Origin of the sequence: Shewanella corallii (assembly GCF_023349125.1) — a bacterium.
GTDB classification, from domain to species: Bacteria; Pseudomonadota; Gammaproteobacteria; order Enterobacterales; family Shewanellaceae; genus Shewanella; species Shewanella corallii.
On record NZ_JAKIKT010000005.1, the window covers coordinates 230,686 to 346,028 of the forward strand.

Annotated in this window: 106 protein-coding genes and 9 tRNA genes (2 of these 115 only partly in view); 60 read left to right on the top strand and 55 right to left on the bottom strand. The window is 50.0% G+C overall.

Annotation, left to right across the window (positions count from 1 at the left end; all coding sequences use genetic code 11):
* A protein-coding gene (locus tag L2725_RS14150; protein ID WP_249249540.1) for an AAA family ATPase crosses the window boundary here: on the top strand, positions 1-2,147 show its 3' portion. The gene continues 70 nt to the left of window position 1, outside the view; 2,147 of the gene's 2,217 nt are visible here — the last part of the coding sequence; the start codon falls outside the window, past its left edge; the stop codon is at positions 2,145-2,147.
* Positions 2,148-2,311: 164 nt separating this feature from the next.
* Here the strand turns inward: L2725_RS14150 and L2725_RS14155 are convergent, their stop codons facing one another.
* Complete coding sequence (locus L2725_RS14155; RefSeq protein ID WP_249249541.1) at positions 2,312-2,827, bottom strand: TIGR00645 family protein; 516 nt, start codon at positions 2,825-2,827, stop codon at positions 2,312-2,314.
* Positions 2,828-3,368: 541 nt separating this feature from the next.
* Here L2725_RS14155 and L2725_RS14160 point away from each other — a divergent pair.
* Together L2725_RS14160 and L2725_RS14165 are read left to right on the top strand one after the other, a co-directional pair.
* Positions 3,369-4,787 carry a tetratricopeptide repeat protein gene (locus tag L2725_RS14160; RefSeq protein ID WP_249249542.1) on the top strand — a complete coding sequence of 473 codons (1,419 nt, stop codon included), beginning with the start codon at positions 3,369-3,371 and terminating at the stop codon, positions 4,785-4,787.
* A 287-nt stretch (positions 4,788-5,074) separates the two neighbouring features.
* Complete coding sequence (locus L2725_RS14165; protein ID WP_249249543.1) at positions 5,075-5,554, top strand: LabA-like NYN domain-containing protein; 480 nt, start codon at positions 5,075-5,077, stop codon at positions 5,552-5,554.
* 89 nt (positions 5,555-5,643) lie between these two features.
* Here the strand turns inward: L2725_RS14165 and yvcK are convergent, their stop codons facing one another.
* Complete coding sequence (yvcK, locus tag L2725_RS14170; protein ID WP_249249544.1) at positions 5,644-6,552, bottom strand: uridine diphosphate-N-acetylglucosamine-binding protein YvcK; 909 nt, start codon at positions 6,550-6,552, stop codon at positions 5,644-5,646.
* A 180-nt stretch (positions 6,553-6,732) separates the two neighbouring features.
* On the opposite strand from yvcK, the gene L2725_RS14175 reads away from it, so the two are divergent.
* A complete protein-coding gene (locus L2725_RS14175; RefSeq protein ID WP_249249545.1) occupies positions 6,733-7,557 on the top strand; it encodes a glucosaminidase domain-containing protein in 825 nt (274 codons plus the stop codon).
* A gap of 25 nt (positions 7,558-7,582) precedes the next feature.
* Complete coding sequence (locus tag L2725_RS14180; RefSeq protein ID WP_249249546.1) at positions 7,583-8,224, top strand: DUF2987 domain-containing protein; 642 nt, start codon at positions 7,583-7,585, stop codon at positions 8,222-8,224.
* 66 nt (positions 8,225-8,290) lie between these two features.
* Here the strand turns inward: L2725_RS14180 and ttcA are convergent, their stop codons facing one another.
* The 11 genes from ttcA to ccoN form a co-directional block, all read right to left on the bottom strand.
* The gene (gene ttcA, locus L2725_RS14185) at positions 8,291-9,250 is read right to left on the bottom strand and encodes a tRNA 2-thiocytidine(32) synthetase TtcA (RefSeq protein WP_249249632.1); all 960 of its coding nucleotides are present in this window, start codon (positions 9,248-9,250) and stop codon (positions 8,291-8,293) included.
* A 101-nt stretch (positions 9,251-9,351) separates the two neighbouring features.
* Positions 9,352-10,284 carry a universal stress protein UspE gene (uspE, locus tag L2725_RS14190; RefSeq protein WP_248937236.1) on the bottom strand — a complete coding sequence of 311 codons (933 nt, stop codon included), beginning with the start codon at positions 10,282-10,284 and terminating at the stop codon, positions 9,352-9,354.
* Between the two features lie 90 nt (positions 10,285-10,374).
* A complete protein-coding gene (gene etrA / locus L2725_RS14195) occupies positions 10,375-11,127 on the bottom strand; it encodes an electron transport transcriptional regulator EtrA (protein ID WP_115138797.1) in 753 nt (250 codons plus the stop codon).
* 56 nt (positions 11,128-11,183) lie between these two features.
* Positions 11,184-11,873 carry a sulfite exporter TauE/SafE family protein gene (locus tag L2725_RS14200; RefSeq protein ID WP_249249547.1) on the bottom strand — a complete coding sequence of 230 codons (690 nt, stop codon included), beginning with the start codon at positions 11,871-11,873 and terminating at the stop codon, positions 11,184-11,186.
* Between the two features lies 1 nt (position 11,874).
* Positions 11,875-12,096, bottom strand: coding sequence for a cbb3-type cytochrome oxidase assembly protein CcoS (gene ccoS / locus L2725_RS14205; RefSeq protein ID WP_249249548.1), 222 nt, complete (start codon positions 12,094-12,096; stop codon positions 11,875-11,877).
* On the bottom strand, positions 12,093-14,498 hold the full coding sequence (locus L2725_RS14210; RefSeq protein ID WP_249249549.1) for a heavy metal translocating P-type ATPase: 2,406 nt from the start codon (positions 14,496-14,498) through the stop codon (positions 12,093-12,095). The genes ccoS and L2725_RS14210 overlap by 4 nt, the downstream gene beginning before the upstream one ends.
* Before the next feature lie 5 nt (positions 14,499-14,503).
* The gene (locus tag L2725_RS14215) at positions 14,504-14,983 is read right to left on the bottom strand and encodes a FixH family protein (RefSeq protein WP_249249550.1); all 480 of its coding nucleotides are present in this window, start codon (positions 14,981-14,983) and stop codon (positions 14,504-14,506) included.
* 114 nt (positions 14,984-15,097) lie between these two features.
* Entirely contained in the window at positions 15,098-16,087 is a 990-nt protein-coding gene (gene ccoP / locus L2725_RS14220; RefSeq protein ID WP_249249551.1) for a cytochrome-c oxidase, cbb3-type subunit III, read from the bottom strand.
* Entirely contained in the window at positions 16,084-16,260 is a 177-nt protein-coding gene (locus L2725_RS14225) for a cbb3-type cytochrome oxidase subunit 3 (RefSeq protein WP_248937242.1), read from the bottom strand. The genes ccoP and L2725_RS14225 overlap by 4 nt, the downstream gene beginning before the upstream one ends.
* Positions 16,261-16,272: 12 nt before the next feature.
* Positions 16,273-16,878 carry a cytochrome-c oxidase, cbb3-type subunit II gene (gene ccoO, locus L2725_RS14230; protein ID WP_115138804.1) on the bottom strand — a complete coding sequence of 202 codons (606 nt, stop codon included), beginning with the start codon at positions 16,876-16,878 and terminating at the stop codon, positions 16,273-16,275.
* A gap of 12 nt (positions 16,879-16,890) precedes the next feature.
* A complete protein-coding gene (gene ccoN / locus L2725_RS14235) occupies positions 16,891-18,327 on the bottom strand; it encodes a cytochrome-c oxidase, cbb3-type subunit I (RefSeq protein ID WP_248937244.1) in 1,437 nt (478 codons plus the stop codon).
* A gap of 259 nt (positions 18,328-18,586) precedes the next feature.
* Between ccoN and L2725_RS14240 the strand changes: the two genes are divergently transcribed.
* Entirely contained in the window at positions 18,587-19,042 is a 456-nt protein-coding gene (locus L2725_RS14240; protein WP_249249552.1) for a hypothetical protein, read from the top strand.
* Positions 19,043-19,046: 4 nt separating this feature from the next.
* Here L2725_RS14240 and rfbD read toward each other — a convergent pair whose 3' ends face one another.
* Positions 19,047-19,916, bottom strand: coding sequence for a dTDP-4-dehydrorhamnose reductase (rfbD, locus tag L2725_RS14245; protein ID WP_249249553.1), 870 nt, complete (start codon positions 19,914-19,916; stop codon positions 19,047-19,049).
* A 331-nt stretch (positions 19,917-20,247) separates the two neighbouring features.
* Between rfbD and L2725_RS14250 the strand changes: the two genes are divergently transcribed.
* Positions 20,248-21,342 (top strand): GGDEF domain-containing protein, encoded by a 1,095-nt coding sequence (locus L2725_RS14250; protein WP_249249555.1) that lies wholly within the window; start codon positions 20,248-20,250, stop codon positions 21,340-21,342.
* Between the two features lie 37 nt (positions 21,343-21,379).
* Here L2725_RS14250 and L2725_RS14255 read toward each other — a convergent pair whose 3' ends face one another.
* Positions 21,380-24,076 carry a bifunctional acetate--CoA ligase family protein/GNAT family N-acetyltransferase gene (locus L2725_RS14255; RefSeq protein ID WP_249249556.1) on the bottom strand — a complete coding sequence of 899 codons (2,697 nt, stop codon included), beginning with the start codon at positions 24,074-24,076 and terminating at the stop codon, positions 21,380-21,382.
* Positions 24,077-24,291: 215 nt separating this feature from the next.
* Between L2725_RS14255 and clcA the strand changes: the two genes are divergently transcribed.
* Complete coding sequence (clcA, locus tag L2725_RS14260; RefSeq protein WP_249249557.1) at positions 24,292-25,704, top strand: H(+)/Cl(-) exchange transporter ClcA; 1,413 nt, start codon at positions 24,292-24,294, stop codon at positions 25,702-25,704.
* 319 nt (positions 25,705-26,023) lie between these two features.
* Here clcA and L2725_RS14265 read toward each other — a convergent pair.
* The 10 genes from L2725_RS14265 to L2725_RS14310 form a co-directional block, all read right to left on the bottom strand.
* Positions 26,024-26,100: transfer RNA gene (locus tag L2725_RS14265), tRNA-Met, on the bottom strand.
* Between the two features lie 54 nt (positions 26,101-26,154).
* Positions 26,155-26,231, bottom strand: a tRNA-Val gene (locus tag L2725_RS14270).
* 2 nt (positions 26,232-26,233) lie between these two features.
* Positions 26,234-26,310: transfer RNA gene (locus L2725_RS14275), tRNA-Met, on the bottom strand.
* A gap of 32 nt (positions 26,311-26,342) precedes the next feature.
* Positions 26,343-26,438, bottom strand: a tRNA-OTHER gene (locus L2725_RS14280).
* A gap of 39 nt (positions 26,439-26,477) precedes the next feature.
* Positions 26,478-26,554: transfer RNA gene (locus L2725_RS14285), tRNA-Val, on the bottom strand.
* A 2-nt stretch (positions 26,555-26,556) separates the two neighbouring features.
* A tRNA-Met gene (locus L2725_RS14290) sits at positions 26,557-26,633 on the bottom strand.
* 32 nt (positions 26,634-26,665) lie between these two features.
* A tRNA-OTHER gene (locus tag L2725_RS14295) sits at positions 26,666-26,761 on the bottom strand.
* 54 nt (positions 26,762-26,815) lie between these two features.
* Positions 26,816-26,892: transfer RNA gene (locus L2725_RS14300), tRNA-Val, on the bottom strand.
* An 85-nt stretch (positions 26,893-26,977) separates the two neighbouring features.
* Positions 26,978-27,054, bottom strand: a tRNA-Met gene (locus L2725_RS14305).
* A 158-nt stretch (positions 27,055-27,212) separates the two neighbouring features.
* The gene (locus L2725_RS14310) at positions 27,213-28,589 is read right to left on the bottom strand and encodes an MATE family efflux transporter (protein ID WP_249249558.1); all 1,377 of its coding nucleotides are present in this window, start codon (positions 28,587-28,589) and stop codon (positions 27,213-27,215) included.
* A 29-nt stretch (positions 28,590-28,618) separates the two neighbouring features.
* Here L2725_RS14310 and L2725_RS14315 point away from each other — a divergent pair, with 29 nt between their 5' ends.
* The gene (locus L2725_RS14315) at positions 28,619-29,236 is read left to right on the top strand and encodes a riboflavin synthase subunit alpha (protein WP_249249559.1); all 618 of its coding nucleotides are present in this window, start codon (positions 28,619-28,621) and stop codon (positions 29,234-29,236) included.
* Here L2725_RS14315 and L2725_RS14320 read toward each other — a convergent pair.
* Complete coding sequence (locus tag L2725_RS14320; RefSeq protein WP_115138813.1) at positions 29,230-29,430, bottom strand: CPXCG motif-containing cysteine-rich protein; 201 nt, start codon at positions 29,428-29,430, stop codon at positions 29,230-29,232. The two genes, L2725_RS14315 and L2725_RS14320, sit on opposite strands and share 7 nt — an antisense overlap.
* Entirely contained in the window at positions 29,430-30,173 is a 744-nt protein-coding gene (locus L2725_RS14325) for an SDR family oxidoreductase (RefSeq protein WP_249249560.1), read from the bottom strand. Before L2725_RS14325 ends, L2725_RS14320 begins: the two co-directional genes overlap by 1 nt.
* A 320-nt stretch (positions 30,174-30,493) precedes the next feature.
* Between L2725_RS14325 and thrS the strand changes: the two genes are divergently transcribed.
* The 4 genes from thrS (at position 30,494) to rplT (ending at position 33,629) form a co-directional block, all read left to right on the top strand.
* Complete coding sequence (gene thrS / locus L2725_RS14330; RefSeq protein ID WP_115138815.1) at positions 30,494-32,422, top strand: threonine--tRNA ligase; 1,929 nt, start codon at positions 30,494-30,496, stop codon at positions 32,420-32,422.
* Between the two features lie 3 nt (positions 32,423-32,425).
* On the top strand, positions 32,426-32,965 hold the full coding sequence (gene infC, locus L2725_RS14335; protein WP_115138816.1) for a translation initiation factor IF-3: 540 nt from the start codon (positions 32,426-32,428) through the stop codon (positions 32,963-32,965).
* A 92-nt stretch (positions 32,966-33,057) separates the two neighbouring features.
* On the top strand, positions 33,058-33,252 hold the full coding sequence (gene rpmI, locus L2725_RS14340) for a 50S ribosomal protein L35 (protein WP_115138817.1): 195 nt from the start codon (positions 33,058-33,060) through the stop codon (positions 33,250-33,252).
* A 17-nt stretch (positions 33,253-33,269) separates the two neighbouring features.
* Positions 33,270-33,629, top strand: a complete 360-nt coding sequence (gene rplT / locus L2725_RS14345) for a 50S ribosomal protein L20 (protein ID WP_115138818.1) — start codon at positions 33,270-33,272, stop codon at positions 33,627-33,629.
* Between the two features lie 469 nt (positions 33,630-34,098).
* On the opposite strand, the gene trxB is transcribed toward rplT, so the two are convergent.
* The gene (gene trxB / locus L2725_RS14350) at positions 34,099-35,049 is read right to left on the bottom strand and encodes a thioredoxin-disulfide reductase (protein ID WP_249249561.1); all 951 of its coding nucleotides are present in this window, start codon (positions 35,047-35,049) and stop codon (positions 34,099-34,101) included.
* A 126-nt stretch (positions 35,050-35,175) separates the two neighbouring features.
* The gene (ald, locus tag L2725_RS14355) at positions 35,176-36,288 is read right to left on the bottom strand and encodes an alanine dehydrogenase (protein WP_249249562.1); all 1,113 of its coding nucleotides are present in this window, start codon (positions 36,286-36,288) and stop codon (positions 35,176-35,178) included.
* Between the two features lie 178 nt (positions 36,289-36,466).
* Between ald and lrp the strand changes: the two genes are divergently transcribed.
* From lrp to L2725_RS23250, 7 genes are all read left to right on the top strand, one after another.
* On the top strand, positions 36,467-36,976 hold the full coding sequence (gene lrp, locus L2725_RS14360) for a leucine-responsive transcriptional regulator Lrp (RefSeq protein WP_115138820.1): 510 nt from the start codon (positions 36,467-36,469) through the stop codon (positions 36,974-36,976).
* Between the two features lie 184 nt (positions 36,977-37,160).
* Positions 37,161-39,713 (top strand): DNA translocase FtsK, encoded by a 2,553-nt coding sequence (locus tag L2725_RS14365; RefSeq protein ID WP_249249563.1) that lies wholly within the window; start codon positions 37,161-37,163, stop codon positions 39,711-39,713.
* Between the two features lie 20 nt (positions 39,714-39,733).
* Complete coding sequence (lolA, locus tag L2725_RS14370; RefSeq protein WP_249249564.1) at positions 39,734-40,354, top strand: outer membrane lipoprotein periplasmic chaperone LolA; 621 nt, start codon at positions 39,734-39,736, stop codon at positions 40,352-40,354.
* A gap of 3 nt (positions 40,355-40,357) precedes the next feature.
* Complete coding sequence (locus L2725_RS14375) at positions 40,358-41,692, top strand: AAA family ATPase (RefSeq protein WP_115138823.1); 1,335 nt, start codon at positions 40,358-40,360, stop codon at positions 41,690-41,692.
* Entirely contained in the window at positions 41,685-42,059 is a 375-nt protein-coding gene (gene crcB / locus L2725_RS14380) for a fluoride efflux transporter CrcB (protein ID WP_115138824.1), read from the top strand. Before L2725_RS14375 ends, crcB begins: the two co-directional genes overlap by 8 nt.
* Before the next feature lie 18 nt (positions 42,060-42,077).
* Complete coding sequence (gene serS, locus L2725_RS14385) at positions 42,078-43,361, top strand: serine--tRNA ligase (RefSeq protein WP_249249565.1); 1,284 nt, start codon at positions 42,078-42,080, stop codon at positions 43,359-43,361.
* Positions 43,362-43,436: 75 nt separating this feature from the next.
* Positions 43,437-43,562 (top strand): hypothetical protein, encoded by a 126-nt coding sequence (locus L2725_RS23250; protein WP_283106449.1) that lies wholly within the window; start codon positions 43,437-43,439, stop codon positions 43,560-43,562.
* A 135-nt stretch (positions 43,563-43,697) separates the two neighbouring features.
* Here the strand turns inward: L2725_RS23250 and L2725_RS14390 are convergent, their stop codons facing one another.
* From L2725_RS14390 to L2725_RS14415, 6 genes are all read right to left on the bottom strand, one after another.
* The gene (locus L2725_RS14390; RefSeq protein WP_249249566.1) at positions 43,698-44,477 is read right to left on the bottom strand and encodes an SDR family oxidoreductase; all 780 of its coding nucleotides are present in this window, start codon (positions 44,475-44,477) and stop codon (positions 43,698-43,700) included.
* Positions 44,478-44,651: 174 nt separating this feature from the next.
* Positions 44,652-46,028, bottom strand: a complete 1,377-nt coding sequence (locus L2725_RS14395) for an MFS transporter (RefSeq protein ID WP_249249567.1) — start codon at positions 46,026-46,028, stop codon at positions 44,652-44,654.
* Between the two features lie 4 nt (positions 46,029-46,032).
* Complete coding sequence (gene dmpG, locus L2725_RS14400; protein WP_249249568.1) at positions 46,033-47,070, bottom strand: 4-hydroxy-2-oxovalerate aldolase; 1,038 nt, start codon at positions 47,068-47,070, stop codon at positions 46,033-46,035.
* A gap of 11 nt (positions 47,071-47,081) precedes the next feature.
* Entirely contained in the window at positions 47,082-47,978 is an 897-nt protein-coding gene (locus L2725_RS14405; protein WP_249249633.1) for an acetaldehyde dehydrogenase (acetylating), read from the bottom strand.
* A 27-nt stretch (positions 47,979-48,005) separates the two neighbouring features.
* Positions 48,006-48,797 carry a fumarylacetoacetate hydrolase family protein gene (locus tag L2725_RS14410; protein WP_249249569.1) on the bottom strand — a complete coding sequence of 264 codons (792 nt, stop codon included), beginning with the start codon at positions 48,795-48,797 and terminating at the stop codon, positions 48,006-48,008.
* Complete coding sequence (locus L2725_RS14415; protein WP_249249570.1) at positions 48,790-49,776, bottom strand: flavin reductase family protein; 987 nt, start codon at positions 49,774-49,776, stop codon at positions 48,790-48,792. The genes L2725_RS14410 and L2725_RS14415 overlap by 8 nt, the downstream gene beginning before the upstream one ends.
* 259 nt (positions 49,777-50,035) lie before the next feature.
* On the opposite strand from L2725_RS14415, the gene L2725_RS14420 reads away from it, so the two are divergent.
* Complete coding sequence (locus tag L2725_RS14420; RefSeq protein ID WP_249249572.1) at positions 50,036-51,490, top strand: coniferyl aldehyde dehydrogenase; 1,455 nt, start codon at positions 50,036-50,038, stop codon at positions 51,488-51,490.
* Here the strand turns inward: L2725_RS14420 and L2725_RS14425 are convergent.
* The 3 genes from L2725_RS14425 to sppA form a co-directional block, all read right to left on the bottom strand.
* Positions 51,477-51,692, bottom strand: a complete 216-nt coding sequence (locus tag L2725_RS14425) for a hypothetical protein (protein WP_249249573.1) — start codon at positions 51,690-51,692, stop codon at positions 51,477-51,479. The two genes, L2725_RS14420 and L2725_RS14425, sit on opposite strands and share 14 nt — an antisense overlap.
* A 98-nt stretch (positions 51,693-51,790) precedes the next feature.
* Positions 51,791-52,801: an asparaginase gene (ansA, locus tag L2725_RS14430; RefSeq protein WP_248936000.1), complete on the bottom strand. Its 1,011-nt coding sequence runs from the start codon at positions 52,799-52,801 to the stop codon at positions 51,791-51,793.
* A 169-nt stretch (positions 52,802-52,970) separates the two neighbouring features.
* On the bottom strand, positions 52,971-54,812 hold the full coding sequence (sppA, locus tag L2725_RS14435; protein WP_249249574.1) for a signal peptide peptidase SppA: 1,842 nt from the start codon (positions 54,810-54,812) through the stop codon (positions 52,971-52,973).
* 168 nt (positions 54,813-54,980) lie between these two features.
* On the opposite strand from sppA, the gene L2725_RS14440 reads away from it, so the two are divergent.
* Both L2725_RS14440 and L2725_RS14445 read left to right on the top strand, forming a co-directional pair.
* The gene (locus L2725_RS14440; RefSeq protein WP_249249575.1) at positions 54,981-57,053 is read left to right on the top strand and encodes an NADPH-dependent 2,4-dienoyl-CoA reductase; all 2,073 of its coding nucleotides are present in this window, start codon (positions 54,981-54,983) and stop codon (positions 57,051-57,053) included.
* Between the two features lie 41 nt (positions 57,054-57,094).
* Positions 57,095-57,559, top strand: coding sequence for a YciI family protein (locus L2725_RS14445; RefSeq protein ID WP_249249576.1), 465 nt, complete (start codon positions 57,095-57,097; stop codon positions 57,557-57,559).
* A gap of 77 nt (positions 57,560-57,636) precedes the next feature.
* On the opposite strand, the gene yfaE is transcribed toward L2725_RS14445, so the two are convergent.
* The 5 genes from yfaE to ubiG all read right to left on the bottom strand — a co-directional run bounded on the left by yfaE (position 57,637) and on the right by ubiG (position 63,219).
* Complete coding sequence (yfaE, locus tag L2725_RS14450) at positions 57,637-57,984, bottom strand: class I ribonucleotide reductase maintenance protein YfaE (RefSeq protein ID WP_249249577.1); 348 nt, start codon at positions 57,982-57,984, stop codon at positions 57,637-57,639.
* Entirely contained in the window at positions 57,959-59,089 is a 1,131-nt protein-coding gene (gene nrdB, locus L2725_RS14455; protein ID WP_248936007.1) for a class Ia ribonucleoside-diphosphate reductase subunit beta, read from the bottom strand. The genes yfaE and nrdB overlap by 26 nt, the downstream gene beginning before the upstream one ends.
* 55 nt (positions 59,090-59,144) lie before the next feature.
* On the bottom strand, positions 59,145-61,433 hold the full coding sequence (nrdA, locus tag L2725_RS14460) for a class 1a ribonucleoside-diphosphate reductase subunit alpha (protein ID WP_248936008.1): 2,289 nt from the start codon (positions 61,431-61,433) through the stop codon (positions 59,145-59,147).
* Positions 61,434-61,843: 410 nt separating this feature from the next.
* The gene (locus L2725_RS14465; protein WP_249249578.1) at positions 61,844-62,509 is read right to left on the bottom strand and encodes an HAD family hydrolase; all 666 of its coding nucleotides are present in this window, start codon (positions 62,507-62,509) and stop codon (positions 61,844-61,846) included.
* Positions 62,509-63,219, bottom strand: coding sequence for a bifunctional 2-polyprenyl-6-hydroxyphenol methylase/3-demethylubiquinol 3-O-methyltransferase UbiG (ubiG, locus tag L2725_RS14470; RefSeq protein WP_248936013.1), 711 nt, complete (start codon positions 63,217-63,219; stop codon positions 62,509-62,511). Before ubiG ends, L2725_RS14465 begins: the two co-directional genes overlap by 1 nt.
* A 369-nt stretch (positions 63,220-63,588) precedes the next feature.
* Here ubiG and gyrA point away from each other — a divergent pair, with 369 nt between their 5' ends.
* Together gyrA and serC are read left to right on the top strand one after the other, a co-directional pair.
* Positions 63,589-66,219: a DNA topoisomerase (ATP-hydrolyzing) subunit A gene (gyrA, locus tag L2725_RS14475; protein WP_249249579.1), complete on the top strand. Its 2,631-nt coding sequence runs from the start codon at positions 63,589-63,591 to the stop codon at positions 66,217-66,219.
* Positions 66,220-66,298: 79 nt separating this feature from the next.
* Complete coding sequence (gene serC, locus L2725_RS14480) at positions 66,299-67,393, top strand: 3-phosphoserine/phosphohydroxythreonine transaminase (RefSeq protein ID WP_249249635.1); 1,095 nt, start codon at positions 66,299-66,301, stop codon at positions 67,391-67,393.
* A 129-nt stretch (positions 67,394-67,522) separates the two neighbouring features.
* On the opposite strand, the gene L2725_RS14485 is transcribed toward serC, so the two are convergent.
* Positions 67,523-68,713 carry an amino acid aminotransferase gene (locus L2725_RS14485; RefSeq protein WP_249249580.1) on the bottom strand — a complete coding sequence of 397 codons (1,191 nt, stop codon included), beginning with the start codon at positions 68,711-68,713 and terminating at the stop codon, positions 67,523-67,525.
* Positions 68,714-69,111: 398 nt separating this feature from the next.
* Here L2725_RS14485 and aroA point away from each other — a divergent pair, with 398 nt between their 5' ends.
* From aroA to L2725_RS14530, 9 genes are all read left to right on the top strand, one after another.
* Positions 69,112-70,392, top strand: a complete 1,281-nt coding sequence (aroA, locus tag L2725_RS14490; protein ID WP_249249582.1) for a 3-phosphoshikimate 1-carboxyvinyltransferase — start codon at positions 69,112-69,114, stop codon at positions 70,390-70,392.
* 144 nt (positions 70,393-70,536) lie between these two features.
* Positions 70,537-71,232 carry a (d)CMP kinase gene (gene cmk, locus L2725_RS14495; protein ID WP_115136709.1) on the top strand — a complete coding sequence of 232 codons (696 nt, stop codon included), beginning with the start codon at positions 70,537-70,539 and terminating at the stop codon, positions 71,230-71,232.
* A 98-nt stretch (positions 71,233-71,330) separates the two neighbouring features.
* Positions 71,331-72,998, top strand: a complete 1,668-nt coding sequence (gene rpsA, locus L2725_RS14500) for a 30S ribosomal protein S1 (RefSeq protein ID WP_248936021.1) — start codon at positions 71,331-71,333, stop codon at positions 72,996-72,998.
* Between the two features lie 77 nt (positions 72,999-73,075).
* Complete coding sequence (gene ihfB / locus L2725_RS14505; RefSeq protein WP_115136711.1) at positions 73,076-73,363, top strand: integration host factor subunit beta; 288 nt, start codon at positions 73,076-73,078, stop codon at positions 73,361-73,363.
* Between the two features lie 121 nt (positions 73,364-73,484).
* Positions 73,485-73,772 (top strand): lipopolysaccharide assembly protein LapA domain-containing protein, encoded by a 288-nt coding sequence (locus L2725_RS14510; protein ID WP_115136964.1) that lies wholly within the window; start codon positions 73,485-73,487, stop codon positions 73,770-73,772.
* Position 73,773: 1 nt separating this feature from the next.
* A complete protein-coding gene (lapB, locus tag L2725_RS14515; protein ID WP_115136712.1) occupies positions 73,774-74,934 on the top strand; it encodes a lipopolysaccharide assembly protein LapB in 1,161 nt (386 codons plus the stop codon).
* A gap of 24 nt (positions 74,935-74,958) precedes the next feature.
* Positions 74,959-75,654 (top strand): orotidine-5'-phosphate decarboxylase, encoded by a 696-nt coding sequence (gene pyrF, locus L2725_RS14520; protein WP_249249583.1) that lies wholly within the window; start codon positions 74,959-74,961, stop codon positions 75,652-75,654.
* A 27-nt stretch (positions 75,655-75,681) separates the two neighbouring features.
* The gene (locus tag L2725_RS14525; protein ID WP_249249584.1) at positions 75,682-76,518 is read left to right on the top strand and encodes an SDR family oxidoreductase; all 837 of its coding nucleotides are present in this window, start codon (positions 75,682-75,684) and stop codon (positions 76,516-76,518) included.
* Positions 76,519-76,572: 54 nt separating this feature from the next.
* Complete coding sequence (locus L2725_RS14530; protein ID WP_249249585.1) at positions 76,573-77,115, top strand: DUF2058 domain-containing protein; 543 nt, start codon at positions 76,573-76,575, stop codon at positions 77,113-77,115.
* 50 nt (positions 77,116-77,165) lie between these two features.
* Here L2725_RS14530 and L2725_RS14535 read toward each other — a convergent pair whose 3' ends face one another.
* Complete coding sequence (locus tag L2725_RS14535; protein ID WP_249249586.1) at positions 77,166-77,903, bottom strand: DUF3307 domain-containing protein; 738 nt, start codon at positions 77,901-77,903, stop codon at positions 77,166-77,168.
* The gene (locus L2725_RS14540; protein WP_249249587.1) at positions 77,893-78,531 is read right to left on the bottom strand and encodes a hypothetical protein; all 639 of its coding nucleotides are present in this window, start codon (positions 78,529-78,531) and stop codon (positions 77,893-77,895) included. Before L2725_RS14540 ends, L2725_RS14535 begins: the two co-directional genes overlap by 11 nt.
* Positions 78,532-78,781: 250 nt before the next feature.
* On the opposite strand from L2725_RS14540, the gene L2725_RS14545 reads away from it, so the two are divergent.
* Entirely contained in the window at positions 78,782-80,533 is a 1,752-nt protein-coding gene (locus L2725_RS14545; RefSeq protein ID WP_249249588.1) for an acyl-CoA dehydrogenase family protein, read from the top strand.
* Positions 80,534-80,603: 70 nt separating this feature from the next.
* Here the strand turns inward: L2725_RS14545 and dacB are convergent, their stop codons facing one another.
* Positions 80,604-82,064 carry a D-alanyl-D-alanine carboxypeptidase/D-alanyl-D-alanine endopeptidase gene (dacB, locus tag L2725_RS14550; RefSeq protein WP_249249589.1) on the bottom strand — a complete coding sequence of 487 codons (1,461 nt, stop codon included), beginning with the start codon at positions 82,062-82,064 and terminating at the stop codon, positions 80,604-80,606.
* Complete coding sequence (locus L2725_RS14555) at positions 82,064-82,237, bottom strand: hypothetical protein (RefSeq protein WP_205407314.1); 174 nt, start codon at positions 82,235-82,237, stop codon at positions 82,064-82,066. The genes dacB and L2725_RS14555 overlap by 1 nt, the downstream gene beginning before the upstream one ends.
* Positions 82,238-82,575: 338 nt before the next feature.
* Here L2725_RS14555 and pssA point away from each other — a divergent pair, with 338 nt between their 5' ends.
* Complete coding sequence (gene pssA, locus L2725_RS14560; RefSeq protein ID WP_249249590.1) at positions 82,576-83,889, top strand: CDP-diacylglycerol--serine O-phosphatidyltransferase; 1,314 nt, start codon at positions 82,576-82,578, stop codon at positions 83,887-83,889.
* A gap of 69 nt (positions 83,890-83,958) precedes the next feature.
* Here pssA and emrD read toward each other — a convergent pair whose 3' ends face one another.
* Complete coding sequence (gene emrD / locus L2725_RS14565) at positions 83,959-85,194, bottom strand: multidrug efflux MFS transporter EmrD (RefSeq protein ID WP_249249591.1); 1,236 nt, start codon at positions 85,192-85,194, stop codon at positions 83,959-83,961.
* Positions 85,195-85,680: 486 nt separating this feature from the next.
* On the opposite strand from emrD, the gene L2725_RS14570 reads away from it, so the two are divergent.
* Complete coding sequence (locus tag L2725_RS14570; RefSeq protein ID WP_249249592.1) at positions 85,681-86,394, top strand: tRNA-uridine aminocarboxypropyltransferase; 714 nt, start codon at positions 85,681-85,683, stop codon at positions 86,392-86,394.
* On the opposite strand, the gene L2725_RS14575 is transcribed toward L2725_RS14570, so the two are convergent.
* The 5 genes from L2725_RS14575 to L2725_RS14595 all read right to left on the bottom strand — a co-directional run bounded on the left by L2725_RS14575 (position 86,391) and on the right by L2725_RS14595 (position 92,605).
* Complete coding sequence (locus L2725_RS14575) at positions 86,391-87,812, bottom strand: sensor domain-containing diguanylate cyclase (RefSeq protein WP_249249593.1); 1,422 nt, start codon at positions 87,810-87,812, stop codon at positions 86,391-86,393. The genes L2725_RS14570 and L2725_RS14575 overlap by 4 nt on opposite strands.
* Positions 87,797-88,939, bottom strand: a complete 1,143-nt coding sequence (locus L2725_RS14580; RefSeq protein WP_249249594.1) for an FIST signal transduction protein — start codon at positions 88,937-88,939, stop codon at positions 87,797-87,799. Before L2725_RS14580 ends, L2725_RS14575 begins: the two co-directional genes overlap by 16 nt.
* Positions 88,940-89,039: 100 nt before the next feature.
* A complete protein-coding gene (locus L2725_RS14585) occupies positions 89,040-89,462 on the bottom strand; it encodes an MAPEG family protein (protein WP_249249595.1) in 423 nt (140 codons plus the stop codon).
* Between the two features lie 117 nt (positions 89,463-89,579).
* Complete coding sequence (locus tag L2725_RS14590; protein WP_249249597.1) at positions 89,580-91,748, bottom strand: oxidoreductase; 2,169 nt, start codon at positions 91,746-91,748, stop codon at positions 89,580-89,582.
* Complete coding sequence (locus L2725_RS14595; protein ID WP_249249598.1) at positions 91,745-92,605, bottom strand: alpha/beta fold hydrolase; 861 nt, start codon at positions 92,603-92,605, stop codon at positions 91,745-91,747. Before L2725_RS14595 ends, L2725_RS14590 begins: the two co-directional genes overlap by 4 nt.
* A gap of 262 nt (positions 92,606-92,867) precedes the next feature.
* Between L2725_RS14595 and L2725_RS14600 the strand changes: the two genes are divergently transcribed.
* From L2725_RS14600 to L2725_RS14665, 14 genes are all read left to right on the top strand, one after another.
* A complete protein-coding gene (locus L2725_RS14600) occupies positions 92,868-93,599 on the top strand; it encodes an SDR family NAD(P)-dependent oxidoreductase (protein WP_249249599.1) in 732 nt (243 codons plus the stop codon).
* Between the two features lie 19 nt (positions 93,600-93,618).
* Positions 93,619-94,251, top strand: a complete 633-nt coding sequence (locus L2725_RS14605) for a nuclear transport factor 2 family protein (RefSeq protein ID WP_249249600.1) — start codon at positions 93,619-93,621, stop codon at positions 94,249-94,251.
* A gap of 65 nt (positions 94,252-94,316) precedes the next feature.
* Positions 94,317-96,179, top strand: a complete 1,863-nt coding sequence (locus L2725_RS14610) for a long-chain-acyl-CoA synthetase (protein WP_249249601.1) — start codon at positions 94,317-94,319, stop codon at positions 96,177-96,179.
* A gap of 3 nt (positions 96,180-96,182) precedes the next feature.
* Positions 96,183-97,394 carry a thiolase family protein gene (locus L2725_RS14615; RefSeq protein ID WP_249249602.1) on the top strand — a complete coding sequence of 404 codons (1,212 nt, stop codon included), beginning with the start codon at positions 96,183-96,185 and terminating at the stop codon, positions 97,392-97,394.
* Positions 97,395-97,397: 3 nt separating this feature from the next.
* A complete protein-coding gene (locus L2725_RS14620) occupies positions 97,398-98,330 on the top strand; it encodes a bifunctional OB-fold nucleic acid binding domain-containing protein/MaoC family dehydratase (RefSeq protein ID WP_249249603.1) in 933 nt (310 codons plus the stop codon).
* A gap of 377 nt (positions 98,331-98,707) precedes the next feature.
* On the top strand, positions 98,708-99,469 hold the full coding sequence (locus tag L2725_RS14625) for an arginine N-succinyltransferase (protein ID WP_249249604.1): 762 nt from the start codon (positions 98,708-98,710) through the stop codon (positions 99,467-99,469).
* Positions 99,470-99,500: 31 nt separating this feature from the next.
* Positions 99,501-99,938 (top strand): hypothetical protein, encoded by a 438-nt coding sequence (locus tag L2725_RS14630; RefSeq protein WP_249249606.1) that lies wholly within the window; start codon positions 99,501-99,503, stop codon positions 99,936-99,938.
* A gap of 532 nt (positions 99,939-100,470) precedes the next feature.
* A complete protein-coding gene (locus tag L2725_RS14635; RefSeq protein ID WP_162807153.1) occupies positions 100,471-100,608 on the top strand; it encodes a hypothetical protein in 138 nt (45 codons plus the stop codon).
* Between the two features lie 53 nt (positions 100,609-100,661).
* Positions 100,662-100,799, top strand: a complete 138-nt coding sequence (locus L2725_RS14640) for a hypothetical protein (protein ID WP_162807153.1) — start codon at positions 100,662-100,664, stop codon at positions 100,797-100,799.
* A 53-nt stretch (positions 100,800-100,852) separates the two neighbouring features.
* On the top strand, positions 100,853-100,990 hold the full coding sequence (locus tag L2725_RS14645) for a hypothetical protein (protein ID WP_249249607.1): 138 nt from the start codon (positions 100,853-100,855) through the stop codon (positions 100,988-100,990).
* Positions 100,991-101,152: 162 nt separating this feature from the next.
* Positions 101,153-101,710: a glycine-rich domain-containing protein gene (locus L2725_RS14650; RefSeq protein WP_249249608.1), complete on the top strand. Its 558-nt coding sequence runs from the start codon at positions 101,153-101,155 to the stop codon at positions 101,708-101,710.
* 26 nt (positions 101,711-101,736) lie between these two features.
* On the top strand, positions 101,737-102,996 hold the full coding sequence (locus tag L2725_RS14655; RefSeq protein WP_249249609.1) for an HlyD family secretion protein: 1,260 nt from the start codon (positions 101,737-101,739) through the stop codon (positions 102,994-102,996).
* A 1-nt stretch (position 102,997) separates the two neighbouring features.
* Positions 102,998-105,166, top strand: a complete 2,169-nt coding sequence (locus L2725_RS14660) for a peptidase domain-containing ABC transporter (protein ID WP_249249610.1) — start codon at positions 102,998-103,000, stop codon at positions 105,164-105,166.
* Between the two features lie 45 nt (positions 105,167-105,211).
* Positions 105,212-105,358, top strand: coding sequence for a hypothetical protein (locus L2725_RS14665; protein ID WP_249249611.1), 147 nt, complete (start codon positions 105,212-105,214; stop codon positions 105,356-105,358).
* Between the two features lie 262 nt (positions 105,359-105,620).
* Here the strand turns inward: L2725_RS14665 and L2725_RS14670 are convergent, their stop codons facing one another.
* Positions 105,621-107,519 (bottom strand): tetratricopeptide repeat protein, encoded by a 1,899-nt coding sequence (locus L2725_RS14670; RefSeq protein WP_249249612.1) that lies wholly within the window; start codon positions 107,517-107,519, stop codon positions 105,621-105,623.
* A gap of 380 nt (positions 107,520-107,899) precedes the next feature.
* On the opposite strand from L2725_RS14670, the gene L2725_RS14675 reads away from it, so the two are divergent.
* The 9 genes from L2725_RS14675 to L2725_RS14715 form a co-directional block, all read left to right on the top strand.
* Entirely contained in the window at positions 107,900-108,103 is a 204-nt protein-coding gene (locus tag L2725_RS14675; protein WP_115136740.1) for a hypothetical protein, read from the top strand.
* 239 nt (positions 108,104-108,342) lie between these two features.
* Entirely contained in the window at positions 108,343-109,257 is a 915-nt protein-coding gene (locus L2725_RS14680; protein WP_249249613.1) for a VOC family protein, read from the top strand.
* Positions 109,250-110,122 carry a CoA transferase subunit A gene (locus tag L2725_RS14685; protein WP_249249614.1) on the top strand — a complete coding sequence of 291 codons (873 nt, stop codon included), beginning with the start codon at positions 109,250-109,252 and terminating at the stop codon, positions 110,120-110,122. Before L2725_RS14680 ends, L2725_RS14685 begins: the two co-directional genes overlap by 8 nt.
* 15 nt (positions 110,123-110,137) lie before the next feature.
* The gene (locus tag L2725_RS14690) at positions 110,138-110,974 is read left to right on the top strand and encodes a CoA-transferase subunit beta (protein WP_249249616.1); all 837 of its coding nucleotides are present in this window, start codon (positions 110,138-110,140) and stop codon (positions 110,972-110,974) included.
* Positions 110,971-111,918, top strand: coding sequence for an enoyl-CoA hydratase (locus tag L2725_RS14695; protein WP_249249617.1), 948 nt, complete (start codon positions 110,971-110,973; stop codon positions 111,916-111,918). Before L2725_RS14690 ends, L2725_RS14695 begins: the two co-directional genes overlap by 4 nt.
* The gene (locus L2725_RS14700) at positions 111,915-113,057 is read left to right on the top strand and encodes an NAD(P)H-dependent flavin oxidoreductase (RefSeq protein WP_249249618.1); all 1,143 of its coding nucleotides are present in this window, start codon (positions 111,915-111,917) and stop codon (positions 113,055-113,057) included. The genes L2725_RS14695 and L2725_RS14700 overlap by 4 nt, the downstream gene beginning before the upstream one ends.
* 1 nt (position 113,058) lies before the next feature.
* Positions 113,059-113,829, top strand: a complete 771-nt coding sequence (locus L2725_RS14705) for an enoyl-CoA hydratase family protein (protein WP_249249619.1) — start codon at positions 113,059-113,061, stop codon at positions 113,827-113,829.
* A 31-nt stretch (positions 113,830-113,860) separates the two neighbouring features.
* Positions 113,861-115,012, top strand: coding sequence for an acyl-CoA dehydrogenase family protein (locus tag L2725_RS14710; RefSeq protein WP_249249620.1), 1,152 nt, complete (start codon positions 113,861-113,863; stop codon positions 115,010-115,012).
* Between the two features lie 7 nt (positions 115,013-115,019).
* Positions 115,020-115,343 carry the start of an acyl-CoA dehydrogenase family protein gene (locus tag L2725_RS14715; RefSeq protein WP_249249621.1) on the top strand. Its footprint extends 765 nt past the window's final position, so only the first 324 of its 1,089 coding nucleotides appear in the window; its start codon is at positions 115,020-115,022; the stop codon falls past the right edge of the window.

Sequence of the window (115,343 nt, forward strand, 5' to 3'; positions counted from 1 at the left end):
CTTTCTATCAATTCAACCTGTTTTACGGCTTCAACTATTCAGGAAAGACCACGCTGTCACGTATCTTTCGAGCAATGCAGTTAGGTGAAATGCCTGAAGGCTTCACCGGGGCATCTTTTGAAGTCGATTGTCATGATGCTGGTTCTATTAAAAGTAATAACTTACAGAAAGTAGAAAACCTACGTGTTTTTAATTCAGATTACATAGCTAAAAATGTTAACTTTGATGAATCAAGTGTAAGCCCTGTTTTGATCGTAGGTGAACGTAACATTGAGCTAGAGACTGAACTCCAAGCACTTGAAGATTCCATCCCAGCAAAGGAAGCGGAGCGAGATCAAAACATAGGATTCGCAGCAAGCAAAGAAAAAGAGAAGAACAATCGTCTGACTGAAGTTGGTCGAAATGTTGCTGTATTGAGTATTTTGGGTAGGTCTACATTTAATGCTTCAAGTGTAAGAACAATGCTTGCATCTGCTGAAGCTAGTCATGATCTAACACCAGAACAAGTGAGTGCTTATATCGATACAGCAAGGGCCACTGCTGCATCAAGTGTACCTATAGTTAAATTTAGTGTCCCAGACATGATAGGTGTTTTTGGTGATATTGACTCAATCATGGCTACCTCGGTAACACAGGCAACTATTGCTGAATTGGACGCAGATAACAGACTTAGAAGTTGGGTTGAAGAGGGAATAGAGCGTAACGCTGGACACACAACCTGCCAGTTCTGTGGCAACACGCTCAGTCAGGCACGAATTGACGAGTTAAATGCTTATTTTTCGAAAGCGTATAAAGACCTAAGCCGAAGGATTGATACTGCTATCGCTTCGGTTCAATCACAATCATTTGCATCAAGCATTCCAGACACCAGTCAACTTTACCCAGACCTACAGAAAAACTTTGACGAATTAAGAAGCCAAATCCAGCCAATACATAATTCTGTCGGAGAACTAAAAGCGTCACTAGTTAAGCTATTGACTGACAAAAAAGAGCACATGGGAGAGGTTCTTCCATTTAATGCTTCAGACTATCATTTACCGCTAGTTACAGGCTTGATAGAGCAGTTCAACGCAGTAATTACAGAGCACAATGAACGGGCTGCTAACCATTCCACAGAGCAGCGTCAAGCTATTGAAGCAATTAAACGCCACTATGTTTACCAAGAAACACAGAACTACGACCACCCCCAAACACAGCTTGATATACAAGCGTTTAAAGATGCCTCTGTTACTATACAAGACGAGATTAACGCTAATAAGGCGCGTATTGATGCAATAAAGGCAGAGCTGAATAACACCAGACAAGGTGCACAAAGCCTAAACGACAATTTGAGACAGTACTTCGGTAAGACTGATATAGAAATCAAGCCGGTAGATGGCACGTATAAGTTCATGCGTGAAGATCGAGAGGCGAAGCACTTATCTGATGGTGAGCGCACTGCAATAGCATTCGCGTACTTCATTACACAACTAGAAGATGAATCTTTAAATGGTACTAAACCCATTGTGTATTTGGATGATCCGATCTGTAGTCTTGATTCAAACCACATCTATAACGTTCTTGGCATTATTAAAAATAAGTTAGGACATGAGCATGTAGAACAGCTTTTCATTTCTATGCATAACTTTGAGTTCTTCAACTTAGTAAAAACGTGGTTGTCTTATTTCAGTAAAACTAAGACAGGCATAGCAAAGCGAGCACAATTCTTCTTAGTTAATCGTACCAGAGACCAATCCAAGATTGACCCATTGCCTAAACTGCTAAAAGATCACAGATCTGAATATGCATACCTTATCAGTAAGGTGAAAGAGGCTGTCGAGCGACCAGAGCATTGTGATTCTGTTGCTGTGCAGTCGTACCTAAGAAAGATACTAGAAGTCTACTTTTCGTTCCGTTTCAATTTGACTGAGTTCAGGGCGAACGGAAAAGACCAGATAGCACCTAACTTGCTGAAAGGGATTGAAGATGCAGAAGTTAAAGCAAATATGCTGTATGAATATATGAATGAAAAATGCCATGCTAAATCAATGGAACTAGGTGTTAAGTTTCCTGAAGCAGTGCAGCCTCAGTTAACTAATGCATGGGGCATCATTACGAATGCTATAGAAACTAATGACAAGCCACACTATGATGCATATTACGCCTAACCCTAAAGAATCACGTTGTTTGTCCTCTTGATAGCCGTGAGACAAACGTAAATCGCGTGGTATGAATCGCTAGCCATCACTATTTACTAAAAAGGCTCCCGGTGGGAGCCTTTTGAATTTAAATGAGGTCAGCAAAGCGCATTGCGGTAATGGCCGGCTAGGCGTTACTTCTTGGTACTTTTGGACTTGCTGGCGATGAAGTCGGTCAGGGCAAACAGCACGCCGGAGGTGACGAAGGTCAGGTGGATGCCTACCTTCCAGGCCAGAACGTCGCTGGAGAAGTTGTCGGTATCCAAAAAGGTTTTTAACAGTTCGACGCTGGAGATGGCGACGATGGCACCGATAAGTTTGAGTTTCAGATCGGCAAAACCAACACTTCCCATCCATGCGGGTCTGTCTTCATGATCTGCCGGGCCAAACTTGGACACGAAGTTCTCATAGCCGCTAAAGGCAATGATGAGCAATAAGCTGGCCAACAGCGCAGTGTCCACCAGGGTCAGGATGCTGAGGATGGGGTGGCCTTCGCCGCCAATAAATACTATGGCAAAGAGGTTGAGTAGCTCTTTACCAAACTTAAGAAACAGTACGCCAATGGCGATCACCAGGCCGAAGAAAAACGGCGCCAGCAGCCAGCGAGAATTGAACAGCAATTTTTCGAAGTGATTTTCCAGACGTTTCATCGTGTGTCAGTTAGCTCATTGGGCAAAAAACAGGAAAAGAAACTTACCGAACTGTCGGTGCGGCGCATTCTAGTTGATAGCCATTGATGTGTAAATCATGATGCGAAACAATCATATGGCTGCCTGTCATTATTTGCTGTGCCTTTCAATCACTGTATATCGCAGAGTGTCATAAGGGCGCTTTGGTGTTGCACAGGAGACTCGTACTCAGTGCTGCAAATAGCTGCAGGTTCTGGTTGTGCTCGTACTTTGTATTCACAGTGCTGGTCGATTACTGCAATAGGGAGAGGAGAACTGGCTGACGTGAACCCTTTGCCAGGGTGCTACAGGTTGAAAAGCTATTCTAAAGTTCATAAACAACTATCTATTTCTGTATAAAAGTAGTGTTGCTTCTTAAGTGATGAGCCACGAACCTATCCCATTGTTCTAACCCTTGTCCGGGATGGTTGAACCCCTCGACAAGAGACTGTCATGCGAGTGCATATCAAACTGACGGATATCGGCACTTAAATTATTACGGAGTATAGAGGGGATTTTTCAAATGAATTACACCGGTGTCGGGGCCGTTTTTTTCCTCATTGTTAGTGTGGCAGTAGCCTGGTTCTTCTGGGAAGATTCTGATTCCAGCACAGCAATTCCGGATTACTCGACGACCAGGTTGGCGGCAGAGCAGGGTGATAGTGAAGCGCAATATCAGCTGGGTCTATTGTTACTGAGAGGACAAGGGGTAACGAGTGACGCCGAGGAGGCTCAGCTGTGGTTCCAGAAATCTGCGGACAGCGGTAATGCTCACGCACAGTTTCAGGTTTCACAGTATTACGACCGCAAGTACCAATCCTCCCAAGTTCCACAGCATGGAATAAATAGTTTTAACTGGTTAAAGAAGGCCTGTGAAAAAGGGAGTTGGGAAGCACAAACAAAGATGGGACAAATATACCTGGACGGTTTACGCATTGATGGTTTAGAAATTAGCCCGGACCAGGGAACCGCAGCGGCTTGGTTTCGTCGAGCGGCTAAAAATGGGAGCAGTAACGCTAACTATCAGTTGGCAAAGTTACTCGATGCAAACCCTAGACTGGCAAAAAACGAAGAGGAGAGTCTTGATTACTATAAAGAAGCTGCTGAGCAGGGTAATCCGGATGCTCAGTATTGGCTCGCGGTTGTATATCTTGAAGGTAAGTTAACGCGACGAAACCATGGTTTGGCAATGGAGTTGATGAATAAAGCTGCCCAGCAGGGGCAGCCATATGCGGAATACATGATAGCAACAGAGCTTGAGAAAGAAGGGAAGATACAGGAAGCGTTAAGCTATTACGCTCGTTCAGCAGAGCAGGGTTTTGCGGAAGCTGATTATCAAATTGGCCTTATATATAGATTTGGTAAAGTCATTGAGGCGGATCTCGAAAAAGCCGAATACCACTTCACCAAGGCGACTAAATTGGGACACCCTAAAGCGAAAGAAGAGCGGATTATATTGTTGGCGGAGCAAGGGGATGCCGAGTATCAATATTACTACGGAGACCTTTTGATGAAACGTTATTATGACGATAACATGCGCAATTCATGGAATCATGACCAAGCTTATATTTGGTATGAAAAGTCTGCTAACCAAGGTTATGCGTGGGCCCAGAACACAATGGGTCAAAAACTGTATTTGGGGAACCCAGCAAAAGCATTCGATTGGTTCCAACAAGCGGCTCATCAGGGGTTAAGTCCAGCCCAATGGAATCTCGCACTAATGTATTTGGAGGGAGAGGTCGTAGAGCGAAACTGGTTGACAGCGAACATGTGGCGCATAATCTCAGAATCCAACAGGCCAGCTGGTGATATGTATGCTTACGGCAGGGTAAATGCACATTTACGGTTTAATGCCCTGACTGAATCTGAGTTAGAACAGGTTGAAGAGCTGGTTCGCCGATGTGTTGAAACTGACTATGAGGTGTGCTCTGAGTCACCTTGAGTAGCGCTATGATGATAGGCATTGTCGCTCTGGAAGTTGAAGAATATAAAGGGGTGCGGAAAGGCTTGTAGTCGGTCTCCATACTCGTATTGTTTTTTTATTCCGCTCACTACTCTTGTGGCAATGTGGGTGATTCCCTGAGTGCTTTACTGACGGTTGCACTCAATCTTCAAAGCAGTGGTATCAGCAATCCAGTATGATGTATGCCAATCAGCACTCTATGATACTGAGTCTGCTTTCGAATATTCCCGCTAAGTTTTGTTAGCGAAATCACCATAAGGGCGTTCATGCAAAAAGTTACCATTCTTGTCGATGTACAGAATATCTATTACACCACCCGGCAAGCGTTTGGGAGCTCCTTTGACTACAACGAGTTTTGGCGACGCACGACCACAGACAGGGAAGTGGTAAAAGCGATCGCCTATGCCAGCGACCGTGGCGATCCCAAGCAGCAGCAATTTCAGAATATATTGCGCGCGATAGGGTTTGAGGTGAAGTTAAAGCCCTATATTCAACGGGTTGATGGTTCGTCCAAGTGTGATTGGGATGTGGGAATTACCATAGATGCTATGGAGCTCAGCAGAGAGTCTGATGTGTTGGTGCTGGCCAGTGGCGACGGAGACTTCGACTTGCTGGCCAAAAAACTGGTGGGCGACTTTGGCACCCAAGTGGAAGTCTACGGTGTTGATGGCTTAACCGCGGCGTCCTTGATTAATGCATCATCCTGCTATGTGCCGATAGCTGGAGACTTGTTATTGTCAAAATAGCTGTGTGGCAGCGCGGGCGGGACACCTAAGCGTTAGCAGGCTACTGTATCAAATACAAAAATGCCCAGACTCTATGCTGGGCATTTTGTTTATCGGGCATTTGAGAGAATATCTTCCAGTACACTGGCCAATGCTTTGGTGTCGTGACGTCCGGGCTGATAACTGGAGTTCATCGGCCGATAATGGAATATGCCATCGTCACGTGACTCATCTCCATGACACACTACATGGTCCACCAGGCTAAGCCCCAGAGCACTCTGACAAAAGTCCAGGCGTTGCTGCAGACTAAGTTGAGATGCGGGAGACTGCTCTGCATCAATATTGTCGATAAACACCACTTTGGCCTGACTTTGCTCCAGCGCATTGCGTACACCATCGGTCAGCAATACAGGCATCAGGCTGGTATAAAAGCTGCCCGGGCCAAGCAAAATCACTTCCGCATTACGTATCGCTTCGCAAGCTTCACAGGTCGCGTTGACCTGAGGTGAAAGTTGCAATGACTGGGGCGGGGTTTCCATGGCATCGACATTGAGCTCACCAACAATTTGCTCGCCCTCTTTGGACAGGGCCAGCAGGTGGGTTGGCTGCTCAGACATGGGAATAATTCTGGGTTTGATATTCAGCATATTGCGGATCAGGTTAACGGCTTCAAGTGGCCGTACGCACAACTGATCCAGTGCCAATAACATCAGATTCCCCAGATTATGGCCACCGATAGGAGTATCTCCGCTGAACCTGTATTCAAACAGCAGGGAACCGATAGAGGGTCTGGTGGCGACCTGAGAAAGGCAGTTCCGCAAATCCCCCCAGGCGATGCAGTCTTCGGTCTCACGAAGACGGCCGGTTGAGCCGCCATTGTCTGTGGTCGCCACTATTCCGGTAAGACCTTCGCCCAGAAATGAAAGGCTTGAAAGCACCCGGCCCAATCCGTGGCCTCCGCCGATTGCCACTACCCGTGACTTACCGGCAAGTTGTTGTTCCATATTTTGTGAAAGCATTTGTCATCCTGATGCTTATTTGAAGGGTTTAACTATTCCCCGAATAAATCCCGGTAAGTTTACACGATTTTGGCGGAGTTTGAGGGAGAAAATTTGTGAAAGGGGTTTGATAACTTATAATGCGCGATTCGTTTTTATGTTACCTTTGCGGTAATACTGTGATTTTAAATAGGTAGTTGATTGAAAACAGGTCGAATTGGAAAATTGGTGCTGGCTTTTGCCTTGGTGATTGTCTCCATTTATGGGTTACGTGTTGCACTGTTACCCGTGGGTAAAGAGATTTCAGTTAACAGTGCACAGCTGTTGAAAAACCCATTACCACCTGAGGCTCCAAAATTACCGGACTTTTCTGCTATTGCGGATGTGCGTGAAAAAAAGCAGGCTTTTTTCGATTTCCTGCGTCCCATGATCCGTGCTCAGAATGCACTGATTGCAAAGGAAAGAGATTTCCTGCAAACCGTCAATGCCCACTTCAGTCTGGATCATACTCTGTCAGATGCCGAGCGTTATCGTATCGGTGAGATTGCGCAGAAGTATCAGTTTAACCCCAGGGTGATCGATGGTGATGCCATTACTGAATTGCTGAGACGAGTCGATACAGTACCAGAAAACATGGTGCTGATTCAGGCCGCCAACGAGACAGGCTGGGGGAGCTCTCGCTTCGCCCGTGAAGGACTGAACTTCTTTGGTCAATGGTGCTTCCGCAAGGGTTGTGGTTTGGTGCCTCTTTCTCGTACTGAAGGTCTTAGTCACGAAGTGGCTAAATTTGATACCGTTGAAGACTCTGTTGCCGCTTACCTGCGTAATCTGAACTCCAACGGCGCCTACGATATGTTTCGTTCTATCCGTGCCGATGTTCGTGCTCAGGGCAGGGAGCCTCAAGCAGAAGAACTTGTTTGGGGCCTGATGAGTTATTCCGAGCGGAAAGAAGCCTATATCGAAGAGCTGTTGCAAATGCTGCAGCACAACAAGGCATTCTTGTTGGCAGCTAACCAAAACCAATAATAAATAATTATCCGGGAAGTGTTTTATGCGGTTCACTCGCCTCTCCAGCCTCGCGTTGCTGGGTTCTGTATTTGTTTCATCCAATCTGATTGCCGGTGAAGTATCGCTGCGCTATGAGGATTTTTATTCCCGCATGAAGGTGATGCATAAGGAAAACTATCAGCTCATTGAACTGACATTCTCTGTGCCCCAGACCCAGGGATGTAAAATTGAAAAGGCCAATATCAGTACCGAGAGAAGTACTGTCCCTTTATCTTTTACCAAGGCGCAGCGCTTGTATCTGCCTTATGATGTTGAGCTTAAGCAGCAGCGAGCCCTGGTGAATTTGCAGGTGGATGGTGAGTCAGCCAATTGTGGCCTGGCGGTGCAGATCCGGGCAAAGTCGCCAAAGGCAGAATATGATCAGGCAACGCTGAAGCAGATATACAGCGAGATGGATGAGATGCAGGGGGCGATGAAGGGCTTCCCGATGAAATACTTCCACGATGCGATTCAAGGGCTGAGGTTCACCTTGCCCGCGGATACCCGGGTAGTGCTTGAACAGGACAAGGGATATGAGGAGTTTACCGTCAGTGGTAACTGGTCGTTATCCGCCGAGCAGATTGAACAGTCGAAAAGCCTGACATTCTCTGCAGTACCTGATGTGATCAGTCCCTGGGTTGAATAGCGCTGGAATCCATGACATTAAAAAGCCCGCGTGATGCGGGCTTTTTTGTATCTGTTAAGCGTAAGCTTATGGCGTATAGGTATTCACCACATCGATACGGGTAGCAGCATCCAGGTCAATATGGCCTGAATTGGCGGCATCCATAAAGTCAAAGGCAGGCAGATCTGCCTCAGCCACTTCACCGGATGGCTTGGCATCCGGATCACGCTTCAGGCTAACGAAATCAAACTGCTCGCGGTCTACACCTTGAGATGGCGCTGTGTTTTGCATGGCGGTAAAAATGGTCTCAATACGACCCGGGAACTGCTTGTCCCAGCTCACCAGCATGTCTTTTACTGCTTTGCGCTTCAGGTTTTCCTGAGAGCCGCACAGATTACACGGAATAATCGGGAACTGCTTAAGCTCGGCATATTCGGCGATATCTTTCTCGCGGCTGTAGGCCAGGGGACGGATAACCAGGTTCGCACCATCATCAGACAGCAGTTTTGGAGGCATCGCCTTCATCTTGCCACCGAAGAACATGTTCAGGAACAGGGTCTCAATGATGTCGTCTCTGTGGTGACCCAGCGCGATCTTGGTGGCGCCAATCTTTTGGGCGAAACCATACAGGGTGCCACGACGCAGACGAGAGCACAGAGAGCAGGTGGTTTTGCCTTCCGGGATCTTGTCTTTAACGATGGAGTAGGTGTCTTTTTCCAGGATATGGTAAGCCACCCCCAGAGAGTCCAGATAAGCCGGCAGAATGTCTTCAGGGAAGCCAGGCTGCTTCTGGTCCAGGTTGACAGCCACCAATTCAAATTTGATAGGCGCGCGCTGCTGCAGATTCAACAGGATATCCAGCATGGCATAGCTGTCTTTACCGCCGGACAGACAGCACATTACCCGATCGCCTTCTTCAATCATATTGTAGTCGGCAATGGCACTGCCTACTTCACGACGCAGGCGCTTCTGAAGCTTGTTCATGCGGGTAATTTGTTTCTTGGTCAAGCCGTCTTCCGACAGCTCTTGAATTGATTCTTGTGGCATTTCTACAGACATAAAAAAAGCGCCCGGTGACTCCTAAGTGACAGGGCGCGTATTATTCCAGCTTAAGGGAGCGGGGTAAAGAGTGATGCCCCTATGTCAGCCTATTCTGTTTCCAGTGGTGACTTGTATCCCGCTGGCTTTATGGCTAACAGGTCGCAGTTCAGGCTATCAATGACATGTTCTGCGGTATTGCCTATCAGGGCGGCTGAGAGTGCGGTACGACCTATGGTGCCCAGAATAACCAGCTCAGCATCCAACTCGGCTGCCAGTTCTGGGATGACGTCTTCCGGCAGTCCCTCTTTAACGTGGCAGTTGGCCGGGTCGATACCGAAAGATTCAGCCAGATAATCTACCCGCTGCTCATGCTGCATTTTAACTGACGCAGTGAAATTATTGGCGTCAAAGTCGGGCAGTTCGATAGCCAGGTTAACCGGCGTGCCCGGATAGCCGTTCACCAGATGTAATTCGGCGCTGAATTTTTTGGCCAGATCCAATCCATGCTTAATGATTTTCTCGTTAAGCGAATCATGGTCAGCATCTTCGGTCGCCACATTGACGGCACAAAGAATTTTGCCGTTTTTGGACCAGTCATGCTCTTTCACCATCAGGACAGGCATGGGGGCTTTACGCAGCAGGTGCCAATCGGTAGGCGTAAAGATAACGGCCTTAAGTTTGTCGTGTTCGTGGGTCGCTTTTACAATCAGGTGGTAATCGCCCTCAATGGCATACTGAATGATGCTTTCAAATGGGCGGTTGTGCCAGATGACTTTGGTTTCAATCGCGAGACCACGACTTTGATAGGGCGCGATAATATCCTGAAGCCAGGCAGTACGTTGATCTATTACTCCCTGACGCATAGCTTCCCGCTCCTGACTGGAGAGGATGGAGGTCATCTCATAGGAGAGATCAAAGATGGAGAGGAAAACGGTAATCGCGGCCTGACTGTGCTCCGCCAGTTCAACGGCTCTGGCTAATGCGGCCTGGTCGTCAGTGGTCGGGTCTATGACCACAAGGAGCTTCTGATATTCCCTCATAATGCATTCCTTATCTCAACATGTTAGCTCTATCATGAGACGGGTTTGAGGTTCTGGCTTTGCGCTGAATCAAAACCAGAACCAATTTGATTAGCGGGCGATACGATTATTCCCCGCCAGCTGATTCAGCTGTTCAAAGTCTACGATGGTGATGTACTTACCTTTGACCTCAATCATGCCAGCTTTTTGGAAGCGTCCAAGCAGACGGCTGATGGTTTCAACGGTCAGACCAAGATAGTTGCCTATGTCACCACGTGTCATGGTGAGGCGGAATTCACGGGCAGAGAAGCCGCGGTTGGAGTAGCGATTGGCCAGGTTGCTGATGAAGGCAGCCAGGCGTTCTTCAGCATTCTTTTTGGAAAGCAGCAGGATCATCTCCTGATCACTGACAATCTCTGTACTCATCAGGCGCATGATTTGCTGACGCAGTTTAGGCATGCTGCCAGCCAGTTCATCCAGGGTGTTAAATGGGATTTCACATACCATGGCGGTTTCCAGCGCCTGAGCAAAGCTCTGATGCTCCTGACCATGGATACCGTCGAATCCGATCACATCACCAGCCAGATGGAAACCGGTAATCTGCTCATCACCCTGCTCGGTAATGGTGTAGCTCTTGACTGTGCCACTGCGGATGGCAAACAGAGATTTGAGTGGGTCGCCGGATTTAAAAATCTGCTCCCCTTTCTGAATAGGTTTTTTCCGCTCGATAATCTCATCCAGCTGATCCAACTCCTGGTTGTTCAGCGTGAAGGGGATACACAAAGCACCCATACTGCAATCATGGCAATGAATGGCACATCCACCGATTGCGGGACGGCGATGTTTGCTTTGTTCTACTGTCATACTAATACCCAAACTTGTTTAACCGGCATATGGTAAACCATATTGACCATACTGAGCTAGCCAAGCTGTCCCAGTCCCACGGCAATGGTTTGAATTCCCATGCCAATTAACGCTAATCCACTGATTATTCTAACAGCTTTGTGTTGAAGCCATAGTGCCAAATTCTTGGTGGCAACACCAGCACCAATAAGTGCGGGCAGGGTACCAAGGCCAAACGCCGCCATAATCAGGCCGCCCTGAAGTGGGTCGGCACTGGCTACTGCCCATGTCAGCATACTATAGACCAAGCCGCAGGGCAGCCAACCCCACAACATACCCGCTAAAACAGCATGCAATGGTGACTTCACCGGGACAAACTTCTGCGCCAGGGGCTGGATATGTTTCCACACCCTTTTGCCAACAGCCTCGATTTTAAGCAGTCCGAACCAGAGTCTGGCGATGTATAGGCCGGTCAGTATCATCATAACTCCTGCAAACAGGCGCAGGACTATCAGATAGTCGTCGACGGCAAACAAGATGCCGATGCCGCCCGCCAGGGCACCACAAACAACGCCAGCGAGCACATAGCTGACGATGCGACCTCCATTATAGCTGAACTGATAACTGAGGATCTGTGCTAACTGATTGCGCTTTGGGTCCAGGGGGATTTGGCTGGACAGGGCGCCCACCAGGCCACCACACATGCCAAAGCAGTGACCGGCTCCCATCAGTCCCACGATAAAGGCCGCGCCCAGAGAATAATCCATGTCAGTGCTTATCCCTGTCCGGAATTTGAGTATTCTCTTTGCACTGCGCGCTGCCCTCATCAGTTTTGGACGGTTTTGCCGGCTCGTCCTCATCGAACAGAATCGAGGTGCTGTGACGTTCCAAATCTTCAAACTGATCGTTTTTTACGGCCCAAAAGAAGATCGCAAAAGCGATACACACAAACAGCATGGCGATAGGGATCAGGATATAAATAATGCTCATGGACGCATCCTCAGAAGACGAAGGCTGTTGGAAACTACTATCAGCGAGCTGGCTGACATACCCAATGCGGCGATATAGGGATATACGTGGCCAGCAACCGCAAGAGGCAGGATAAGCAGGTTATATCCCAACGCCCAATAGAGGTTTTGGTAGATGATTTTATGAGTGCTTTTGGCAATATTCAGCGCCTGTACAAAGCGATAAAGGTGGTCGCCAAGCAATATCGTGTCGGCACTGTTTTTGGCGATAGCGGTACCACTGCCCATAGCAACAGAGAGATCAGCGCCAGCCAGCACAGGAGCGTCATTAATGCCATCTCCAAACATCACTACCTTGCTGTTTTGCTGCAAAGACTGAACATAATCCAGTTTATCTTTTGGTTGCATGGCTGCGTGGACTTGGTCCACCTCAAGGAGTGTTGCAAGCTTTTGCACCTGAGCCGATCTGTCACCACTGGCAATGCTGACCTTGATGTTCCGGGACTTGAGTGCAGCAATAGTTTGTTTACTGTCCTCACGAACAGCATCTTCCAGCATCACACAGGCCAGCGGCTGTTTGTCAACCGACAGCCAAACTTCCTGGCAGTCGGGGTCGGCGATATGCCAGGCCGGGATCTGGGCCTGATGGCAGGCAAAATCGAAGTGGCCAACCCGGTACTCTTTGTCTCCAACCCAACCAGAGACGCCGTGAGCAACATGGTGTTTTATCCGGGACATACCCAAAGAATGTGCCTGGTAGGGAGAGAATGCTTTGGCAATGGGATGAATAGAGCCTTGCTCCAGATGAGCGATAATATTGAGCAGCTCAGATTGTTTGCTCTCATCGACGGTATTGACCTCTTTTATTCTCAGCTCTCCAAGCGTCAGGGTGCCGGTCTTATCGAAAACCACATGGTCGACCAGTGGCAGCACCTCAAACACGCTGGATTTACGCACTATAATGCCAAGTTTGGTGAGCTGAGCGGTTGCACAGGTGACGGCTGTAGGAGTGGCTAATGCCAGCGCACAGGGGCAGGTTGCTACCAATACTGACAGGGTGACCCAGAAAGCATCTTCAGGACGGTAGAAATACCAGACCAGATAGGTGAGGGCAGCGATGGCCAGAATGACACTGGAGAAAATGCCCGACAGTCGCGTCGCAGTTTCTGCAATTTTGGGCTTGGCATGAGATGCGGATTCCTGCAGCCGGATGATTTTAGATACCAGTTGATCCTGACCCAGAGCGGTGACTTCCACCTCTAGAGGTTGGTCTACATTGATGGTGCCGGCAAACACCTGGCTTGCTTGGATTTTCTCTATTGGGGCTTGCTCGCCGGTCAACATAGATTCGTTGGCGCTGGAGTGGCCCGCAACAACAACGCCGTCAGCAGCCAGGGTCTCCCCGGGACGAACCTGAATAATGTCACCCAGCTTAAGCTGTTTGGCGGGGACCTCTTCAATCTCACCATCCAGCACACGCCTTGCGGTTAATGGCACCAATTTGTGCAGATTGCTGGCGCTGACAGAGGCTTTTTGCAGTGCATTTTGCTCAAAGTAACGTCCCAGCAGCAGGAAGAAGGTGAACATGGTGACGGATTCAAAATAGACCTCACCGGAGCCTTCAATCGTGGCGATACAGCTGGCGATATAGGCGCCGCAAATGGCGATGGATACGGCTACATCCATATTGACCCGCCCCATTAACATGGAGCGAATGGCGCTGAAGTAGAAAGGAGCTGCAGAGTAAAAAACAACAGGCGCAGCAAAAATCAGACTCACCCAGCGGAAATAGTCCCGGAACTCCTGTTCCAGATCAGTGAAATAGCCGGAATATAGGGCCAGAGCAAACATCATCACCTGCATAGTGGCAAATCCGGCCAGGCCAAGGCGGATTAGAAATCTGCGGCCCTCGCGCTTGGAACGCACCTCTTCCTCATCAACCTGATAAGGGGCTGCCTGATAGCCGATTCTGGCGATGGCCTGCAGAATATCGCTGAGCTTAAGCTCAGCCTTTACGTAATGGATAAGGGCTCTGTGGGTTGTGGTATTCACAGATACGCGCCGAATGCCTTTCAGGTGTTGAAGTTTATGCTCGATTAACCAGGCACAGGCTGCGCAGGAGATACCATCCAGTGTCAGCGACACTTCACTGACATCCCCCTCCTGATGAACGAAATCAGACTGAACTTCGTCGAGATCGTAGGCGCTGAATGCACTTAACTCTTCCGGCACCAGCGCATTCTGGCGTTTTCCAGGCTCGGTGCGGTATTTGTAATAGTTGGTCAGGCCTGCGTCGATAATGGCCTGGGAGACAGCCTGACAGCCGGGGCAACACATCACCTCCGGCTTGCCATTGATAGTGGTAACGAATTCATCACCGCAAAGCACTGGCTCATTGCAGTGAAAACAAAGGGTCGCGCTCATGGGGATCAGTTCAGCCAGTGTTGAGAGTTATTCTTGAGTTCAAGCCTTTTGTGCAGGCGCCACTTATTGTCGAAACTCTCCAGACGCACTTCCCAGTGGCCGTTTAACTCTTCAGGGGGAGATACCCGATACACGCCGGATGGATCTGCGGTCGCCATCACTTTGTAGTCACGTTCCGCAAGAGTAGGGTGGTAAAGCTCAACATTCAGGCCTGTACGGTACTCAGGGCCACCATGTTGAGTAATCAGCAGGGTATTGCCGTCAACTTCAACAGAGAACTGCATGCCCAGCTGTTTGGCATATTTGTTCTTGCGAAGGTCCATATTGATGGCTTTGCCCTTTTTGTAATAGTCCTCGGCGACGACAGAGTCTTTAGTGTCGAGCGCGATCATCAGCATGTTAATACTGGCGACCACGGCGCACAGGGGAAGGATAATAAGAAACCAGGGCCAGAACTGCTTGTACCAGGGTTGTATATCGGACATCTTGACTTCCATTTTTAGTCGTTCTTATGGAACGTATTTTACCGTTATGTGTGCCGCTTGGCACTTAAAAAAAAGGCCCCGTTTGACTGCGGGGCCTTGATTCAAGCTAATGATTTACTTGCTTTCGTCTTTTTGAGACAAGCTGTAAACATAAGCAGAGATAACGTGAACCTTCTCTTCACCCAGAATATCTTTCCAGGCAGGCATCACGCCGCTGCGACCCAGTTGGATACTTTCAGCAATCGCCATGCGGCTGCCGCCGTATAGCCAGGCGTTATCTTTCAGGTTAGGCGCACCCAGCATCTTGTTGCCGCTGCCGTCCATACCGTGACAGGCGAAACATCCTTTCATAAAGGAAGCCTGACCTTTGGCTGCCAGAGCAGCATCGTGGTCACGACCGGACAGACTCACCACATACTCAGCCAGACCGTTGATTTCGCCATCTTCGATAGGCAGACCACCTTTAGGCATCATCATGCCGTTACGGCCGTTCATGATAGTGGTTTTAATCTCGGCCAGCTCGCCGCCCCACAACCAGGCGTTGTCGGTCAGGTTAGGGAAGCCTTTTCCGCCACGGGCATCAGAGCCATGGCACTGAGCACAGTTTTGTAGGTACAGACGACCACCTACTTTCAGCGCATCTTCGTTTTTCACCAACTCTTCCAGCGGAGTTTTGGCGAAGGCATCGAAGATAGGACCGAAACGTTCATTGGCCTGAATAACCTCGCGGTCATACTGTACGAAGCTGCCGTCGCCTTGTTCACTGCCGTAAGCCGCTTCTGATTTCTCGAAAGCTGCCTTTGACTCGGCGATGGTGGTCACGCTTTGGTTGGCACTTGTCCAGCCCAGCAGGCCTTTAAAGTTACCCAGTCCCGGATACAGAAGCAGGTAGATAATGCCAAACACGATAGTGACGTAGAACATATAGTTCCACCACTTCGGCAGGGGATTGTTCATCTCTTCGATACCATCGAAGCTGTGCCCCATGGATTCGCCTTCCTTGATGCCGGTGTCGTTGCGGTTACACACGACCAGCAGGAAAACACATCCAACGATCACCAGCAGGGTAAGTACTGTGATCCAAATACTCCAGAAGCTACTCATTGCTTTTGTTCTCCTGAGTCCTTCAGTACCTGATTATCGTCATCGGCGAAAACCAGGTTAGCAGCCTCGTCAAATTGCTTTTTACGGCGACTGCTGTACGCCCAAGCAAATATACCGACGAAGGTCAGCATTACAATGACGGTGATAATTCCATGTAATGTGCCGTAATCCATATAGTTGCCTCCTTACTTGAGTGCGTGTCCCAGTGACTGCAGATACGCGATGATAGCTTCCATTTCAGTTTTACCTTCAACGGCTTGCTTGGCACCTGCGATATCTTCATCTGTGTATGGCACACCGAATCCTTTGAAAATCTCCATCTTGGCAGCGGTTTCGTCACCGGTCAGAACATTTTCAGCCAGCCATGGATAACCAGGCATGTTGGATTGAGGTACCACTGCACGTGGGTCAATCAGGTGAACTTCGTGCCACTTGTCGCTGTAACGGCCGCCTACACGGGCCAGATCAGGACCTGTACGCTTGGAGCCCCACTGGAATGGGTGATCCCATACCGACTCACCGGCGACAGAGTAGTGACCATAGCGCTCGGTTTCAGCACGCAGTGGACGAATCATCTGGCTGTGACAGTTGTAGCACCCTTCACGGATGTAGATGTCACGACCTTCGAGTTCCAAAGCTGTATACGGACGCAGACCTTCAACAGGCTCAGTGGTTTCCTTTTGGAACAGCAGAGGAGTGATCTGCACCAGGCCACCGATACTGATTACCAGTACGATGAAGATGCCCAGCAGGCCGATGTTTTTTTCGACAATCTCATGATTAAATTTCATCGGTATCACTCCTTATGCAGCTTTGGCTTCAGTCAGTGAAGGCAGTGAATCTTTAGGTGCCTTCACAGTACGGAATACGTTGTAAGCCATAACCAGCATGCCGGCTACGAAGAAACAGCCGCCCAGGAAGCGAACGAAGTAGAACGGATAAGAGGCTTCCAGACTTTCTACGAAGCTGTAGGTCAGGGTGCCGTCAGAGTTAACTGCACGCCACATCAGACCCTGCATAACACCAGAGATCCACATGGACACGATGTACAGCACAGTACCTACGGTTGCCAACCAGAAGTGGACGTTAACCAGAGAGGTAGAGTACATACGGCCATGACCGAACAGTACTGGGATAAGATGGTACAGAGAACCGATAGAAACCATGGCTACCCAACCCAGAGCGCCAGAGTGTACGTGACCTACGGTCCAGTCGGTGTAGTGAGACAGAGCGTTAACTGTCTTGATCGCCATCATAGGACCTTCGAAGGTAGACATACCGTAGAAGGACAGAGATACAACCAGGAAGCGCAGTACAGGGTCAGTACGCAGCTTATGCCATGCACCTGACAGGGTCATAATACCGTTAATCATGCCGCCCCAGGATGGAGCAAACAGGATCAGTGACATCACCATACCCAGAGACTGAGTCCAGTCAGGCAGGGCGGTGTAGTGCAAGTGGTGAGGACCTGCCCAGATATACAGGGCGATCAGTGCCCAGAAGTGCACGATTGACAGACGGTAAGAGTAAACCGGACGACCAGCCTGCTTGGGAACGAAGTAATACATCATACCCAGGAAGCCAGCTGTCAGCAGGAAGCCTACGGCATTGTGACCATACCACCATTGCACCATGGCATCGACAGCACCTGCATACAGCGAGTATGACTTGAACATATTCACTGGCATTGCCATAGAGTTAACTATGTGCAGGACTGCAACGGTAATAATGAAGGCACCAAAGAACCAGTTGGCCACATAGATGTGGGAGGTTTTACGTTTGACTATGGTACCGAAGAACACAATGGCGTAGGACACCCATACCACGGTGATAGCGATATCGATCGGCCATTCCAGCTCAGCGTATTCCTTACCACTGGTAATACCCAGAGGCAGGGTGATGGCGGCTGACAGAATAATGGCTTGCCAACCCCAGAAGGTGAATGCGGCCAATTTGGGCGCAAACAGTCGGGTTTGACAGGTACGTTGAACTACATAGTAGGAGGTTGCGAAAAGCGCTGAAGTGCCGAATGCAAAGATTACCGCATTGGTGTGCAGAGGCCGCAAGCGGCTATAGGTCAACCAAGGGGTATCAAAGTTCAGCTGTGGCCAGATTAACTGAGCCGCAATCAATACACCGACTGCCATACCAACAATGCCCCACAGGACAGTTGTCAGGGCGAATTGCCGAACAACGGTGTAATTGTAATCAGCGCCGACTGGCTGGGAATGGTTCATCATATTGCTTCCACTGCTTATTACTTTTACTTTTTTTAATGTTTAAGGCTGAGCCTCACCTGAAATCTTGACAATTATAGCTTTCCTGCGCGGAAAACCATGTCATTGTCAATACGCTTGATCAGTAATTTGAGATTAGTCACCAAGCACCGCAATGATACTTGAGCTACGTCAAAAAAGATATACGAGACAAGCTGATGTGTTTGATCTGGATCAAATTTAAGAACAGAATGGTGACACTTGGCTAACGGAGGCGTAAATTGTGCGCAATAACACGTTTACTTTGCTGTTTTTGATGGTTTTATTAATGGGTTCGATCTTGGGTTGTGAACAAGCCAAAGTGCAGGTTTCACCCCGTGGTGAGGTTGATAAAACTTTGTGTGACTTTGGTGCGGGCTATTGTAACGCTGAAAGCGGTGAAATAAACATTAATCTAATCTTAATGCCTGATTTTGCACCAAGTGAGCGACCAATTGATGTAAAAATTACCACTAATGTACCTGTGTCGGATGTCACCATGAAACTTGAAGGCAGAGATATGTTTATGGGAGTGATACCGGTAAATATCCAGCCCGCCGATGATGGAAGTTTCAGTGGACAGATGATCTTTGGTTCATGTTCATCTGGTTATATGGTGTGGCGGGCTACAGTTGGCTTTGTTCACCAGGGCGAACAAAAGTATGTTTGGTTTGACTTTTTAGCGGATGCTGATGGTTAGTCGGTCAGCCTTCACCCCGGCGTTTTATTTTGTGGAGCACTTCAGATAACGCAAACTGCCATCTATGTTGCTCCATCAGTCTGGGGGTGTCACTCATATCCAGTACGCTATTTAATGGTCGGGGAGCAGGGGCACCATACTCCTCAGTAGAGATGGGCACGAGAGTGCAGTGACTATCGAGAATACCGATTTTACTCGCCTGACGTTGAATTTCCTGTGCGAACTCGAACCAGGTGGCTACGCCCTGATCACGGAAATGGATAATTTGAGGCCAATGCGCAATTTGGCATATTGCCCAGATAAAGGCAGATAGATTGGTGGCACTGGTAGGGGAGCCAAACTGATCATTGACTACGGAAAGTGAGTCTTTGTTGTTTAGCAGCCTCAGCATGGTGTTAACAAAATTACAGCCAGTATCAGAATATAACCAGCTGGTTCGAATAATGGCGGCTTTTACTCCTGACCGAATGACTGCCTGCTCACCGGCGTATTTGCTCTTTCCATAAACAGATAAAGGCTCGGGCGTGTCTATAGTCGTCCAGGGCTTACCTGGGATTCCGCTAAATACATAGTCGGTTGACAAGTGTATTAGCCTATATCCGACTATCTTTCCTGTTTGTGCCAGATTCATCGCCGCAATATGGTTCAGCGCATCTGCGTCATCTTTGTCAGTTTCTGCCTGGTCGACGGCAGTATAGGCAGCGGTATTGATAACGATATCTATGCCAGCAAGTGACTTTTCCAATTCAGCAAGATTAAAGAGATCTATCTCGTCGCGTCCTACATATAGACAAGAGGTGTGGCTCGGTTGTGTTTTTCGAAGGGAATTGGCCAATTGGCCATGTCTGCCGATGACAGCAATGCGCAGTGACATAGAAACGAATTCAAAGGGGAATAGTCGAAGATTAGTCAAATCCTTACCTCTGGGCAATCAGGATTATCGTTTAATCACAAAATTCGGCTAAGAAACACTGCATACTGATAGCTGGCTGATGTTTTGGTTACAATGAAGCCTTATATAAAGCCCACGGAATAATCGCCTTAAAGATCAATAAAAGTCATGCAATCAGGCGAGACAGAGTAATGGGTCTTGCGGTACACTTTGTTACAAAGTTGTAACCATGTTTGAGGTGAGTGTTTGTGGCGATGGTTTTCCACCCAAACTGAGTCAATAATAAAAGCCAAATGACGGGGTTATTATAGCAATGAAAATAGAGTCACGTACTTCAGGGGATGACAAGGAACTCTCTATTAAGATCCTGCGTCAGGCCGTTCCTAAAATGACTGCACTGGATATTGCCGTTACGCCGGTGAATTATGCCGTCTGGTATGAGTATTGTTTGGGAACCAATCCTTTACTAAAGCTGGAGATCGACAAGCTGTTGAGTTCCGGAACCAGTTTTACCTCTTCCACCAATGACAGATTGTTTAAAGAGTTTTTGGCCGAGCCAGGGGATGCAGAAAAGTTGTGTTCGGTTCAGTCTGAAACACAATCTTTGATCTCCGGGTTAATTAATAAGATAAGACAGATAAGCCAGGGTACAGCAGATTTTTCTGATGTGCTGAGTAGCTATAGCGACCAACTTCAGGATAATCCTACCGAAGCCACTCTGGCCGAATTGATTGAAGGTTTGGGGTCTGAACTTACTCAGGTTATGCAGAAGAATAAGGGAATGGCTGCCAGTCTTTCACAGATGGATAAAGAGGTGAATGAGCTGCGTAATGAAATGGAGTCTTTACAAAATGAAGTAATGACAGATCCATTGACGACACTATTCAACCGCAGAGCATTTGATCACCAGATGCAACAGGTGTTCAATGGCGCCACCGAAGGTGATAAGTCATTTTCAATGATGGTAGTGGACATCGATTTCTTTAAAAAAGTAAACGATACCTATGGCCATCAAACAGGAGATAAAGTGATTGCCTATGTGGGCCGACTATTGAAGAAAGGGGTGAGAAGCTCAGACTTTGTTGCCCGTTATGGTGGCGAAGAGTTTGTGATTATTCTCCCTGACACTGATTTCAATATCGCCATGACAGTCGCTGAAGGGGTCAGGGCGGTCATCAATGAGAAAAAACTCAGTATTGGTGCTGAGAACCGTCAATCACTGGGCCGTATCAGTGTCTCAGTTGGTGTGAGCAGTTTTTGCACTGATGACTCAATTGATGACTGTATGGCCCGGGCTGATGAAGCTCTGTACCAGGCGAAATCATCGGGTCGTAACTGTGTCAAAGGGATAGAGAAACAACCCTCTGAAGTTAAGCCGAAAGATAACCGCCGGGCTGAACCGGCATAAAGAGAAAAACCGACAATTGATGTCGGTTTTTTTACGTTTAGTCTTCGGTAAGTGGCATATGCATATAGATAAGCTGCTCTTCCATATCAAAGGTCACCTTAAAGCCCAGTGATTTAGCCAGGCTCGCCATATTGCGGTTTTCAAACATGGTGTAACCACTAATTGCTCCTGTGCCATTTTGGCGGTAGTAGCGTATCAATTTTTCAAGCAGCAAACGTCCAATTCCCAGCCCTTGATGATCAGAGCGCACAGCCATAGCGAATTCAGCATCTGTATTATCAGGATCTATCGTCGCCCGAACCGCTCCGAGGGTTTTCTCTGTTCCATCAGGTTGTTTACTGGTGGCAATAAATGCCATTTCCCTGGCGTAATCAATCTGAGTCAATACTGCCATTTCATCATGGGTCATTGGTGCCCTGACGCCGAAATAGCGCTTGTATCTGTCTTCGGCAGTCAGCGAGGAGTCAAACTCATGATGACTGGGTTCATCTTCGGGCAGAATGGGCCGCAGGGTAACGCTTTGCCCATCCTTCAGACTGGCGCGCTCTTCAAGCTCCTTGGGGTAGGGCATGATGGCCAGACGTTGAGCATTATCTACCGGCTGTGAGTGCAGTCTGAGGTTGATATCCAGCACTGTGATTGACTCTCCGGCCGCCAATACCGGGTTAAGGTCGAGAGTGGCGATCTGCGGGCAGTCAATAATCAGATGGGATAGCCGGGTTAATAACAGACAAATGGCTTGCATGTTGAGACCCAGAGGCAAGCGCCTGTCTCTGAGCTTTTGGGTTTTCAGGGCCTGAATCACCATATAGCGAGCCAAAGCCATATTCAGCGGCGGCAGGGCAACAGCGGCATCTCTGGTAGGATCCCATTCAGATCCACCTTCGCCCAGACAGATGGCGGGACCAAATACCGGGTCGTGTATTACCGCGACCCGTAGCTCCTGTGCCCCGGCAGTCAGGGCCATTTTCTGTACCAGCATGCCTTCAACTCTTGCGCCGGGAACCTGAAGCTGAACTCTTCGCATCATAGCGCCCGCGGCTTGTATGACATCGTCATCTGATGTCAGATTCAGGCTTACGCCATGTACATCTGACTTATGGATCAGGTCCGGTGATTGGATTTTAAGGGCAATCGGATAGCCCAGGTTGTTTGCCGCTTGTACTGCTTGCTCTGGAGTCGCAGCAAACTCAGTTCCTATGGTGTTGATCCCATATGTAGAAAGCAGTGCTGCGGCTTCATGGGTTTCCAGTTGCAGCCGGCCATCCTCGATCGCGCTGTTAAGCTGAGCATGGACATTGTCGGTGCTGGGATAAAGAGTGTCTGATACAGACTCAGGAACCTCTTGAAGCAGTTTTTGGTTGCGGCTGAACTCAACCATATGCATAAAGGCCCCAGCGGCGCCCTCTGGGGTTCTGTAAGTGGGGATGCCTGCTGCATTGAAACGTTTGCGTGCGCTGTATGCGGCGTCTTCACCACTCCAGGTAGTCAGAATATTCAGCATTCTTCCCTGTTTGTGCTTTTCTGCAACGGCGATAACGCTGTCTGCGATTCGATCGCCGTCGCCCAGTGCAGAAGGAGAGTGTAATACCAGGACTGCATCCAGTTCGTTGGCGTCAAGCAGGATATCAAGTGCTTTTCCATATCGGTCGGCGTCAGCATCCCCAATAATATCCACGGGATTCTGTCCCGACCAGATTGAAGGCAGTACCTGATCCAGCTTGGCGCGAGTTTCATCGGACAGGGGACCTATCTTGCCGCCCCGGGTAATAACTTCATCAACGGCAAGGACCGCAGGGCCACCACCGTTGCTAAGTACTGCCAACCGTTCACCCTTTATAGGAGTTGAGTGAGCCAGGGTTTCCACTGCTGCAAAGAGCTCCGTCAGATCCTGAACCCGCAGCATACCGGCCCGTCTAAATGCCGCTTCATAAACACTGTCGCTGCCAATAACGCCGCCAGTGTGCCGTTCTGCTGCATGGCGTCCCTCCTGACTCCGGCCCGATTTAACTACTATGATGGGTTTATGACGGGATGCTGCTCTGGCAGCTGATAAAAATCGGCGGCTGTCGTTAATGGAGTCGATATAAAGCAAAATTGCCCGGGTATGAATATCTCTGCCCAGATAGTCAATGAGTTCATCAAAGTCTATGTCGGCGGCATCGCCCAGCGAGACAAACGCAGAAAACCCAATTCCTTTGTTGTTTGCCCAGTCCAATACCGTGGTGCACAGGGCTGCAGACTGGGAAACAAAGGCTATCTTGCCACTTAGGGCATTGGTATGGGCCAGGCTGGCATTGAGTCCAATAGGGGGGACCATCATGCCCAGGCTATTTGGGCCCAACAGCCGCATACCATAACGATTGGCATGCTCAAACGCTGCATTCAGCGCACTGGTACCATCCTCAGTTTTGGCTTCAGCCATACCTGAGGCCATGACGATAGCCGCTTTACAGCCAAACTGAGCCAGTGTTTCTACAATGCCCGGAACCCTCGAAGCCCGTGTACAAATAACGGCAATGTCGGGTTTGATCGGGAGAGACTCGATTGCCGGGTACGCCAGAATACCCATAACAGCCTGATACTTAGGTGTAACAGGCATAATTGGTCCTGAAAATCCATTGGCAATCAAATTACGAATAACCACGTAACCGGCACGTCTTGGGTTACTGGAAGCACCAATAATGGCAACAGACGCAGGATTAAAAAGGGGCGCTAAGGTTCGCTGACTCATTGACTTTTCCGTCCCGGGATAAGAGGTTTCAGTTTACTTGATGGCCAAAACCTTTCCCATAGCCTGATGCAAATTATTGTTAATGTTTGGGATTGTTGGACCGTCACAATCCTGGCCTGTGATACAGTTATTGCAGTTTGTATCAATCAAGGCGATCTTGCCTGTTATCAGACCGGTTTCCGAGCAATTTCCCCGTTATGTTGGCCGTTTCCACTATGACAACTGAATCCTTACCTCAAAAGACAAAAGAACAACCTACTAAGCTGGTCCGGCGATTTCTTGCCAGCCATAAAAGTCCGTTAACCGTATTGTGTCTATCCCCCTTTGTCGGTTTGTTGGCAGGGCTGCTTTGTACCGGTTTTGATATCGCGATTGATGCCGTAATGGATACCAGAGAAGGGTGGATGTCCGGGCGGGAACCCGGTTGGGAAATGATCTCCCTGGTGGTGTTGTCGAGTTCATTGCTGTCGGCCTTTGGATTTTTACTGGTTAACAGATTTGCGCCTGAAGCTGCAGGCTCAGGTATTCCTGAAATTGAAGGTGCACTCGATGGTGTCAGGCCGGTGCGCTGGTGGCGGGTCATACCGGTTAAGTTTTTTGGTGGGGTGGGAACCATAGGGGCTGGTCTGGTATTGGGACGGGAAGGGCCTTCGGTGCAGATGGGCTCAAGTGTGGGCCGTATGCTGACCGATATTTTCAGGCTGAAAGATGATGAAGGACGACATACTTTGGTTGCCTCTGGTGCGGCTGCCGGACTTGCTGCAGCATTCAACGCCCCTTTGGCAGGCATCATGTTTGTGGTTGAGGAGATGAGACCCCAGTTCAGATATAACCTGGTGTCGATTAAAGCTGTGATTATTGCAGCCATTGTTGCCACTATCACTTACCGCAGTTTACAGGGGCAGGGAGCAATGATCCCGCTGCCTTCATACCCTCCAGTACCATTGTCTTCTTTGGGATTGTTTCTGGTACTCGGCCTTTTGTTTGGGGCCATTGGTGTGCTGTTTAACAGGCTGGTGGTAATGACAATGGATGGCTTTGACCGACTTCACGGTCATAAGACGTCCCGATTTATTGCTGTTGGTGCGTTTTTAGGCGCTGTTTTTGGTGCCATGCTGCTGTTTCTGCCAAAGCTGACAGGTGAAGGTGTCGCTTTGATCCCCGACGCGGCCCATGGCGACTTTGCCCTTACCGCGTTATTTGGACTCTTCATGATCCGACTGGTGACCACACTGGCATGTTTCGGCTCAGGTGCACCGGGTGGTGTATTTGCGCCCATGCTGGCACTGGGCACACTGTTTGGTACCTTTTTTGGGATGTTGTGTGGTGAACTCTTTCCGGGCATGGACATTACTGCCGGTACATTTGCCGTGGCGGGTATGGGGGCGCTGTTCGCCGCAACTGTGAGAGCACCTATTACTGGTATTTTGCTGGTGATTGAACTGACCCACAACTATGACCTGATTTTGCCTTTGTTGATCACAACGTTGGGGGCAACTATGGCAGCGCAGGCTATGGGGGGGAAACCGATTTACAGCCAATTGTTACAGCGTAGTCTTGCAAAACAAAAGGCCAAAGAAGCGCAGACGATCGAGCAAGATGAGCAGGGCGTTTCATCCTCCAGTTAACATAGTCACCTGTACAGCCAAATGATAAAGAACTCCCTCCGGGGAGTTTTTTATGGGTGTGGCTATAGAAGAGTACATCGAAGCGGCAAGAGTGGTTTTTACAACCACGCTTATAGGCGATGAAGAAACTTACAGCACAGCTTAGGTTACCGCGTAAAAGTGATCTGGCCGACGAGGTGGGATTTAACTGGGCAACACTTGCTGACGGCCTGAGGGTTATGAAAGAAGTGTTGTGGGAATTTAGATAGGTGTCGGTGTACACGGATTTTTAAATACAAAAAACCTGCAAATGCAGGCTAATGTTCCTCAAACAAGAGGTTGGTTGCGGGGGCCGGATTTGAACCGACGACCTTCGGGTTATGAGCCCGACGAGCTACCATGCTGCTCCACCCCGCGTCCGAATTCTTCTATCAGTTTTACTTCATCATAAGGAAGCTCTTCAAAAGAGAGTGGTACACCCGAGTGGACTCGAACCACCGACCCCTACCATGTCAAGGTAGTGCTCTAACCAGCTGAGCTACGGGTGTATTGGTTGCGGGGGCCAGATTTGAACTGACGACCTTCGGGTTATGAGCCCGACGAGCTACCATGCTGCTCCACCCCGCGACTGTTATCAGTTTTGCTTCTTGATAGGGAAGTGGTTGCGAGAGCCAGATTTGATGAAAAGCCGACGACCTTCGATTCTTTATGAAAAGAGTTGAGCCCGACGAGCTACCATGCTGCTCCATCCCGCGTCCGAATTGTTTATCAGTTTTACTTCGTCATAAGGAAGTTGGTACACCCGAGTGGACTCGAACCACCGACCCCTACCATGTCAAGGTAGTGCTCTAACCAGCTGAGCTACGGGTGTATTGGTTGCGGGAGCCGGATTTGAACCGACGACCTTCGGGTTATGAGCCCGACGAGCTACCATGCTGCTCCATCCCGCGACTGTTATCAGTTTTACTTCTTGATAGGGAAGTGGTTGCGAGAGCCAGATTTGATGAAAAGCCGACGACCTTCGATTCTTTATAAAAAGAGTTGAGCCCGACGAGCTACCATGCTGCTCCACCCCGCGTCCGAATTGTATTATCAGTTTTACTTCATCATAAGGAAGCTCTTCAAAAGAGAGTGGTACACCCGAGTGGACTCGAACCACCGACCCCTACCATGTCAAGGTAGTGCTCTAACCAGCTGAGCTACGGGTGTATATTTTGCGGGAGTAGGGCATTAGACCTTCGCCTGCGGTTAATAAGAGTTGAGCCCGAAGACCTGTTTCTCATCAACTAGAATTTGGTTGCGGGAGCCGGATTTGAACCGACGACCTTCGGGTTATGAGCCCGACGAGCTACCATGCTGCTCCATCCCGCGTCCGAATTATCGTTGTCAGTGTTACGTTTTGTGACGCTGCCCTGACGACGGACGCTATATTAAGTGGGTTGCGCTTGATTGTGCAAGCAAAAAAATGAAATTCGCCATCGACTGACCGAATGCTGAGCAACTTGCCCATGCATTCGGCAACTTGATGATTAATGAGGCACTGTGTCCTGGATAACATCCAGAACAATCTGGTTTTTCTGAATATATCTTAGTCGGAAAGCAAACATAATCGCCGCTGATGTCAGGCCAGAGATAAAGCCAATCCAGAAACCCGCCGCGCCCATTGGTTCAACAATCCAATTGGTGTACGCCAATATGTAACCCAGTCCAAGACCGATTGGCCAATAGGAGATCAAGGTAATAAAGAAGGCACTGCGGGTGTCTTTATATCCACGCAGGGCTCCGGCTGCCACTACCTGAATGGAGTCTGACAGTTGATAAAGTGCGGCAAGCAGCATAAGCGACCCCGCCAGTGTCACGACTTCCGGGTTGCCGTTATACAGCATGGCAATATCATGACGCAGCAATATGGTAAGCACTGCCGTCACCATCGCCAGAGAGAAAGAGAGCCCCAGTCCCACTTTAGTGACTTTGGCTGCAATTTCCCATTGATCCCGACCCAGGTAATAGCCCACGCGAATCGATACTGCGATACCGATGGAAAGCGGCAACATAAATACGATGGATGAGAAGTTCAGTGCAATCTGGTGACCCGCCACCACAATTGAGCCTAATGGTGCCAACAAGAGTGCAATCACCGCAAACAGACTCACTTCAAAGAAGAGTGACATGGCAACTGGAAGACCGAGCTTTGCCATGTCCCACATGGTCTTGGCATGGGGCTTAAAAAATTGCTCGAACAAAGCAATCTCGCTGAACCTCTTATGGAAGCGGATATAAACGGCCATAGAAAGGAACATGGCCCAGAACACCAGCGCAGTTGCAACCCCACAACCGGCACCGCCCATAGCTGGCATACCAAAATGGCCATAGATAAGGATATAGTTGGCGGGAATGTTTACCGCCAGGCCAACGAACCCAATGATCATGGTGGGCAGGGTATAGGAGATGCCTTCAGCACAGCCGCGCAGCACTTGATACAACACAAATGCCGGGGCGCCCCACATGATGCCATTGATATAGCCCAGAGTGAGCTGATGCAATTTGGGTTCAAGCTCCATAAATTGCAGGATGAAGTTCGCACTGCTTAAAAACAGAATCACACCGATACTGCCGATTATGGCAATATAAGCAGCCTGTTGGGCCAAAGGGGCGATAGCTTTCGGATTATTGGCGCCGTGATGGTGAGCAAACATTGGCGTAAAGGCCATCAACAGCCCCTGGACAAACAGGATTGCCGGCAACCAAAGGCTGGTACCAACGGCAACGGCGGCCATATCAACAGCGCTGACCCGGCCTGCCATCACAGTGTCGATAAAGCCCATCATAGTCTGAGTGACCTGGGCAATAAGCACTGGCAACGCCAGTTGGATCAATCGTTTGGCCTGAAAGCCCGTATGATTCATGGAAAAACCTATAAAAAAGCGAGTGGAAAATGTTTACTGGTATTGTACAAGCCACCTGTGAAGTGACTGCGATTCAAAAAAATGATGGATTCCACACCCTGGAAGTGGCCATTCCTGCCGCGTTATGCGAAGGCCTGACGACGGGCGCAAGTGTCGCAAATAATGGTGTGTGTCTGACAGTCACACAGATCGCGAATGATAGGGTGTTTTTTGACGTAATGGAAGAGACCCTTAAGTTGACTAACTTGTCAGATTTACAAACTGGAAGCTGGGTCAATATCGAGCGTTCTTTGACCTTCGGCAGCGAAATTGGTGGACACATTTTATCGGGCCATATTCATACCACTGCTGAAGTGGTTGAGGTCAGTGATACCGACGAACATTACGATGTCAGAGTCAAGGTTGAACCAAGCTGGATGCGATACATACTCTATAAAGGTTTTGTAGGCATTAATGGTTGCAGTCTGACCGTGGGAAAGGTTGATGAAACCAGCTTTTGGCTACATTTGATTCCAGAGACATTGAAGCTGACTAACCTGAAAGCCGCCACGGTTGGCAGCCGTATTAATATAGAAATAGACAGTCAAACTCAGGCTATTGTTGATACTGTTGAAAGAGTCCTCGCCGCCAGGTTTGCGGGTCAATAATACTGTTCGTCATCCGCGTCTACATGAACTTCAATTTTTTTGTGGAGCTCATCGACATGCAACCTCAAATGTATGGGGTTGCAGCACACGCGGCAATCTTCAAAGTACTCCTGATCACCATTGCTGCCATCTATATCTATATGCTGATGATGCCCACAGTGTGGGCAATGAATAGTGTTGGATTTGAGCTTCATTACTCGGCTCCCAAATAGCCTGTGGCACTGCGGCCACCATCTACCGCGATGACCTGGCCTGATATATAGGGAGCCTGTGCCAAAAACACAGCCAATTGAGCAATGTCCCCGCTCTGGCCACAGCGGCCGAGAGGAATATGGGCGGTGACTGCTTGCTGCTTCTGGTCGCTGCTGCCGTGAGGCCAAATGATCGCACCCGGAGCAATCCCATTCACCCTGACATCAGGCGCCATCTCCAGTGCCAGTGAACGGGTTGCCATCTCCAATCCTGCCTTAGCAACAGAGTAGAGTCCATAATCCTTTAAGGGTCGTTGGCCGTGAATATCAACAAGGTTTAGAACGCTGCCCTGGCTTCGCGCCAGCATCTTGCCCAGTTCCCGGGATAAAAAGTAGGGCGCCAGCAGGTTCGTCTGTAACATGGCCTGGGCATCGCTCATGGTGACGGAAGCTAAGGGCATCGGCTTGAAAACGGAGGCATTATTGACCAGCACTGTCAGCGACGGCAGTGTCGCTTTGACCTCATCGGCTAACTTCAGAATGTCCTGTTCACAGCTCAGATCCGCATGAAACCCTTGTGCTGAGCCACACCTTATTAGGTTGAAACTATCAACCAAAGCCTGAGCCTCACCCTTTGAGTGTAAATAGTGGATAGCCACATTAAACCCTGCCTGATGAAACTGCCTGGCGATTTCGGCCCCCACACGTTTGGCTCCACCTGTGATAAGTACCCAGGGTTCTTCCATGTCGATTCCTTTATAGTGATGTTTCAGTTGGAGCTAAGCATAGCTTGTTGTTGTGCACACAATGTGGCGGATCGCTGCCTGAAACTCAAGAGATTACCTGCAAACCTGCGAGCCTGAATCTTAAAGCCAAACCTCAACATTTACAGGGGCAAAGGAGAGGGCAGCAGGTTGCTCCGCTAGTGGGTTTCACGTACACTCCCATCCCTGCATCCGGAAATGTAGAACTCCGTACTGTTCTGTCGCCGGGATGCAACTTTCTTCTTTTATTTTTATCACCAAGTGGCCCTGCGTATGGGTCACCACTGGAATAAGGATTTTACATGCCTGTAATTACTCTTCCTGACGGCAGCAAACGCGAATTTGACCGTCCAGTTTCCACTCTTGATGTTGCAGCCGATATTGGCCCTGGTCTGGCAAAAGCCTGTATCGCCGGTCGTGTTAACGGTGAGCTGAAAGACGCCTGTGACCTGATCGAACAGGACAGCGAATTGTCTATCATCACCGCCAAGGATGCCGAGGGTCTTGAGATCCTGCGTCACTCATGCGCCCACCTGCTGGGTCATGCCATCAAGCAACTGTGGCCAGAAACCAAAATGGCTATTGGTCCTGTGATCGACAACGGCTTCTATTATGACGTTGACCTGGAGCAAAAGCTGACCCAGGAAGATCTGGACAAGCTGGAAAAGCGCATGCAGGAGCTGGCCAAGACTCACTACAACGTGGTGAAGCGTGTGGTGAGCTGGCAGGAAGCCCGCGATGCATTTGAAGCACGCGGTGAAACCTACAAGATGGAAATTCTGGATGAAAACATTGGCCGCGATGAAACTCCGGCTCTGTATCATCACGAAGAGTACACTGACATGTGTCGTGGCCCGCACGTTCCAAACATGCGTTTCTGCGAACACTTTAAACTGATGAATGTTGCCGGTGCCTACTGGCGCGGTAACTCAGACAACAAGATGCTGCAGCGTATCTATGGTACTGCCTGGGGTGACAAGAAAGCCCTGAAAGCGCACATTGTTCGTCTGGAAGAAGCTGCCAAGCGTGACCATCGTAAGATTGGTAAGCAGCTGGATCTGTACCATATGCAGGAAGAAGCGCCTGGTATGGTGTTCTGGCACAACAATGGTTGGAGCCTGTTCCTGGAGCTTGAGCGTTTCGTTCGTCAGAAGCTGGGTAACTACGATTACCAGGAAGTAAAAGGTCCACTGATGATGGACCGCGTGCTGTGGGAACGCAGTGGTCACTGGGACAAGTACTCTGAGGCCATGTTCACTACCAGCAGCGAAAACCGTGAGTATGCTATTAAGCCAATGAACTGTCCAGGTCATGTTCAGATCTTTAACCAGGGCTTGAAATCTTACCGTGACCTGCCATTGCGTATGGCTGAGTTCGGTTGCTGTCACCGTAATGAGCCTTCTGGCTCCCTGCACGGTCTGATGCGTGTGCGTGGCTTTACTCAGGATGATGCTCATATCTTCTGTACTGAAGAGCAGGTTCAGGCTGAGGTAAGCAGCTGTATCAAGATGGTATATGACACTTACGCGACTTTCGGTTTCGAAAACATCGTGGTGAAGCTGTCTACCCGTCCAGAAAAGCGTATCGGTGACGATGCAATGTGGGACCGTGCTGAAGAAGCTTTGAAAGAAGCACTGCGCAGCAATGGTATCGAATTTGAGGTTCTGCCGGGTGAAGGTGCCTTCTACGGTCCGAAAATCGAATTTACTTTGCATGATTGTCTTGACCGTGCGTGGCAATGTGGTACCGTGCAGCTCGACTATGCACTACCGGGTCGTTTGGGTGCGACTTATGTGGCTGAAGATAACAGCCGTCAAACCCCTGTGATGATTCACCGTGCAATTTTGGGCTCCCTGGAGCGCTTCCTCGGTATTCTTATTGAAGAATATGCAGGTAAATTCCCTGTTTGGTTGGCGCCAATGCAGGCTGTTGTCATGAATATCACTGACAAACAGGCGGATTATGTTGAAGAAGTCGTCAAATCCTTCAAAGAACAAGGCATTCGTGCATCTTCGGACTTGAGGAACGAGAAGATTGGCTTTAAAATACGCGAGCACACTTTGAAGCGTGTACCATTCCTGCTTGTTGTAGGCGATCAGGAAATGGAAAATCAGGAAGTAGCGGTGCGAACCCGTGATGGTGTTGACCTGGGTAAATTCAAGATCGAAGCATTTGCCGACATGGTCAAGAAACAAATTTCGCTCCGTAGTCTCAATCTGTTGGAGGAATAGGTCATAAAGATCAAAAAAGCAGGGCGTCAGGCTGCCCCAAACCGTATCAACGATGAAATCACTGGTGTACCAGAGGTTCGTTTAAACGGCGTCGATGGCGAGCAAATCGGTATCGTAAGCATTCGTGAAGCTCAGAACACGGCTGATGAAGCCGGTCTGGATCTGGTAGAAATCAGCCCGAATGCAGAACCGCCAGTCTGTCGCATTATGGACTACGGAAAGTATCTGTTCGACAAAGCTAAAGCAGCTAAAGAGCAGAAGAAAAAGCAAAAGCAGATTCAGGTTAAGGAAGTTAAATTCCGTCCTGGAACTGACGAAAACGACTATCAGGTAAAACTACGCAACCTGATACGTTTTCTGGAAGACGGAGACAAAGCGAAAATTACGTTGCGTTTCCGCGGCCGGGAAATGGCTCACCAGAACCTGGGTATGGATCTTCTGAACCGTATCAAGGCTGACCTGGAAGAGCTGGCAGTTGTGGAATCCTTCCCGAAAATGGAAGGTCGCCAGGCTGTAATGGTTCTCGCGCCTAAAAAGAAATAGTAGGGCAACCTTCAAAGTAAAAGGGGGTTGACTGAGGTCAACCCCCTTTTCGCCTTACGTTTTATTAATCATCCCAATGCGGAGTTTTAGATATGCCTAAAATGAAGACCGACAAGGGTGTTGCTAAGCGTTTTAAGAAAACCGCTAATGGTTTCAAGCGCAAGCAAGCCAACCTGCGTCACATCCTGACCAAGAAGAGCACCAAGCGTAAGCGTCACCTGCGTGCTAAATGTCAAGTAGCTAAAGCTGATGTGCCAGCAATCGCACGTCAACTGCCATACGCTTAATTTGAGGAGATAGAAAGATGCCAAGAGTTAAGCGTGGTGTAACCGCTCGTGCTCGTCACAAGAAAGTTCTGAAACTTGCTAAAGGTTATTATGGCGCTCGTAGCCGTACTTTCCGCGTTGCTGTTCAGGCAGTAACTAAAGCTGGTCAATATGCTTACCGTGACCGTCGCCAGAAGAAACGTCAATTCCGTCAACTGTGGATTGCTCGTATCAACGCGGCTTCTCGTCAGAATGGTCTGTCTTACAGCCGTTTCATCAACGGTCTGAAGAAGGCGTCAATCGAAATCGATCGTAAGATTTTGGCTGACATCGCTGTATTCGACAAAGTAGTTTTCGCTACTCTGGTTGAAAAGGCAAAAGAAGCTCTGGCTAAGTAATTAGTCGTTGATTCTGTTAAAAAGGGACCTTCTGGTCCCTTTTTTCGTTCTGGCGTAAGTTGTGTAGATGCCCCCACGATATTCCTCAAGCCGTTATTCCCATCATCAAGCTCAACCTCCCGAACTGAGCATTCCCTATAGACCAACTTTCCTCAAACCCCTGGCTGTTTTCCTTAGAATGTCAGTGGGTGGCAGGTCTTAATTGCTACCCAGGTCTTGCCCGTACCGCCCGGGCTGTGGTGAGACAATTTGGGCCAATGGCTGTCCATGTATTGCCTGACTGAGAGGCGCTTCGCTTGCTGTAATTGAGTGGCGATATTATCTGAGCAGATTCTCTGCCTTAGCTCATTATCCTTGCCAGGATGCCTACTCTCCGATTGATAGAGGGGAGGGGGAGGAGCGAAGACTTGGCAAATTTAACAAATAAAAAAGCAGCCCGGAGGCTGCCTTTTGTTGTCTCTTTTGCAGGTTACTGGGCATCCAGGAAGCGTTCAGCGTCCAGAGCCGCCATACAACCTGTACCGGCAGACGTAATTGCCTGGCGATAGATGTGGTCCATTACATCACCGGCAGCGAAGATACCTTCGATACTGGTTTGTGTGGCGTTACCTTCAAGACCACTTTGCACTTTCAGGTAGCCGTTGTTCATTTCCAGCTGACCCTCGAAGATACCGGTATTAGGGCTGTGGCCGATGGCTACGAACACACCAGCGACTTCCAGATCTTCAATGCTGTCATCTTTGGTAGAGCGGATTTTTACGCCGGTTACACCCATCTGATCGCCAACCACTTCTTCCAGAGTGCGGTCCAGGTGCAGTACAACGTTACCATTTTCCGCTTTATCCAGCAGACGGTCCGCCAGAATTTTCTCTGAGCGGAAGCTGTCGCGACGGTGGATTACGTGAACCTCTGAAGCGATATTGCTCAGGTACAGTGCTTCTTCAACAGCAGTGTTACCACCACCGATAACGGCAACTTTCTGGTTGCGGTAGAAGAAACCATCACAGGTTGCACAGGCGGATACACCACGACCTTTAAACTCTTCTTCAGAAGGCAGGCCCAGGTACTTGGCTGATGCGCCGGTAGCGATGATCAGAGAATCACAAGTGTATTCGCCATTGTCGCCAAACAGACGCAGTGGGCGAGTGCTGAAATCGACTTTGTGGATATGGTCAAACAGGATCTCTGTATTGAATTTCTCGGCATGTTTTTGCATACGCTCCATCAGACCCGGACCTGTCAGATCATCCGGATCACCTGGCCAGTTTTCTACTTCGGTAGTCGTGGTCAACTGACCACCTTGCTGCATACCTGTGATCATCACTGGGTTGAGGTTGGCACGCGCAGCATAAACGGCTGCTGTGTATCCCGCAGGACCTGAACCTAAAATCAAAAGTTTGCAATGTCTGGCTTGGCTCATTGTTATCTCCGTGCCTTAAATAAATTGCGCCGATTGTAGGGAATTTAGCACCCGGGGTAAAGCTAACTCCCCGATTGCTTCAATCGAAAAAGGGAGCCGCAGCTCCCTTGATTCTTAAACCAAACTTTACAGCAGGTTAGTTGGATCTACAAAGGCCATGTTATGTGTCTCAGCGACCTCTTTACAGGTAATCTTTCCATGCATCACGTTCAGGCCATTCAACAGGTGCTTGTCAGCAAGCAGTGCCTGCTTATAACCTTTCTCCGCCAGTCTGATGATGTAGGGCAGGGTAACGTTGTTTAACGCAAAGGTTGAGGTGCGGGCTACCGCGCCTGGCATGTTGGCTACACAATAGTGGACAACATCATCGACGATATAAGTCGGCTCCTGGTGAGTCGTTGCCTTGGAGGTTTCAATACAACCGCCCTGATCAATCGCAACATCTACGATGGCGCTGCCTGGCTTCATGCGAGAGATCATATCGGCGGTTACCAGCTTGGGCGCTGCAGCGCCAGGGATCAGTACACCACCAACAACCAGATCTGCTTCCATTACGTGACGCTCAATGGCATCGGCCGTAGAGTAGATAGCCTTTACGCTGGAGCCAAACTGAACATTCAAACGACGCAGGGCATCAACGCTGCGGTCCAGTACAACCACATCTGCGCCCATACCTACAGCCATTTGTGCGGCATTGGTACCGACCATGCCGCCGCCGATAATCACAACTTTAGCAGGCTCAACACCGGGTACGCCACCAAGCAACATGCCGCTGCCGCCTTTGGATTTTTCCAGTGCCATGGCACCGGCCTGAATAGACATACGGCCGGCAACTTCAGACATAGGTGCCAGCAATGGCAGGCCTCCACGGTCATCGGTTACTGTTTCATAGGCGATACATACCGCGCCGGAGGCGATAAGTTCTTCTGTTTGTGGGAGGTCTGGAGCAAGGTGGAGGTAAGTAAAGAGAATTTGGTCTTGTTTGAGCATGGCGCGCTCAACTGCCTGGGGCTCTTTCACTTTAACGATCATATCAGCAGCATCGAACACTGCTTTGGCGGTTTGAAGTATCTCGGCACCGGCGTCGATGTAATCCTGATCTGTAAATCCGATTCCCATCCCTGCCTGGGTCTCTACCAAGACATTATGCCCCTTTAAGGTGAGCTCGCGAACACTGGCTGGCACCATGCCTACACGGTATTCGTGGTTCTTAATTTCCTTGGGTACACCAATAATCATCTTTGAGCCTCTTCTGATAAAAAACCCATTTTTCATAGGTATATTTGTTATTTTATGCTTCCTGAAGGTGATTCTTTCAGGGGTTTCTAGTATAGTATCGAGTTAGCAGTTAATGCTGCTGAACATTCGACATACACAATATAAAATATCGTTTTAACCCTAAAACAAGGTTAATACTATGCCATATAATAAAAAGAGTCCTGTAAAAGACTTAGATCGGATAGATCGCAACATTCTTAACGAACTACAAATTGATGGTCGTATCTCCAACGTAGAACTGTCAAAGCGGGTTGGTCTGAGTCCAACTCCATGTTTGGAAAGAGTGAAGCGTTTAGAGAAACAAGGTTATATCAACGGCTACACAGCCCTGGTTAACCCGCACTTCCTCGGTGCTTCTCTGCTGGTCTTTGTTGAGATTACCCTGAACCGTGACACCCCTGAGGTGTTTGACAAATTCAATCGCGCTGTACAACTGCTGGACGACATTCAGGAATGCCACCTGGTATCCGGCGATTTCGACTATCTGTTGAAAACACGCGTATCTGATATGTCTGCCTATCGCCGTTTGTTGGGTGAGACCCTGCTGAAATTGCCAGCGGTTTCTGATACCCGCACTTACGTAGTGATGGAAGAAGTTAAGCAAACCAGTCGAGTGGCGATTCAGCCTCTTGCTGCGAAAGAAGCATAATTTCGAAACGATAAAGGGCCTGCGGGCCCTTTTGTTTTACAGACAGTTTTTACCCTGCATCAATTTCTTTACAGCATTTCATCTTCTGCATTAGAAATCGCCCATCAAAGGGGGATTCGCTGCATATTCATGGAGTTTCTGATATCTTAAAGCCAATTGTATCGATTTTTACGGAATGCTTGGCTTGTCTCAGGGAACTCGCGTTAATACGCTTACCGGATTACAACGGCTGCAGGAAGGCGGCTTATTAATCACCTGTATGCTGGCGACTTTTATTTTGCTGGCGTTAAGCAGCTTTCATCCGGCCGATCCGGGCTGGAGCCAAACCAGTTATCAAGGTGAAATCCATAACCTTACAGGTGCTGTCGGGGCGTGGCTCGCCGACGTGCTGTTTTATTTCTTTGGGTATACCGCCTATTTAATTCCATTCGTGGTGGCCTTTACCGGCTGGTTGCTTTTCAAACGAACCCATAAATTGTTGGAAATAGATTACTTTTCTGTCGGTTTACGGTTGGTCGGCTTTATTCTGATGGTATTGAGTCTGGCTACGCTGGCCAGTATGAATGCCAACGATATTTATGAGTTCTCTGCCGGTGGCGTTGCCGGTGATGTTATTGCCGACGCCATGTTGCCCTATTTTAATACACTGGGGACGACTTTGCTGTTGTTGTCCTTTGTCTGTGCTGGCTTTACCCTGTTTACCGGCGTGTCCATGCTGGTGTTGGTGGAAGTGACCGGCATGGTGTGTATTAAGTCAGTGCTTTGGTTGTACCATCTGCCAGAGCGTCTCAAACAGGATACCTCAGAAACAGAAGATACCCGGGGCTTCATGTCTCTGGTGGATAAGTTCCGCGAGAGAAGGGGCGGGGTAGACCAGCCTCATGAAGATGAACTTGATGAGAAGCCCGAGCACGATGGGCTTGAGGCCGATTCTCAGGCCAGTGGTCTGGTATCAAGATTCTCCGGCATGCTGAAGAAAAAACGCGAAGAGCCTGAACTGGTAGAGGTCGAAGCAGAAGCTGAAGTTGTTAACGCCCGTGTCGAGCCTAAACTTGCTGCTGTTGTGGACGAAGAAACCGAAACTCCACCCTGGGAGGAGCCTAAGTCTGCTGAAGTGATCGACTTCGACAGCAAAAATTCTGTGGGTGGCGTCAACGCCAAAGCACGCCTGGATGCCAGCAAAGCAAAAGTGGTTGATGGCATCATTACCATTCCGGGACAGGACATTGTCCCTCCTAAGCCAACCACGCCGCTGCCGGATATCAGTCTGTTGGATGTGCCAAACCGCAAACATAATCCTATCAGCCAGGAAGAGCTGGATCAGGTGGCACGACTGGTAGAAGCCAAATTGGCGGACTTTAATGTTGTCGCAAATGTTGTGGGGGTATTCCCAGGCCCTGTAGTCACCCGTTTTGAGCTTGAACTGGCGCCTGGTGTGAAAGCATCCAAGATTACCAACCTGTCCCGCGATTTGGCCCGTTCTTTGTTGGCTGAGAGTGTTCGCGTAGTAGAGGTGATCCCGGGCAAGGCCTATGTGGGCCTGGAAATCCCCAATAAATTCCGCGAAACCGTGTTTATGCGGGATGTACTGGACTGTGAAAAGTTCACCAGCAGCGAGTCAAACCTGACCATGGTGCTTGGAGCTGATATCGCCGGTGAACCGGTTGTCGTAGATCTGGGTAAAATGCCCCACTTGCTGGTAGCGGGTACCACAGGCTCTGGTAAGTCCGTTGGTGTGAACGTCATGATCACCAGTTTGCTGTATAAGTCCACGCCTGATGATGTTCGCTTTATCATGATCGACCCCAAGATGTTGGAACTGTCTGTGTATGAAGGCATCCCACATCTGTTGTGTGAAGTTGTGACCGATATGAAAGAAGCGGCCAATGCACTGCGCTGGTGTGTTGGTGAGATGGAGCGTCGCTACAAGCTGATGTCTGCGGTAGGTGTCCGTAATTTGAAAGGCTATAACGCCAAGATTGCCGATGCTAAAGCCAAAGGTGAGCCCATTATGGACCCACTTTGGAAATCTTCTGATTCCATGGAGCCAGAAGCGCCTGAGCTTGAGAAACTGCCATCTATCGTTGTGGTGGTGGACGAGTTTGCTGACATGATGATGATTGTCGGCAAGAAGGTTGAAGAGCTTATCGCCCGTATTGCGCAAAAGGCCCGTGCCGCGGGGATACACCTTGTGCTGGCGACCCAGCGCCCTTCGGTGGATGTGATCACTGGTCTTATTAAGGCCAACATTCCAACTCGTATGGCGTTCCAGGTATCGTCGAAAATTGACTCCAGAACCATTTTGGATCAGCAAGGCGCAGAAACCCTGTTGGGCATGGGTGACATGCTGTATCTGCCTCCGGGTACCAGCGTTCCTGTGCGGGTTCATGGTGCTTTTGTGGATGACCATGAAGTGCATGCGGTTGTGGCCGACTGGCACGCACGTGGCAAACCTCAGTACATTGATGAGATTTTGCAGGGTGCCAGTGAGGGCGAGCAGGTATTGCTGCCGGGTGAAGCTGCCGAAGGCGATGAAGAATTGGATGCTCTGTACGATGAAGCGGTTGCCTTTGTAACAGAAACCCGCCGTGGATCAATTTCCAGCGTGCAGCGTAAATTTAAGATTGGTTATAACCGGGCTGCCCGGATTATTGAGCAGATGGAAATGCAGGGTGTTGTCAGTAGTCAGGGCCATAACGGTAACCGTGAAGTACTGGCTCCACCTCCACCAAAATAACATTGCAGGTGAAACAGGATATGAAAAAGCGCGTCAGTTTTTCCTTGGTAGCTATGGCCTTGGCATTCAGTGCCGGTGCCATGGCGGATGATGCCGCTTCATTGAAGCAAAAGCTGGGTCAACTCGATGGCATGAGTGCGGATTTCCAGCAAACCGTCACAGACGTGAATGACAAACAGATACAGCAGGGGCAGGGCGTCATTGCATTGGCCTCGCCCAATCGTTTGTACTGGCACTTAACGTCGCCTGACGAGTCCATGATAGTGGCTGATGGCAAGGATGTATGGATTTATAACCCCTTCGCGGAAGAGGTCACAGTACTGGGCATAGATGAAGTGATTGCCGCATCGCCGATTGCGCTTTTGGTTCAGCAAGATGATAAGGTCTGGCAGGACTATGGGGTGACCAAAGCCGGTGACTGCTACCAAATCAAGCCCAAGAGCCTGGACAGTCAGGTGGTTGGCGTAGATGTTTGTTTCAAGGGTGACACCCTGTCTCAATTCAGTATTCTGGACAGTCAGGGCAATAACAGCCTATTTAAGCTCAGGGGACAAAGAGCGCTGGACGCCAGGGATGACACCTTGTTCAAGTTTACGGTACCGGAGAACGTCGACATCGACGACCAGCGTACCGGAGAATAATGTGTGACCAGTATGAGTTTTGATTTTGCGCCTGATTTCCGGCCGTTGGCGGCGCGTATGCGTCCCAGAGAGATGTCGGAATATATTGGTCAGGCGCATCTGTTGGGTGACGGCCAGCCGCTGCGTAAGGCGCTGGAGGCAGGACGAGCCCACTCCATGTTGTTCTGGGGGCCACCAGGTACGGGTAAAACCACCCTGGCCGAATTGGTAGCCCACTACGCCAATGCCCACGTTGAACGTATCTCGGCCGTGACTTCAGGGGTAAAAGAGATACGTGCAGCGATTGAACAGGCCAAAGCTGTCGCCCAGGCCCGTGGTCAGCGTACGCTGTTGTTTGTGGATGAGGTCCATAGATTTAATAAAAGTCAGCAGGATGCGTTTCTGCCTTTTATTGAAGATGGCACAGTGATCTTTATTGGAGCCACTACAGAAAACCCATCGTTCGAAATCAATAATGCTTTGCTATCCCGTGCCCGGGTCTACCTGATCAAGAAGCTGACTCCTGATGAGATTAAGCTGATGGTGACTCAGGCGCTCAATGATGACGAGCGTGGCCTGGGCAAACGTCAGTTGAACATGCCTGACGAGGTGTTGGAGCAGCTCGCCCAGACCTGTGATGGTGATGGGCGTAAGTCCCTTAATCTGCTTGAGCTGATGAGTGATATGGTAGCCGATGGTGGCACCTTCACTCTGGATATGCTGACTCAGGTAGCCGGGGTCCAGCTTGCTGGCTACGACAAGAACGGCGATCTCTATTACGACCTGATCTCTGCAGTACATAAATCCATCCGAGGTTCTGCGCCTGATGCCGCTTTGTATTGGTATTGTCGTATTCTCGAAGGTGGTGGCGATCCTTTATATGTTGCCCGTCGCTTGTTGGCCATCGCTTCGGAAGATATAGGTAACGCCGATCCTCAGGCCATGACAGTCGCGATCAATGCCTGGGAGTGTTTTCATCGGGTAGGGCCAGCAGAGGGTGAACGGGCCATTGCACAGGCGGTGATTTACCTGGCAAGTGCTCCCAAAAGTAATGCCGTATACACTGCCTTTAAAGCGGCGAGAGCACTCGCACGGGAGACAGGAAATCAGGGGGTGCCTATGCATCTGCGCAACGCACCCACTGGACTGATGAAGGACATAGGATTCGGCGACGGATATCGCTATGCTCACGACGAGCCAAATGCCTATGCTATGGGCGAAAACTATTTCCCTGAGCCACTGAAGGACAGTCGTTTCTACTTCCCCACCGAGCGGGGATTTGAAAAACGGATTAAAGATAAGTTGGCTCAGCTGGTACAGCTCGATTCTATCAGTGAGAACAAGCGTTATGATGACTAACATTTTGTTTGTCGCCATGGGCGGAGCCATTGGAGCCGTATGCCGTTATTTGATATCAATATTTATGATCCAGGTATTTGGCACCGGATTTCCTTTTGGTACACTGCTGGTTAACGTATTGGGCTCCTTTGTTATGGGAGTCATTTATGCATTGGGGCAGGTGAGTCATGTCAGTCCGGAACTCAAGGCCATGATAGGTGTTGGTTTGCTGGGCGCATTGACAACGTTTTCCACCTTTTCCAATGAAACCCTGTTATTAATGCAGGACGGCGAATGGCTGAAAGCCGGCCTTAATGTGGTGCTGAACCTGACTATCTGCCTAGCTGTAGTATATATGGGCCAGCAACTGGTCTTTTCTCGCGTTTAACTATTAAGAAAATAAGACATGTTAGATCCAAAATTTTTGCGCACTGAACTGGAAGTGACAGCGGAACGCCTGGCGACCCGCGGCTTCATCCTTGACGTTGACCGTATCCAGAAACTGGAAGAGAAGCGTAAGTCCCTGCAAGTTGAAACCGAAGAACTGCAGGCCAAGCGTAACTCCATCTCCAAGTCCATCGGTCAGGCCAAGGCCCGTGGTGAAGATGTTGCTCCAATCATGGCTCAGGTCGGTGATCTGGGTTCTCAGTTGGATGCCAAAAAGCAAGAGTTGGCGGATCTGCTGAGTGAAATTTCCGGTATCGCAATGACAACGCCTAACCTGCCGGACGAGTCAGTACCTGTTGGTGCCGATGAAAACGAAAACGTTGTTGTTCGCAGCTGGGGTGAGCCTCGCAGCTTTGACTTCGAAGTAAAAGATCACGTTGATCTGGGCGAAGGTCTGCAGGGCCTGGACTTCAAGAGTGCGGTTAAAATCACCGGCTCACGCTTTATCGTGATGAAGGGGCAGATTGCCCGTATGCATCGTGCTCTGGCAGCTTTCATGCTGGATACTCACACTCTTGAGCACGGTTATACCGAAGCCTACGTTCCTTATCTGGTTAATGCAGACAGCTTACTGGGTACAGGTCAGTTGCCAAAGTTTGGTGAAGATCTGTTCCACACCAAGCCAGCGACTGAAGAAGGCCAGGGCCTGAGCTTGATCCCAACTGCGGAAGTGCCACTGACCAATCTGGTTCGTGACACTATCGTTGATGAAGCTGAGCTGCCAATCAAGCTGACTGCTCACACGCCTTGCTTCCGCTCTGAGGCTGGTTCTTACGGTAAAGACACCCGTGGTCTGATCCGCCAGCATCAGTTCGACAAGGTGGAAATGGTGCAGATTGTGAAGCCGGAAGACTCCATAAATGCCCTGGAAGAGCTGACAGGCCACGCTGAAAAAATCTTGCAAAAGCTGGGCTTACCGTATCGCACAATGGTATTGTGTACTGGCGACATGGGGTTTGGTTCCGCTAAAACCTATGATCTGGAAGTATGGCTGCCAGCGCAGAACACTTACCGTGAAATCTCCTCTTGCAGCAATATGCAGGACTTCCAGGCGCGTCGTATGCAAGCCCGTTACCGTGGTGGTGATAACAAGCCAGTCTTGTTGCACACTCTGAACGGTTCTGGTCTGGCAGTGGGACGTACTCTGGTAGCGATTCTGGAAAACTATCAGAACGCGGACGGTACCATTACAGTACCAGAAGCGCTGCGTCCATACATGGGCGGTCTGGAAAAGCTGGGTTAACAGCCGGTTTCCAGCCAGCTATAAAAACTAAAACTAAGCAGTAACAGCGTTATTTAGGGATTTGGTCAGTTCGATATGGATAGCAGTATTTTATACTTGCGCTGGCTGTCCTATGTTGCAGTGATTGCCGTCTTTGTCGGCATCATGTTTGCGACCTTTGGGGAAGCCATAGTGCTGATTATGGAAAATGTCGGCAAATAACCGATAACTCAACTCGCTTAATGAAAAAGCCCCGCATCGCGGGGCTTTTTGTATTTGGCTGTCAGTGACCAGAACGCTGATCAACATTCAATAAGCTTGCCGTTTGGATTGTCTCTGAAACTCCTTACCGGCAGTTCAGAAGTATTTGGCTCTGACCATGGCATCCATGCCGCCATCGACGAACAGCACACTGCCTGTAATAAAGGAAGCCTGCTCAGATATTAAAAAACCTACTGTAGCGGCAATTTCAGCGGGCTGACCTGCACGTCCCACAGGTGCAACAAATTTCTTTACTGCTTCGCCAAATCGTGGGTCTTCTTTTGAGGCCTGATGCAGTGGAGTCTCCACTGCACCCGGAGCCACAACGTTGATGCGCAGCCCTTTATTGCCTTCTGCTGCCGCTTGCTGGCGGGCCCAGCAGGTGACAGCGTACTTGGAGGCTGCGTAGCTGATTTGAGGCGCATTGGCACTCTGAGCCAACTGGCGGGTTTGAGTTTCATCACCACCCAGCATGGCATCAACCATAGCGTGTGGACCTGCCAATTGCGCGGTTGCTGCAACCGAACCTATGACAACCACTGCAGGATTATCATTTTGATAGAGATCTGACTTCAACCCCTCTACCAGTTCGGTGACACCAAAGAAATTGACCGATGTAATAAGTGCGGCGTCAGGCGCTGTAACGCCAACACCTGCGCAGCATACCAGTCCGGACAACTGTCCTTTCGCCAGCGCTTTAACATGTTCGATGGCGGCATTACGCCCCTGAGGTGAGGACAGGTCAGTACTGACCTGAGTGAATTTTTCATCGGTTTGGCGGTCAATGCCGATAATAGTATGGCCCTGGTTGGCCAAAAGCTCACATACTGCTGCACCAATCCCGGAAGCGCTGCCGGTAACTGCAATAACTGACATTCGTGACTCCTGTTTGTCCTTGTTTTTGTTATTCGACACCGGTAGGCAATGTTTGTCCTCGTCCGGCGAGACTAGCTTTCCTTGCTTTTTAATCTGAACGTTTGTCCGGCTTAACCCTAACCTTATCCTAAACCTTCTGGAAACTGAGCCTCTGTGGCCTTACTGCGATAACGTTCAACGGGAACTGGTCGAGCCTTGATATTCAGTGGTGTCAGTTTCGGTAAACCCCTGATGCTCGTTTGCCTCCTGCTGTGATGAGTGTTTATCTGATGTCACGGAATGACGCTTAAGACGCACCAGCAGGATAACAGAGCCCAGTACACTGATGTTGCTGATTAATATCGCCATACGCAGAGAGTCACTGCCAAACCAGGGCGTCAGTATATCGCTGATTGCGCCTGCAACGACCGGACCGACTCCAAACCCCAGTAGAGTAACCAAAAGGGTTTGCAGCGACACTGCGATTCCCCGGATTGATGGCGCAACCCATTCAGTCAGTACCGCCATACTGGGACCGACCCAGAATACTGAGAAGAAACCCGCCAGGGCACATGGCAACATGGCAAGGGGAAGTCGAACATCACCCAGTTGCAGGTAGTATTCGCTGGGGAACAGTAAGTAAATTAATAGCGCCAACAGACCGAGCAGGTGACCTTTGATGGCCAAATCCAAAGGGCTCTTTTGGCCATGTTGTTTGTCTGCCAGATAGCCACTTAGCAGCATGCCGGTAGCAGATGCGCCTCCGGCAATGGTGCCAGCAAGGAGTCCTGCATTTTGCAGGCTCATACTGTGACTGCGTACCAGAAAAGAAGCGTTCCACATAGCATAGGCGTTAGAACCCAGGGTACCCAGGGCAGCAGCGAGAATAAGCAGGCGTATCCGTTTATCCTGCCAGAGTGTAATCACTGCGGGCCAAATACCTTTAAGCAAACTTTCACCGCGATGATGAGTATTTGGTGAACGAGTTGACTGGTGACGTTCAGGCTCCCTTATCAACCAGAGCGACAATGCCAGGGGTAAGACAGGCAATGCCACCAGTGCAAAACTGTCGCGCCAACCTATCAGGTTCACTATATAAGCACCAAGACTGAGGGCGAGGATGGCTGAAAATGTTGCTGCTGATGAGAAAATACTGATGGCAAAGGCACGTCGATTTATTGGATATACATCTGAGATCAGAGAAATGGATGCGGATGCGACCGGAACCTCTGCCACGGCAACCAACATTCGCAGCCCAATAAGCACCCAGAGCGCCTCGACTCTTGCTCCTAACCAGGTGGTAACAGTCCAAACAAAGGTACAGAATGCCAGCAGGTGAGTGCGGTTGACTCTATCTGCCACTCTTCCTGCGGGGAGGCACAGCAGGGCGAACACCAGCGCAAAGGCCAGGCCGGTGACGACTCCCATTTGCGCATCTGATGCGTTGAACTCCTGCTTTATCGGTTCAATCATTACTGCCAGGATCTGCCTGCCGGTAAACATTTGGATATAAACAGCGGTCAGCAGAAGCAGCAGTCCATGCTGCTTCACAAAAGCCCTGATGTTATTCACCGGGTCAGCTCTGACTGACTTGTTGACGTTCCCGTGCCATAGTCATTGCTGTATCGTCAATCATATCTTCCTGACCTCCGACAGTCCCCCGACGACCAAGTTCAAGCAGGATATCCCTTGCCGGTACCCCGTATTTCTTCTCTGCGCGTTGGGCAAACAGCAAGAATGAGGAATAGACGCCGGCATATCCCAGAGTCAGAGCATCACGGTCGATACGGATAGGCTGCTCCATCATGGGCACAACCAGATCTTCAGCCACATCCATAATGCCGTAAAGATCTATGCCATGGTTAACCTGCATACGCTCAAGCACAGCCACAAACACTTCCAGCGGTGTATTACCCGCTCCTGCGCCCAATCCCGCTACAGACCCGTCGATACGGTTTGCCCCTGCTGCCATTGCAGCCAGAGAGTTGGGGATACTCATACCAAGATTATGGTGACCATGGAAACCTATCTCTGTGTCCGGTTTGAGGTGCTGTCGAAGCAGCGAGATACGGTCAGTGACGTCCTGAGGCAACATATAGCCAGCAGAATCTGTGCAGTAGATGCAATTAGCACCATAGGATTCCATCAACTTAGCCTGTTCCAGCAGTTTTTCTGGCGTGATCATATGGGCCATCATCAGAAAACCCACAGTGTCCATGCCAAGCTCTCGGGCAAGGCCAATATGTTGGCCTGAAACATCGGCTTCGGTGCAGTGGGTAGCGACCCGAATTGTATTTACGCCCAGATCATGTGCCATACGCAGATGGTCCACTGTGCCTATTCCCGGCAACAACAGTGCAGAAATTTTTGCCTGGGTCATCTGTGGAATGACCGCACTCAGATACTCTTCATCGCTATGGGCGGGGAAGCCATAATTCAGTGATGCACCACCCAGACCGTCGCCATGGGTCACTTCAATCAAGGGGACACCGGCTTTGTCCAGACCCGTTGCGATGTCGACCATCTCTTTAAGGCTGATCTGATGTCGTTTTGCATGCATGCCATCACGCAGGGACATATCATGCAGTTTGACTGTTCTTCCTTTCAAATCCATGAGTCTTTTCCTTATCCCTGAGTAGATGATCCCAACATGGTATCCGCCAGCATTTCGGCGGTGCGTGCGGCTGATGCCGTCATAATGTCCAGATTGCCCGCATAGGTGGGCAGGTAGTCACCCAAACCTTTGACTTCCAGAAACACTGACACTTTTCGGCCATCGAATACCGGACCATTCTTCAGCTTGTAGCCGGGTACATAACGCTGCACTTCGGCGATCATGGCGTGAATCGACTCGGTAATGGCTTGCTGATCAGGGGTGTCTTCGGTCAAGCAGTGAATGGTGTCACGCATAAGCAGCGGTGGCTCGGCAGGGTTAATCACGATAATGGCCTTGCCCTTGTCTGCACCGCCCACTTGCTCTACGGCACCTGCAGTGGTTCGGGTAAACTCATCGATATTCTGACGTGTCCCCGGGCCTACAGATTTGGACGACACAGTAGCGACAATCTCTGCATATTCCACAGCCTGTACTCTGGATACCGCGGCAACCATAGGTATGGTGGCCTGGCCGCCACAGGTCACCATATTCACGTTCATGGTGCCTGGCTTTAGTCCATCCAGATTGACAGGAGGGACACAATAGGGACCAATTGCCGCCGGTGTCAGGTCAATCATCAACACGCCAAGCTCATTAACTTTACGCGAGTTGTCTGCATGCACATAGGCCGAGGTGGCATCGAACGCGATACGAATATCATCCGCTTCGATATGGGGCAGCAGCCCATCAACGCCTTCGGCTGTGGTTTTAAGACCGGCTTCCCGGGCGCGGGCCAGACCTTCGGAATCAGGATCTATTCCCACCATCCATACCGGCTCCAGTATCTCGCTGCGCTGCAGCTTATACATCAGGTCGGTGCCGATATTTCCCGAGCCTATCAATGCACACTTAATTTTGTTCATTATGCTTCCTATCCATCTTGGTGAAGCGGGTCATTCGCAGAAACTCACGCTGCAGTCGCCCATGCCTTCAATCGTCATAAAGAAGTGGTCGCCGGCTTTGGCATCGATTAATGGAGCCAGGGCACCGGAAAGTATAATTTCGCCTTTTTTAAAGGGGATACCGTACTGACCAAGCGTATTGGCAAGCCAGGCGACGGCCTGAGCTGGGTGTCCCTGAACTGCGCTTCCAACACCTTCACCCGCTGGCTGATTGTTGTGGTAGAGCTTCATTTGGACTGCAGCCAAATCCAGGGAGCGTGGGTCGATTCTTTGCTCGCCAATGACAAAGACGCCACAGGACGCATTATCAGCCACGGTATCGACAATGGAGATGCACCAGTCCTGAATGCGGGAATCGACAATTTCAAAGCAGGGCGCGACCCACTCAGTGGCATCCAGTACCTGCTCGGCAGTAATCCCCGGGCCAACCAGATCTTGCTTCAGGCAAAACGCAATTTCCCCCTCGGCTCTGGGCTGGATCAGGCCTGCTTGCTTGAGGCTCATAGTCGACCCTTGTGGGTAATGCATACTATCTGTCAGAAAGCCAAAGTCCGGCTGATGAACATTGAGCATTTGCTGCACAGCCTTACTGGTCACTCCTATCTTTTTACCGATCACCTGTTCACCGTTAGCCTGCCGTAACGCCAGGGTCGACAGTGAAATTTGGTAGGCATCGTCTATGGTCAGGGACTTATCTTCTGAGATCAGTGGTGGCAGGGTTTGCCTGTGTGTCAACGCATGAAAAAGTCGCTCACCCCAATGCCTGTGCTTGTTGTCAATCATGCTTTGCTCCTCTGACAGCATCAGACCAGAGATCTGGCAAGCCGGGATCCGTTTGTCTGATAAGACGTTTCAGCAGCAGCTTGAGCGCAGTGACATCACCGCGGCCGATTTCATCCACCAGGTCGTCTTCTATGGCTTTGGCCTGAGCGATTTGACCAAGCGAAGCCTGATGGCCTTTATCTGTCAGGGCATATTTCTCGCCAATACAAGTGACCAGCCCGGAATGGACCAGCTGGGCCATCTGGTTTTCATCCAGACTTTGACCCGTGTATTCGATGTGGGCGTTAAGACTGGTCAGGTCAATGCCACCTTGAATTGCCAGTACGGAAACAGCGAAGAAATGTGCCGGACTTAAGTCAAATCTTGCCAGCTCCTTTTGCATACCCTGCATCATTTGAAAGTGGGCTCTTCCCAGCAGGTATCCGAGCAGATCTTCGTTGTAATTACAGTCCAGTGGCTCTTCGCTCTGACTGAGCTGCACGCCCTCCCAGGGCTTGCGGGCAGTCAATGCGTATTGACCGCATTGGAACGCCAGAGGTGGTAATGTTGAGTGATCGAAATCGAGGACTTCACCAATAAAGATGATGTGGTCGCCGCCGTCATGAACAAAGGCGGTTTTACATTGGAAGCGGGCACTGCACTGTCCGATTAACGGTGCACTGGTTACCCCCTGATCAAGCGCAAGGTCTTTAAATTTGTCTTCCCCTTTAGAGGCAAAACGGTTGGACAGATCCTGTTGGTCCATAGAAAGTACGTGGACATTCCAGTGTTCTGCCTCTGTAAACACCGGCAAACTCATGGCTGTTTTGGCAAGGCTCCACAGCACCAAAGGTGGCTCGAGGGACACAGAGTTAAAACTATTGGCTGTCAGGCCGACAGGTGTGCCATCAGATGCCCGGGTAGTGATAATAGTTACCCCAGTTGTGAAGGTGCCCAACGCATTTCTCAGGGCTTTTGGATCAGGTTTGGTCGCCGACATAGCAGACTCCTCATGGTTCAGCCGTCATCCAGAGGCGGACGTGATAATGCTGCCAGTATCCGCAGCCCTATAATCTTCTCCATCGTTGATACGGACTAACGCCGGTTGGCTTGGAACACTGTCAGCTATTTATGCAGAACAGATTTTGGCGAATCAGTAAGAGTTGTGAGGTTTGTTGGTCCATATGGACCATGCGATTGATTGCAGAAGGACGTATACAGAAAACTGGAATAAAGATAACAACTAAGGATGCAGTATTATGTCAGCGGCCCAATCTCACTCCTATTCAGCACCTGCCGGTGTGATGGCTGTGATAGCTGAAACAGTCACTCGTCAACAACAGGCACAGCTGGCTAAGCCTGTGGTTGAGCTTGCTGAGCGTAAAGCCAGAATACAACAGGTGATAGATCTGCTGGTGGCGGGACATGTCTCTCTGGCAGATGCCATGGAAACAGATTTTGGCGGCCGCCACAGGGGCTTCTCTTTGATGAATGATATTCTGGGGGCACTCGCTTCCCTGAAGCATACCCGGGATAATCTGGGTACCTGGATGGAAGCCGAGAGTCGTCCTGTATTTTCCCCCTATGATCAGCTTGGTGCCACTGCACAGGTGCAATATCAGCCTAAAGGCGTTATCGGCATAATGGGAACCTGGAATGCTCCTGTGTACACACTGCTCAGTCCACTTGCTTGTGTATTGGGGGCGGGGAACAGGGCTGTGCTAAAGCCTTCAGAAGTGACGCCAGCAACAGCCCGGGTCTTGGCTGAACTATTTGCTAAATTTGTTGACCCTGAACTGGTTGCTGTGATTAACGGTGATGCAGAAGTGGGAGCCGCCTTTGCAAGCGCTGGCTTTGATCACCTGGTGTTTACCGGATCGACAGCAGTGGGTAAGAAGGTGATGACTGCCGCAGCGGCCAATTTGACTCCAGTGACGCTGGAGCTGGGCGGTAAGTCACCGGCGATCATCAGTCGCAGCGGTGATTTGGTTGATTATTGCAGACGTATTGCCATTGCCAAGGGCACCAATGGTGGGCAGATCTGTGTCAGTCCCGACGTACTTTATGTGCCTGCAGAGAGCCTGGACGTCGTCACCAAAACCTTATTGAGTCAGTTTAAGGGGCTGTATCCCGTGATTACCGACAATGCTGATCTGACTCCTGTGATAAATCAGGCTCATTTGGAGCGTATTCAATCTTATATTGAAGATGCCAAAGCAAAGTGCGCAGGGATAAAGGTGAGCCATGAAGGCGTACAAGGTGATGATCGCCGTCTGCCATTGACCTTAATTATTGAGCCCGGCGCCGATTGCACGGTAATGCAGCAAGAGATATTCGGTCCATTGCTCATTATCAAGGGGTACGATAAGACATCTGAAGTGTTGACGGATATCAATAACCGGGAAAACCCTCTGGCCCTTTATTGGTTTGGTACCGATCAGCAAGAGAAAGAGCTGGTACTGACACATACCTGCAGCGGTGGCGTGACTGTTAATGATGCGTTGGCTCATGCGGCGATGCATGATGCGCCATTTGGTGGCACAGGCGCCTCAGGTATAGGCCATTATCACGGTAAAGAGGGCTTTCTGGAGTTCAGCCATATGAAGACGATATTGCAGGCTCCCGATTACGATCCCAGAGGCGAATGGGGCATGTTGCCACCGTATCATGAAGGCTTTGAGGCAATGATGGCGGCTCAGGTTACTGCTGACTGATATCCCGGCGCTTTTTGTTAAAGGCCATCAGCAGCAGGTCGATAGCAACGATAAAGAGTATGGTCAGGCTCACGGTTCGGGTGGCTTCAATGGCGAACAGGGAAATATTTCCTTGCCACTGAAACAGTGACACCAGCTCAACCAATAACAGCGCGATGCAGGGGACTGCAATTGATAGGGTGATAATCGCTGTTTTTGCCATAAGCTGACCTTATATTGAAAACACTCCTTTGACTAAGTGTAGAAACAGAAATGGCTCCTGCCAATCAGGAGCCATTTTGTTTTTCGGGCCAGCAGAGTTTATTCAGTCAACTCTCCGGCCAGATTGAGTTGCATCAGGCGTTTGATCTCTTCTGAAGGCAGATCTTTACCCAGCAGGAAATGTAATTTGGCTAAAGCTGCTTCAATGGTCATATCGGCACCGCTGATCACGCCGTTACGCTTAAGGCCTGTACCTGTTGCATAACCGGACATATTGACCCGTCCCTGGAAACACTGGGTCAGGTTTACCAGCACAATACCTCGTTCATCAGCCTCTTTCAGGGTATTCAGCAGTTCTGGATCTTCTGGGGCATTTCCCACGCCAAAAGTCAGAATAATGAGTGCTTTTACCGGCTGCTGAAGCAGGTTCTCGAAAATCTCTGTGGAGATCCCCGGATACAGAGTGACTACACCGATTGGCTGTGGGCGAACACAGGCTACTTCAAGTGGTTTGTTTGAAGGTTGGGTCACTGCGCCTTTTTTAAGACTGATCTTAATCCCGGCTTCAGCCAGCATGGGAAAGTTAGGGGAGGCAAAGGCATCGAAACCGTCGGCGTGAGCCTTGGTGGAACGGTTACCGCGAAACAGCTTGTTATTAAAGTAGAGGCAAACTTCGGCGATGGGGTAATGAGCAGCCAGGTAGAGCGAATTCAGCAGGTTGGTTTGACCGTCGGAGCGTAATTGGCTCAGGGGGATTTGAGAGCCGGTAACGATAACGGGTTTGGACAGTCCCTGCAGCATAAATGAAAGCGCTGAGGCGGTGTAAGCCATGGTGTCAGTACCGTGGAGGATCACAAAGCCATCGTATTTATCGTAATTTGCTTTGATGTCGTTTGCGATCTGTTGCCAGTCGGTGGGCTTCATATTGGAGGAATCGATAAGGGGACTGTATTCGTGAATGACGAAGTCCGGCATCTCATCGTGGTAAAACTCCGGCATGGACTGAACACATTCAGTCAGAAACCCCGCCGCCGGCACGAAGCCCACATCGGTTTTCTTCATACCTATGGTGCCGCCGGTATAGGCGATGTAGATAGTAGCTTTGGTCATTTGCTTTGTAGGGAAAGTCGCGGTGGCGCAAGTATAGCGGAAAGATATATTTACTGAAATATTTGCGACAACGGTAGTGGAATAGGGTGATCCAGATAATGAATGTTTTGTACCTGTTGCTGCTGTTATAAAAAAGCCCGGCTAAGCCGGGCTTTAATCAAATAGCTACCTAGTAGTTACAGATGTCGCAGTAGAGGTAAATGCCATTGGGGTCATTAAAGCTGTCGAGAATCTGAAGCTCCTGTTCAGCCTTTGACAGCATCTGTGCCAGCATACCTTTATCGGCCTGCATTTGAGGCAGGTAAGCGGATGCTGCACCAAAAAGATCCTGAATAAGTGCTTGTTCGGCGGACAGCTCCTGCTCAATCAGCTTGGTGTCGTAATGTTCCAGACCTGCGAATTCAGCAGCTTTGGCAACCGCAGCCTGCAGGTCGCCGAGTTCGTCTACCAGTCCAAGTTCCAATGCTTTAACACCGGTCCAAACCCGTCCCTGAGCAATCTTGTCCACGTCAGTGGTACTCATATTTCGGCCCTGCGCGACGATATTAATAAACTCGCTGTAACCTCTTTCTATACCACGCTGAATAACAGCCTGAACCTGAGGTGACAGGGAGCGGGTCACAGTGAGTCCCGCCCAGTCAGAGGTTGCAACACCATCGGTATGGATCCCAAGGTTTGCCAGGGTTTTCTCAAAGGTGGTGATCATCCCGAAAATACCGATGGAACCAGTGATCGTAGTTGGCGTGGCAAAGATATAGTCGGCATCGGCGGAAATCCAGTAACCACCGGAAGCAGCATAACTTCCCATGCTGACAACTACCGGTTTGTTGGCCTGTTGCAATGCCAGTACTTCCTGACGGATCTGCTCTGACGCAAAGGCACTGCCGCCTGGGCTATCCACTCTGAGAACAACCGCTTTGATGTCGTCATCGTATCTTGCTTTACGCAACAGGGCAGAGGTGCTTTCGCCGCCAATTTCTCCCGGCTGTTGATAACCGTTCAGGATCTTACCTTTGGCAACCACAAGCGCGATATTCTCTTCAGCCATTGTCAGGCTGGGTTGGTTAATCAGGCTCAGGTAATCCTCAAAATGTACCTGACGGAAGGTGTGGTGTTCATCATCGGCAGCCACCAGAGTTTTCATCTCAGATCTGAAACTGTCCAGAGTTCCCAGGGCATCGACCCAACCCAACTGCAGAGCAACCATAGCGGGCTGGCCCTTGGCTTTATCCAGATATGCCAGATACTCATCAGCATTAAGTGACAGTGTGTCGGCTTTTATCTTGCGATTGGCCAGGATGGTATCTTCATAGGATTGCCAAAGTCCGCCGAGCAAGGCCGTATTTGCCTCTTTCGCGGCCGGAGACATATCGTCACGCAGGAAAGGTTCAACAGCGGATTTATAGGTACCTACGCGAAATACATGGGTTTGAACATCAAGCTTCTCCAGTGCACTTTTAAAGTACATGCGATAGCTTGCCAGACCGTCGATCATCACACCGCCCTGAGGGTTCAGGTATACCCGGTCGGCGAAACTGGCGAGAAAGTACTGCTGCTGATCATAATAATCACCATAGGCCAGTACTTTTTTACCGGCAGCCCTGAACTCATTGAGGGCGTCACCTATGACCTGCAGCTTACTCATACCGGCTCTGCGAAGGTCCGGAAGAATGAGCACGATAGCTTCTATTCGTCTGTCTTCTGTGGCGTTGTGGATGGTATCCAGCACATCGCTGAGCAGGATTTCATGTTCATCCGGGTTGTTTTTCCCCTGGCTGAAAAACGCTTCGACCGGGTCGATATAACGTTTTTGATCCACGATAGAGCCAGATAGCTCAAGCACCAATGCGGTATCAGGCTTTACCTTGATGCTGTCATCGCTGGATAAAGTCACAATAAAAGCGGCTAACAGGCCAAATACCAAAATATTCAATATCAACTTGCGCAGGCCATTGACCATACGCCAAAGCCCTACAAATATACGTCTGATTACAGAAGGTTTTGTCGACATCCAGGGTCGCTCCTTTTCATTACTATCAGGGATATGCTAACTCAGAACGTCACTCCGTGCGCCCCCGATTTGTAAAGTAATTTAACAACTGGTCTGCAGTGAGATATTGAGCTCATTTGAGGGGCAGGTTATGCTGGTTTAAATCACATGTTTTAAAAGGATGTTTGAATGTCGGCCGAACAGATAAAAATAACACCCGGAACCCAGGCTTCTCCTTATCCTCATATGTTGGCGCCTCTGGATTTAGGCTACACCCAACTCAAGAACCGGGTATTGATGGGATCCATGCATACCGGACTCGAAGAGGAAAAGGGCGGGTTTGAAAAACTGGCCGCTTTTTATCGTGAAAGAGCCGAAGGGGGCGTAGGCCTGATTGTTACCGGGGGCATATCTCCAAACTTCCGTGGTCGACTGGCTCCTCATGCTTCCCAGCTGAGTTTCCCCTGGCAGGTGAGTAAACACAAAATCGTGACCGATGCAGTGCATGAGGCCGATGGTAAAATCTGTATGCAGATACTGCATGCAGGTCGCTATGGCTACCATCCTTTCTCTCAGGCTCCCAGCGCCATTAAAGCGCCAATCACACCCTTTAAGCCATGGGCTATGGCATCCTGGCAGGTAAAACGCACTATTGCGGCATACACTCGCGCTGCTCGCCTGGCGAAACAAGCTGGGTATGACGGTGTCGAGGTGATGGGTTCTGAAGGTTATCTGATTAACCAGTTTATCTGCTCCCGTACCAATAAGCGTACGGATGAATGGGGCGGCAGTTTTGAAAACCGCTGTCGTTTGGCACTGGATATTGTCAAAGGCATTCGCGCCAAAGTCGGCAATGATTTTATCATCATTTTCCGTTTGTCCATGCTGGATCTGGTGGATAAGGGCTCAACCTGGGATGAGGTGGTACAGCTGGCCAAGTGGCTTGAACGGGCCGGTGTCACCATTATCAATACAGGTATCGGCTGGCATGAGGCCCGCATTCCTACCATTGTGACCTCAGTTCCCCGCGGCGCTTTTGCCTGGGTGACTGAAAAGCTAAAAAGCGAAGTCAATGTCCCTCTGGTAGCTACCAACCGTATCAATACTCCGGAAGTCGCTGAGAACATTATCTCGTCAGGTCAGGCGGATATGGTGTCTATGGCGCGTCCATTCCTCGCTGATGCTGACTTGGTCAATAAGGCTGCCGCGGGTCAGAGCGAGCTTATTAATACCTGTATTGGCTGTAATCAGGCCTGTCTGGACCATACTTTCTCTCTCAAGCGGGCGACCTGTTTGGTTAACCCAAGAGCCTGTTACGAAACAGAGCTTAACTTCACCCCCACGACCCAGGCCAAACGTCTGGCTGTCGTTGGGGCAGGGCCAGCAGGTATGGCCTTTGCCGTTTATGCCGCCCAGCGTGGCCATAACGTGGTGGTGTTTGAGGCCCGGGGGGAAGTTGGTGGACAGTTTAATCTGGCCCGTAAAATTCCGGGTAAAGAGGAGTTTGACGAAACCATTCGCTACTTTGACCGTCAGTTCGCCAATTTGGGCATAGAGTTAAGGCTAAACACCAGGTTCACTCCTGAGCTGCTCAATGACGAGAAGTTTGATGAGATTATTATGGCCACGGGAGTCGTACCCCGCATGGTTAAGGTCCCCGGCTTTGACTCATCCAATGTGGTGACCTATCAGCAGGTACTGCGCGGAGAAGTCGAAGTCGGCCAGAAAGTGGCACTGATAGGTGCTGGTGGTATTGGCTTTGATATGGCGCACTTCCTGTGTGAATCAGAGTCCAGCACCCTGAATCCCTCGGCCTGGTTTAAACAATGGGGCGTGGATACAGCCTATCAAAACCGGGGTGGCCTGGCTGTGGTTAAGGACAGTGAGGCTGCGACAGCTCACCAGTCACGGCAGGTTTATCTGCTGCAACGCAAAACCTCCAAAATTGGTAAAGGCCTTGGTAAAACCAGCGGTTGGGTGCATCGCAGCGTGATTAAGCAGCACGGCGTTATTACCAAAACCGGTGTGTCTTACGATAAGTATGACGAGCAGGGATTGCATATCACGGTCGACGACAAGCCAGAAGTACTTGATGTAGATACTGTGGTGCTGTGTGCCGGTCAGGAATCGAATCGCGAACTGGAGTCCGCCTTGCAGGCCACTGGCGTTCCTGTACATTTAATTGGTGGCGTTGATGTCGCTGCAGAATTGGATGCCAAACGAGCCATTCGTCAGGGCGCTGAACTGGCGGCCTCAATTTAATCATCATCTGCTCCTGCAGGTGGATATCTGCAGGAGCTTATATGAAATCCCTACCTTCCCTCTTTGCGCTGTTCATTGTTGCCCTGATGTCGGCCGCTATATCAACGCCAACTTTCTCTGCTGAATTTGATCCCGAACTGGCCAGACAGACAGGGGCGGATACCTACGGTATGAAACCTTACGTGGTGGCATTTTTAAAAGCTGGTCCTAATCGTAGCGGTTCAGATGCAGAGAAAGCAGCATTGCAAATGGCGCATCTTGATAATATTAAACGCCTGGCTGATGAGGGTTTGCTGGTGTTGGCCGGACCCTTTCTGGATAAGGGAGAGCTCAGAGGGATTTATATCTTTAACGTCAGTGATGTAGAAACCGCCCGAGAGCTTACTCAAAGCGATCCTGCCATTCAATCCGGGAGTTTGGTGATGGAGTTAAAGCCCTGGTATGGCTCTGCAGCACTAATGATGGTGAATGACTTGCACAGCAAGTTGGCAAAGAAGGGGATTTAACGCTTGGTAATTGCCGGCGAAGGGTATCTGCCAAAAGCCTTAATCCTTTCGTTAATGACCGTTGGCAACCGATTGGCTTAATCCAGCAGTAAAGTTTTTTGTAACAGGTGCGGGGGACGGGTAACAACCTGCACACCGTCGGGAGACAGGTCCAGATTAAGATTGGTTTCCGGCACACAGCAACAGGGCAGACATTCGTCGGCTTCCAGAGATGCCAGAGGTGGAGTGAGGTAGTTGACCTTGCCGGAAAGCACACGGGTCTTACAGGCGCCGCAATAACCACTGCGGCACTCTGAGAAGATCTTTATCTTCTTAAACTCGAGCGCTTCCAGCAAAGTCTCGTGCTGCTGATTGAACAGCAGCACAGGTTGACCTTGAAGGCTGACGATAGGGTCTTTCTTAAAGATCAAAATCGAGGAACTCATTTTCGTCGATGGAAGAGTCAATCTGTCCCACCAGGTAGGAAGAGACTTCTACTTCCTGCGGGGCGACCTGAACTGAGTCACTTTCCAGCCAGTTTTTCATCCATGGCAGTGGATTGCTTACCTCTGCATATGGCAGTGGCAGGTTAACCGCCTTCATACGTTCATTGGTGATGTACTCAACGTACTGACACAGGATGTTTTCGTTCAGACCAATCATGGAGCCATCTTTGAACAGGTACTTGGCCCACTCTTTTTCCTGCTCGGCAGCGCGCACAAACAGGTCATAACATTCTGAATAACACTCGATGGCAATCTCAGCCATTTCTGGGTCATCTTTACCTGATTGCATCAGGGCCAGAATGTGCTGGGTACCGTTCAGGTGCAGTGCTTCGTCACGGGCGATCAAACGGATGATTTTGGCGTTGCCTTCCATCAGTTTGCGCTCGGCGAAAGCAAATGAGCAGGCAAAGCTCACGTAGAAGCGGATGGCTTCCAGTGCGTTTACCGACATCATGCACAGATACAACTGCTTTTTCAGTGCGCGCTGGGAGATTTCCATCTCTTCACCACCGACCTGATGTACGCCTTCACCCATCAACTCATAAGCCTGAGTCATACGGATCAATTTGTCATAGTAGGCGGAGATATCTTCGGCACGCTTGAGGATCTGCTCGTTCACCACGATATCGTCAAACACTTTGCTTGGGTCGTTAACGATATTACGAATAATATGAGTGTATGAGCGTGAATGAATGGTCTCAGAGAAAGACCAGGTTTCGATCCAGGTTTCCAACTCAGGCAAAGACACCAGTGGCAGGAAGGCCACGTTGGGGCTGCGACCCTGAATAGAGTCCAGCAGTGTCTGATACTTGAGGTTGGAGATAAAGATGTGCTGCTCGTGCTCCGGCAGTTTACCGTAGTCAATTTTGTCGCGGCTGACGTCCACCTCTTCCGGGCGCCAGAAGAAGGACAGCTGCTTCTCGATCAGTTTTTCAAAGACTTCATACTTTTGTTGGTCGTAGCGAGCCACGTTAACCGGCTGGCCAAAGAACATAGGCTCTTTGGTGGCATCGTTGGGAGTTTGACAAAAAGTTGAATAAGCCATGGTGTCTTCCTGAGAAAGGGGCCCTGAGGCCCCGATAAACTAACTGGGTGTTGGATTAGATCTTACAAGCGCCGCCTGCACAATCGTCATCCTCTTTCTCTAATGCGGTCAGATTATCAAACTTGTCTGACGCGCCGTCACGTGTGTTGTGATAGTAGAGGGTCTTAACGCCCAGTTTGTATGCTGTCAGCAGATCTTTAAGCAGCTGCTGCATTGGTACTTTATGGCCGCTAAAGCGACTTGGATCATAGTTGGTGTTGGCCGAAATCGCCTGATCGATAAACTTCTGCATGATACCAACCAGCTGCAGGTAACCATCGTTGCCCGGCATTTGCCACAACAGCTCGTACTTGTCCTTCAGCTCATCGAAGTCAGGTACTACCTGCTTCAACTGACCATCTTTACTTGCCTTAACACTGATAAGGCCTCGTGGAGGCTCAATACCATTGGTAGCGTTGGAGATCTGAGAAGAGGTCTCAGATGGCATCAAGGCAGACAGAGTAGAGTTACGCAGGCCATGCTCAACGATATCTTTACGCAGACCTTCCCAATCCAGGTGCAGTGGCTCTTCACAAATCTTGTCCAGTTCACGCTTATAGGTATCGATAGGCAGGATACCCTGAGCATAAGTGGTTTCATTAAAGGCAGGGCAGGCGCCTTGCTCTTTAGCCAGATTCATGGACGCTTTCAGCAGATAGAACTGAATCGCTTCAAAGGTCTTGTGAGTCAGACCGTTGGCACTGCCGTCTGAATACTTAACGCCGTTTTTAGCCAGATAGTTGGCGAAGTTAATCACACCAATACCCAGAGTACGACGGTTCATGGACGCAATTTCAGCGGCCTTGATTGGATAGTCCTGATAGTCCAGCAGGTTGTCCAGTGCGCGTACAGCCAGATCCGACAGGTGCTCCAGCTCATCCAGGTTCTGGATAGCACCCAGGTTCAGGGCCGACAGAGTACACAGGGCGATCTCACCGGTTTCGTCGTCGATGTTGTTCATCGGCTTGGTTGGCAGTGCAATTTCCAGACACAGGTTGGACTGGCGAATTGGTGCAACCTTGGAGTCGAATGGACTGTGGGTGTTGCAGTGATCCACGTTCTGTACGTAGATACGGCCGGTGGAGGCACGTTCCTGCATCATCAGACCAAACAGCTCAGACGCTCTCAGACTCTTCTTGCGGATGCTGTCGTCCTGCTCATATTGCAGATACAGACGTTCGAACTCATCCTGATCTTCAAAGAAGGCATCGTACAGACCTGGTACATCCGATGGGCTGAACAGAGTGATGTTGCCACCCTTGATCAGGCGGGTGTACATCAGCTTGTTCAGCTGTACGCCGTAGTCCAGGTGACGGATACGGTTGTCTTCTACACCACGGTTGTTTTTCAGAACCAGCAGAGATTCTACTTCCAGGTGCCACATAGGATAGAACAGCGTTGCAGCTCCGCCACGTACGCCACCCTGAGAGCAGGACTTAACCGCAGTCTGGAAATACTTGTAGAAAGGCACACAACCAGTATGGAAGGCTTCACCACCACGGATTGGGCTACCCAGAGCACGAATACGACCGGCGTTCACGCCGATACCGGCACGCTGGCTGACGTACTTCACAATGGAAGACGCAGTCGCATTGATTGAATCCAGGCTGTCACCACACTCAATCAGTACGCAGGAGCTGAACTGACGGGTAGGGGTGCGCACACCAGACATAATGGGTGTAGGCAGCGAGATCTTGAAAGTAGATACCGCATCGTAAAAGTCTTTGATGTACTGCAGACGGGTTTCCCGTGGGTAACGGGCGAACAGACAGGCAGCAACCAGAATGTAGAGGAACTGCGCACTCTCATACACTTCGCCGGTGACACGGTTCTGAACCAGATACTTACCTTCCAGCTGCTTTACTGCAGCATAAGAGAAGTTCATATCGCGCCAGTGGTCAACATAGGAGTCCAGAATATCCAGCTCTTCTTTGCTGTAATCTTCCAGAATATGGGTGTCGTATTTACCCAGTTCTACCAGACGGGTGACATGGTCATGCAGAGCAGGTGGCTCAAATCGACCGTAGGCCTTTTTACGCAGATGGAAAATGGCCAGACGTGCCGCCAGGAACTGATAATCCGGAGACTCCGGAGAGATCAGATCCGCTGCAGCTTTGATAATGGTCTCATGGATAGCTTCGGTGGGGATACCGTCATAAAACTGTAAGTGAGAACGCAGTTCTACTTCGGAAACAGATACCTTGTCTAATCCTTTAGCTGCCCAGGTAATAACGCGGTGGATCTTATCGAGATCGATAGCTTCACGCTCTCCACTGCGCTTGGTGACTGTCATATTGCTATTCATTAAAAATGAGCCCTGAATGTAAAAGACAAAAAAACACCTGGTGTGTCGCTACTACTGAATACCCTGAACGCAAACAGGCCAAGACTGGCCAAGGCGGGCGATAACTACTGTCAGCGCACTGCTTATCCGGTTTTTGTGAACCGTGTTATTAGTGTTCGGATTTCATGCGACACACTATATATGGTGTCAAATTCAAACTTAACTACAAGATAGTGAGGTTTCGGGGGATTTGCAAGTTGCAAATTATATGACATCTTGTGGATAAGATGAGGATAATCTCCGAGGGTGAGCAGGGGCTAACCCCGGAGGTATAAAGCTACGCGCACTGCAGGCCAGTGGATGAAATTCGTGCCCCTTAAAACGAAAATTCTGATTGCGACTTTATCAAGCGATCCAGATATTCGTTCTGCTTATTTAAGGTGATCCAAAAGTGATAAAGGCGACACTAATTGTAAAACTGCGGGCCAGATCCCGGGATCATCTGTTGCGGAAATATATCCCCACAGGGCTGTGACTCCCTGCATGCCGGCCGCTTTAGCCGCCAGCAGATCCCGCTCGGCATCACCAAGATAAGCGATCGCATCCACTGCAGTGCCGGATTGCATGGCCCCAAGATACATGGGAGCCACATCAGGCTTTCTGCGAGTACAGGTATCGCCGCTGATAATGCAGCTGAGCTTATCTGTTAGCCCCAGAGCATCGAGCAGGGGCCGGGTATAGCGGGCGGGCTTATTGGTAATGACTCCCACCTTTATATCTCTGCCGATCAATTCATCCAGCAGTTGGCCTATGCCATCAAACAATGACGCCTGTTTGCCATTGACCTCGCTGTACCAATACAGCAGGCGCTGTTGCAACTGTGACAGAGTGTCTTCATCCAGCTTTGGCTGGGCAGCTTTAACCAAAGCTAAACTGCCGTGAGATGCATGTTCACGCATGCTCTCCAGGCTTTGCTCTTCAAGGCCATGCTCTTTGAGGGCCAGATTCAGTGCAGCCACCAAATCTGGCGCTGTATCCACCAGGGTGCCATCCAGATCGAACAGCACAGCCTTGATACCGATTAACTGGGCTGACATCAGTCAACCTTCTGGGTGGCAATCATATAGTTCACTTCCACACTTTTGGTGTAGCGGAACAGGCCTGTGATTGGGTTGTAGGTAATACCGTGGGCATCACGACACAGGAGGTCGGTATTGTCCACCAAAGCCATCAGTTCCGAAGGGCGAATAAACTTGGCATGGTCATGGGTACCAATGGGCAACATTTTCAGCAGGTATTCGGCACCCAGAATGGTTTCGACATAGGAGCGCAGGTTGCGGTTAATGGTAGAGAAGAACACCCAGCCGCCTGGCTTAACCATATCGCAGCAAGCCTGGATAACTGACTGAGGGTCTGGCACGTGCTCCAGCATCTCCATACAGGTCACCACATCATATTGTTGTTTGTGCTCATCTCTATGAGATTCGGCAGTGTTTTTGATGTAGTTGATGTTAACGCCGGCTTCGAGGGCATGCAGGCGTGCAACTTCCAGCGGTTCTTCGCCCATATCCAGGCCGGTCACATTGGCACCGATACGCGCCATGCTTTCAGACAGAATACCGCCGCCACAACCCACATCCAGTACCTGCTTACCAAACAGACCGCCTGACTTCTCATCTATATAGTTAAGACGCAGAGGATTAAGTTCATGCAAAGGTTTGAATTCGCCCTTTGGGTCCCACCAACTGGCGGCCATACTTTCAAACTTGGCGATTTCTTTTGGATCTACGTTGTAATTCTGTTCCATGGTTTACCCTGAGTGTGCTTTTATTGCAAAACGGCGTCATTATGAATCAGGCTTACAAAATAAAACAGCATGTCGGGTGAAAGGTTTATTAATCCAGGTCAATCTTTGTCCTTGATGACTGATAACTGAACTGTTTTGTAACCTAATAAAGCTGGTTTTACATAAATAAGGCACAAATTAAGGTTTAATGCTCGAAATTGGCATTAAACTGACCGCTTTTTGACCCCTGTAACCTAAGGGGGCTATTTCATTCCGACTTGGATCTGGCGACATTAAATAACTGTGTTAGAATGCCAAATCACGTTTGTTGGCTGAACAAGGGCACCGGTTACGGCGCGTCAGCTAAATTTTCAGGGGATCGAGCAGTTTATGACTGATCTGGCTTCATCTATTTCGCCAATTAATATTGAAGACGAACTAAAGAATTCGTACCTGGATTACGCCATGAGCGTAATTGTTGGACGAGCATTGCCGGACGTGCGGGACGGTTTGAAACCGGTTCATCGCCGCGTTTTGTTCGCAATGAATGAACTTAAGAACGATTGGAACAAGCCATATAAAAAGTCTGCACGTGTTGTGGGCGACGTAATCGGTAAATATCACCCTCACGGTGACAGTGCGGTTTACGACACCATAGTACGTATGGCTCAGCCTTTCTCGCTGCGTTATACGCTGGTGGATGGCCAGGGTAACTTTGGTTCCATCGACGGTGACGCTGCAGCGGCAATGCGTTATACGGAAATCCGTATGGAGAAGCTTGCACACCAGTTGCTGGCTGACCTGGAAAAAGAAACCGTAGACTATGTGCCTAACTATGATGGTACTGAGCAGATCCCCGCTGTACTGCCCACCAGAATTCCAAACCTACTGGTAAACGGTGCCTCAGGTATCGCGGTAGGTATGGCTACCAATATTCCGCCTCACAACCTGAACGAAGTGGTTCAGGGCTGTCTGGCACTGATTGAAGACCCTGGGCTGTCTATCGAACAGCTGATGGATTACATTCCGGGGCCTGACTTCCCAACTGCAGCATTTATCAATGGCCGCAAGGGCATTATCGATGCCTATCACACAGGCCGTGGTAAGGCAATTATGCGCGCCCGTGCCGAGGTGGAAACCGAAGACAATGGCCGCGAGCGCATCATTGTTACCGAGATTCCATATCAGGTGAACAAGGCTCGTCTGATTGAGAAAATCGCTGAGCTGGTTAAAGACAAGAAGATTGAAGGCATCAGTGGCCTGCGTGATGAGTCCGATAAAGACGGTATGCGTATCGTTATCGAAATCAAACGCGGCGAAGTGGGTGAGGTAGTACTGAACAATCTGTACTCCCAGACTCAGATGCAAACCTCTTTCGGTATCAACATGGTGGCACTGGCCAATGGTCAGCCAAAGCTTTTCAACCTCAAAGAGATGTTGGAAGCCTTTATTCTGCACCGCCGTGAAGTGGTTACCCGTCGTACCGTATTCGAGCTGCGTAAAGCCCGTGACCGTGCCCATATTCTGGAAGCACTGGCAGTTGCGCTGGCCAACATTGACCCGATTATTGCGCTGATCAAAGCCTCCCCAAGTCCTGCTGAAGCGAAAGTTAAGCTGGTAGAGAACGGCTGGACGCTGGGCAATGTTCAGGGCATGCTGGAGAAGGCCGGTGATGATGCCGCCCGTCCAGAGTGGCTGGAGCCTGAGTTTGGTATCCGTGACGGTCTGTACTATCTGACTGAGCAACAGGCTCAGGCAATTCTGGACCTGCGTCTGCACAAGCTGACCGGTCTGGAACACGAAAAGATTCTGTCTGAATACGAAGAGTTGCTGGAGATCATCGCAGGTCTGCTGTTTATCCTGCGCAGCCCAGAACGTCTGATGGAAGTGATTAAGGAAGAGCTGGAAGAAGTTCTTGAGCAGTTTGGTGACAAACGCCGCACTGAAATCAACGCCAACGAAATCGATATCAGCCTCGAAGATCTGATCAACGAAGAAGATGTTGTGGTAACCCTGTCTCACCTGGGCTATGCCAAGTACCAGCCGCTGACTGATTATCAGGCTCAGCGCCGTGGTGGTAAGGGTAAGGCTGCAACCAAGGTTAAAGACGAAGATTTCGTCGAAAAACTGCTGGTAGCCAATACCCACGATACTATTCTGTGCTTCTCAGACTTCGGCAAGATGTACTGGCTCAAGGTTTACCAGCTGCCGCTGGCCAGCCGTCAGAGCCGCGGTAAGCCTATCGTTAACCTGCTGCCACTGCAGGAAGGTGAGCGTATTACCGCTATTTTGCCAGTTCGTGAGTACGAAGCTGACAAATTTATTGTGATGGCCACTTCTCACGGTACCGTGAAGAAGACCTCTTTGATTGAGTACAGCCGTCCACGTGCCAACGGTATTATCGCCGTTAATCTGAAAGACGGTGACCAGCTGATTGGCGTTGATATTACCAACGGCGACAGCGAAATCATGCTGTTCTCTGACGAAGGTAAAGTGGTTCGCTTCCATGAAGATCAGGTTCGTGCCATGGGCCGTACCGCAACCGGTGTTCGTGGTATCAGGCTGGAAGATGGTCAGGAAGTGGTGTCACTGATTGTTCCTACTGATGACTCCCCAATTCTGACTGTGACAGAGAACGGTTTCGGTAAGCGTACCGAACTGGCCGAGTACCCAGCCAAGAGCCGTGCGACCAAGGGCGTAGTGTCTATTAAGGTGAGCGAGCGTAACGGTGGGGTTGTTGGCGCAGTTCAGGTTGGCGAGAATGACGAGATCATGCTGATCAGTAACAAGGGTACTTTGGTGCGTACCCCGGCTGAAGGTGTGTCTATCATTGGCCGTAACACTCAGGGTGTACGTATCATTCGCGTCGCTGATGACGAGGATGTGGTTGGTCTGCAGCGTATCGATGAAATCGAGGTTGTTGATCTGCCTGAAGGCGAAGAGCCGATTGAAGGCGCTGAAGGTGCAGAGGCTGCTCAGGCCCCTGAAGACAACGCCGCGGTCGAGAACGACGCCGAATAATATTGTAATTGATAAACGGGCATCACTTGATGCCCGTTTTTATTTCGCTGTTATCAAGTGAGCAAGTGGAGACATGGAATTGAGCGCTGTATATAACTTTTGTGCCGGCCCGGCGATGCTACCCAAGGCTGTGATGGCGAAAGCCAGCCAGGAGTTTGTGGATTGGCAGGGGATGGGGGTTTCTGTGATGGAAATCAGCCATCGCAGCAAAGAGTTTATGGCCTTGTCCAGTGAAGCAGAAGCGTCATTGCGTAAACTGATGGATGTTCCGGATAACTATCGGGTGCTGTTTATGCACGGTGGCGGACGAGGACAGTTCTCTGCAGTTGTGAATAATTTTATGGGCAATAATGGCCGCGCCAAATATTTGGTGAGTGGCCAGTGGTCCAAGGCTGCTGCAGAGGAAGCAGTTAAGCTTGCAGGTGCTGATGCTATTGACGTTGTGGATGTGGTCAGTGACGACAATGGTGTTAAGTCGGTTGTATTGCCAAGCTTTGAAGGCCAGGACGATGAATATCGCTATCTGCACTATTGCCCCAATGAAACTGTAGATGGTATCGAAATTTTTGAAGACATAGATTGCCCCTGGCCTGTGGTAGCGGATATGTCCTCCAACATTCTATCCCGTAAGATAGATGTCAGCCGCTATGGTCTTATCTATGCCGGTGCCCAGAAGAATATCGGCCCCAGTGGCCTGGCGATTGTAATTGTTCGTGATGATCTGCTTAATCTGCCGACCCTGAGTCAGTCATCAATTATGGATTACCGCCTGGCCCGGGATAATGACTCCATGTACAACACGCCGCCTACCTATGCCTGGTATCTGGCAGGAGAGGTGTTCAAGTGGCTTGAGCAAACTGGTGGTGTGGATGCCATGGAGCAGGTCAATACCGCCAAAGCTGAACGCTTGTACCAGTGCATCGACAGTCTCGGCTTCTATGGTAATAAAGTGGCTGCAGCCAACCGTTCCCGCATGAATGTGACCTTCCAATTAGCTGATGAGTCGCTGAATGAGGCTTTTCTTAAGGAGGCAGAAGCCAGCGGGCTGGTTGCATTGAAAGGTCACAGAATTGTCGGTGGAATGCGCGCCAGTATCTACAACGCCATGCCGATGGAGGGTGTTGAGGCCCTGGTAAGCTTTATGGAAGATTTTGCGAGCCGCCACGGTAACTGATACTGCGTTGAGTAGTCTGACCGCACACGGTTGGAGCTAAAAACAAAAAGCGAATGCCTGAGCATTCGCTTTTTTAATGTCTGTTGCGCTGGCTAAAGTACGGCTAACACCACAGAGTCACTGAAACAACTAGAGTACTTCGGCAATCGATTTGGCTAAGTAGTCGACATTGGTTGAACTGATACCCGCGATACTGATACGGCTGGAGTCTACCATGTAGATGGAGTAATCCTGTTTCAGGCGGCTGACCTGCTCAGCAGATATCCCAAGGAAACTGAACATACCTTTCTCGTCGGCAATAAAGCCAAAGTCACGGTTAACACCCAGAGCGTGTAGTTTTTCCACCAACACGGCACGGTTGCCATTAATCCGGTCACGCATCACTTTCAGCTCTTCGAGCCATTGGGCTTTTAATTCGTCACTGCCCAGAATGGTTTCAACAATGGCAGCGCCATGGGCCGGGGGCATAGAGTAGATACAGCGAATGGCGTACAGCATCACTGACAAAGAGATGTCTGCCTGAGCGGCATCTTTTGCAATCAGGGAGCAGGAGCCAATACGCTCGCGGTACAGACCAAAGTTCTTTGAACAGGAGGCACACAGCAGCATATTGTCCACTTTTGCCGCCATCGCCCGAACGCCGTAGGCATCCTGGTCAACACCATCGCCAAAGCCTTGGTATGCCATATCAATCAGAGGCATACAGCCGCGGCTGGCAATCGCATCAATAACCCGGTCCCACTGACTCTGGTTCAGATCTGCTCCACTTGGGTTGTGACAGCAGGCGTGCAGCAGCACCACATCCTGTTCATCCACTTGCTTCAGACAGGCCAGCATTTCATCAAATTTAATAGACTTGCTGTCATAGTCATAATAGGGATAGGTCTTAACTGTCAGACCAGCGGTTTCAAACAGACCGGTATGGTTTGCCCAGGTCGGGTCACTGACCCAAATGGTTGCTCCTGGTTTGCAACGTTGAATAAAGTCAGCCGCCACGCGCAGTGCACCGGTTCCTCCTGGAGTGGATACGGTACGGATACGGCCTGCCTGCATTGCGGGGTGGTCTTTGCCAAAAGCCAGTTCACTCATCAGGGTGTTGAACTGCGCGCTGCCAGTAGGACCTATATATACCTTGGTGTCCTCAGACTCCAGCCTGAGTGCCTCAGCACGTTTTACGCAATTGAGGATTGGAGTATGCCCAACCTCGTCTTTATAAACACCAACCCCCAGATCGACCTTATTGGGATTTTGGTCTTCGCGGTATTGGGTCAGGAGTCCCAGGATAGGATCGGCGGGCAAACCTTTGAGAGTTTCAAACATGGCGTCTTTGGCCTCTTGTTGTAATTTATGAAAATTCCTTTTGTCCTGATGCAGGCTGTCGCGATCAGAAGAGGTTTATCTGTCTGTAAGCTTAACCATTATGGCCTCAGGATATAAAGCTGAAACTGGTCTTAAGTGATGGTTAACAGGTGTCTGCTTTAGTTGCCATCTTGGCCTGACCGGCACCAGGGAACAAGTCGCATATGATGTTTTTTCCGGCTCTTGAATAAAAATCAATATAAAAGCCCGGAAAAAGACAAAAAACACTTGTGTCAAACCCAGCGATAAGTAACGTAAAGTGCAAACAGATTCCAATTTATCCCGGCGATTTGTCACGTTGGCGTTACGCCGGTAAAAATCAGTGTCGGAACAAAAAACAAAGGATGGCCAGATACCCTATGAAGCAGTTAAGACTTGATGCCGTTAAACACATTCAAGGTACGGTAAATATTCCGGGTTCAAAGAGCATATCCAACCGCGCCCTGCTGCTGGCAACGCTGGCGAAAGGGACCACCACTCTGACCAACTTGCTGGATGCTGATGATATCCGGCATATGCTTAAGGCGCTGGGGCAACTGGGAGTAGAGTACTCGTTGTCAGAAGACAATACTCGTTGCACTGTGACAGGTAACGGCGGTGCAATCAGCAGTGAATCTGTTCAGGAACTATACCTGGGCAACGCGGGTACCGCCATGCGTCCTCTGTGTGCGGCGTTAACTCTGGGGCAGGGCGAATTCGTGCTGACCGGAGAACCACGCATGGAAGAACGCCCGATTGGCGATCTGGTTGACGCGCTGGCCCAATTGGGCGCTGATGTCGACTACCTTAAAAATTCCTGCTTTCCTCCGGTCAGAATTAATGCCACTGGCCTGAAAGGTGGTGATGTGGAGATCGCCGGCGATCTGTCCAGCCAATACCTGACCGCACTCTTGATGGTAACTCCACTGGCACAGGGTGAGGTGACCATACATATTAAGGGCGAACTGGTTTCCAAACCTTATATCGACATCACCCTTGCATTAATGGCCCAGTTTGGCGTTGAGGTCGAAAACCATGACTACAAGCGCTTCGTGGTAAAGGCCGGTCAGGAGTACGTTTCACCCGGAACCGTGTTGGTGGAAGGTGATGCATCTTCAGCATCATACTTTTTGGCGGCAGGTGCCATAGCCGGTGAAGTCAAAGTCACTGGGGTAGGTAAGTTGTCTATTCAGGGGGACGTTAAGTTTGCCGATGCGCTGGCAGCCATGGGTGCAGATATTGAGTGGGGAGACGATTACATCATTGCCCGCAAGAGCGCGCTTAACGGTATCGACATGGATATGAACCATATCCCGGATGCCGCCATGACCATAGCGGTAGCTGCACTGTTTGCCAAGGGCCCAACCCGGATGACCAATATCTATAACTGGCGCATCAAGGAAACCGATCGTCTCAAGGCTATGGCCACCGAACTCGGTAAAGTCGGCGCGCAAGTGGAAGAGGGTCACGACTATATTAAGGTCACGCCAACCACTCAGTTGATCAGTGCAGATATCGATACCTACAACGATCATCGTATGGCCATGTGCTTTTCCCTGATGGCGTTTGCCGATTGTGGCATCACCATTAACGATCCAGACTGTACCTCCAAGACCTTCCCAGGATATTTCAAGCAATTTGAATCACTTTGCGATAAGTAAAACGACTTATTCATAAGCAGGTAAACTTTATTTGTATACACTGAAGCTGAAAAACCAACGGATTTTTCAGCTTCAGTGGTATATAATGCCGCGCGCTCATTTCGGTGTTATCACGGAAGAGGGGTTTAATTTGCGGAGGAATCTATGTCTGAATTGGCTCCAGTAGTCACTATCGATGGCCCAAGCGGTGCAGGAAAAGGCACCATCAGTCAGCTTTTGGCACAGCGTTTAGGCTGGCAATTGCTGGATAGCGGTGCCATTTACCGTGTGCTTGCCCTGGCGGCAATCCACCACAATGTAGAACTGGACAATGAAGAGGCTATCACCCTGTTGGCTGCTCACCTCGATGTGCAATTTATGACAGTTGCCGGTGTCGAGGGTGTCAAGGTGGTACTTGAGGGTGAAGATGTATCGTCGGCAATCCGAACGCAGGATTGCTCCAACGCAGCGTCAAAAATCGCCGCATTTCCAAGAGTAAGGGAAGCTCTTTTACGTCGTCAGCGCGCATTTAAATCTGCCCCGGGTTTGGTGGCCGATGGTCGTGATATGGGCACAGTGGTTTTTCCTGATGCACCGGTCAAACTGTTTTTGACTGCAAGCGCCGAAGAAAGGGCGCAAAGACGCTATAATCAGTTGCAGGACAAGGGCTTCGATGTTAATATCGATCGCCTTTTAGCCGAGATTAAAGAGCGGGACGACCGAGATATGAATCGCGCAGTAGCGCCTCTGGTTCCCGCTGAAGATGCCAAAGTCATTGACACTACCGGCATAGGCATAGAAGCAGTGCTTGATATCGTACTCAAGCACTTAGTTGAAAAGTTATCTGACACCGGCCTCTAAGGCGGGTGCGATAGGCCTTCATATCATGGAAGATGTGAATTATTTTTCTGACTCCACGTTCAGGACTGAGGCGTGGTTTATTAAATAAGTTAATTAACATGACTGAATCTTTTGCTGATCTGTTTGAACAATCCCTTCAACAACTGGAATTCCGCCCTGGCTCTATCGTACGTGGTACTGTAGTTGCTATCGAAAACGGCGTAGTTCTGGTAGACGCTGGTCTGAAGTCTGAGAGCCCAATCCCAGCTGACCAGTTCAAGAACGCTCAGGGCGAGCTGGAAATCGCTGTTGGCGACCAAGTTGACGTAGCTCTGGACTCTGTTGAAGACGGCTTCGGTGAGACTCAACTGTCTCGCGAAAAAGCTAAGCGCCATGAAGCTTGGATCGTTCTGGAAAAAGCTTACGAAGACGCTGAAACTGTTATCGGTGTTATCAACGGTAAAGTTAAAGGTGGCTTCACTGTTGAACTGAACGGTATCCGCGCGTTCCTGCCTGGTTCTCTGGTTGACGTACGTCCTATCCGTGACACTGCTCACCTGGAAAACAAAGAACTGGAATTCAAGGTTATCAAGCTGGATCAGAAGCGCAACAACGTTGTTGTTTCTCGTCGTGCAGTTATTGAATCCGAGAGCAGCGCTGAGCGTGATGCTCTGCTGGAAAACCTGCAGGAAGGTCAAGAAGTTAAGGGTATCGTTAAGAACCTGACCGACTACGGTGCATTCGTAGATCTGGGCGGCGTTGACGGCCTGCTGCACATCACCGACATGGCTTGGAAGCGTGTTAAGCACCCATCTGAGATCGTGAACGTTGGTGACGAAATCACTGTTAAAGTACTGAAGTACGACCGTGAGCGCACTCGCGTTTCTCTGGGTCTGAAGCAGCTGGGTGAAGACCCATGGCTGGAAATCAGCAAGCGCTACCCAGAAAACACTCGTCTGACCGGTCGCGTAACTAACCTGACTGACTACGGTTGCTTCGTTGAAATCGAAGAAGGCGTTGAAGGTCTGGTACACGTTTCTGAAATGGATTGGACCAACAAGAACATCCACCCATCTAAGGTTGTTAACCTGGGTGACGAAGTAGAAGTTCTGGTTCTGGACATCGATGAAGAGCGTCGTCGTATTTCTCTGGGTCTGAAGCAGTGCAAGACCAACCCATGGGAAGACTTCGCTAACCGCTTCGCCAAGGGCGACAAAGTATCCGGTAAGATCAAGTCTATCACTGACTTCGGTATCTTCATCGGTCTGGACGGCGGCATCGACGGTCTGGTTCACCTGTCTGACATCTCTTGGAACGGTACCGGTGAAGAAGCGGTTTCTGAGTACAAGAAAGGCGACGAAATCAGCGCAGTTGTTCTGTCTGTTGATCCTGAGCGTGAGCGTATCAGCCTGGGCGTTAAGCAGACTGAAGACGATCCATTCAGTGCTTACCTGGCAGACAAGAAGAAAGGTGCTATCGTTAACGGTACTGTAGTTGCTGTTGACGCTAAAGGTGCAACCATCGAGCTGGCTGACACTGTTGAAGGTTACATCCGTGTAGCTGACATCAGCCGTGAGCGTATCGAAGACGCATCTACCGTTCTGTCTGTAGGTGAAAGCGTTGAAGCCAAGTTCATGGGCGTGGATCGTAAGAACCGCACCATCAGCCTGTCTATCAAAGCGAAAGACGAAGCTGAAGAAAAAGAAGTAATGGCTAACTTGAACAAACAAGAAGACGCTGTTATTAGTAATGCTATGGCTGAAGCTTTCAAAGCAGCTCGCAAGTAATCGCCTTGCGGTTCAGGGGCATGGAAACATGTCCCTGCTAGGTGACTGTTTATGGCTTGAACACAGGGGTAGGAAGGATGACTAAATCCGAACTGATCGAAAAACTCGCCTCCAGGCAGTCACAACTGTCGGCGAAGGAAGTAGAAAATGCCATTAAAGAGATGTTGGAGCAAATGGCGACAACTCTCGAAACCGGTGATCGTATCGAGATCCGTGGTTTTGGCAGCTTCTCTCTTCACTATCGCGCACCGCGCGTTGGACGCAATCCAAAGACCGGTACGTCAGTTGAACTCGACGGTAAGTATGTCCCGCACTTCAAGCCAGGCAAAGAGCTTCGCGAACGGGTAGATTCTGAGAATCACTGATAGCGAGATTAAAAAAGCCCCCATCAGGGGGCTTTTTTGTGCCTGTAGCCAGTGAAAGCTGGTCAGTCTCCATAAATTCTTAGATAATCAGGTCATTGAAGCCACGTGTATGGAGCACACCGTGAAGTCTTTTATCATCACTGTAGTGGTAGCACTGCTGTTTTTTCTGGCCCTGATGTTCGGTGCACGCAATGATCAAGTGGTCACCATCTCCTATTTCGTTGCTCAGGGTGAGTATCGTCTCCCCGTTGTACTGGCCACAGTATTTTTGTCTGGTTTTATCATCAGCTGGTTAATGGCCTTCTACCACATCACACGTATGCGATTGGCGCTGCGACGCAAGAACAAGCAACTGGCTGAGCTGGAAAATCAGTTGCTGCACGTGCCAGTCAAGGAAAACGAAGCCTGATATGCTTGAGTTGCTCTTCCTGTTGTTGCCTATAGCCGCCGGATACGGTTGGTATATGGGCCGTCGTAGCATCAGGCAATCCCAATCCAATCAAAGTAAGAAACTGAGTCGTGATTACTTCACCGGGCTTAATTTTCTGCTCTCCAATGAATCTGATAAAGCGGTCGATCTGTTTATCACTTTGCTTGATGTCGACGATGAAACCATAGATACCCATCTGTCTTTGGGTTCACTGTTCCGTCGACGGGGGGAGGTGGACAGAGCCATACGTATCCACCAGAACCTGATAGCCCGCCCAAGCCTGCCTGACGAACAAAGAGATTTGGCAATGATGGAGCTGGGTAAAGATTATATGGCAGCCGGTTTCTACGACAGAGCTGAAGAGATCTTCCTTAATCTGGTGAGTCAGGCAGACCACAGTGAAGAAGCCGAGACTCTGCTGATTGATATCTATCAGGTGACCAAAGAGTGGCAGAAAGCCCTCGATATCACCCGTCGCCTGAGTCGCAAACGTCAACAAGCCTTAAGTCCCATCAGCGCCCACTTTTACTGCCAGTTGGCGGACGCCGCTACAGACGAACAGGAAAAAATTAAACTCTTACAGTCAGCCCTCAAGCTGGATGCTTCCTGTGGCAGAGCTATGTTAACTCTGGCTCAACTCTATCTGGACAAGGGCGATTGTAAGCAATGCCAGAAGCAGTTACAGAACCTGCTTCATGGCGATATCCAGCTGTTACCCGATGCATTGCATATTGCCCGCGAGTGCTTTCAGCAAAGCGGCGAGCTTACCGGTTACCAGGACTTTCTGGTACAGGCCATGGCCGAGGGCGCTGGCGCATCAGTCATTAATGCGTTGGCAGAACAGATGGAGAAACAGGGAGAGCTTAAGCAAGCTGAGACCCTGATATTGGACGCCCTGTATCGTCATCCTACGATGAAAGGATTCCAGCGCTTGATGCAGATGCAGGTAAAACAGGCTGAGGATGGCCAGGCAAAACAAAGTTTAACCATGCTGGAGCAGCTGGTTGAACAACAAATTAAATACCGTCCCGGATACCGTTGTAAGGAGTGTGGCTTCCCATCTCATGCTCTCTACTGGCACTGCCCATCATGTAAACACTGGGGCAGCATTACCCGGATCCGTGGTCTGGATGGGGAATAACCTCTTGACCTTGTTGGAGACAAAATGACGAATAAGCCTATCGTTGTTGCACTGGATTTTGATAATAAACACGCAGCCCTCAATCTGGTGGACAAACTTGACCCTGATATGTGCCGCCTGAAAGTGGGTAAAGAGATGTTTACCCTGTTTGGCCCCCAGTTGGTTAAAGACATTCACAGCCGTGGCTTCGACCTGTTCCTGGATCTTAAATTTCACGATATTCCAAATACTGTGGCAAAGGCGGTGACTGCCGCTGCTGAGTTGGGTGTATGGATGACCAATGTTCATGCGTCCGGCGGCCTCGCCATGATGGAAGCGGCAAAGAAGGCATTGTTACCTTATGGTGATAACGCGCCATTGTTGATTGCCGTAACCGTATTGACCTCAATGAGTGATGAAGACCTTAAGTTGATTGGGATCGATGTACCGGCAGAAGAACATGTAAAACGTCTGGCGGCATTGACTCATCAGGCTGGTCTGAACGGCGTAGTATGTTCTGCCCGTGAAGCTCAGATGCTTAAATCTACTTTTGGTGATAACTTCAAGCTGTGTACACCGGGTATCCGCCCAGAAGGCAGTGACGCAGGCGACCAACACAGAGTCATGACACCAAAAATGGCATTGGAAGCTGGCTCAGATTATCTGGTCATCGGCCGCCCGATCACCAAGGCCGCAGATCCGTTGGCTGCACTGCAGGCAATTCACAGAACAATCGCCTAACAGCGTAAGTACTGAAGGAGATAAATCATGACAGGGACGTGTAGATTTGATTTTCAGGATAAAAGGGTGTTCGTTGTCGGTGGCACCAGTGGTATTAACCTGGGAATAGCCAAAGCTTTCGCCAGGGCGGGGGCGAGGGTTGCCGTTGCCAGCCGCAGTCAGGATAAAGTTGATGCCGCAGTCAGTGAACTTAAACAGATTTCACAGAAGGATCACCTTGGAGTCTGTTTTGATGTAAGAGACAGAGAGGCTCTGGCCAAAGGCTTTGCGGATATCGCTGCCATCTATGGCCAGCTGGATGTACTGGTCAGTGGTGCTGCGGGTAATTTTCCTGCGTCAGCTTCCAGGCTATCTGAGAATGGCTTTAAATCTGTTATTGACATTGACCTGCAGGGCAGTTTTCAAGTACTGAAACAAGCCTATCCCTTGATGCAAAGGCCCGGTAGCAATATCATTCAGATCTCTGCGCCTCAGGCCTATATCGCCATGCCGGTGCAGGCCCATGTATGCGCCGCAAAAGCGGGGGTCGATATGCTGACCCGCACTCTGGCAATAGAGTGGGGCTGCGAAGGGATCCGGGTTAACTCTTTGGTTCCCGGTCCTATTGCAGATACAGAGGGTTTCAACCGGCTCGCGCCCGGGGAGCAACTTCAACAAAGGGTTGCTCAAAGTGTGCCACTGAAACGTAATGGTACGACTCAGGATATTGCTGACACAGCGCTGTTTTTAGCATCAGACGCCGCTTCGTATATTACAGGGGTTGTCTTGCCGGTCGATGGTGGCTGGTCTCTTGGTGGCGCCAGTATGGCAATGGCAGAGCTTGGTCAAATGGTGGCTAGGCAGGAAGCCCAGGATAAACAATAGTTTCTCAGTAAGGTTCATTGGCCTTGCTGACAGGTAAGAAATCAGGAAAAACTTATGGCAAATGCATTGCAGGAGCAGTTGCTCAAGGCGGGCCTCGCCAGTAAACAGAAAGTACGTGATGTAAAAACTCAAAAGCGCCGTAATCGTAAAGCCAACGTCGATGATGGCAGTGCAGCGCTGAAGGAGCAGGTGGCTGCTCAGCGTAAGGCACAGGCAGAGAAGGACAAAGCCCTGAACGAAGAGCGCTTTGCCCTGGCGCAGGAACGTGGACAGGTACGTGCCCTGGTGCACGAGGTGAAGAAACTGGCCATAGGTCTGCCCAAAGATGCTGAGACCAAGTTTAACTTCACCCTGGAAAACAAGATTTACTCGGTTTATGTCAATGACAAGCTGCAACAGCAGCTGCTGAAAGGACAACTGGGTATTGTCCGACTGGAAGATGCGAGCTTCCTGGTTCCTCATAAACTGGCGGAGCGGGTAAATCTGCTGGTACCTCAGTGGTGTGGTTATCTGTGGTCAGCGCAAGACAATACCCCCGAGGTGGAAGAGGACGATCCATATGCAGATTACGTTATCCCTGATGATCTGATGTGGTGATCATCGCTGCTGATAAAAAAACCGCCGACAGGCGGTTTTTTTGTGCCAATTTATACCAGCTTCAATAGCTGGCTGGTTCCCAGTCCGATCAATAAAGCCAATGTAAAGCTCAGCAGGGTGCCCATCATCACATACTCGGTCATCTTATGGTCCCGGCTTTCTCTCAGATCACCGAATCGGAAGATGGATTTGGCAGCCATCAGAAATCCTATGCCTGCATATTGCCCAAGGAGCACAAAGGTTAAGATTAAAAATCGCTCCAGCATACCTATCGCCTTTCCTGCGCTGGCCAGGCTTTTGTCGGTTTGTCCTACATCCAAGTCCCACTGCTTAAGCGCCTGGGCAGTGATAATAGAGACTGGATTGAGGACCAGTAGATAAGCCAACAGCACAATCAGTACCTTCACACTCAGCACAGATGATAGCCAATCCTCTTCTATGGTGCTCAGCTCTGACCAAAGGATATAGATAACTGCCAGATGCAGGAGCTGATCAATAGCAAACCAGATCTGCTTTTTTGGCAGATATGATTTGGCCAGATCGAAACAGAAGTGGCTTAGGGTGACTGCGGCCGCAAAAACCAGAGGCAAGGCCCAGCCAAGGGGAAACAACAGACATACGATAAGGGTGAGAATGCCATGGAGCAGGGCATGGATATAGAGAAGTGGGGATTTAGCATGGCGTCTATCCCTGTCTGCCACCCAGCTGTGAGCCTGTAGATAAAAGTCCCCGAGAATATGCCCCAGCAGTAATCCGCCGAGAAGGAGTCCCTGTTGTTCAGGTGTCATTGCGGTCAGTGTCTCCAATCCATTGAGAGACTAACTTGCCATAATCCAACAGTAAGTTGTAGTCAGCGGAGTTAAGTAGTCGGGTAGCATTTACCCTTGAGGTGTTAAGTATTTCCGCCAGTTGCTGGTGAGAGCCCTGTTCCAGGCGACTGAATTCAAGTAATGCCAATGCCTGCCTGGGAGTGAGCTGTGTGATTCTGGTATCAGCAAACTGAGTAAGCAGGTCTGTTTGGGAACAAAAATATTCATTGCTGGAAACCCACTTTAACCTGGTGTTTTTTAGCTCATCAAGTGTGGTTCCAGAGAGGATGTGGGCTTCTGTATTCAAAATGTTTGATGCTTCATCCATGCCAGCCAATCCTATTGCCAATCGGGCGTCCACCTTGGAGTCTGTGGTTGATAGGGCTTTCAGCGCCCAGCGGATTTGCAATGCGATCAGAGGGGCGCGGCGTGCATCTGTCAGTGTCAGCTGAAAGCTGTCTCCACGAAATATCTGCCATTGGTCCTTTGCATCAGTGCAGAACGCAGTGAGCAGTGCATCCAGCTCGGTTAATACACGCTTAAATACATCATCTCGCAGACGTCTGGAACCAACAAGATCACCAGTGATGACGGCTATCTGTTTCATAGTGTAAGTCCACTCCATGATTTGGAAGCTGGGTAATTGATACTGTGAACATTGGTAAAAGTAACCCAATAAGGTTACTTGTGCAAATGTAATCTAAAATGGTTACATGTATGAGAAGGATACGTGCGTCCCATCAAATTCACTCTGGTCAGACTGAGTTATGCTTAACAGGCGACATAATTACTTTAAATTGTTGCGAGTTTGAGTTTTAATTAAACACCTGTTTTAAATAATTGTTTGAGAAGCCGTCATGTACCCATATGAAGCGCCCCTGAAAGATATGCAGTTTGTACTCGAAAATGTGTTTGGTGCCAGCGACGTCTGGTCTCAACTTCCCGCGTTGAGTGAGCATATCGATACTGATACGGCCGCCGCGATTCTGGAAGAAGCCGCCAGAATTAACCAGGAATTGGTTCACCCAATTAATCGCAGCGGCGATGAAGAGGGCGTTAAATTCACTGACGGTAAGGTCACTACTCCTGCCGGGTACAAAGAGGTATATCAACAGTTTGCCGAAGGTGGTTGGGTCGGCCTGTGTGGTGAGCCAGACTTCGGAGGCATGGGAATGCCAAAGATGTTGGGAGTGCTGGTCGATGAGATGGGATATGGTGCCAACAATGCCTTTACCCTGTATAACTCCCTGACTGCCGGTGCAGCGCTCTGTATCAATGCTCATGCTAGCGAAGAGCTTAAGGCACAATTCCTGCCACAACTTTATTCCGGCCAGTGGTCAGGGGCCATGGATATGACTGAGCCTCAGGCTGGCTCAGATCTGCGTAATATCAGAACCCGTGCTGAACCCTGTGACGATGGCAGCTATCTAATCAGCGGCAGTAAAATCTTTATTACCGGTGGTGATCACGACCTCGCGGAAAACATCATTCATCTGGTTCTGGCGAAATTGCCAGGAAGTAATGGAATTTCTCTGTTCCTGGTTCCCAAGATACAGGTCAGTGAAGATGGTGTGTTGGGCGAGCCCAATGGCGTTACCGCAGGTTCCATCGAGCACAAGATGGGCTTGAAAGCCTCTGCCACCTGTGTGATGAATTTCGACAATGCCAAAGGTTACCTGATCGGCAAGCCGAATCGCGGGCTGGTGTGCATGTTTACCATGATGAACTATGAGCGACTTGCCATTGGTATTCAGGGATTGGGTACCTCACAGGCGGCGTCTCAAATGGCGGTTCAGTACGCCAAAGAACGTCTGCAGGGCCAGGCTGCTTCAGGCGCCAGGGCAGAAGGCGGCAGCGACCCAATCATAGTTCACGGCGATGTCAGACGTATGCTGCTCAACATTAAATCCTTGACTGAAGCGGGTCGTGCTCTGGCAGTACATACCGGAATGCAGTTGGATCTGGCTAAATATGCCGAGGAACCGGATACCCAGAGTAAGGCGGCTCGTTATGTGGGTCTGTTGACTCCGGTGGCCAAAGCATTTTTAACCGATAGAGGTCTGGATGCAGCGATATTGGCGCAGCAGGTGTTTGGTGGTCATGGCTATATACGGGAAACCGGAGTAGAACAGTTGGTGCGTGATACCCGGATCGCTCAGATCTATGAAGGCACAAACGGGATCCAGGCTATCGACTTCCTGGCACGTAAAGTGGTTGGCGACAACCTGGTCACGCTTAAGCAGTTTATTGATGAACTCAAGAGCGAGATGGCGAACTTTACCGATGACAAGGCGGTTGCCGAAGTGACATTGAGATTTGAACGTCTGCTTGAATGTGCCGAGATGATTAACACAGACAAGCTCAGCAAGCCCGCTCTGCTTAACGCCTGTGCAGTAGAGTTTCTGGATGCCTTTGGCTATACACTGTACGGCTACTATTGGCTGGCGATAGCCCATAAAGCGGCAGAGATGGATGAAGAGTTCGCCAGTGCAAAATCTTATCTGTGTAGCTTCTACATTCAGCGCATGCTTCCGAAAGCTGACGCTCTGCTCGCCCAAATCCTTTCCGGCCATGCTCCGATAATGGAAATGCCGGCAGATCTGTTTTAATTACCCGGTTCAAATCCCGGGCTGGAACTGAAAAGCGCACCCTGAGGTGCGCTTTTTATTGACCAGTATCTCACTGTTTTGCCGTCTGCGACGAAGTTTGCTCCAACAAAGGCAGCAGCTCTTTCAACAGCCGGCCATGCCAGGGAACTGGATTGGGTGTCTGCGGAGTGGACACCAGACCATTCTCCAAAGCAACAAACAGATATTCCTGCCCCTCAAGCTTTATGATACCCACCAGATTGTCTACTCCTCCCATTGAGCCGGTTTTACCCAGGACCTTAAGTTTAAGGGGCGTCTGGTTATAAGGGAATTTATATTGAAGCGTGCCGGTTGCTCCTGCGATGGGCAGGGTATCCAACAGGGGCTTTAATGATGGGGTTTGATAAATATGACTCAGCAGCTTATGTAACTGAGCCGCACTGACGAGGTTATAGCGGGAAAGGCCTGAGCCATCCACCAATCGCGAGCCCTGTAGATCCACTCCCATTGTCAGCAGTGTTTGTTTGAGAGCGGCAACGCCCTGGGGGAAATCTGCATTCTGGCCATATACTTTGCGTCCCATGGCCAACAGCAGACTGTCTGTAATCAGATTGTCTGATTCCAATAGCAGTTCGCTGGTCAACTCTGACAAAGCCGGAGACTCCAGAGTGACAAGAGTCTTGGGTGTCGAGGGCAGGGACGAGGTAAAACGTAGGGTACCCAGTACAGGAATCTGTTGGCGATTCAATATCCTTGTGGCCCAATCTGCAGCAAATTGCCTGGAGTCAGTCACGGCAAACGCAAGATTGATCGCTTTTCTTTTGGGGAAACAACCCTCGATTGATACCTGATTGCTTCCTTTACTATTCAGAGAAAGGCTACAGAACTCCTGAGGTTGGTCTTCATCATAGAAGGTGTCGGCAACCAGGCTGAATGGCGCATCTTGTTTGAGGCTAACCCTGGCTTTGTTGCTGCCGGATACGGGTTGCATTACACCCTTGACGCAATTCTTATCGATAATGAAGCTTGAAACTGGGGCGGCATAACAGATCCCCAAATCGTCCCAAACCCAGCCAGTAGCCTTTGTTTTTTGATTAAGATTGCCCACCAGCACCAGATCGCCCTGGATCTGCTTAATCCCCTTTGACTCAAGCTTACTCATCAGTGAGGCCAACTTCTTAGAACTCAGGCTGGGATCGCCACTGAACTCAAGGTAGAGGTCGCCGCTAAGCGTCCCATCTATGACCTTACCATCAGTAAGCATGCGGGTTGTGTATCTGTATTCCGGGCCGAGAAGCGAGGTGGCTGCCGCCGCTGTCATGAGCTTAAGCACACTGGCGGGTAACATCCTGTGCCCCGGGTTGATACTCACCAGAGGAGTGGAGTCGTTCGCCTTCTGCAGAATGAAGCTGACATTTGTATTTTGGGGCAATTTGCCATCGACCCAATGTTGCAGCGAGTCATCGGCATATATCTGCCCCCCATGTGCATGAGCCATACCCAGACTGATACCCAGGGCCAGGGCGGCAATCCTTTGCTTCAATACCATCATCACTGCTCCGGGTTCTCGTCCTGACTCAGCAACTTGTATAGCCAGAGCGTGACAAATACTACCAACCCCATAAAGAGTGGCAGTACAAACAGGCCAAGGTGGGTTTTAAAGTGGAACAGTGCACCCGCTGCAGCTAAGGTCAGCAGGAGTATAAGCAAAATCTTGAGTTTCATTTCTGGCTCCATTAACAGGACTGGCCAGTATATCTCAAATGACCAAAGCCATGTGTGAGCAATGCCGCCCCTGACAATAAGTTGAGCAGAACACCCATTTTATGCCGAAAAATCGTCCAACTTATTGAAGTCACAGGTGCCTCAGGGCAGAAATTACTTGCCCACGGGGGGCTAAGTCGGTAATTTCTACCCTCTTATACGTGTTTAACCGCCTTAATGAATGCCCATTCAAACAGCATTTGGCGGATGTCGCCATTGGTGTAATGCCAAATTCAAGCGACAATTGACAGAGTTACCAATTTACCGGGTTAGCCGGTAAATTGCCTAAGGAGGATACCTTGCTGAACAAGCTGGGTGGAATTGCACTGCAACCTGACGCTATTAGTTGGTTGCTGACCCCACGCCATTTCAAGGCGGAACTACTTGAACGGATCGCCAATGCCAGGCATTCGATTACCCTGACTGCTCTTTATTTGGAAGATGATGAAGCAGGTCGGGAGATCCTTAATGCCCTGATGCAGGCCAAGGCCAATAATCCCGAGCTGGATATCAAAGTCTTGGTGGATTTTCATCGTGCCAGACGCGGTCTGATTGGCCATAAAGGCGACAGTGGAAATTACCTCCTGTATCGCTCCGAGATGCAACAAGCGACTCATCCCATCGAAATCCTCGGTGTGCCGGTTAAATCCCGGGAAGTGATGGGTGTACTGCACCTCAAAGGTTTTATTATCGATGACGCTGTGATTTACAGCGGTGCGAGCCTGAATAATATCTACCTGCATCAGCAGGAAAGATACCGATTTGACCGTTACCACTTAATTGAGTCTCCTGAGCTTGCGCAGTCAATGCGTGCCATGGTGGAAAAAGTACTGGTTAACGATGAAGCCGTTTCTTCCCTGTGTCAGCCACCGGAAACCGAAGTGCTGCCGGATAAGGTTGAGGTAAGAACCTTTAAGAAGCGTTTGGCCAAAGCCAAATATGAGTTCAAGAAATCAAAGTCAGGCTTGCGGGTTACACCCTTTATCGGCCTGGGCCGTAAGCGTAATCAGCTGAACCGGGCCGTATTGGCCATGGTGGATGAATCCAGAGAGTCGCTGTTTATATGTACTCCCTATTTCAATCCACCTCTGTCGCTGGTGCGATCATTAAATCGTCATCTGAGACAGGGTAAACGAATTGATGTGGTAGTGGGCGACAAAACTGCCAATGACTTCTTTATTCCACCGGAAAAAGATTTCTCGCCAATTGGTGCCGTACCTTATCTGTATGAGCAATCACTGCGTAAGTTTGCCAAGCGTCAGCAGTGGGCAATCGATAAAGGATTGCTGAATATTCATGTGTGGAAGCATGACGATAACAGCTACCACCTGAAAGGGATTAGCTCAGATGGCAAGCGTCATCTGATCACCGGCTCCAACCTGAACCCAAGAGCCTGGGCGCTGGATCTGGAAAACGGCTTGTTGATCACCGATGAGCAGGGCCATTGGGCAGAGCAGTTTGCCGACGAACAGGCCTTTATTCTGGAGCATACCACCAGACTTTATCACTACAGTCAGATAGAAACGATTCAGCAATATCCGGCACCTGTGAAGAAGCTGCTGTCCAGAATCAACCGTATCAAAGCGGATATTTTGTTAAGACGCATTCTCTGACAAACCGCTGCTGAACGAAAAAGCCGACCATAAGGTCGGCTTTTTTATATCTGGTTGGTTCTTCCAGGGTTAAACCTGGGCAGTCATATCCTGGCCTGCGTGATCTTCCGGCATCTTGGCGTAATTCAGTGCCAGCACCACCAGAAGCACCATCACCGCGCAAAGGAGGCCTATGGAAAGCTGGCCGTAAATCGGCAGCATGGCCATCATCATTGCGGCCAGACCCGCGCCAAAGTTCTGCAGGCCACCAAGCAGGGCGCCTGCTATGCCTGCCTGACCCGGGAAGGGCTCAAGTGCTGCTGAGGTCAGGGTAGGGAACATCATACCGGCACCACAGAAGAAGAGTACAGAGCCAAGCAGCAGTGTCCAACCCACTACTTCACCAAATAAGCCAGGGATTAACATTACTGTGGCGCCTGCGCCCAGCAATGCGATACCACGATTAAGCAATCGCTTGATGCGGCTGCTGCGACCGGCGATCAAGGCGCCAATCAAGTAGCCGGGGATAGGGGCTACAAACCAAACACTGACCCAGAAGGGAGACAGTTTCAGATATTGGCCGTAAAGGACACCTGCAATCGCTTCAAAAGCCGCAATACCGGCAAAGGTCGCGATGAGCCCCAGGGTGTAACCACGAAATCCTCTGTGGCTTAATACCACGGCATAGGCATCAAAAACAGAGCGCTTTTCGCGACGTTCTGCTGGCAATGACTCTTTAAAGGTCAGCATCAACATCAGTAGTACCCCAAGGGTAAAGCCTGCCTGAGTGTAATACACTGCTCGCCAGCCAAAATACTCTGCGGTCACTGAGCCAATAAATGGGGCGACCAAAGGCAGAAACACAACAGCCATAGATACATAGCTGTTGAACTTCATCAATTTACTGCCGGTAAAGTGATCTCTGGGAATCGTGCGGCTCAGCGCGCCGGCCGCTGCAGTACCTGCGCCCTGTAAACAACTGGCAGCGATCAGTGCATCTATGGTGCTCACGTGGGCAGCCAGCAGGGCGCCCACAATAGACAGCCCAATACCGACCAGCAAAGGAATACGACGACCGATACGGTCTGAAACCGGGCCGTAAACAAATTGCAGCAGACCATAGGCCAACAGATATGCAGCCATAATGGCCTGCAATTCACCGGCAGAGGCGTGTAGCCCCTGACCGATCATAGGCAGTGCGGGAACGAAAATAGTCTGGGCCATTTGACCACAGGCAACCATAAACACCAGTTGTACAAGTACACTGGAAACAGGCGCGCCCTGTGGCGATGCAGACGAAGAAGAAGGCCGCAGCGTAGCAGGCATGATAACTCCAAAAAAAGGGAATACCGGGAAATTAATAAGGTGCATACAGGCAGGCACACCTCAGGACTGAGGCGTTGGATGACCCAAAGTATTGCACTGGGGAGGGAGCTTGTGTGGTTAGCTCTCTCTGAATGGCGCGAATTTTAGTCTTTAATCGCAAAGTTTCAATAGTTAACCCTCAATTGAGTGATGGATTTTTTGTAATTGAATGGATTAGAAAAACTAACTCAAGTAGTGTTGGTAAAATCAGTGAATATGAATATTCAAATGCTTGAGTGAAATTTGAGCTGGATTGCACCGCACGACTGATATAAAAGCTTTTACATTGAGTCAGTGGTGGCAAAGCGGTAAACTTGCGGCCCCAAACTCAGTACAGCCTGTTCAGCGCTGTCTGATTAGATCAAATAAGGTATTCGGCACGCAGCAATGACAAGCCATCTTCGACCCGAACATGCGGTGCACAGGTTGTATGCACTGAGAAAATCCATGTCGACCAAACCCTTTACGGCCAGAGGGAAAAACCTGGTCAGGTGCAGTCGCTGTCTGTTGGCACAATCTTACTGCACCTGTGCTCACTGTCGTCCTTTAACTACCAAGGCTGCGTTCGTGTTGGTGATGTACGATGATGAAGTGCTCAAGCCGACTAATTCCGGGCGACTGATTGCCGATATGGTGCCGGATACTCACGCATTTCTTTGGGCTCGTACAGAGGTTAACCCACAGCTGCTGGCGCTGCTTGAAGATCCCGGTTATCAACCCTATGTTGTATTTCCCGGTGAGTACGCCTTTGAAGGCCAGCCAGTGGTCAATCAGGTTCCTCCAGAGGCGCTGGCAGAGGGTAAGCGTCCGCTGTTTATTATGCTGGATGGCAGCTGGCGTGAAGCGGTCAAAATGTTCCGTAAGAGTCCCTATCTACACGGATTCCCATTACTGTCTTTCGATGCTGGCGAAATGGCGCGTTATGCATTGAGGAAGGGACAGAGGGAATTTCAGTTTGGTACCGCTGAAGTGGCTGTTATGGTGTTGGCAGCGATGGGAGAGCAGAGCAATGCCAGTACCTTGAATGCCTGGTTCGAATTGTTTGTCGAGTCGTCACTGCTGGGGCGCAACCGCAGACCCACCAGCGATCTGACCCCCAGAAATGAACTGATCAGCAGTTTTAACACGGCCTGGCAAACAGCGGCAGGCGAGAGTCTTTAACTTTCCACCCGATTACGGCCATTGGCTTTGGCCTCGTACAGGAGATCATCCGCAATCTTGGTCATCGACTCCAGGTCCATATTGCTTTTTGGCGAGCTGACCAGGCCTATGCTGGCGGTGACTGTAATAGTGTTGCCGCTGTCTTCAATTTGCTGCAGTGCAATCTGGTCACAGATACGCTGAGCAATTTTTTGAGCCACTGCTTTGGGGGTATTTGGCAAAGCCAGAATAAACTCTTCCCCTCCATATCTCCCCAATATATCTCCCTCGCGGATCAGACCCCGGGTCACACTGGCAAACACCTTGAGTACTTCGTCACCTGCGCCATGGCCATAGGTGTCATTGATATTTTTGAATTTATCCAAGTCCATCAGCATCAGGCTGAATGCCTGTTTCTGGCTGCGGCAAAGAATGAGCTGCTTCTCTGCCATTTCACTGTAGTGACGTCGATTATGACACCCGGTTAACGGATCTGTTTGCGCCAGCTGTTTGAGTTTTCGCTCAAACTCTTTTCTCTCTGAGATATCGAGAAAGGTCTGTGTAATGATGGTCTCACCATCGAGGTTCAGGGTACTGAGCCTGAGTTCTGCCACAAAGTGGTCTGCGTTTTCCGGCGTGACGACGATATCGATGCGGGCATCCGATATGCCTTCCTGTTTACGGGCAAGGAAGTCCTTGAGAAACGCCTGATAGGCCTCGCGCTTGGTATCGGGAAGCATATGCTCAAACCGGGTATGGGTGACCTCACTGGCGCTGATATTGAACTTGGTCACGGCGTACTGATTCAGCATCAGGATGTCATTGTCCAGATTGGTGATCACTATGCCGATAGGAGCAGAGTTAATGAGATCCTGCAGCTGCCGTTGATGTAAGCGGGATTCTTCGAGAGCCTGGGTTCTGAGATTTTCAACCAGGGTTCGTACGGTGACGTCCCTGAATATGATCAACATCAGTGACTTGCCAAGCTGGGTAAACCTGGCTTCCACATAAATGGCATCGCCACTTACATTGACCTCAAAGTCGTAACTGTCAGGTTTCGTGCCGGCTCTGACACCTTGAAGATGTTGCATGAACTCATCGGAGTGCTTAATGGAAAACACTTCACACAGCGGCTGACCCGGCTCCCCATTAAACAGAACGTCATCCAGGCCGTCTGCCCCCCGTATTTCACGTACCCTGTTATCAGCATCAAGCCAGATACAGGTATCCGGCAGGGCATTAAGCAGGCCGTTCAGGTTGGCGTTAATCCGGTTGAGTTCATCTGAGCTGACATCCAGCGAGCGGCCCAACAGTGAGATATCATGGTCGAAATCCTGATAGCCCTGATCAACCAGACTCAACAAACGGGCAAACTCAGGGCTGGTTGGTAGTGTGTCGCCGTAAACCTTCTTTAGCTGGCGTTTTAGCAGTCTGTGCATCCTAGTTCCGAGATACAGGTGATGGTCATGGTCTGATTGTGCAATTCAGCCCTGTGGCAATTATCCGTAGGACAAATCTCTCCATAGGAATAGAAGCCACATATCATGGTGGTCGCGGGCAGGGCATCTCTAACGACCTCAAGCTCTTCATCTGCCATTTGTTTGAGGATCTGTTTCCTGCCGACACAGGAAACCAGCAGTGCAAGTTGTGGCTCTGCCAACTGCTCTGTACAGATCTGTATCGCTCCGGCCGCACCATCTATGATGGCATCAACATTGGCCCGCATCAGGCGAGCGGTAGAGCCTTTGGGAATACCACCGGCAAAGGTGATGCTTTGACGTGACTCATCAATGGCCAACATGGTTCGAACCAGTTTGGTATCCGAGCCGGGTTGGAGGATCTCAAGGGGATATCTGAGGCCTATCCCGGGTAATTGGTCAACCAGGTCACCAAGATAGCTTTTATAAACATCCAGTGCAGGTTGATGGTCAAGCTCAAGCAGTTCATGCCCCTGAGAGGCGGTGACCAGACGTTCAGGTCCAAATGGCGTCCAGCCGCCTCTTGAGGCGTGGCTGACGCTAAGGTTTTGACCATAAAGACCAACTGCCACTATCTGTTTACTGACAACAGAGTCGTTCAGCAAGGTATAGGTTTTCTCAAATTTGGAGTCGTCACCAGCAAGGCCTCCGGTGATGGCGACGCTGTCATGGCAGTTTTCCGTCAGGCCCCTGGTGAGGTCACTGCCAAACACTTCCAGCCCATCACTGAATACCAGTATCAGCTGAAGGTCGTCTGCATTTAACTCTGAGGCTATGCTTGCTCCGGTATTGTAAGAATCCTGAGGGGTCTCAATCAGTTTGGCTATGGCTCTAATTTGAGTGCAGCGAAAGCCTATCAGAGTCGCTGACAGTCCGTTATCTTCAAGACCATCATTCAAAAACTCGCCAGAAGTGGTGGCTCCCACCATTTGCGCCTGGGGAATCTGCTCTCTGAGCTTTCTCAGTGCATCCTTATTGGCGCAGAGATCACCCATGACGATCATCAACACCTGGGAGCAATTGGCGATCTGTGCGTTGACCTCATTGTTCCATTGAGAATCAACTAATCGAAGTTGCTGGGTAAACATGAACAATCCTTTGATTCAATACCTTATCCTGACAAAAAGTGTAGTTCACCAGATAAAACCGTGCCGAATTTGAGGCCGGATATTACCTGTCATTTCCTGCTTATAGCGCTAACAGTGCATTGATGGTGAGCCAGATAAGAGGCACGTTGGACAGGACGAAAATCATGAACCTCAGCAGTATATTATTGCCAATGCTCTGCACCAGGCTATGAATAATACGCAGTACTACATACGCCCAGGCCAGCCAGATATTGTGTTCGCCTGTAGCTCCGAGCAGCCCCAGGGTCAGTACTATGGCGTAAAATACTGTGGGTTGCTCCATCAGATGGTTGTAGTTGTCAGCTTTCCAGCGAACTTTTGCAGGCAGTTGTGCCATCTGTTCTCCGGCCGGTGCATCCGGGTTCAGACGGATTTTACTGGCTCTGATTGCAGGGATTCGGGTGGCATACATCCAACACCAGATCACACTGGACCAGAGAACCAATGCTATCAGGGGCAACAGCAGTTGACTTAATGCAGACATCTGAGGTTCCTTTTTTGATGGTTTCTATGAAGATACCGACAGAAGCCAATGTCTTAAACCCACAACTAAAATATAAAAGCGCCCAAAAGGGCGCTTTGCTGTAAAGAAAATTTAGATTCAGATCTGTCGTGCGATAAGGGCGGCGGAATGAATGGCGCCTTCGATATACCCCAATTGCTGGCAGTCACCCACCTGATGCACAGTCAACCCGGCAGCGCTCAAAGTATCTGCCAATCGGGTATCCGGCTCTGCGCCGGACGCCAGTACCACGCTGTCTGTGGGCAGTGCGTGACTGATAAGGTTTGCCTCCAGCCCTAAATCAGGATGTTCACTTTTGGTTTTTACTCGGTAATGCACATGGTCTGCATCAATTGCCTCTATCTGTGCCTTTTTCACCAGCGTCACCTCAAGTTTATTGAGTTCGTGTAACACACGCCAACGTCTGACTATGCTCAGCTCTGCCCCCAAATCATGACCTGGTTCCAATACGGTAACACTACGACCCCGCTGCGCCAGAAACTCCGCCAACTCAAGTCCAACCAGTCCACCCCCAATAATGGTGACTTTATTGCCCAATGGCATCCAGATATTGGATAGCTTACGGGTGGCCTCTATAGAACCTGTGACCCCGGTTATCTGACCTGATGACAGCATGGCGCGCTGCATCATTGAGAGCTTTTGCCTGGCGATCTCCTTACCTTCACCTGTCATTATCTTTCGCAGCTCGTCACCTGACCACACGTGTTTGGCATCGGCTCCCGGGATATCAGGCTTACCTCGGCTGGCCCCCGTGGCCACTATCACTTCATCGGGATTCTGCTCCTCGATAAGGGCGCTGTCGGCCAGGGTATTTAGCCTGACCTGAATATTGGGATGATCCAGTTGCTTGATCTGTTGCTCAAGCAGCTTGCCATTATCCGGGTAGGCCATGGAGGCGAAAAACAGGGTGCCACCCAGACGCGCACTTTTTTCCACCAAAGTCACCTTATGGCCGCGACGGGCGGCAATCGCAGCAGCTTCCATGCCCCCCGGGCCACCGCCTATGATCAGCAGGTTTTTGGGGGTATCGGTCAATTCAACAGGGTACTCCGACTCATTGCCTGTCATGGGGTTTACAGCGCATTTAACCCTTTCGTTAATGAAGATCTGGCTGACACAAACATAGCAGTAGATGCAGGGACGGATATCATCGGCGCGGTTTTCAGAAAGCTTGTTGGGCAGCTCAGGATCTGCAAGCAGTTTGCGGCCCATGGCTAAAAAGCTGATGTTGCCGTCAGCGATTGCCTTGTCGGCGATGTCCGGCTCAATACGGCCAACGGCGGTTACAGGGATACTGATGTTTTTGGCTACCTCTGTTGCCCAATCCAGAAAGCCAGCCGGCCTGTTAACCAAAGGCGCCTGAGTAAATGCTGCACCTGAGTCGGGGTTGGCGTAGGCTGAGACACTGACGGCATCCAGGCCATACTCCTGTGCCAGTTTGGCGGTCTTAATACACTCATCCAGAGTAATGCCTGTCTCCACACGCAGCTCATAGGCGTCGAGCCGGAGCCACACAGGATAGTCTCGCCCGACTTTATCCCTGACCGCGGCAATCACTTCTCGCAGCAGACGACTGCGGTTTTGGTAGCTGCCACCATATTCATCGTCACGTTTGTTGTAATAGGGGGACAGGAAGCCAGCAATGATATAGCTGTGAGCGGCATGCAGCTCTACACCGTCGAAGCCCGCTTTTTTCGCTCGTTCGGCAGCTTCAGCAAACCAGGTGACCATCTGTTGAATATCGGCCTTATCCATCACCCTGATTTTTACCTGCCCACCTTTTGGACGGATAAAGGCACCAAGTTCGGCGCGGGTAAGCGAGTTAAACATATCGCTTTGACTCTGGGGAGGAATGGAAGGCACCCAAAGCTCCCGACCTTCGGCCATATCTCTTGCTGCGGTTTTTCCCGCATGTTGCAATTGAATAGCTATCCTGGCACCGTGCCGGTGAACCCTTTCAGTCAGTTGCTTAAGTCCGGGGATGAACTTATCGTCTGAAATCCCGACCTGATAGGGCTCTGCCGTGCCCATAGGGTAGGCGATAGCTCCAACCCCCATGGTAATCAGCCCAGCGCCGCCTTTGGCTCTGGCTTCATAGAAGGCCTGAATACGTTCGCTGCAATGGCCATCTGCTTCGGCAAAATTATCCCCCATCGGCGCCATAACAATACGATTTTTAAGCTCAAGGGAGCCTATCTTGCCCGGCGACAGTAGGTGCTTATAGGCTGGGTCCTGTATTTGTTTCATACCGCCTCCCACTGGTCATCATGGATAAGAAAGTCCAGGCAGCTGCGGTTAAACAGCGCCTGATGCTCCACCTGAACCCAGTGACCGCACTGATTGAGCATGATGAATCGTGCGCTCGGGGCGTTATCAAGAATTTTGAACATGCCGGCAGGAGGATTAAACAGATCATTGGTGCCCCAAAAGCCAAAGATGGGGACCTGAATCTCCTTAAGTCGCTCTGTCATATTGGGCACCATCATGGTGGAGAACAGATTAGCTGGCTGAGTCACTGCGACGGCAGCGCGTTCCCTGAGAATATCGTCGGTCAGTTGGGCGGAGTCATAGAGTTGCAGGCTCATCACTTCGCGCATTTCCTGTACGCCCATGGGGCCTTTGCCATACACTTCGACCATGCGGCGTATGCCTTCCATCTCAAAATAGGTTTCTCGCTCTTCCACACCGCCGGGAGCCATCAAAATCAGCTTGGCGACTGTATCCGGATGAGCCAGGGCCTGCCCCAGTGCGATGGCGCCCCCCAGGGAGTTACCCAATAAAATGCAGGGTTCGAGTTTGAGCTTGTCGATAAAGCCATTGAGGCAAGCAACAAAAAACTCAAGGTTGTACTGCACATCATCAGGCTTGTCGGAGCGACCAAAGCCGGGCAGATCCAAAACCAGATTTCTAAAGCCTGCTTGCGCGAATGCGGGATAGTTACCTTTGAAATTACTGAATCCCGATGCCCCTGGGCCACTGCCGTGGAGCCAGATCATGGGAGGATGTTTTCTGTCCAGCGGTCCTTCATCCAGATAATGCAGGGTGATGCCATTGTCCAGAGTGACAAATTTCTGCTTGGGCAGAGGAAGATCAGATTGAGCCATAGAGTCTCCTTTTGGGATCAGGCAATCGGTGCAGTCATCCTTTACTTGCATGCCTTGCCCTTGAATGAGTTATGGCTTCAGATACTCATTGCTCATACCTGCTGATTCATCGTCCATTCAGACCAAAGCGTTGTAGCCGCTCATTTCAGTCATCCCCCCATCTATTGGCGTTAGTCCCGTTGGACGATGTTGGTTGTTGCACTTGTGGGCACGCTGTTCACAACCTGGATAAGAGGCCATGACAAGCTCAAAGGAGATGGACATGAAGCATAAAGATAAGGTGGTACTGATCACCGGCGCAGGTCAGGGCATGGGACAAGCCATGGTGCAACGCTTTGCCAGTGAAGGCGCCCGGGTCGTTGCGATTGATATCAATCAGCAGGCCGCACAGGAGACTGCCCTGAGTTGTGAAGGTGAGGTGATTGGTGTTGCCTGTGACGTGTCTGATTCTGCCTCGGTTCGCGATGCCATGGCTAAAGCCGTGGCCGAATTTGGTGGCCTGGATGTGGTTATTAATAACGCAGGGGTGGGCTCGGTAGATGAGTTTATCAATACACCGGATGAAAACTGGGCCCGTGTTATTGGCGTTAATCTTACCGGTACTTTCCTTTGTTGCCGTGAAGCTGCCCGCATCATGCAGGAGCAGGGGGGCGGTAACATCATCAATGTCTCCAGTACTGCCGTCGCGTCGGGTGAAGGCCCAAGCCACTATGTGGCATCCAAAGCCGGTGTTATGGGGCTGACCCGCAGTATCGCCAGAGAGCTCGCACCTTCGGCTATCCGCGTTAATACCCTGGTGCCCGGACCAACCAATACCCCCATGATGGCCGGGATCCCGGATGAATGGACCCAGGCCATGATAAGTGCCATCCCCCTGGGTCGCATGGGCGAACCCTCCGATGTCGCGGCGGCGGCTTCTTTCCTGGCATCCGAAGACGCTGGTTTTATCACCGGTCAGAACATCGCCGTTAATGGCGGCATGGCTTTTCTGTAATCAGCCCGGAGCAATGAGTATGAGCACTGAGACGATGGAAGCGCGTATCGACCGGCTGGAATCTATCGAAGAGATACGCCAGCTCGCAGGTAAATACGCTTTGTCACTGGATATGCGGGATCTGGACGCCCATGTGGGCCTGTTTGCACCGGATATCCGGGTTGGCCGGGAGAAGACGGGCCGTGCTCATCTTAAAGCCTGGGTTGATGACACCTTAAGGCACCAGTTTACCGGCACATCCCACCATATAGGCCAACACATTATTGAGTTTATCGATGCTGACCATGCGGTGGGGGTGGTCTATTCAAAAAATGAACACGAGACAGGCCCCGAGTGGGTGATCATGCAGATGCTCTACTGGGATGACTATGAGCGAGTCGATGGCCGCTGGGTGTTCCGTCGTCGCTTGCCCTGCTATTGGTATGCCACAGATCTGAACCGGGTTCCCGTTGGTGATATGAAGATGCGCTGGCCTGGTCGTGAACCCTACAGCGGAACTTTCCACGACCTGTTTCCCTCCTGGAAAAGTTTCTGGGCCAATCCGCAACAGGACAAAGATCTGCTGCCTCAGGTCGCTGAACCCGCGCCGCTGGAGCAATTTTTAAATCGAATGCGCGGTGACACTCCACCGCCGAAAATCCGGGTCAGATAAGCTGATGCTGCTTGGCAGTACTACCAAAACACTCACAGAGAATCCCCACAGAGAAAGGAGTTCCCGTGACGATAAACATACAGACATCGCAACTGGTTGCGCCTGAAGTCACCCAGGCAAAAATGGATTTGCGCGCCAGCGCTGCAGCCAGGATTAAACCTTACGCTCAATACACCCTCGCCGACAGGCTGGAGGAGCAAGCTGCAGTACACGGTGACAAACCATTTATCATCTATCAAGGACAGAGCTTTTCCTATGCCGAGGTGAACACCCAGGCCGATAAGGTTGCTCATGCGGCTTATGAGTTGGGGTTAAGAGCAGGTGACGTATGTGCAGTAGCGCTGGAAAACCGTCCTGAGTTTTTTGCCACCTGGTTTGGATTGACCAAATTGGGTGTTGTAGTTGCCTTTATCAATTCTCAAATTAATGGCGTCCCTCTGGTGCATGCCATTAAAAGCACTGAAGCCAAAGCTGTGATTCTGGGGGAAGAGTGTGCAGAGCTGTTTGTACAGACCTTAAGTGAGCATCCCGAGCTTGCCGATGTTCCACTGTACATTCTGGAAGATAAAGAGAAGCCGGCAAATTGTGATACCTCATGTTTCTCTGATCGTTTCACTGCCATCCTCAGCAACATGGATGAGCGAGAGTTTCCTCGTGAGCATCGCCGGGATATCACCGCAGAAACACCAACACTGTTGATCTTCACCTCGGGCACTACTGGCCTGCCAAAGGCCGCTATCTACAGCCATCTGCGCTGGCTGACATCAGGGGATGTGATGCAGGTTACAGTGAATGCCGGTGCTGAAGATGTCTTTTATTGCTGCCTGCCTTTGTACCATGGCGCGGCAGCAACGTCAGTGACCTCCACGGCCCTGGCAGGTGGCAGTGCCATCGTCGTGCGTCGTAAGTTCAGTGTCCGTGAGTTCTGGAAGGATGTGCAGACCCACAATATTTCTGTGGTGCAGTACATAGGCGAGATCTGCCGTTACCTGCTCAATTATGACGATGCCGTCAATGACAGCAAAGGTAACCGCGACCATAAGTTACGTTGCATGCTGGGCGCTGGCCTGACAGCTGAATCATGGCGTCGCTGGCTGGATAAATTTGGTGACATGGAGGTTTATGAAGGCTGGGGGTCTACCGAGGCCAACACCAACCTGATTAATCTGGATAACTATATCGGCTCCTGCGGTCGGGTACCTGACTGGAACAGGACCAATTTTCGCCTGGTACGGTTTGACATGGAAACCGAAACTCATCTTCTCGACGACCAGGGTAACTATATTGCCTGTAAGCCAGGTGAGGTGGGTGAAGGATTGGGAATGATCATCAATCACCCCGAGTTTGGAGGTGGCCGTTTTGAAGGTTACACCTCAAAAGACGCTACTGAGCAAAAAATACTCCGCAACGTGTTCGTTGAAGGAGATGAGTACTGGCGTTCGGGAGACCTGCTGAAGTTTGACCATGACGGCTACTTTTACTTTGTGGACCGTATAGGGGATACCTTCCGTTGGAAAAGCGAGAACGTGTCGACCCAGGAAGTTGCCGCTGCACTGGATGACTTCAAGGGCGCAGAAACCATCAATATATATGGCGTGCAGGTACCAGAGCATGAGGGCCGTGCCGGTATGGCTGCCATCGTAATGCAGGCTGGCGAGCGTTTTGATCCACAGGCGCTGTATGAACTGACTGAACAGCGTCTGCCCCGTTACGCCACACCCCAGTTTGTGCGCGTCAGCGAAGCCGCCGATATGACCTCCACCTTCAAGCTGCGCAAAGTTGATTTGCAAAAGCAGGGTTATGACCCCAGGGCCGTTAACGAGCCTTTATATATTCGAAACGACAAAGCCGGTACCTATCAGCTGTGGTCTGAGAGTGTACTGCGTGACATCGGCTTCCCGCCGTTTGACGGAAGCAATAAGGAGTAATCAATGGGATTGACAGGGAATGCCGCCATTGTTGGCGCGGCACAGTACAAGCCTGAAAAATACCAAAGCGCGCCTCAGATGTTTCATCTGGAGCAGGTTGCGGATTTGGCCAGATTGGCACTGCGGGATGCGGGAATGAGTATTAAAGAACTGGACGGTCTGGTTATCCATGGCCCCCAGTTTCACGAGGCTTCTATCTTTGTACCTGCTATGGCTGCGGAGTATCTGGGGATAGAACTCAATTTTGCCGAAGTGGTGGATCTGGGTGGTTGTACCTCAGTCGGGATGATCTGGCGTGCCGCTGCAGCAGTTGAAATGGGACTGTGCGAAGCCGTGCTCTGTGTCATTCCTGCACGCATGGCACCTTTTGGGCCCAATGATGACCCTATGTGGATGGCCCAGGCAATGCGTTATGGCGGTCACTCAACTGCCTTTGGTGCACCGGAAGCCGAATTTGATCTACCTTATGGCCACCTCGGACAGAACACAGGTTATGCCATGATCGCCCAACGCTATGCCGCCAAATACGGGTATGATCCAGAGGTGATGGCCAAAATCGCCGTTGACCAGCGTTTCAATGCTCAGGGACATCAGGATGCCATATTCCGTGGCAGTGAATTGACTGTTGAACAGGTACTGGCATCGAAAATGGTGGCCGATCCTCTTCATATCCTGGAGATTGTGATGCCCGTCGCCGGTGGCGCTGCTGTGATTGTCACATCAAAAGAGAAGGCGGCAAAAGCCAAAAATCGACCGGCGTTTGTCACAGGCTTTGGTGAGCGGCTGTCTTACAAATCACCCTCTTATGCCAATGAAATGACGGTAACTCCGCTGGCACAAGCAGCGTCAAAGGCGTTTGCCATGGCTGGAGTGAGGCCTGAAGATATGGATGCCGCCCAGCTTTATGACTGTTACACAATTACTGTGCTTTTATCCCTTGAGGATGCAGGATTCTGCCCTAAGGGTGAGGGTATGCGCTTCATTCGAGAACACAACCTGACCTATAAAGGCGATTTCCCACTCAACACCCATGGAGGTCAATTGAGCTTTGGCCAGTCCGCATCGGCTGGAGGCATGTCTCAGGTGATTGAGGCCTTCGATCAGATCGCCGGCCGTGGTGGTGAGCGTCAGCTTGCAAGAGCGGACCAGATTTTTGTCAGTGGAACAGGCGGCGTGATGAGTGAGCAGGGCGCTTTGATTTTGCAGGGAGGCTAACTTATGAGTGTTAAACCTATGCCAGTAGCGACGTCGATTTCTCAACCCTTTTGGCAGGCCCTGAACGAAGGAGAGCTGCGTATTCAGCAGTGTGAAGACTGCCGGGGCTTTGTGTTTTATCCCAGAAATCACTGTACTCATTGTATGAGCGACAAGCTCAGTTGGAAGCCGGTATCCGGAGAAGCGACCCTGTACACCTATACGCTGACAAGAGTCCCGACCTTGCCTGAATTGGCAGATGAAATGCCTCAGGCACTGGCGGTAGTGGAGCTGAAAGAGGGGGTAAGGGTAAACACCACCCTGACCGGGCTGGATGAAAGTGAGATTCGGGTGGGCATGAAGCTTAAGCCTGTGTTCCATAAAGTGGATGCCAGCGGCAATACTCTGCTTCGTTTTACCGCAGAGCACAAAGCTCTGGATATTATCCCTTATAACAACCCATTTGAGAGCCTGAATCGCAATGCCAAAGGTCAGATCCAGGTACCTATATCCAATCTGGCGGCGATGTCGGCCCTCGCCAATAATGAGTTCACCGACTGGAGTGAAGCGATCACAGTTGACCAGGCTTTGATCAATGCCTTTGCCGACTTGTCAGGTGATAACTATTGGATCCACACAGACCCTGACAAAGCCGCTAAAGACAGCCCGTTTGGTACTACAATCGCTCATGGCTCTTTAGTCCAGGTATTGCAATCCCGTATGCAATTCGCACTGCCGTTTGAGGTTGTAGGTTTTAAAGCCATGGTGAATTACGGCTCGAACCGTTTGCGCTTTCCGGCACCAGTGCCGGCTGGCAGTCAGATCCATGCCAGGGCGAAAGTTAAAGCGGTAGATGCGACGCCCAAGGGGATGCAACTTACCCTGGAGGTGAATATCCATGTGGTGGGTCAGGAACGCCCTTCGGTTATTAATGATCTGGTGATCTTCTACCGCTGAGCTTTATGAGGGAGCAGGTATTTAACGCCCTGGTTAACGTTTAAATCCGGGCGTGAATAGACTCCCTCACAAAAATCCCGGGCTGGACACCCTGGATACCAATAGCACCTGGTCGTTACTTCCGACTCAGTAAGCCTTCTGTTTTATGTCTGCCTTACTTATGCAGACAGCAGGCAACTGACCTTAGGCAACTGACTATTGAATACAGGTGCTACTTTAATCTCCAACCTTCCTTGCCGGCTGCTATCGTATGCCGGCTTTTTTATGCTCGCTTTTCGGTGTTAAGCCAATGTTCATCTTGAGCCCGACAAACTTGCCCGGTAGTTTGAAACCACTGTGATCGGCAGAGTTTCAATGTCTTATCCAAAGGAGAGCAGATGAAAAAGTTGCAACTTAGCGGAAATTACACCAAACAACAGGGCTTCAGCGGCGTACAGGTGATGCTTATCGTGTTGGCAGTAATATTGATCACCACTGCAACCAGCTTCTATATCATCAAAACTTATATCTTTCCTTCGCCTTTCACACCGGTTGAACTTAATCAGCAGGAAGCCAAAATGCTGGATAATAAGCTGGCGGCATTGGGGTGGGAAACTGAGACTCGAACGGATTCGCAAAGTGCCGTACAGCGGGGTAATACAAAATACGCTGAAAATGATAAGACAAATAGCACTCAAGCTGAGCTTTCCACGGCCCCGCAACGGGGAAGTGACCTTGCTCCTGAGCCATACAGCGAATCACCAGCCGACAGATTGGTCAGTTTCAGCGAGAAAGAGGTGAATGTCATGATAGCTCGCAGCCCTGATTTTGGCCAAAGAGTCGCCGTGGATTTCTCTCAGGATCTGGCCAGCGCGAAAATCCTGATCCCTGTGCCTGAGGATTTCCCTGTGATGCCGGGACAGATAGTCAGGGTAAGCGCTGGGCTGGATATCCGATTAGATGCAGACCGACGACCTGTTGTTGCTTTGGTTGGTGTCAGTGTTATGGGGGTACCCATTCCCAACGCCTGGCTTGGCAATATCAAGAGGGTGAATCTGGTGAATGAATTTGGCAGCGGCGGATTCTGGACGACATTTGCCGATGGCGTAGAGCATATTTCTGTTACTGAAGGACAACTCAATATAAAGTTACGACCATAACTCCTGTCGTTATCATAAATAGGGAAGTGCTATGACATCCTTGACCAGGGAAGATATTGCCAGTGTATTGGCTGAACGCCTCACTTATATGTCGAAGGACTTTGTCGGTCGTTCATTGGCTGTTGTTGATATAGGGATTTTCCCCTGGCATGGCACTGTCGAAATTTCACTCTTGTTTGACGATGAAGTTCATGGAGCAGACCTTGAAGAGATTGCTGCATGGCCTGCTTATGCCTGGAGTGATAAACAGGGAGCTGAATATTGGCAGGCTGGTGCCGAGCTTGGCAAAGTCTTTGAGAAGCAGTATCGGGAGGGCGTTCCCCTGGACAGCTTGTTGTTGCTGGTGGCCAATGCGTTAACACTGCCTGGTGTGACCAAAGCCCTTCGTGAGTATCAGGTTTCGGACAGATTCACGTTGCAGGTGTTAAATCCCGACACGACTGATGGGCCTAATTATTGTGCGCTTTAGTCCCCAGCTCCCGAAGGCATCAGCGGCTGCTGTTCCCAGCACCCTGGCATTAGTCTCCCGGCTTTAAAAAATGATCGAAAAATTTTAACAGAAGAGATGTTTTTCTATCGCACTGACGCCTTATTTCACCTACTTTTCCCCGAATTTACCCTCACCATTTCGCTTGTCTAAACTTTATTCTCCCTCTGATCATCAAATTCTGACCTTTGATAACTTGTTCAAGCGCGAATAATGCTCCATTACGGTTTTTAATTAAGGTCAAAACTGAGATTAGAACCCCTGATTCAGAATGATTTTGGCGGGGCGTTTTGGGTATGAATAAAATAATACTGCAATTAATACAGATAGATACCATAAAAGCTTCCCGCTCCATCAACCCTCCTTGTTCCGATGTTTTCCCCTGAAACCTCCTGTGAATCATCAGTCAGATCTCGCTAAATGAACTCAGCCGAACGGGGAAACCCCAACGCTGAATTGAAACGATAAAACTTAACACTGTACTTTACACGATTAGATATATGAGGAATTCATTATGAACACTCAAGACAAAGTAGAACTGATTGAAGAAACCCTTTTGGACAGCGTATCAGGTGGCGCAATGGACCGCGCATTGTGTGAAATCGACCTGTGTTCAATCGATATCTGTGACTGGCCTTGTTTCTTCGATTAAGAGTCGGAGTTGGACAATCAAAATTCGAATTTAATTATATAAAGGATTTACCTATGAACACTCAAGACAAAGTAGAACTGATTGAAGAAACCCTGTTGGACAGCGTATCAGGTGGTGCAATGGACCGTGCATTGTGTGAAATCGACCTTTGTTCAATTGATATCTGTGATTGGCCTTGTTTCTTCGATTAAAAGTCGAAACCAGGAACTCATGATTCAAATTTAATTAGATAAAGGAATGCACTATGAAAACTCAAGACAAAGTAGAACTGATTGAAGAAACCCTGCTGGACAGCGTATCAGGTGGAGCGATGGACCGTGAACTGTGTGAAATCGACCTGTGTTCAATTGATATCTGTGATTGGCCTTGTTTCTTTAATTAAGCGCCGCACATGACGAGTGCAGCCCCGGAGTCACTGAATCATAGACGTATAGGCCGTATGGCAAGGTTTCATCCCCCAATTGCTATATCCGACAACGTCAGCAAACCAATCAGCGGGTTCCGGGGCCCGCACTTCTCACACACATCGCAAGGAGTCAGCAATATGAAAGCCCCAGATAAACAAGAGATCTTAAAGTATCAGAACCAGGATGTGATCGACAGATTCATTAAAATCTATGGTGTGACAGAAGAGCAGGCCCAACAGATATTTACTGATGTCAAACTCTGGCTCTGGATGGCCTGCAAAGTGCGCGCTGAAGGTATTGATAAACCTTTGGTCATTGATACCGCTTTAGTAGTTATCGATGAGATGTGGCACAACTTTATGCTTTTTACCCGTGACTATACCCAGTTTTGCGAGCGCTATTTCGGTACCTACATGCATCACTCTCCCAATACCAAACCAAAGATCGCGGAAGAGAAGGCCAGCATGGAAGAGCTCTCTTTGAAGGAAAAAAGAGAATTGCTGATGGACAAAAAACGCTGGCAATATGAATTCGTCTACGACCACCTTGGAAGAGACGCGTTTATCCGTTGGTACAAAACCTATCCCGGTCTTTATACGCCTCACTCTTTGGCTGAAATGGCGCTGGAAGCAGAACAACAAAGGGTAGATGACAAGCAGGCTCAGCTCGAGGCTGCTATGGCGAAAGTAGCGTGATATCCGACTGGCTGCGGAGGTGAAGAATGTCAGATAAAAGACCAGAAAACTCTCTGTTCCGAGAAGAGGCAATGGCAGCCAGCTCATCCAATACCATGGGAAAAGTCCTGTTACGCCAGCCCAGAGAATATCGGTGGTACGCCATGATTCTGGCTGGCATTGTGCTGTTTTCACTGGTGTTGTTATTTACCGGTGAGTATGGCCGACATGCAAGGGTATTTGGGGTTATCACAGTAGATAAAGGTCTTGTGAAAGTCACCGCCATTAAAGAGGGGCGGGTCGCTCAGCAAGTCTTCGACCAGGGACAGTTGGTCGATAAAGGCGACCTTCTGTATGTGATATCCACCACCCGTCACAGTTCTACCGATAAAGACCTGGATGCCAGCTTGCTGGAGCGGCAAAAGTCACTACAAACATCGATGGAACGCGATCTGGAACTGGCACGGAATGCCTTTGATGATGAAATGGCACTGCTCGAGGGAAAGATTAAGGCTCGCCAGCAGGAAATCGCTCATCTCGACGAGCAGCTGGGTATTTATGGTGAGAGATTGGAGCTGTCTCAACAGGGAATTGCCAGAAACCAAAAACTGCTGAAGGCCGGCCATGTCAATCAGGTTCAAATCGATAACCTGATGGAAGCGCATCTGTCCCTGAAAACCCGCTTAAGCGAACTAAAGATGAAGCGCAGTAGCAGCCTTGCGTCACTTGACGAACTTCAGGTTCAATTGCGACTGAAGCCCGATGAGTTTGATGAGAAAGAAAATCGCCTGCAGCGGACTTTAATTGAGAATCGCCAGAGAATTGCCGACATTTCGGCCAATATCGACTATCAGATTTATGCTCCTTCATCTGGGGTTATTGGTGGCCAATACACCCATACTGGTGAGTTCATCCGCAAAGGCAACGTGTTGGCCACGCTTATTCCTAAGGGATCACAACTTCAGGCAGAGCTCTATGTACCTGCAGACGCCATAGGTTTTATTCAGTCAGGCCAGACCGTTGCCATGCGTTACAGCGCATTTCCCTATCAGCATTTCGGTGTCCAAAACGGACAGGTGGTTAACGTATCTAAAGTGATCTCCCTGCCGGAAGAGTTGGAAACCAGTATCAAGCTAGAGGGCGCAGTTTATAAGGTGACTGTGGCGATTGAGTCGCAGAGCATCAATGCAAAAGGTGACGATATTCCACTGGAAGCCGGGATGGAGTTGGAAGCCAGTATCAAGCTTGAAAAGCGAAGCTTGATGCAATGGATTTTGGATCCCATCTACAGTTTAAGGGACTCTTAATATGCAAGCCTTAATAGACAGGATTAATTTTACCGGTGGCAGCAAACTGCCTGTCATACAGCAAACAGAGGCTGCGGAATGTGGCCTTGCCTGTATGGCGATGATTTCCGCTTACCACGGTCACAATATTGGTCTGTATCAGCTGCGTCAGTTGCATAAACTGTCAGTCGCAGGTGCGACGCTTAAGGGCCTGACGTTGCTGGCCGACAAACTGGGGTTCTCTCACAGAGCCATAAAATGCGAACTCGATGGTCTGGAGCAGCTGCAGACACCCTGCATACTGCACTGGAACATGGATCACTTTGTGGTGCTCAAGTCCGTTGGTAAAAATGGCATCTGCATTCATGATCCTGCACTGGGAGAGCGTAAGGTCTCCATGGAAGAGGTAAACAGCAAGTTTACCGGTGTAGCGTTGGAACTGATGCCAACAGCGAAGTTTGAGCAGGAAAAGCAGGAACCCAAAGCCAGTTTCAGCAGTCTGTGGTCAAATCTTGATGGCTGGAAACAGTCCCTGGTCACCATTTTCACTTACTCCATGCTGCTGCAGGTCTTTATCCTGGCGATGCCTGTGTTTATGCAATTGACCGTGGACGAAGTGCTGATCAATGACGACGAAAACCTCCTGATGGTCTTGGCACTTGGTTTTGGGGCGATACTGCTGATGCAAACCCTGGCCACCGCCTTACGTTCACTGCTGATTATGTTGCTTGGAAATCAACTTTCCTTGCAGATGAACGCCAATCTGGTACGCCATCTGTTTAAGCTTCCCATGGACTATTTTGAGAAGCGGCATATCGGCGATGTGGTTTCCCGCTTTCGCTCTCTGGAGTCACTTAAAAATCTGTTGACCACGACTTTGATTGAGGGTTTGGTTGACGGTCTTATCATCATAGGCCTGTTGGTTATGATGTATCTTTACAGCGTTGAACTCATGCTGTTGGTACTGCTGGCATCTGTACTTTATCTGGGTCTCAGAACCATCTCATTTAAGACGCTCAGAGATGTCAGCCGTGAGCAGATCATCACCACCGCCAGAAAAGACAGCAACTTTATGGAGTCAGTACGTGGCATCCAAAGTATCAAGCTGTTCACCCGTGAGAGCGACCGCCTGAACTTGTTCAATAACCATAATGTGGATACCGCCAACGCAGGGATTAAGGTTGAGCGCTGGCGGGTACTGTTCCGCTGGAGCAACATGTTGATCTTCGGGCTGGAGAACATTCTGGTTATTTACCTTGGTGCTACCATGGTGATGGATACCCTGATGACTGTGGGTATGCTACTGGCGTTTATCTCCTATAAGACTCAGTTCGAACAGAAGACCGGTAACCTGATAGATAAGTATATCGAGTTCCGTATGTGCTCTTTGCATTTGGAACGCCTGGGGGATATCACTCTCACCGAGACTGAGCAGGATCTGGGTGAACGGGATGAAACCCGCCAGATATCAGGTTCCCTGGAAATGGCCGATATCAGATTCGCCTATTCAGATGAATCACCGGATATTCTCAGATCAGTCAACCTCTCTGTGCAGCAAGGTGAGTCAGTTGCCATTGTAGGCCCGTCGGGATGTGGCAAAAGCACACTGATGAAAGTGATGCTGGGTCTGTTAAGTCCCTCTTCGGGCAAAGTGATGGTAGATGGCTTGGATGTTCGCAAAATGGGGCTGGTTAACTACCGCAGCCAGGTGGCCAGTGTGATGCAGAACGACCACCTGCTGTCAGGCAGCATCCTGGAAAACATCAGCTTTTTCAGTGAACAACCCGATGAACTCTGGGCGGAAGAGTGCGCGAAGCTTGCTGGTGTCCACCAGGACATTCTTAACCTGCCTATGGGATACCGTTCCCTGATCGGAGATATGGGCTCCAGTCTGTCGGGTGGCCAAATCCAAAGACTGCTGCTTGCGAGGGCACTCTATAAAAAGCCAAGCATTCTATTTCTCGATGAGGCGACGTCCAATCTGGATTTAGCGACCGAACAGAAAGTGAATCAGGCTATTAAATCCCTGAACATTACCCGTGTGATGATCGCACACAGACCTCAAACCATTATGTCTGCTGACCGGATTATCCGTTTTGGTAAAGGGCGCTGTATGGAAATCAGTAAGGATGAATACAAGAATCGTCGGGCGCCAACAGGCGGCCAGGCCGCCAATGGTGTGACTGCATAGCGATGAAATAAAGGCTAAATTATTGATAGATAAAGGAGCTTGAAAATGAACAAGTCAGAACTGAGTAAGCAGGAGTTGATTGAAGAAACCCTGCTGGAAAGAGTGACAGGAGGCGCAAACGCCATCGTCGATGATGAAGATTGCATCCCCATGCTTTGTGAGCCAGGGCTTTGTATCTGCATGACAAATTAGGGTCTGTTGACCTTTGAAGATGGTTTTTGCAGCTTTTTGTCGTTGTTTTATACAAAGCAACGCGATTGTGGTGTAGTTATTCTACATAAATGAGCGTTAATGCAGTAGAAAGCGACGACAAACGCTGCCCGAAGGGCTCGGCTATACGCGCTTTACTCTTTGTTGCAAGGTATTTGCTTAGGCCCACTAGGCGGCACACCTTGCGTCGCGATTAAAGCGCGTCTATCTCGAGCAAAATTCAACCATGAAAGGTCAACAGACCCTAATCATGTCGACAAATATCACTGTCCACTACAGAGACCTTGCTACTCACCAGCGAGGTCTTTTTCATTTTATCCTGAAAGTCTTTAAGGTTGGCCTCAAGCTCCTCTCTGAAGAGACTTTTTCCCTGACATTTTTGCAGCACAAAATTACAGGTTCTGACTACTGATCGCCATCTGGGTTTTTGCGGCAGGGTATTGAGGCTGAAATAGCGCTCCATGGCTCTTGCTCTGAGTCGTCCATCATCTATGCCCACACTCCAAATCTTACTTTGTTGCGCCAATTCAAGCTTACCTGTCTGGGTGGTTTCTTCCCACATTTGCAAGGATTGATGCATCAGGTCCACCAATTGAGTCCTTACCTGCAATACCTGATCTTCTGAATACTCGTTTGCCTGTTCGTCGGTGGCTTTAAATACCGCTTCCTTGTCATAGTGAGTAACAGGCCTGGACTGATTTAGCTCCTGCGTTACTTTGCCGTCATTTTCTGTCCCACTCTCCATACTGTTGTTCAAACCATTGTCTTCAACTTGTGCTGGTTGACTGGAGTGAGTCTTTGGGTTTGGTGATTCATTGTCGGCTGGCTTGGCTTTATGGCGGTGACGCCTGACGGAATTGGCGACGATAAATATCAAGCTCAACAAGAGCGCACCTGCACCGACATAAATGGTTATGAGGCTATAGTCATCTTTTGTTTGCACTGTAGGGGTAAAACTGAATACCGTTTGTAACCTGCTAGTGCCTATTGCATCTTTCAACGTCAGCTGAGAGTTCAGAGTTTCAGCATATTTTTTCCAATAAAGGCTGGATGCCTGATAGTCATTGGTTTTTTCGCTCACTTCCGCCATTGCGGTATAAAGCCGTTGCTGAAGTTTGTACTCTGTATTGCTTTCTATCAGTGTTTTGGCTTGTTCAAATGCAGCTAAGGCTGCTGTGTAATTACCTTGCTTGGCCCATATTAATCCTTGAACAAGTTCAAGTTGGGGGCTCTTTTCTGAGCTGTGCACCAGGTTTGTTGCGAGAATCGCCTCATCGACCCAATGTTGAGCTTGCTCAGGGTCTTCGGCTTTGATCTCAATTTCTGCCAGTAGTATGTAGGTATAGGCCAGATGACGATATGACCTGTGTGTCTCAAAAATACCGGCTGCCTGAGTCAAGAGTGCGATCGCTCTTTCCTTATCTCCATTTAGATCAAAGGTGACGCCCAGGCTTGAGAGGGTGGAAGCTGCTCTTATGGGTTGGTCCATATCATTCAGCAGTGAATAGGCTCTGCGATAGGAAACAATCGCTTCTTCATAGTCGCCAGTGTCGCGATAAACAGTACCGAGATTGTTTAGCACGCCTGCTTGTCCAGTTTTATTGCCTTCGGACACATGAATGTCATAACTTTTCAGCAGTAGCTGGACGCTGGTATCCAAATCCCCATAGACTTTGTAGATGTTGGCCAGATCGTTATAACCCAGTGCAACCAGAGTGTCATTTTGCAGTTTAAGCGATATTTTTATCGCTGCTTCGAATTGGTTGAACGCTTCTTCATAGCGGCGCCATTTGAAATGAATAATACCAAGCTGCCTTAAATTCTTAACTTCACTCTCACTACCACTTCCGCCGGTTACCTCAAGTAATTCAGTTAAAACAGTTTCAGCTGAACTCAGATCACCAGATTTTTGGTAGAGCTTGGCGAGCGCCATCACATTGGTGGCGTAGTTTTGGTCATTACTTTCTGAGTCTGCGACTAGACGTTCGCAGGAAAGTATTAACTCTCCCTGATCCACTGGTGCAGTTTTATCTGGCTGACAGGAGTTCTCCTGTGCAGTCACCATGACAGGAACAAATATCGAGAGGACAACGAAAAATATATAGGTAAATCTGGCAGTCACTGGCAAATCGGCTCCATCCAATTAGTTCACTCCAGAGCTCTAGACTAGCAGCATGTGTTGCAAATGTTTACCAAAACAACACAAGCAACTGTTTGCGACTATTTCATGGTGGCCGCGGGTAAGTTTTGACCTGAAAATGAACTTTGCAATCGACTAAATCAGATTTAGGTCAGCTTATATACCGACCTGCAATCACCTGAATAAGTGAGTTTTTTTGTGAAAACCATCCCGCTAAACGCCCCGGGCTTTGCCTCACATCGTCCCGACAGCTTCCTTTAAACTCGAGTCGATTTGGTAAAAATTGTTATCAACAGCACGGCAAAACGCCACTGAATATTGTCCCTCACTTGCCCAGTACAAAAGGCAATCAGAAGGACTTGATTGGGAAAAAGGAGCACCAGATGAACAGCAATCATAAGCAGTCTAAAGGTAACATTACCAATACCACTGACATTGAAAGTAAAGACATGGAAACCAGAGATAAGTTGACTCTGATTGAAGATGCTTTGATAGAGTCAGTATCCGGTGGTCGGGAAGGTGAAAGCGGTCTTTGTATTCCTGTGCAGTTTTGTGAAGTTGACCCTCCTAAACACCCTGGTGAGTAACAGATATAATTGACAGGGCCCGCAGTCGGGCTCTGTTTTGTTAGTGTTATTTAAGCTATACAGACCCTGGATGGGCTGTCACTCCTTCCCGCAATTCCTTTCGCCGGTCTCAGCGCCGACCTTTTCAGATTGAATCCCCGTCTTTTCATAGTGCCACCAGCGTTAGTCTCAACGGACGATGAGCCAATTGCGCCCGATTTCCATAATCGACTCAATCAGAAAAACCGGAGGACGGGATTATGGATATTCGTGCTTTGGGCTATTACGTGGCTCAGACCGACAAGCTTTCAGAATGGAAAGCCTATGCAGAAGATGTACTGGGGATGGAGACCCGGAACGCACCGAATGGTGGTCTGTACATCAAGATGGATGACAGACCTTTTCGTATGCTGGTGGTTGAAGGCCCGGAAAAGCGCTATCTGTCTTCTGGCTGGGAACTGGCGTCTAAAGCTGCCTTCGATGATGCACTGAAAACCCTTGCTGCGCACGGTGTGAGCTATGAACTTGCAGATCAGGACCAGTGTGCTCAGCGAGGGGCGCAGCAACTCGCGATATTCCGGGATCCCGCCGGCAATTGTCATGAAATCTATTGGGGATTCCTGTCTGATTGTGAGCCTTTTACTTCACCTCAGGGCGTGCCTAAATTTCTGACTGATGAGATGGGCCTGGGTCATACGGTATTGCCAGCCCCTAACTTTGATGAAACCTATGAGTTTCTGACCAAAGTGATGGGATTTGGCCTGTCAGATATCTACAACTTTAAGCCAGCACCGGATGCACCTAATGTTCGCATTCACTTTATGCATTGTGCCAATCCCCGTCATCACAGCTTAGCTATATGTGAGTTTCCGGTTCCAAGTGGCTGCGTCCATGTGATGGTGGAAGTGGAGAATATGACTGAAGTAGGTCGTGCCCATGACCGTCGTATCGCTCACAAGGTGCCTCTGTCTGCCACGCTGGGTCAGCATCTGAATGACAAAATGACCTCCTTTTACATGAAGACTCCCTCCGGATTTGACCTTGAATATGGTTGCGGTGGTCTGCAGATGGACTGGGACAAACACAGCGCTTTTGAATTCACCAAAGTCAGCATCTGGGGACATAACTTCTCTGTCGGTCAACCCTCAGAAGGCGGGGAGGCGGGTAATGAATAAGCTGATGACTACCCGGGAGATGGTCAGTCGCCTTGAGAACGGCATGACCATAGGGATTGGGGGCTGGGGTCCTCGTCGCAAACCGATGGCCCTGATCCGTGAGATCCTTAAATCAGATCTGAAAGATCTCACTGTGGTTGCATACGGCGGCGCAGATGTGGGCATGCTGTGCGCAGCAGGCAAGGTCAAAAAGGTGATCTTTGCATTTGTTTCTCTCGATTTTATTCCCCTGGAGCCTTTCTTTCGTCAGGCACGTCAATCCGGTGAGCTGGAGGTGATGGAAATTGATGAAGGTATGATGCTGCTCGGCCTGAGGGCTGCAGCCTGGGGTTGTCCTTTTATTCCAACCCAAATTGGTCTGGGGACAGACGTGGTCAGGGTCAATAAGGAACTCAAGCTGGTGGACAGTCCTTATGACAACAAAGAGTGGGTAGCTATGCCTGCACTCAAACTGGACGCAGCTCTGATCCATGTGGATCGTGCTGATAGCCGCGGCGTATGCCAGATTAGCGGGCCTGACCATTATATGGATGACTGGTTTGCCCGCGCGGCAAAGCATACCTATGTAACCTGCGATGAGCTGACTGACAACAGCTCCCTGACGGCCACTGAGGCTCGTAATGTGTTTTGGGAACGTAGCCTGACAACCGGCGTGGCCTGTATACCGGGCGGTGCCCATCCTACTTCCTGTGCACCTCTTTATGGGTTCGATACCGCCCATTTCAAAGAGTACAACTCCTTCGCCCGTGAAGGCGGATTTGCCGCTTACTTCGACAAATATGTTCAGGGAACTTCAGAGTCTGAATATCAGCAAAGAGTCGGCGGACTGGATGCCATCCAACAGCTGGCTTTGCCGGTTTACTGATCTCAAGGAGCAATCATGACCCAAGCAGTCACTCAGTACAGCCTGGCAGAGCTGATGATCTGTGCCGCTGCCGAAGCCTTTCGTGAAGATGGCGAGGTGTTGGCAACCGGAATAGGTGTTATCCCAAGGCTGGCAGCCAGCCTGGCGATGAAAACCTTTAACCCTGATCTTATGATGACGGATTCAGAAGCCTATTTGTTGTCAGAGCCCAATCCAATAGGTAACCGCGGGGATGATTTTGTTCAGGCAAATGAAACCTGGATGGGGTTTTCCCGCATATTCGACAACGTTTGGAGTGGCAAACGCCATGCCATGGTAGGTCCAACCCAGATCGATAAATATGGACAGGCCAACATCTCAGCCCTGGGCAGTGATTATCACAAACCCAAGGTGCAGATGCTCGGGGTCAGGGGCTTTCCGGGGAATTCGATCAGTCATGGCAATTCATTCTTTGTTCCCAGCCATAACAAGCGTGTCTTTGTTGAGGGTGAATGTGACATGGTGGCCTCCATTGGCTATAACCCTGAACGCCTGCCTAAGGGATACAGCCTGGACGATATCGACATCCGCCTGGTGATCACAGACCTGTGTGTGATGGATTGGAAGGGGCCAAATCACAGTTTGCGTCTTATGAGCTTGCACCCCGGGGTTACTCTGGAGCAGGTAAAGGAAAATACCGGATTCGAGCTGAGTATTCCCGATACTGTCGGAGTTACTCCTGCGCCAACCGCTGAACAGCTGGCGATTATCGCTCAGCTTGATCCCCACAACATTCGCGCCAAACAACTTAAGGACAATCCGCCGGGAGATCGGTCTGCCAATGCCAGGGAGCAGGCAAAGGAGGCTGTATGAGTGAGGGATTTGTGCAGCAAAGCGCTGAGCACTCAAGCGAGTTGGTCATTGATGAGGTGGTGACGTACAAAGTCAGGGAAGGGGTGGCAGTAGTTAGCATGTCCAGGCCTGAATATAACAACGCCCAAAACTCTCAGATGACCTATGCACTGGATAAGGCGTTTCGCCTGGCCTGTGATGACGATGAGGTTAAAGTGATCATACTGGCGGGTGAAGGGAAGCACTTCTCCGCAGGCCATGACATTGGTACCCCGGGTCGTGATGTGGATAAGAGTTTCGAGCGCACCAGTCTTTGGTATGACCATACCAATAAACCCGGCGGCGAGTTCCTTTATGCCCGGGAGCAGGAAGTCTATCTGGGGATGTGCCGTCGCTGGCGGGAAATTCCAAAACCCACTATTGCCATGGTGCAGGGAGCTTGTGTGGCGGGTGGTCTGATGCTGGCCTGGGTATGTGATTTGATTGTCTGCAGTGACGACAGCTTCTTTCAGGACCCCGTGGTTCGTATGGGGATCCCTGGCGTAGAGTATTTCGCCCACGTTCATGAACTCAACCCCCGAATCGCAAAGGAGTTTCTGTTTCTTGGCGAGCGTATGCCTGCCGCCAGAGCCTATGAAATGGGCATGGTAAACAGGGTGGTCCCGCGGGAAGCGCTGCTGGAAATCACTCATACTATGGCGGCTAAAATCGCGGCTATGCCTCGCCTGGGTCTGCAGCTGACCAAGCAGGCAATCAATAACGCTGAAGATCTGATGGGTAAACGCAGCACCATGGACATGGTTTTTGGTCTGCACCACTTTGCCCATGTACACAACGAGTCTGTTTCAGGTGACAAGCTGGGTGGCTTTGATGCGAAAGCCATGGCCAATGCCAACAAAAAGCAGGTGGCCGGGCAGGAGCCGAAAGGTAAGTCGAATGGGGCCAGTGCCCGGGAGGCATCATGACACAGATTGTGGCGCCAACATTCCCCTGGAAAACCCCGCTAACTGAGCGCCTGGGCTGTCGCTATCCGATTATCCAGACCGCGATGGGTTGGGTTTCTGATGCCAATCTGGTGATAGCAACCACACAGGGCGGAGGTTTTGGCTTTCTTGCCGGCGCAACTATCGATGCGGACAAATTGGAAGGTGAAATCCAAAAAGTACTAGACGCCACCGGCGGCAGTAACTTTGGACTCAACTTTCATATGTTCCAGGAAAACGCATTGCAGTGCGTGGAGCTGGCTATTAAATATCGGCTCAAAGCCGTCAGCTATGGCCGGGGACCGGATAAGGAAGCCATCGCCAGGCTTAAAGCCGCCAATGTGCTTTGTATTCCGACTGTGGGGGCGGTTAAACATGCGATAAAGGCGGTTCAACTGGGTGCAGATATGATCACCATTCAGGGAGCAGAGGGTGGTGGTCACACAGGTTCAGTGCCGTCATCAATTCTGTTGCCTCAGGTGTTGGACGCAGTAGATGTCCCTGTCATCGCCGCCGGAGGTTTTTCGACCGGACGGGGTCTTGCGTCTGCATTAGCCGCAGGAGCATCAGGCATTGCTATGGGCACCGCTTTCTTGATGACCAAAGACTCACCCACTCCGGAAGATACTCTTGCGCGTTATGTAAGTGTCAATGACCCTCAGTCAGTTCGCGTCACCCTCGCGGTAGATGGCATGCGCCATCGCATGATTGATAACACCTATATCCAACGTCTTGAAAAAGCCTCTCCTTTTGGGCGCTTGCGGATTGCGCTTGCCAGTGCCTGGAAGTGGAAACAGGAAACCGGTATGACCCTGGGTCATATGTTCAGTGTGTTCTTCAAAGCGTTCAAAGATGACCGCTCTGCGGTTTCTCAGGTAGTGATGTCGGCCAATCAACCTGTGTTGCTGCAGCGCTCTATGGTGGAAGGTCAGCCTGATGCGGGTATTTTGCCCAGCGGGCAGGTCGCAGCGGCCATAGGAGAGTTGAAGACAGCCGCTGAATTGATCCAGGGAATTGCCGACCAAGCCACTGATTGCCTTAACAGCCTGGCGTCAAAGCAGACTCAGGGCGCAGTCAGCCTCAATAACAACGAAAACACAAAACAACAGGAGGCGTGCTGATATGACGCAGAACAATAAAGGAGCCAGCGCATTCAGCACCTCGCTGGATAACGGCATTGCCGAACTTGTGATTGCCAAGCCCCCGGTGAATGCGCTCGACAGTTATGAGTGGTTCGCACTTGCAGATGAAATCGACAGGCTGGGCGCTGACGAGAATGTTCGGGTGATAGTTCTCCGGGCAGAAGGTCGCGGTTTCTGCGCCGGGGTGGATATCAAAGAGTTGGACAAACATCCGGAGCGAATCGTTGCCGTCAATGCCGGTAATTACGCAACGTTTAAAGCAGTTCACAGAAGTCCTGTACCTGTTGTTGTCGCAGTGCATGGATATGTATTGGGCGGTGGCATAGGCATCACAGGTGCTGCTGATATCGTGGTGGCGTCTGAATGTGCCAGCTTCGCTCTGCCTGAGGTAGACAGAGGCGCCATGGGCGGCGGGGCGCATTTGCAACGTCTGTTCCCGGTACAAAAAGTTCGTTACCTGTTTTTCACCGGTGACGCCATTTCTGCGCCGGATGCCGAACGATATGGCTTTATTGAGCGCATTGTACCCAAAGCTGAGCTCAGAGACACAGCCTTGGCTATTGCGGCAAAAATTGCGGCAAAAAGCCCGGCCATGATCCGTATCGCCAAGGAGGCCCTAAACGGCATTGAAGATGGCAATCTGGAGGATAAATACCGCTGGGAGCAGGGCTTTACACTGCAAGCCTATACGTCACCGGACTCGGCAGAAACCCGCCGGGCTTTCGTGGAAAAACGCGACGCCAGGTTTTGATTCAGGCTTGGTCAGGAGGACATAAGAGCATATGGAACTGACATATACCGAAAAACAGCAGGCGTTTCGCGCCGAAGTTCGCCAGTGGCTGAAGGAGAATCTACCCGCCGAGCCGCTCGCCAGTTATGACACCAAAGCGGGCTTTGAACAGCACAGGGAGTGGGAGCGCAAACTCTTTGATGCGCGTCTGTCCATGGTGATGTGGCCCACAGAACTTGGAGGCCGCGGCTGCGACCTTATCGAGTGGCTGATCTTTGAAGAGGAATATTATGGCGCCGGCGCGCCAATGCGGGTCAATCAAAATGGTCAGCTGTTGCTTGGCCCGACCCTGATGGAGTTTGGCACTCAGGCACAGAAAGAGAAGTTCCTGCCACGAATGGCTGCCAGTGATGATATGTGGGCACAGGCCTGGTCCGAGCCCAATGCGGGTTCAGATATGGCCGCAATCAGCTCAAAAGCGATTCGTGATGGTGATGAGTACGTGATCAATGGCCAAAAAACCTGGTCCACCAGAGCCATCTTCGCAGACTGGTGCTTCGGCCTGTTCCGCACAGACGCTGAATCTTCCCGTCACCACGGCCTGTCATATCTGATGGTGCCGCTGGATGCACCTGGAGTCACCATACGTCCCATTAAAGCACTCAATGGCAAACAGGCCTTTGCTGAAATCTTTTTCGACAATGTTCGTGTGCCTGTTGAAAACCGCATAGGGGATGATGGACAGGGCTGGAAGGTCGCAATGGCTACTGCGGGGTTTGAGCGCGGCTTGTTACTCCGCTCTCCCGCCCGGTTCCAGCAGACGGCCCGTAAGCTGGTGCAGCTGTATCTGGCCAATCGCCGCGCAGCAGATGCTGATCCCGCCATCGCCACCAAAGTGGCTCAGGCCTGGTCTGATGCACAGGCTTATGCCTTGTCCGCTTATTACACAGTAGGTCGTCTATCCAGAGGGGAGAAGATTGGCGCTGAATCCAGTATCAATAAGATTTTCTGGTCTGAGCTGGATCTGAATATGCACCAGATAGCCATGGATATTCTGGGGGCTCAGGGTGAGCTGACAGACTGTGCGTCGACCTCCTGGCTTGAGGGCTTCCTGTTTGCTCAGGCTGGTCCAATCTATGCCGGAGCCAACGAAATTCAACGCAATATTGTAGCCGAGCGTATGCTGGGCCTGCCAAAAGGGTGAGGTGATTATGGACTTTACTTTCACAGAAGATGAATTGGCATTTCGCGAAGCGATAAGCCGTTTTTTGATGACAGAAGCCGCTCCTGAAACCCTGAGAGAGATCTGGGAAACCGATTCTGGCCGTAGTCCTGAACTGAGAAGTAAGATCGCAGAGCAGGGACTGACAGCTCTTTCTGTGCCTGAAGAGGCTGGCGGTCTGGGTCTGGGTGATGTCGCCTGGTCTCTGATGACGCAGGAGTTGGGTTACTACGGCATTCCCGATTCTATGGCTGACTCAGCATATGTGGCGACTGGTTTATTAAGTGCCTTGCCCGCTGGAGAAAAGCGAGAT

Coding starts and splice junctions, on each gene's coding strand:
- L2725_RS14155 (WP_249249541.1), bottom strand. CDS start 2,827: ATGAAACGTCTGGAAAATCACTTCGAAAAATTGCTGTTCAATTCTCGC.
- L2725_RS14160 (WP_249249542.1), top strand. CDS start 3,369: ATGAATTACACCGGTGTCGGGGCCGTTTTTTTCCTCATTGTTAGTGTG.
- L2725_RS14165 (WP_249249543.1), top strand. CDS start 5,075: ATGCAAAAAGTTACCATTCTTGTCGATGTACAGAATATCTATTACACC.
- yvcK (WP_249249544.1), bottom strand. CDS start 6,552: ATGCTTTCACAAAATATGGAACAACAACTTGCCGGTAAGTCACGGGTA.
- L2725_RS14180 (WP_249249546.1), top strand. CDS start 7,583: ATGCGGTTCACTCGCCTCTCCAGCCTCGCGTTGCTGGGTTCTGTATTT.
- ttcA (WP_249249632.1), bottom strand. CDS start 9,250: ATGCCACAAGAATCAATTCAAGAGCTGTCGGAAGACGGCTTGACCAAG.
- uspE (WP_248937236.1), bottom strand. CDS start 10,284: ATGAGGGAATATCAGAAGCTCCTTGTGGTCATAGACCCGACCACTGAC.
- etrA (WP_115138797.1), bottom strand. CDS start 11,127: ATGACAGTAGAACAAAGCAAACATCGCCGTCCCGCAATCGGTGGATGT.
- L2725_RS14200 (WP_249249547.1), bottom strand. CDS start 11,873: ATGGATTATTCTCTGGGCGCGGCCTTTATCGTGGGACTGATGGGAGCC.
- ccoS (WP_249249548.1), bottom strand. CDS start 12,096: ATGAGCATTATTTATATCCTGATCCCTATCGCCATGCTGTTTGTGTGT.
- L2725_RS14210 (WP_249249549.1), bottom strand. CDS start 14,498: ATGAGCGCGACCCTTTGTTTTCACTGCAATGAGCCAGTGCTTTGCGGT.
- L2725_RS14215 (WP_249249550.1), bottom strand. CDS start 14,983: ATGTCCGATATACAACCCTGGTACAAGCAGTTCTGGCCCTGGTTTCTT.
- ccoP (WP_249249551.1), bottom strand. CDS start 16,087: ATGAGTAGCTTCTGGAGTATTTGGATCACAGTACTTACCCTGCTGGTG.
- L2725_RS14225 (WP_248937242.1), bottom strand. CDS start 16,260: ATGGATTACGGCACATTACATGGAATTATCACCGTCATTGTAATGCTG.
- ccoO (WP_115138804.1), bottom strand. CDS start 16,878: ATGAAATTTAATCATGAGATTGTCGAAAAAAACATCGGCCTGCTGGGC.
- ccoN (WP_248937244.1), bottom strand. CDS start 18,327: ATGATGAACCATTCCCAGCCAGTCGGCGCTGATTACAATTACACCGTT.
- rfbD (WP_249249553.1), bottom strand. CDS start 19,916: ATGTCACTGCGCATTGCTGTCATCGGCAGACATGGCCAATTGGCCAAT.
- L2725_RS14250 (WP_249249555.1), top strand. CDS start 20,248: ATGAAAATAGAGTCACGTACTTCAGGGGATGACAAGGAACTCTCTATT.
- L2725_RS14255 (WP_249249556.1), bottom strand. CDS start 24,076: ATGAGTCAGCGAACCTTAGCGCCCCTTTTTAATCCTGCGTCTGTTGCC.
- clcA (WP_249249557.1), top strand. CDS start 24,292: ATGACAACTGAATCCTTACCTCAAAAGACAAAAGAACAACCTACTAAG.
- L2725_RS14310 (WP_249249558.1), bottom strand. CDS start 28,589: ATGAATCATACGGGCTTTCAGGCCAAACGATTGATCCAACTGGCGTTG.
- L2725_RS14315 (WP_249249559.1), top strand. CDS start 28,619: ATGTTTACTGGTATTGTACAAGCCACCTGTGAAGTGACTGCGATTCAA.
- L2725_RS14320 (WP_115138813.1), bottom strand. CDS start 29,430: ATGAAGCTCAAATCCAACACTATTCATTGCCCACACTGTGGGCATCAT.
- L2725_RS14325 (WP_249249560.1), bottom strand. CDS start 30,173: ATGGAAGAACCCTGGGTACTTATCACAGGTGGAGCCAAACGTGTGGGG.
- thrS (WP_115138815.1), top strand. CDS start 30,494: ATGCCTGTAATTACTCTTCCTGACGGCAGCAAACGCGAATTTGACCGT.
- rpmI (WP_115138817.1), top strand. CDS start 33,058: ATGCCTAAAATGAAGACCGACAAGGGTGTTGCTAAGCGTTTTAAGAAA.
- rplT (WP_115138818.1), top strand. CDS start 33,270: ATGCCAAGAGTTAAGCGTGGTGTAACCGCTCGTGCTCGTCACAAGAAA.
- trxB (WP_249249561.1), bottom strand. CDS start 35,049: ATGAGCCAAGCCAGACATTGCAAACTTTTGATTTTAGGTTCAGGTCCT.
- ald (WP_249249562.1), bottom strand. CDS start 36,288: ATGATTATTGGTGTACCCAAGGAAATTAAGAACCACGAATACCGTGTA.
- lrp (WP_115138820.1), top strand. CDS start 36,467: ATGCCATATAATAAAAAGAGTCCTGTAAAAGACTTAGATCGGATAGAT.
- lolA (WP_249249564.1), top strand. CDS start 39,734: ATGAAAAAGCGCGTCAGTTTTTCCTTGGTAGCTATGGCCTTGGCATTC.
- crcB (WP_115138824.1), top strand. CDS start 41,685: ATGACTAACATTTTGTTTGTCGCCATGGGCGGAGCCATTGGAGCCGTA.
- serS (WP_249249565.1), top strand. CDS start 42,078: ATGTTAGATCCAAAATTTTTGCGCACTGAACTGGAAGTGACAGCGGAA.
- L2725_RS23250 (WP_283106449.1), top strand. CDS start 43,437: ATGGATAGCAGTATTTTATACTTGCGCTGGCTGTCCTATGTTGCAGTG.
- L2725_RS14390 (WP_249249566.1), bottom strand. CDS start 44,477: ATGTCAGTTATTGCAGTTACCGGCAGCGCTTCCGGGATTGGTGCAGCA.
- dmpG (WP_249249568.1), bottom strand. CDS start 47,070: ATGGATTTGAAAGGAAGAACAGTCAAACTGCATGATATGTCCCTGCGT.
- L2725_RS14410 (WP_249249569.1), bottom strand. CDS start 48,797: ATGATTGACAACAAGCACAGGCATTGGGGTGAGCGACTTTTTCATGCG.
- L2725_RS14415 (WP_249249570.1), bottom strand. CDS start 49,776: ATGTCGGCGACCAAACCTGATCCAAAAGCCCTGAGAAATGCGTTGGGC.
- L2725_RS14420 (WP_249249572.1), top strand. CDS start 50,036: ATGTCAGCGGCCCAATCTCACTCCTATTCAGCACCTGCCGGTGTGATG.
- L2725_RS14425 (WP_249249573.1), bottom strand. CDS start 51,692: ATGGCAAAAACAGCGATTATCACCCTATCAATTGCAGTCCCCTGCATC.
- ansA (WP_248936000.1), bottom strand. CDS start 52,801: ATGACCAAAGCTACTATCTACATCGCCTATACCGGCGGCACCATAGGT.
- sppA (WP_249249574.1), bottom strand. CDS start 54,812: ATGTCGACAAAACCTTCTGTAATCAGACGTATATTTGTAGGGCTTTGG.
- L2725_RS14440 (WP_249249575.1), top strand. CDS start 54,981: ATGTCGGCCGAACAGATAAAAATAACACCCGGAACCCAGGCTTCTCCT.
- L2725_RS14445 (WP_249249576.1), top strand. CDS start 57,095: ATGAAATCCCTACCTTCCCTCTTTGCGCTGTTCATTGTTGCCCTGATG.
- yfaE (WP_249249577.1), bottom strand. CDS start 57,984: ATGAGTTCCTCGATTTTGATCTTTAAGAAAGACCCTATCGTCAGCCTT.
- nrdB (WP_248936007.1), bottom strand. CDS start 59,089: ATGGCTTATTCAACTTTTTGTCAAACTCCCAACGATGCCACCAAAGAG.
- nrdA (WP_248936008.1), bottom strand. CDS start 61,433: ATGAATAGCAATATGACAGTCACCAAGCGCAGTGGAGAGCGTGAAGCT.
- L2725_RS14465 (WP_249249578.1), bottom strand. CDS start 62,509: ATGTCAGCCCAGTTAATCGGTATCAAGGCTGTGCTGTTCGATCTGGAT.
- ubiG (WP_248936013.1), bottom strand. CDS start 63,219: ATGGAACAGAATTACAACGTAGATCCAAAAGAAATCGCCAAGTTTGAA.
- gyrA (WP_249249579.1), top strand. CDS start 63,589: ATGACTGATCTGGCTTCATCTATTTCGCCAATTAATATTGAAGACGAA.
- L2725_RS14485 (WP_249249580.1), bottom strand. CDS start 68,713: ATGTTTGAAACTCTCAAAGGTTTGCCCGCCGATCCTATCCTGGGACTC.
- aroA (WP_249249582.1), top strand. CDS start 69,112: ATGAAGCAGTTAAGACTTGATGCCGTTAAACACATTCAAGGTACGGTA.
- cmk (WP_115136709.1), top strand. CDS start 70,537: ATGTCTGAATTGGCTCCAGTAGTCACTATCGATGGCCCAAGCGGTGCA.
- rpsA (WP_248936021.1), top strand. CDS start 71,331: ATGACTGAATCTTTTGCTGATCTGTTTGAACAATCCCTTCAACAACTG.
- ihfB (WP_115136711.1), top strand. CDS start 73,076: ATGACTAAATCCGAACTGATCGAAAAACTCGCCTCCAGGCAGTCACAA.
- lapB (WP_115136712.1), top strand. CDS start 73,774: ATGCTTGAGTTGCTCTTCCTGTTGTTGCCTATAGCCGCCGGATACGGT.
- pyrF (WP_249249583.1), top strand. CDS start 74,959: ATGACGAATAAGCCTATCGTTGTTGCACTGGATTTTGATAATAAACAC.
- L2725_RS14525 (WP_249249584.1), top strand. CDS start 75,682: ATGACAGGGACGTGTAGATTTGATTTTCAGGATAAAAGGGTGTTCGTT.
- L2725_RS14530 (WP_249249585.1), top strand. CDS start 76,573: ATGGCAAATGCATTGCAGGAGCAGTTGCTCAAGGCGGGCCTCGCCAGT.
- L2725_RS14535 (WP_249249586.1), bottom strand. CDS start 77,903: ATGACACCTGAACAACAGGGACTCCTTCTCGGCGGATTACTGCTGGGG.
- L2725_RS14540 (WP_249249587.1), bottom strand. CDS start 78,531: ATGAAACAGATAGCCGTCATCACTGGTGATCTTGTTGGTTCCAGACGT.
- L2725_RS14545 (WP_249249588.1), top strand. CDS start 78,782: ATGTACCCATATGAAGCGCCCCTGAAAGATATGCAGTTTGTACTCGAA.
- dacB (WP_249249589.1), bottom strand. CDS start 82,064: ATGATGGTATTGAAGCAAAGGATTGCCGCCCTGGCCCTGGGTATCAGT.
- L2725_RS14555 (WP_205407314.1), bottom strand. CDS start 82,237: ATGAAACTCAAGATTTTGCTTATACTCCTGCTGACCTTAGCTGCAGCG.
- emrD (WP_249249591.1), bottom strand. CDS start 85,194: ATGCCTGCTACGCTGCGGCCTTCTTCTTCGTCTGCATCGCCACAGGGC.
- L2725_RS14570 (WP_249249592.1), top strand. CDS start 85,681: ATGTCGACCAAACCCTTTACGGCCAGAGGGAAAAACCTGGTCAGGTGC.
- L2725_RS14575 (WP_249249593.1), bottom strand. CDS start 87,812: ATGCACAGACTGCTAAAACGCCAGCTAAAGAAGGTTTACGGCGACACA.
- L2725_RS14580 (WP_249249594.1), bottom strand. CDS start 88,939: ATGTTTACCCAGCAACTTCGATTAGTTGATTCTCAATGGAACAATGAG.
- L2725_RS14585 (WP_249249595.1), bottom strand. CDS start 89,462: ATGTCTGCATTAAGTCAACTGCTGTTGCCCCTGATAGCATTGGTTCTC.
- L2725_RS14590 (WP_249249597.1), bottom strand. CDS start 91,748: ATGAAACAAATACAGGACCCAGCCTATAAGCACCTACTGTCGCCGGGC.
- L2725_RS14595 (WP_249249598.1), bottom strand. CDS start 92,605: ATGGCTCAATCTGATCTTCCTCTGCCCAAGCAGAAATTTGTCACTCTG.
- L2725_RS14600 (WP_249249599.1), top strand. CDS start 92,868: ATGAAGCATAAAGATAAGGTGGTACTGATCACCGGCGCAGGTCAGGGC.
- L2725_RS14605 (WP_249249600.1), top strand. CDS start 93,619: ATGAGCACTGAGACGATGGAAGCGCGTATCGACCGGCTGGAATCTATC.
- L2725_RS14615 (WP_249249602.1), top strand. CDS start 96,183: ATGGGATTGACAGGGAATGCCGCCATTGTTGGCGCGGCACAGTACAAG.
- L2725_RS14620 (WP_249249603.1), top strand. CDS start 97,398: ATGAGTGTTAAACCTATGCCAGTAGCGACGTCGATTTCTCAACCCTTT.
- L2725_RS14625 (WP_249249604.1), top strand. CDS start 98,708: ATGAAAAAGTTGCAACTTAGCGGAAATTACACCAAACAACAGGGCTTC.
- L2725_RS14630 (WP_249249606.1), top strand. CDS start 99,501: ATGACATCCTTGACCAGGGAAGATATTGCCAGTGTATTGGCTGAACGC.
- L2725_RS14635 (WP_162807153.1), top strand. CDS start 100,471: ATGAACACTCAAGACAAAGTAGAACTGATTGAAGAAACCCTTTTGGAC.
- L2725_RS14640 (WP_162807153.1), top strand. CDS start 100,662: ATGAACACTCAAGACAAAGTAGAACTGATTGAAGAAACCCTGTTGGAC.
- L2725_RS14645 (WP_249249607.1), top strand. CDS start 100,853: ATGAAAACTCAAGACAAAGTAGAACTGATTGAAGAAACCCTGCTGGAC.
- L2725_RS14650 (WP_249249608.1), top strand. CDS start 101,153: ATGAAAGCCCCAGATAAACAAGAGATCTTAAAGTATCAGAACCAGGAT.
- L2725_RS14655 (WP_249249609.1), top strand. CDS start 101,737: ATGTCAGATAAAAGACCAGAAAACTCTCTGTTCCGAGAAGAGGCAATG.
- L2725_RS14660 (WP_249249610.1), top strand. CDS start 102,998: ATGCAAGCCTTAATAGACAGGATTAATTTTACCGGTGGCAGCAAACTG.
- L2725_RS14665 (WP_249249611.1), top strand. CDS start 105,212: ATGAACAAGTCAGAACTGAGTAAGCAGGAGTTGATTGAAGAAACCCTG.
- L2725_RS14675 (WP_115136740.1), top strand. CDS start 107,900: ATGAACAGCAATCATAAGCAGTCTAAAGGTAACATTACCAATACCACT.
- L2725_RS14680 (WP_249249613.1), top strand. CDS start 108,343: ATGGATATTCGTGCTTTGGGCTATTACGTGGCTCAGACCGACAAGCTT.
- L2725_RS14685 (WP_249249614.1), top strand. CDS start 109,250: ATGAATAAGCTGATGACTACCCGGGAGATGGTCAGTCGCCTTGAGAAC.
- L2725_RS14690 (WP_249249616.1), top strand. CDS start 110,138: ATGACCCAAGCAGTCACTCAGTACAGCCTGGCAGAGCTGATGATCTGT.
- L2725_RS14695 (WP_249249617.1), top strand. CDS start 110,971: ATGAGTGAGGGATTTGTGCAGCAAAGCGCTGAGCACTCAAGCGAGTTG.
- L2725_RS14700 (WP_249249618.1), top strand. CDS start 111,915: ATGACACAGATTGTGGCGCCAACATTCCCCTGGAAAACCCCGCTAACT.
- L2725_RS14705 (WP_249249619.1), top strand. CDS start 113,059: ATGACGCAGAACAATAAAGGAGCCAGCGCATTCAGCACCTCGCTGGAT.
- L2725_RS14710 (WP_249249620.1), top strand. CDS start 113,861: ATGGAACTGACATATACCGAAAAACAGCAGGCGTTTCGCGCCGAAGTT.